The 114,131-nt window shown below is 56.3% G+C and carries 108 protein-coding genes, 1 tRNA gene and 1 pseudogene (2 of these 110 cut by a window edge); 50 read left to right on the top strand and 60 right to left on the bottom strand.

The window, feature by feature from the left end; genetic code table 11:
- Both J5Y17_RS01100 and secA read right to left on the bottom strand, forming a co-directional pair.
- Positions 1–1,136: the 5' portion of a phosphate ABC transporter substrate-binding/OmpA family protein gene (locus tag J5Y17_RS01100; RefSeq protein WP_219783364.1), read on the bottom strand. 436 nt of this gene lie to the left of the window's left edge; 1,136 of the gene's 1,572 nt are visible here — the first part of the coding sequence; the start codon lies at positions 1,134–1,136; its stop codon lies off the left edge, out of view.
- A 125-nt stretch (positions 1,137–1,261) separates the two neighbouring features.
- Positions 1,262–3,964 carry a preprotein translocase subunit SecA gene (secA, locus tag J5Y17_RS01095; RefSeq protein WP_219783363.1) on the bottom strand — a complete coding sequence of 901 codons (2,703 nt, stop codon included), beginning with the start codon at positions 3,962–3,964 and terminating at the stop codon, positions 1,262–1,264.
- A gap of 180 nt (positions 3,965–4,144) precedes the next feature.
- Here secA and J5Y17_RS01090 point away from each other — a divergent pair, with 180 nt between their 5' ends.
- From J5Y17_RS01090 to J5Y17_RS01075, 4 genes are all read left to right on the top strand, one after another.
- Positions 4,145–4,987: a peptidylprolyl isomerase gene (locus J5Y17_RS01090; RefSeq protein WP_219783362.1), complete on the top strand. Its 843-nt coding sequence runs from the start codon at positions 4,145–4,147 to the stop codon at positions 4,985–4,987.
- 39 nt (positions 4,988–5,026) lie between these two features.
- Positions 5,027–6,274 (top strand): bifunctional glutamate N-acetyltransferase/amino-acid acetyltransferase ArgJ, encoded by a 1,248-nt coding sequence (gene argJ, locus J5Y17_RS01085; protein ID WP_219783361.1) that lies wholly within the window; start codon positions 5,027–5,029, stop codon positions 6,272–6,274.
- The gene (gene mutT / locus J5Y17_RS01080) at positions 6,271–6,669 is read left to right on the top strand and encodes an 8-oxo-dGTP diphosphatase MutT (protein ID WP_219783360.1); all 399 of its coding nucleotides are present in this window, start codon (positions 6,271–6,273) and stop codon (positions 6,667–6,669) included. Before argJ ends, mutT begins: the two co-directional genes overlap by 4 nt.
- Before the next feature lie 158 nt (positions 6,670–6,827).
- A complete protein-coding gene (locus J5Y17_RS01075; RefSeq protein WP_219783359.1) occupies positions 6,828–6,968 on the top strand; it encodes a hypothetical protein in 141 nt (46 codons plus the stop codon).
- 81 nt (positions 6,969–7,049) lie between these two features.
- Here the strand turns inward: J5Y17_RS01075 and infB are convergent, their stop codons facing one another.
- From infB to pip, 5 genes are all read right to left on the bottom strand, one after another.
- The gene (infB, locus tag J5Y17_RS01070) at positions 7,050–9,569 is read right to left on the bottom strand and encodes a translation initiation factor IF-2 (protein ID WP_219783358.1); all 2,520 of its coding nucleotides are present in this window, start codon (positions 9,567–9,569) and stop codon (positions 7,050–7,052) included.
- The gene (locus J5Y17_RS01065; RefSeq protein ID WP_219783357.1) at positions 9,566–10,198 is read right to left on the bottom strand and encodes an RNA-binding protein; all 633 of its coding nucleotides are present in this window, start codon (positions 10,196–10,198) and stop codon (positions 9,566–9,568) included. Before J5Y17_RS01065 ends, infB begins: the two co-directional genes overlap by 4 nt.
- A 27-nt stretch (positions 10,199–10,225) precedes the next feature.
- Positions 10,226–11,845: a transcription termination factor NusA gene (gene nusA, locus J5Y17_RS01060; protein ID WP_219783356.1), complete on the bottom strand. Its 1,620-nt coding sequence runs from the start codon at positions 11,843–11,845 to the stop codon at positions 10,226–10,228.
- 14 nt (positions 11,846–11,859) lie between these two features.
- On the bottom strand, positions 11,860–12,447 hold the full coding sequence (gene rimP / locus J5Y17_RS01055; RefSeq protein ID WP_167601202.1) for a ribosome maturation factor RimP: 588 nt from the start codon (positions 12,445–12,447) through the stop codon (positions 11,860–11,862).
- A 175-nt stretch (positions 12,448–12,622) separates the two neighbouring features.
- Positions 12,623–13,600, bottom strand: a complete 978-nt coding sequence (pip, locus tag J5Y17_RS01050; RefSeq protein WP_219783355.1) for a prolyl aminopeptidase — start codon at positions 13,598–13,600, stop codon at positions 12,623–12,625.
- A 68-nt stretch (positions 13,601–13,668) separates the two neighbouring features.
- On the opposite strand from pip, the gene ubiG reads away from it, so the two are divergent.
- On the top strand, positions 13,669–14,406 hold the full coding sequence (gene ubiG / locus J5Y17_RS01045; RefSeq protein ID WP_219783354.1) for a bifunctional 2-polyprenyl-6-hydroxyphenol methylase/3-demethylubiquinol 3-O-methyltransferase UbiG: 738 nt from the start codon (positions 13,669–13,671) through the stop codon (positions 14,404–14,406).
- Positions 14,407–14,419: 13 nt separating this feature from the next.
- Here ubiG and J5Y17_RS01040 read toward each other — a convergent pair whose 3' ends face one another.
- From J5Y17_RS01040 to J5Y17_RS01025, 4 genes are read right to left on the bottom strand one after another with little or no spacing between them, the layout of a single operon-like run.
- Positions 14,420–14,869 (bottom strand): MarR family winged helix-turn-helix transcriptional regulator, encoded by a 450-nt coding sequence (locus J5Y17_RS01040; RefSeq protein ID WP_219783353.1) that lies wholly within the window; start codon positions 14,867–14,869, stop codon positions 14,420–14,422.
- On the bottom strand, positions 14,862–15,701 hold the full coding sequence (locus tag J5Y17_RS01035) for a carbon-nitrogen hydrolase family protein (protein WP_219783352.1): 840 nt from the start codon (positions 15,699–15,701) through the stop codon (positions 14,862–14,864). The genes J5Y17_RS01040 and J5Y17_RS01035 overlap by 8 nt, the downstream gene beginning before the upstream one ends.
- A 3-nt stretch (positions 15,702–15,704) precedes the next feature.
- Positions 15,705–15,962 (bottom strand): glutaredoxin 3, encoded by a 258-nt coding sequence (grxC, locus tag J5Y17_RS01030; protein WP_219783351.1) that lies wholly within the window; start codon positions 15,960–15,962, stop codon positions 15,705–15,707.
- 35 nt (positions 15,963–15,997) lie between these two features.
- Positions 15,998–16,711 carry a ComF family protein gene (locus tag J5Y17_RS01025; RefSeq protein WP_219783350.1) on the bottom strand — a complete coding sequence of 238 codons (714 nt, stop codon included), beginning with the start codon at positions 16,709–16,711 and terminating at the stop codon, positions 15,998–16,000.
- 57 nt (positions 16,712–16,768) lie between these two features.
- Between J5Y17_RS01025 and J5Y17_RS01020 the strand changes: the two genes are divergently transcribed.
- Positions 16,769–17,593, top strand: a complete 825-nt coding sequence (locus J5Y17_RS01020; protein WP_219783349.1) for a methyltransferase domain-containing protein — start codon at positions 16,769–16,771, stop codon at positions 17,591–17,593.
- 50 nt (positions 17,594–17,643) lie between these two features.
- Positions 17,644–18,729: a ferrochelatase gene (hemH, locus tag J5Y17_RS01015; RefSeq protein ID WP_255571773.1), complete on the top strand. Its 1,086-nt coding sequence runs from the start codon at positions 17,644–17,646 to the stop codon at positions 18,727–18,729.
- A 90-nt stretch (positions 18,730–18,819) separates the two neighbouring features.
- On the opposite strand, the gene J5Y17_RS01010 is transcribed toward hemH, so the two are convergent.
- Together J5Y17_RS01010 and J5Y17_RS01005 are read right to left on the bottom strand one after the other, a co-directional pair.
- Positions 18,820–19,005: a hypothetical protein gene (locus J5Y17_RS01010; RefSeq protein ID WP_219783348.1), complete on the bottom strand. Its 186-nt coding sequence runs from the start codon at positions 19,003–19,005 to the stop codon at positions 18,820–18,822.
- 123 nt (positions 19,006–19,128) lie between these two features.
- Entirely contained in the window at positions 19,129–19,722 is a 594-nt protein-coding gene (locus J5Y17_RS01005; protein WP_219783347.1) for a L,D-transpeptidase, read from the bottom strand.
- 162 nt (positions 19,723–19,884) lie between these two features.
- On the opposite strand from J5Y17_RS01005, the gene J5Y17_RS01000 reads away from it, so the two are divergent.
- The gene (locus J5Y17_RS01000) at positions 19,885–20,421 is read left to right on the top strand and encodes a CAP domain-containing protein (RefSeq protein WP_219783346.1); all 537 of its coding nucleotides are present in this window, start codon (positions 19,885–19,887) and stop codon (positions 20,419–20,421) included.
- Positions 20,422–20,439: 18 nt separating this feature from the next.
- On the opposite strand, the gene J5Y17_RS00995 is transcribed toward J5Y17_RS01000, so the two are convergent.
- The 5 genes from J5Y17_RS00995 to J5Y17_RS00975 form a co-directional block, all read right to left on the bottom strand.
- Positions 20,440–20,940 carry a murein L,D-transpeptidase family protein gene (locus tag J5Y17_RS00995; protein ID WP_219783345.1) on the bottom strand — a complete coding sequence of 167 codons (501 nt, stop codon included), beginning with the start codon at positions 20,938–20,940 and terminating at the stop codon, positions 20,440–20,442.
- Between the two features lie 68 nt (positions 20,941–21,008).
- Positions 21,009–22,226, bottom strand: a complete 1,218-nt coding sequence (locus J5Y17_RS00990; RefSeq protein WP_219783344.1) for a class I SAM-dependent RNA methyltransferase — start codon at positions 22,224–22,226, stop codon at positions 21,009–21,011.
- The gene (locus tag J5Y17_RS00985) at positions 22,213–23,478 is read right to left on the bottom strand and encodes a CCA tRNA nucleotidyltransferase (protein ID WP_370628803.1); all 1,266 of its coding nucleotides are present in this window, start codon (positions 23,476–23,478) and stop codon (positions 22,213–22,215) included. Before J5Y17_RS00985 ends, J5Y17_RS00990 begins: the two co-directional genes overlap by 14 nt.
- The gene (locus J5Y17_RS00980) at positions 23,370–23,972 is read right to left on the bottom strand and encodes a CoA pyrophosphatase (RefSeq protein ID WP_219783343.1); all 603 of its coding nucleotides are present in this window, start codon (positions 23,970–23,972) and stop codon (positions 23,370–23,372) included. Before J5Y17_RS00980 ends, J5Y17_RS00985 begins: the two co-directional genes overlap by 109 nt.
- The gene (locus J5Y17_RS00975; RefSeq protein ID WP_219783342.1) at positions 23,956–24,957 is read right to left on the bottom strand and encodes an Hsp33 family molecular chaperone HslO; all 1,002 of its coding nucleotides are present in this window, start codon (positions 24,955–24,957) and stop codon (positions 23,956–23,958) included. The genes J5Y17_RS00980 and J5Y17_RS00975 overlap by 17 nt, the downstream gene beginning before the upstream one ends.
- Before the next feature lie 77 nt (positions 24,958–25,034).
- On the opposite strand from J5Y17_RS00975, the gene J5Y17_RS00970 reads away from it, so the two are divergent.
- Entirely contained in the window at positions 25,035–25,466 is a 432-nt protein-coding gene (locus J5Y17_RS00970; protein ID WP_219783341.1) for an NUDIX hydrolase, read from the top strand.
- Here J5Y17_RS00970 and J5Y17_RS00965 read toward each other — a convergent pair.
- On the bottom strand, positions 25,463–26,731 hold the full coding sequence (locus tag J5Y17_RS00965) for a PP2C family protein-serine/threonine phosphatase (protein WP_255571772.1): 1,269 nt from the start codon (positions 26,729–26,731) through the stop codon (positions 25,463–25,465). The two genes, J5Y17_RS00970 and J5Y17_RS00965, sit on opposite strands and share 4 nt — an antisense overlap.
- Positions 26,732–26,879: 148 nt before the next feature.
- Between J5Y17_RS00965 and J5Y17_RS00960 the strand changes: the two genes are divergently transcribed.
- Entirely contained in the window at positions 26,880–27,200 is a 321-nt protein-coding gene (locus tag J5Y17_RS00960) for an Hpt domain-containing protein (RefSeq protein ID WP_219783339.1), read from the top strand.
- A gap of 4 nt (positions 27,201–27,204) precedes the next feature.
- On the opposite strand, the gene ilvA is transcribed toward J5Y17_RS00960, so the two are convergent.
- Both ilvA and J5Y17_RS00950 read right to left on the bottom strand, forming a co-directional pair.
- On the bottom strand, positions 27,205–28,455 hold the full coding sequence (gene ilvA, locus J5Y17_RS00955) for a threonine ammonia-lyase IlvA (protein WP_219783338.1): 1,251 nt from the start codon (positions 28,453–28,455) through the stop codon (positions 27,205–27,207).
- On the bottom strand, positions 28,448–29,200 hold the full coding sequence (locus J5Y17_RS00950) for a hypothetical protein (protein WP_219783337.1): 753 nt from the start codon (positions 29,198–29,200) through the stop codon (positions 28,448–28,450). The genes ilvA and J5Y17_RS00950 overlap by 8 nt, the downstream gene beginning before the upstream one ends.
- Before the next feature lie 147 nt (positions 29,201–29,347).
- On the opposite strand from J5Y17_RS00950, the gene J5Y17_RS00945 reads away from it, so the two are divergent.
- Complete coding sequence (locus J5Y17_RS00945; RefSeq protein ID WP_219783336.1) at positions 29,348–30,574, top strand: argininosuccinate synthase; 1,227 nt, start codon at positions 29,348–29,350, stop codon at positions 30,572–30,574.
- A gap of 72 nt (positions 30,575–30,646) precedes the next feature.
- Here J5Y17_RS00945 and J5Y17_RS00940 read toward each other — a convergent pair whose 3' ends face one another.
- Positions 30,647–31,522 (bottom strand): ribokinase, encoded by an 876-nt coding sequence (locus tag J5Y17_RS00940; protein ID WP_219783335.1) that lies wholly within the window; start codon positions 31,520–31,522, stop codon positions 30,647–30,649.
- Positions 31,523–31,538: 16 nt separating this feature from the next.
- Positions 31,539–33,803 carry an NADP-dependent malic enzyme gene (locus J5Y17_RS00935; RefSeq protein ID WP_219783334.1) on the bottom strand — a complete coding sequence of 755 codons (2,265 nt, stop codon included), beginning with the start codon at positions 33,801–33,803 and terminating at the stop codon, positions 31,539–31,541.
- Between the two features lie 167 nt (positions 33,804–33,970).
- Between J5Y17_RS00935 and mutS the strand changes: the two genes are divergently transcribed.
- Positions 33,971–36,586, top strand: coding sequence for a DNA mismatch repair protein MutS (gene mutS / locus J5Y17_RS00930; RefSeq protein ID WP_219783626.1), 2,616 nt, complete (start codon positions 33,971–33,973; stop codon positions 36,584–36,586).
- On the opposite strand, the gene J5Y17_RS00925 is transcribed toward mutS, so the two are convergent.
- From J5Y17_RS00925 to hrcA, 3 genes are read right to left on the bottom strand one after another with little or no spacing between them, the layout of a single operon-like run.
- Entirely contained in the window at positions 36,587–37,642 is a 1,056-nt protein-coding gene (locus J5Y17_RS00925) for a YgcG family protein (RefSeq protein WP_219783333.1), read from the bottom strand.
- A gap of 60 nt (positions 37,643–37,702) precedes the next feature.
- Positions 37,703–38,281 (bottom strand): nucleotide exchange factor GrpE, encoded by a 579-nt coding sequence (locus J5Y17_RS00920; RefSeq protein WP_219783332.1) that lies wholly within the window; start codon positions 38,279–38,281, stop codon positions 37,703–37,705.
- Between the two features lie 10 nt (positions 38,282–38,291).
- A complete protein-coding gene (gene hrcA / locus J5Y17_RS00915) occupies positions 38,292–39,356 on the bottom strand; it encodes a heat-inducible transcriptional repressor HrcA (protein ID WP_219783331.1) in 1,065 nt (354 codons plus the stop codon).
- A gap of 121 nt (positions 39,357–39,477) precedes the next feature.
- Here hrcA and rph point away from each other — a divergent pair, with 121 nt between their 5' ends.
- From rph to hemW, 4 genes are read left to right on the top strand one after another with little or no spacing between them, the layout of a single operon-like run.
- Positions 39,478–40,191 (top strand): ribonuclease PH, encoded by a 714-nt coding sequence (rph, locus tag J5Y17_RS00910; RefSeq protein ID WP_219783330.1) that lies wholly within the window; start codon positions 39,478–39,480, stop codon positions 40,189–40,191.
- Positions 40,191–40,811, top strand: coding sequence for an RdgB/HAM1 family non-canonical purine NTP pyrophosphatase (rdgB, locus tag J5Y17_RS00905; RefSeq protein WP_219783329.1), 621 nt, complete (start codon positions 40,191–40,193; stop codon positions 40,809–40,811). The genes rph and rdgB overlap by 1 nt, the downstream gene beginning before the upstream one ends.
- Positions 40,808–41,191 (top strand): RidA family protein, encoded by a 384-nt coding sequence (locus J5Y17_RS00900; protein ID WP_219783328.1) that lies wholly within the window; start codon positions 40,808–40,810, stop codon positions 41,189–41,191. The genes rdgB and J5Y17_RS00900 overlap by 4 nt, the downstream gene beginning before the upstream one ends.
- Positions 41,192–41,193: 2 nt before the next feature.
- Positions 41,194–42,351, top strand: a complete 1,158-nt coding sequence (hemW, locus tag J5Y17_RS00895; RefSeq protein WP_219783327.1) for a radical SAM family heme chaperone HemW — start codon at positions 41,194–41,196, stop codon at positions 42,349–42,351.
- Here the strand turns inward: hemW and J5Y17_RS00890 are convergent.
- The 7 genes from J5Y17_RS00890 to hemJ form a co-directional block, all read right to left on the bottom strand.
- Complete coding sequence (locus tag J5Y17_RS00890) at positions 42,348–43,259, bottom strand: ParB/RepB/Spo0J family partition protein (protein WP_219783326.1); 912 nt, start codon at positions 43,257–43,259, stop codon at positions 42,348–42,350. The two genes, hemW and J5Y17_RS00890, sit on opposite strands and share 4 nt — an antisense overlap.
- Before the next feature lie 2 nt (positions 43,260–43,261).
- A complete protein-coding gene (locus J5Y17_RS00885) occupies positions 43,262–44,062 on the bottom strand; it encodes an AAA family ATPase (RefSeq protein WP_219783325.1) in 801 nt (266 codons plus the stop codon).
- Positions 44,055–44,672 (bottom strand): 16S rRNA (guanine(527)-N(7))-methyltransferase RsmG, encoded by a 618-nt coding sequence (gene rsmG / locus J5Y17_RS00880; RefSeq protein ID WP_219783324.1) that lies wholly within the window; start codon positions 44,670–44,672, stop codon positions 44,055–44,057. Before rsmG ends, J5Y17_RS00885 begins: the two co-directional genes overlap by 8 nt.
- Complete coding sequence (mnmG, locus tag J5Y17_RS00875; protein ID WP_219783323.1) at positions 44,672–46,540, bottom strand: tRNA uridine-5-carboxymethylaminomethyl(34) synthesis enzyme MnmG; 1,869 nt, start codon at positions 46,538–46,540, stop codon at positions 44,672–44,674. Before mnmG ends, rsmG begins: the two co-directional genes overlap by 1 nt.
- A 23-nt stretch (positions 46,541–46,563) precedes the next feature.
- Complete coding sequence (gene mnmE, locus J5Y17_RS00870) at positions 46,564–47,850, bottom strand: tRNA uridine-5-carboxymethylaminomethyl(34) synthesis GTPase MnmE (protein WP_219783322.1); 1,287 nt, start codon at positions 47,848–47,850, stop codon at positions 46,564–46,566.
- A gap of 27 nt (positions 47,851–47,877) precedes the next feature.
- Positions 47,878–49,149 (bottom strand): transcription termination factor Rho, encoded by a 1,272-nt coding sequence (rho, locus tag J5Y17_RS00865; protein WP_219783321.1) that lies wholly within the window; start codon positions 49,147–49,149, stop codon positions 47,878–47,880.
- A 126-nt stretch (positions 49,150–49,275) separates the two neighbouring features.
- Complete coding sequence (hemJ, locus tag J5Y17_RS00860; protein ID WP_219783320.1) at positions 49,276–49,728, bottom strand: protoporphyrinogen oxidase HemJ; 453 nt, start codon at positions 49,726–49,728, stop codon at positions 49,276–49,278.
- A gap of 394 nt (positions 49,729–50,122) precedes the next feature.
- Here hemJ and J5Y17_RS00855 point away from each other — a divergent pair, with 394 nt between their 5' ends.
- From J5Y17_RS00855 to dnaQ, 4 genes are read left to right on the top strand one after another with little or no spacing between them, the layout of a single operon-like run.
- Positions 50,123–50,728 (top strand): nucleoside triphosphate pyrophosphatase, encoded by a 606-nt coding sequence (locus J5Y17_RS00855; protein WP_219783319.1) that lies wholly within the window; start codon positions 50,123–50,125, stop codon positions 50,726–50,728.
- Entirely contained in the window at positions 50,725–51,555 is an 831-nt protein-coding gene (locus J5Y17_RS00850; RefSeq protein ID WP_219783318.1) for a shikimate dehydrogenase, read from the top strand. The genes J5Y17_RS00855 and J5Y17_RS00850 overlap by 4 nt, the downstream gene beginning before the upstream one ends.
- Entirely contained in the window at positions 51,552–52,151 is a 600-nt protein-coding gene (gene coaE / locus J5Y17_RS00845) for a dephospho-CoA kinase (RefSeq protein WP_219783317.1), read from the top strand. Before J5Y17_RS00850 ends, coaE begins: the two co-directional genes overlap by 4 nt.
- Complete coding sequence (dnaQ, locus tag J5Y17_RS00840) at positions 52,144–52,884, top strand: DNA polymerase III subunit epsilon (protein ID WP_167601155.1); 741 nt, start codon at positions 52,144–52,146, stop codon at positions 52,882–52,884. The genes coaE and dnaQ overlap by 8 nt, the downstream gene beginning before the upstream one ends.
- 9 nt (positions 52,885–52,893) lie before the next feature.
- Here the strand turns inward: dnaQ and secB are convergent, their stop codons facing one another.
- Positions 52,894–53,400: a protein-export chaperone SecB gene (gene secB, locus J5Y17_RS00835; protein ID WP_219783316.1), complete on the bottom strand. Its 507-nt coding sequence runs from the start codon at positions 53,398–53,400 to the stop codon at positions 52,894–52,896.
- 57 nt (positions 53,401–53,457) lie between these two features.
- Entirely contained in the window at positions 53,458–53,955 is a 498-nt protein-coding gene (locus J5Y17_RS00830; RefSeq protein ID WP_219783315.1) for an FxsA family protein, read from the bottom strand.
- Between the two features lie 107 nt (positions 53,956–54,062).
- Here J5Y17_RS00830 and J5Y17_RS00825 point away from each other — a divergent pair, with 107 nt between their 5' ends.
- Genes J5Y17_RS00825 through J5Y17_RS00815 form a run of 3 tightly spaced genes read left to right on the top strand, consistent with a single transcriptional unit; the run spans position 54,063 to position 56,370 of the window.
- On the top strand, positions 54,063–54,728 hold the full coding sequence (locus tag J5Y17_RS00825) for a Tim44/TimA family putative adaptor protein (protein WP_219783314.1): 666 nt from the start codon (positions 54,063–54,065) through the stop codon (positions 54,726–54,728).
- Positions 54,728–55,768: a murein transglycosylase A gene (locus tag J5Y17_RS00820; RefSeq protein ID WP_219783313.1), complete on the top strand. Its 1,041-nt coding sequence runs from the start codon at positions 54,728–54,730 to the stop codon at positions 55,766–55,768. The genes J5Y17_RS00825 and J5Y17_RS00820 overlap by 1 nt, the downstream gene beginning before the upstream one ends.
- On the top strand, positions 55,765–56,370 hold the full coding sequence (locus J5Y17_RS00815) for a Smr/MutS family protein (protein WP_219783312.1): 606 nt from the start codon (positions 55,765–55,767) through the stop codon (positions 56,368–56,370). Before J5Y17_RS00820 ends, J5Y17_RS00815 begins: the two co-directional genes overlap by 4 nt.
- Here the strand turns inward: J5Y17_RS00815 and hslU are convergent, their stop codons facing one another.
- From hslU to regB, 9 genes are all read right to left on the bottom strand, one after another.
- Positions 56,371–57,675: an ATP-dependent protease ATPase subunit HslU gene (gene hslU / locus J5Y17_RS00810; RefSeq protein WP_219783311.1), complete on the bottom strand. Its 1,305-nt coding sequence runs from the start codon at positions 57,673–57,675 to the stop codon at positions 56,371–56,373. It abuts the gene before it with no gap.
- Positions 57,672–58,229 carry an ATP-dependent protease subunit HslV gene (gene hslV, locus J5Y17_RS00805; protein WP_219783310.1) on the bottom strand — a complete coding sequence of 186 codons (558 nt, stop codon included), beginning with the start codon at positions 58,227–58,229 and terminating at the stop codon, positions 57,672–57,674. The genes hslU and hslV overlap by 4 nt, the downstream gene beginning before the upstream one ends.
- A 124-nt stretch (positions 58,230–58,353) precedes the next feature.
- Complete coding sequence (trxA, locus tag J5Y17_RS00800) at positions 58,354–58,674, bottom strand: thioredoxin (RefSeq protein ID WP_219783309.1); 321 nt, start codon at positions 58,672–58,674, stop codon at positions 58,354–58,356.
- Between the two features lie 57 nt (positions 58,675–58,731).
- Complete coding sequence (gene addA, locus J5Y17_RS00795; RefSeq protein WP_219783308.1) at positions 58,732–62,151, bottom strand: double-strand break repair helicase AddA; 3,420 nt, start codon at positions 62,149–62,151, stop codon at positions 58,732–58,734.
- Positions 62,148–65,129, bottom strand: a complete 2,982-nt coding sequence (gene addB / locus J5Y17_RS00790) for a double-strand break repair protein AddB (RefSeq protein WP_219783307.1) — start codon at positions 65,127–65,129, stop codon at positions 62,148–62,150. Before addB ends, addA begins: the two co-directional genes overlap by 4 nt.
- Positions 65,129–65,752, bottom strand: a complete 624-nt coding sequence (locus J5Y17_RS00785; protein ID WP_370628799.1) for a nucleotidyltransferase family protein — start codon at positions 65,750–65,752, stop codon at positions 65,129–65,131. The genes addB and J5Y17_RS00785 overlap by 1 nt, the downstream gene beginning before the upstream one ends.
- A 26-nt stretch (positions 65,753–65,778) precedes the next feature.
- The gene (locus J5Y17_RS00780) at positions 65,779–66,834 is read right to left on the bottom strand and encodes a phosphotransferase (protein ID WP_219783305.1); all 1,056 of its coding nucleotides are present in this window, start codon (positions 66,832–66,834) and stop codon (positions 65,779–65,781) included.
- Between the two features lie 87 nt (positions 66,835–66,921).
- Positions 66,922–68,511 carry a PAS-domain containing protein gene (locus J5Y17_RS00775; RefSeq protein ID WP_219783304.1) on the bottom strand — a complete coding sequence of 530 codons (1,590 nt, stop codon included), beginning with the start codon at positions 68,509–68,511 and terminating at the stop codon, positions 66,922–66,924.
- 105 nt (positions 68,512–68,616) lie between these two features.
- Positions 68,617–70,011, bottom strand: a complete 1,395-nt coding sequence (gene regB, locus J5Y17_RS00770; protein ID WP_219783303.1) for a sensor histidine kinase RegB — start codon at positions 70,009–70,011, stop codon at positions 68,617–68,619.
- Positions 70,012–70,158: 147 nt separating this feature from the next.
- On the opposite strand from regB, the gene J5Y17_RS00765 reads away from it, so the two are divergent.
- Both J5Y17_RS00765 and J5Y17_RS00760 read left to right on the top strand, forming a co-directional pair.
- A complete protein-coding gene (locus tag J5Y17_RS00765; RefSeq protein ID WP_219783302.1) occupies positions 70,159–70,788 on the top strand; it encodes an SCO family protein in 630 nt (209 codons plus the stop codon).
- Between the two features lie 85 nt (positions 70,789–70,873).
- Entirely contained in the window at positions 70,874–71,428 is a 555-nt protein-coding gene (locus J5Y17_RS00760; protein ID WP_219783301.1) for an ActR/PrrA/RegA family redox response regulator transcription factor, read from the top strand.
- A 122-nt stretch (positions 71,429–71,550) separates the two neighbouring features.
- Here J5Y17_RS00760 and J5Y17_RS00755 read toward each other — a convergent pair whose 3' ends face one another.
- Entirely contained in the window at positions 71,551–72,444 is an 894-nt protein-coding gene (locus J5Y17_RS00755) for a LysR family transcriptional regulator (protein WP_219783300.1), read from the bottom strand.
- 98 nt (positions 72,445–72,542) lie between these two features.
- Between J5Y17_RS00755 and J5Y17_RS00750 the strand changes: the two genes are divergently transcribed.
- Positions 72,543–72,752 carry a hypothetical protein gene (locus J5Y17_RS00750; RefSeq protein WP_219783299.1) on the top strand — a complete coding sequence of 70 codons (210 nt, stop codon included), beginning with the start codon at positions 72,543–72,545 and terminating at the stop codon, positions 72,750–72,752.
- Here J5Y17_RS00750 and J5Y17_RS00745 read toward each other — a convergent pair.
- Complete coding sequence (locus tag J5Y17_RS00745) at positions 72,715–73,317, bottom strand: HD family hydrolase (RefSeq protein ID WP_219783298.1); 603 nt, start codon at positions 73,315–73,317, stop codon at positions 72,715–72,717. The two genes, J5Y17_RS00750 and J5Y17_RS00745, sit on opposite strands and share 38 nt — an antisense overlap.
- A 161-nt stretch (positions 73,318–73,478) precedes the next feature.
- Between J5Y17_RS00745 and ahcY the strand changes: the two genes are divergently transcribed.
- From ahcY to J5Y17_RS00730, 3 genes are all read left to right on the top strand, one after another.
- The gene (gene ahcY, locus J5Y17_RS00740) at positions 73,479–74,867 is read left to right on the top strand and encodes an adenosylhomocysteinase (protein WP_219783297.1); all 1,389 of its coding nucleotides are present in this window, start codon (positions 73,479–73,481) and stop codon (positions 74,865–74,867) included.
- 14 nt (positions 74,868–74,881) lie between these two features.
- Positions 74,882–75,622 carry an extensin family protein gene (locus J5Y17_RS00735; RefSeq protein WP_219783296.1) on the top strand — a complete coding sequence of 247 codons (741 nt, stop codon included), beginning with the start codon at positions 74,882–74,884 and terminating at the stop codon, positions 75,620–75,622.
- Between the two features lie 154 nt (positions 75,623–75,776).
- Positions 75,777–76,118: a DUF2853 family protein gene (locus J5Y17_RS00730; protein ID WP_219783295.1), complete on the top strand. Its 342-nt coding sequence runs from the start codon at positions 75,777–75,779 to the stop codon at positions 76,116–76,118.
- A gap of 275 nt (positions 76,119–76,393) precedes the next feature.
- Here J5Y17_RS00730 and J5Y17_RS00725 read toward each other — a convergent pair whose 3' ends face one another.
- Genes J5Y17_RS00725 through J5Y17_RS00715 form a run of 3 tightly spaced genes read right to left on the bottom strand, consistent with a single transcriptional unit; the run spans position 76,394 to position 78,060 of the window.
- Positions 76,394–76,816 (bottom strand): EVE domain-containing protein, encoded by a 423-nt coding sequence (locus J5Y17_RS00725; RefSeq protein WP_219783294.1) that lies wholly within the window; start codon positions 76,814–76,816, stop codon positions 76,394–76,396.
- Entirely contained in the window at positions 76,813–77,088 is a 276-nt protein-coding gene (locus J5Y17_RS00720) for a YciI family protein (protein WP_219783293.1), read from the bottom strand. The genes J5Y17_RS00725 and J5Y17_RS00720 overlap by 4 nt, the downstream gene beginning before the upstream one ends.
- Positions 77,089–77,091: 3 nt before the next feature.
- Entirely contained in the window at positions 77,092–78,060 is a 969-nt protein-coding gene (locus J5Y17_RS00715; RefSeq protein WP_219783292.1) for an NAD(P)H-dependent glycerol-3-phosphate dehydrogenase, read from the bottom strand.
- Between J5Y17_RS00715 and J5Y17_RS00710 the strand changes: the two genes are divergently transcribed.
- From J5Y17_RS00710 to J5Y17_RS00695, 4 genes are all read left to right on the top strand, one after another.
- Complete coding sequence (locus J5Y17_RS00710) at positions 77,942–78,898, top strand: uroporphyrinogen-III synthase (protein ID WP_370628798.1); 957 nt, start codon at positions 77,942–77,944, stop codon at positions 78,896–78,898. The two genes, J5Y17_RS00715 and J5Y17_RS00710, sit on opposite strands and share 119 nt — an antisense overlap.
- 50 nt (positions 78,899–78,948) lie before the next feature.
- Positions 78,949–80,169, top strand: coding sequence for a COG4223 family protein (locus J5Y17_RS00705; protein ID WP_219783290.1), 1,221 nt, complete (start codon positions 78,949–78,951; stop codon positions 80,167–80,169).
- A gap of 15 nt (positions 80,170–80,184) precedes the next feature.
- The gene (locus J5Y17_RS00700) at positions 80,185–81,675 is read left to right on the top strand and encodes a heme biosynthesis protein HemY (RefSeq protein WP_219783289.1); all 1,491 of its coding nucleotides are present in this window, start codon (positions 80,185–80,187) and stop codon (positions 81,673–81,675) included.
- 68 nt (positions 81,676–81,743) lie between these two features.
- Positions 81,744–81,819: transfer RNA gene (locus tag J5Y17_RS00695), tRNA-Thr, on the top strand.
- 31 nt (positions 81,820–81,850) lie between these two features.
- On the opposite strand, the gene J5Y17_RS00690 is transcribed toward J5Y17_RS00695, so the two are convergent.
- On the bottom strand, positions 81,851–84,964 hold the full coding sequence (locus tag J5Y17_RS00690; protein ID WP_219783288.1) for an efflux RND transporter permease subunit: 3,114 nt from the start codon (positions 84,962–84,964) through the stop codon (positions 81,851–81,853).
- Positions 84,961–86,298 (bottom strand): efflux RND transporter periplasmic adaptor subunit, encoded by a 1,338-nt coding sequence (locus J5Y17_RS00685; RefSeq protein ID WP_219783287.1) that lies wholly within the window; start codon positions 86,296–86,298, stop codon positions 84,961–84,963. Before J5Y17_RS00685 ends, J5Y17_RS00690 begins: the two co-directional genes overlap by 4 nt.
- A 218-nt stretch (positions 86,299–86,516) precedes the next feature.
- Between J5Y17_RS00685 and J5Y17_RS19120 the strand changes: the two are divergent.
- Positions 86,517–86,612: pseudogene (locus tag J5Y17_RS19120) on the top strand (chemotaxis protein MotB); the annotation flags it as partial.
- A gap of 223 nt (positions 86,613–86,835) precedes the next feature.
- On the opposite strand, the gene J5Y17_RS00680 reads toward J5Y17_RS19120, so the two are convergent.
- Both J5Y17_RS00680 and J5Y17_RS00675 read right to left on the bottom strand, forming a co-directional pair.
- Positions 86,836–87,189: a hypothetical protein gene (locus J5Y17_RS00680; RefSeq protein ID WP_219783286.1), complete on the bottom strand. Its 354-nt coding sequence runs from the start codon at positions 87,187–87,189 to the stop codon at positions 86,836–86,838.
- Positions 87,176–87,466 (bottom strand): rod-binding protein, encoded by a 291-nt coding sequence (locus tag J5Y17_RS00675; protein WP_219783285.1) that lies wholly within the window; start codon positions 87,464–87,466, stop codon positions 87,176–87,178. The genes J5Y17_RS00680 and J5Y17_RS00675 overlap by 14 nt, the downstream gene beginning before the upstream one ends.
- Before the next feature lie 104 nt (positions 87,467–87,570).
- Between J5Y17_RS00675 and J5Y17_RS00670 the strand changes: the two genes are divergently transcribed.
- From J5Y17_RS00670 to J5Y17_RS00660, 3 genes are all read left to right on the top strand, one after another.
- Positions 87,571–89,655 carry a flagellar hook-length control protein FliK gene (locus J5Y17_RS00670; RefSeq protein ID WP_219783284.1) on the top strand — a complete coding sequence of 695 codons (2,085 nt, stop codon included), beginning with the start codon at positions 87,571–87,573 and terminating at the stop codon, positions 89,653–89,655.
- Between the two features lie 12 nt (positions 89,656–89,667).
- A complete protein-coding gene (locus tag J5Y17_RS00665) occupies positions 89,668–90,360 on the top strand; it encodes a flagellar hook capping FlgD N-terminal domain-containing protein (RefSeq protein WP_219783283.1) in 693 nt (230 codons plus the stop codon).
- Positions 90,361–90,426: 66 nt separating this feature from the next.
- Positions 90,427–91,278, top strand: a complete 852-nt coding sequence (locus J5Y17_RS00660; protein ID WP_219783282.1) for an aminoglycoside phosphotransferase family protein — start codon at positions 90,427–90,429, stop codon at positions 91,276–91,278.
- On the opposite strand, the gene ubiB is transcribed toward J5Y17_RS00660, so the two are convergent.
- Both ubiB and ubiE read right to left on the bottom strand, forming a co-directional pair.
- The gene (gene ubiB, locus J5Y17_RS00655; RefSeq protein ID WP_219783281.1) at positions 91,265–92,800 is read right to left on the bottom strand and encodes a 2-polyprenylphenol 6-hydroxylase; all 1,536 of its coding nucleotides are present in this window, start codon (positions 92,798–92,800) and stop codon (positions 91,265–91,267) included. The two genes, J5Y17_RS00660 and ubiB, sit on opposite strands and share 14 nt — an antisense overlap.
- Complete coding sequence (gene ubiE, locus J5Y17_RS00650; protein WP_219783280.1) at positions 92,800–93,549, bottom strand: bifunctional demethylmenaquinone methyltransferase/2-methoxy-6-polyprenyl-1,4-benzoquinol methylase UbiE; 750 nt, start codon at positions 93,547–93,549, stop codon at positions 92,800–92,802. Before ubiE ends, ubiB begins: the two co-directional genes overlap by 1 nt.
- A gap of 87 nt (positions 93,550–93,636) precedes the next feature.
- On the opposite strand from ubiE, the gene mutM reads away from it, so the two are divergent.
- The 8 genes from mutM (at position 93,637) to gyrB (ending at position 103,553) form a co-directional block, all read left to right on the top strand.
- Positions 93,637–94,488, top strand: a complete 852-nt coding sequence (gene mutM, locus J5Y17_RS00645) for a bifunctional DNA-formamidopyrimidine glycosylase/DNA-(apurinic or apyrimidinic site) lyase (protein ID WP_219783625.1) — start codon at positions 93,637–93,639, stop codon at positions 94,486–94,488.
- A gap of 59 nt (positions 94,489–94,547) precedes the next feature.
- Complete coding sequence (locus J5Y17_RS00640; RefSeq protein WP_219783279.1) at positions 94,548–95,324, top strand: enoyl-CoA hydratase; 777 nt, start codon at positions 94,548–94,550, stop codon at positions 95,322–95,324.
- Positions 95,325–95,501: 177 nt separating this feature from the next.
- Entirely contained in the window at positions 95,502–95,765 is a 264-nt protein-coding gene (gene rpsT / locus J5Y17_RS00635; protein ID WP_219783278.1) for a 30S ribosomal protein S20, read from the top strand.
- A gap of 787 nt (positions 95,766–96,552) precedes the next feature.
- Positions 96,553–97,947 carry a chromosomal replication initiator protein DnaA gene (gene dnaA, locus J5Y17_RS00630; RefSeq protein WP_219783277.1) on the top strand — a complete coding sequence of 465 codons (1,395 nt, stop codon included), beginning with the start codon at positions 96,553–96,555 and terminating at the stop codon, positions 97,945–97,947.
- A 177-nt stretch (positions 97,948–98,124) separates the two neighbouring features.
- Entirely contained in the window at positions 98,125–99,243 is a 1,119-nt protein-coding gene (gene dnaN, locus J5Y17_RS00625; RefSeq protein WP_219783276.1) for a DNA polymerase III subunit beta, read from the top strand.
- 34 nt (positions 99,244–99,277) lie between these two features.
- Entirely contained in the window at positions 99,278–100,387 is a 1,110-nt protein-coding gene (gene recF, locus J5Y17_RS00620; protein WP_219783275.1) for a DNA replication/repair protein RecF, read from the top strand.
- A complete protein-coding gene (locus J5Y17_RS00615) occupies positions 100,384–101,004 on the top strand; it encodes a LysE family translocator (protein ID WP_219783274.1) in 621 nt (206 codons plus the stop codon). The genes recF and J5Y17_RS00615 overlap by 4 nt, the downstream gene beginning before the upstream one ends.
- Positions 101,005–101,117: 113 nt before the next feature.
- On the top strand, positions 101,118–103,553 hold the full coding sequence (gyrB, locus tag J5Y17_RS00610) for a DNA topoisomerase (ATP-hydrolyzing) subunit B (protein ID WP_219783273.1): 2,436 nt from the start codon (positions 101,118–101,120) through the stop codon (positions 103,551–103,553).
- Between the two features lie 63 nt (positions 103,554–103,616).
- Here gyrB and J5Y17_RS00605 read toward each other — a convergent pair whose 3' ends face one another.
- Together J5Y17_RS00605 and J5Y17_RS00600 are read right to left on the bottom strand one after the other, a co-directional pair.
- On the bottom strand, positions 103,617–104,297 hold the full coding sequence (locus J5Y17_RS00605) for an ABC transporter ATP-binding protein (protein ID WP_219783272.1): 681 nt from the start codon (positions 104,295–104,297) through the stop codon (positions 103,617–103,619).
- An 8-nt stretch (positions 104,298–104,305) separates the two neighbouring features.
- A complete protein-coding gene (locus tag J5Y17_RS00600; protein WP_219783271.1) occupies positions 104,306–105,676 on the bottom strand; it encodes a hypothetical protein in 1,371 nt (456 codons plus the stop codon).
- 179 nt (positions 105,677–105,855) lie between these two features.
- On the opposite strand from J5Y17_RS00600, the gene J5Y17_RS00595 reads away from it, so the two are divergent.
- The 3 genes from J5Y17_RS00595 (at position 105,856) to J5Y17_RS00585 (ending at position 108,817) form a co-directional block, all read left to right on the top strand.
- Positions 105,856–106,668, top strand: coding sequence for an ABC transporter permease (locus J5Y17_RS00595; protein ID WP_219783270.1), 813 nt, complete (start codon positions 105,856–105,858; stop codon positions 106,666–106,668).
- On the top strand, positions 106,665–107,612 hold the full coding sequence (locus J5Y17_RS00590) for a glycosyltransferase family 2 protein (protein ID WP_219783269.1): 948 nt from the start codon (positions 106,665–106,667) through the stop codon (positions 107,610–107,612). The genes J5Y17_RS00595 and J5Y17_RS00590 overlap by 4 nt, the downstream gene beginning before the upstream one ends.
- A gap of 71 nt (positions 107,613–107,683) precedes the next feature.
- Positions 107,684–108,817 (top strand): polysaccharide pyruvyl transferase family protein, encoded by a 1,134-nt coding sequence (locus J5Y17_RS00585; RefSeq protein ID WP_219783268.1) that lies wholly within the window; start codon positions 107,684–107,686, stop codon positions 108,815–108,817.
- Positions 108,818–108,847: 30 nt separating this feature from the next.
- On the opposite strand, the gene J5Y17_RS00580 is transcribed toward J5Y17_RS00585, so the two are convergent.
- Positions 108,848–109,609 (bottom strand): Stf0 family sulfotransferase, encoded by a 762-nt coding sequence (locus J5Y17_RS00580; protein ID WP_219783267.1) that lies wholly within the window; start codon positions 109,607–109,609, stop codon positions 108,848–108,850.
- 134 nt (positions 109,610–109,743) lie between these two features.
- Between J5Y17_RS00580 and J5Y17_RS00575 the strand changes: the two genes are divergently transcribed.
- Positions 109,744–112,434 carry a glycosyltransferase gene (locus tag J5Y17_RS00575; RefSeq protein ID WP_219783266.1) on the top strand — a complete coding sequence of 897 codons (2,691 nt, stop codon included), beginning with the start codon at positions 109,744–109,746 and terminating at the stop codon, positions 112,432–112,434.
- 38 nt (positions 112,435–112,472) lie between these two features.
- Here J5Y17_RS00575 and J5Y17_RS00570 read toward each other — a convergent pair whose 3' ends face one another.
- Positions 112,473–112,835 carry a hypothetical protein gene (locus J5Y17_RS00570; protein WP_219783265.1) on the bottom strand — a complete coding sequence of 121 codons (363 nt, stop codon included), beginning with the start codon at positions 112,833–112,835 and terminating at the stop codon, positions 112,473–112,475.
- A gap of 153 nt (positions 112,836–112,988) precedes the next feature.
- On the opposite strand from J5Y17_RS00570, the gene J5Y17_RS00565 reads away from it, so the two are divergent.
- Complete coding sequence (locus J5Y17_RS00565; protein WP_219783264.1) at positions 112,989–114,005, top strand: hypothetical protein; 1,017 nt, start codon at positions 112,989–112,991, stop codon at positions 114,003–114,005.
- Here J5Y17_RS00565 and J5Y17_RS00560 read toward each other — a convergent pair whose 3' ends face one another.
- On the bottom strand, positions 114,006–114,131 hold the final stretch of the coding sequence (locus J5Y17_RS00560; RefSeq protein ID WP_219783263.1) for a glycosyltransferase family 4 protein. It continues 1,080 nt past the right edge of the window; the window shows 126 of its 1,206 coding nt (coding positions 1,081–1,206); its start codon lies beyond the right edge, outside the window; the stop codon is at positions 114,006–114,008.

The following is a 114,131-nucleotide window of genomic DNA, read 5'->3' as shown; positions in this document are numbered from 1 at the left end:
TTGGCAAAACGGCGGCCCTGATCACGGAAAGACAACTCATCTACACCCTGATCGACAAAATCCGTCCGCGCGACCACGATCTGCGCCGCGGGCGACACCACGAAGGAAAGGAATTCACGCGCCAGCGTCGGCAAGCGACGCGCGGGCGTGTAAAGAAAGACGGGCCGGGTCAGCGGGTAATCCTCGCTTTTGATGTCAGAAGCCGCAGCCCGTGCCTCGAAGCCACAGGCGCCGCTCAGACCAACGGGCTTCACTGTCCCGCCCTCTGACATCCGGCCAAGACCCAGCGCATAGGGGTCCTGCTCAATCGCGGCAACCAGACTGTCATAGCGATCGTGCAGCGTCACGGTACCTTCCGCGATCTGCACCCCATGACCGAGGATCATCCGCCGAAACTCGCTGCCGTCCTGCAAATCGTCCCGCATCAAATGGGCGACAATCGGGGCCTCGGCCCCGCCGATCTCTTGCCAATTCGTCATTTGGCCCCGGTAAATCGCCGAAAGATCGGACAACGATAGCCCATGCACGATATTCGACCGCGAGACGACAGGCACCAACCCGTCGAGCGCGACAACGCGCGCCCGCAAGGGATCGGACAGATCGCCCACACCCGCCTCAAAGGCCAACGCCATTTCCATTGGTGCCACCTTGCGCAGCGTCAGGACCATATCCGTGTTCTCAGATACGAGATCAGCGAAACCTTCGGCATTTGACGTATCAGACAGCAGGAACTCCCCAACCGTGAGATCGTTCTCGGCATCCGTCAGGATCATCGACCGCTGTGTTTCGCTCAAAGGGCTCGTCGCGACGGTATAGCCATTTCTGAGCGCAAATGCCGTGATCAACGCGGGCAACAGAACGCGCGTGCCCTTGGTATCCCCGGACATGCGAATTTGGGCGTAGTAGCCATCAAGATCAGGACACCCTGGCCCCTCACAAAGCACGCCTGAGCTGTCGACAGTGAGCACGCCAAGATCGGTTTCGACGCGGTAGAACTCACCATCAAAGCTGAGAAAATTGCCGCTGATCGAGATAGACCCATCACGCGACAGCAGGTTCACATCTTGGGCCGTCGCCACAATCGGGGTCACGAGACACGCCAGCGTTGCGGCGAGAACGCGCACAGATTTCAACATGGCTCACGCCCTTATCGACTTTGAAATATTTGCGGGAGTGTCCGCTTTGGCGCGCCGACTTTCAACCGCGAAGAGCAAAGAAAACGACCCGTGTCGAAGATCGAACACGGGTCGCATTGCTTAGATCAAACAGCGCCGTGGCAATGTTTGAATTTTTTACCAGAGCCACAGGGACAAAGATCGTTGCGCCCCGGATTGCCCCAAGTCGAGGGGTCGTTTTCGTCAAACCCCGGAACCTCGTTCGGATGACCCTCTTCGGGTTCACCCACCGGCTGAGGCTGTGCAGCCGCGACAGCTGCGGCCTGTTGCTGGGCCAACTGTTGCAACATGGCGCTGCGCTCTTCTTCGGTCATTGGGCGCACGCGGGACAGTTTTTGCGTCACTTCGCTGCGCAGGCTGTCGAGCATGGACTCGAAGAGTTGGAAGCTTTCGTTCTTATACTCGTTGAGCGGATCACGCTGCGCATAGCCGCGGAAGCCCACAACGGAACGCAGATGTTCGAGCGTCAAAAGATGCTCGCGCCACTTCGCATCAATCGTGTTCAGCAAGAACTGCTTTTCGATCTGACGCATCTGGTCGGCACCAAAGGACTCTTCCTTTTCCGCCATCATACGGTCAGAGGCCTCGGAAATGCGTTCGATGATGGCTTCATCATCCACGCCCTCTTCATCGGCCCATTCCTTGACCGGAAGATCCATGTTCAGCGCCTCTGCCAGATCGCGATGCAGCTTTTCGACATCCCACTGATCCGGGTAGGACTTCGGAGGAATGGCCTCGCCCACCAGATCTTCGATCACCTCATGGCGCATATCCTCGACGATCTCATTGACGTTCTCGGATTCCATGATGTCGCGACGCTGGGAGAACACCACTTTACGCTGATCGTTCATCACATCGTCGAATTTCAAAAGCTGTTTGCGGATGTCGAAGTTGCGACCCTCGACTTTCGCCTGCGCTTTTTCGAGCGATTTGTTGACCCAAGGGTGAACGATGGCCTCACCCTCTTTCATGCCCAGAGACGACAGCATTTTGTCGAGACGTTCGGAGCCGAAAATCCGCATCAGGTCGTCTTCGAGAGACAGGAAGAACAAGGAGCGCCCCGGGTCACCCTGACGGCCGGAACGACCGCGCAGCTGGTTGTCGATGCGACGGCTTTCATGGCGCTCGGTGGCGAGAACATAAAGCCCGCCCGCCTCCAACACGCGCTTTTCTTCCTCGGCATGTTCTGCCTCGATCCGCGCGCGAATCTCGTCGGGGTTTTCCTCGGGATTGGCGGCAATGGCTTCCATCACTTTCATCTCGACATTGCCGCCGAGTTTGATGTCGGTGCCACGACCGGCCATGTTGGTCGCGATGGTCACCGCGCCGTATTTGCCAGCATCGGCGACGATCTGCGCCTCCATCTCGTGCTGCTTTGCGTTCAGCACGTTGTGGGTGATGCCCTCTTTGGTCAGGAATTGCGACAGCTCTTCGGATTTGTCGATGGACGTCGTGCCGACGAGAACCGGCTGACCTTTGGCATGGGCTGCGCGGATCGACTCCACGACAGCGGCCAGTTTGTCACCCTCGGTGCGATACACCCGGTCATGTTCGTCGATCCGCTGGATCGGACGGTTGGTCGGCACTTCGACCACGCCGAGTTTGTAGATCTCCATGAATTCCTCAGCCTCGGTGGCGGCCGTGCCGGTCATGCCGGACAGTTTCTCATAGAGACGGAAATAGTTCTGGAAGGTCACAGAAGCCATGGTGATGTTCTCGGGCTTGATCTCAACGCCTTCCTTGGCCTCGATCGCCTGATGTAGACCATCGGCGAGACGACGTCCGGCCATCATGCGGCCGGTGAATTCGTCGATCAAAGCCACGCCGCCGTCACGCACGATGTAATGCACACCGTTCTGGAACAGTTTATGCGCGCGCAGGCCCTGGTTGACGTGGTGCACGATGGTGGTGCTTTCCGGATCGTAAAGCGTCTGACCTTCTGGCAGGAACCCGGCCTCGTGCAGGATCTGTTCGAGGAACTCGTTGCCCTCTTCGGTAAAGGTTACCTGACGGGTTTTCTCATCAAGCTCAAAATGCTCTTCCGTCAACTGCGGGATCAGCGCATCGATGGCTTGATAGAGCTCAGAGCGGTCATCGGACGGGCCGGAAATGATCAGCGGTGTCCGGGCTTCGTCGATCAGGATCGAGTCGACCTCATCCACGATGGCGAAATGATGCCCGCGCTGGACCATCTCACCCAGCTCGGATTTCATATTGTCGCGCAAGTAATCAAAGCCCAGCTCGTTGTTGGTCGCATAGGTCACATCACAGGCATAGGCCGCGCGTTTCTCGTCCTCAGGCTGCTGGCTGTAGATCGAAGAGCAAGTCATACCCAGCGCTTCGAACACTTTCGCCATCCATTCGGCGTCCCGCGTGGCCAGATATTCGTTGACCGTCACCACATGGACGCCCTTCCCCGTCAGGGCGTTCAGATAGGACGGGAAGGTCGCGACGAGCGTTTTGCCCTCACCGGTTTTCATCTCTGCGATATTGCCCTGATGCAGGAAGATGCCGCCCATGAGCTGCGTGTCAAACGCGCGCAGGCCAAGCGCACGACGCGCCGCCTCGCGACAGTTGGCAAATGCCTCCGGCAACAGCGCGTCGAGGCTTTCGCCCTCTGCGACACGCTTTTTGAACTCTTCCGTTTTTGCGATCAGACCGGCGTCATCGAGTTTTTCAAACTCGGGCTCCAGCGCGTTGATTTTCGCCACGATAGGACGGGTCGCCTTGACCTTGCGATCATTTGGGGTCCCGAAAACCTTTTTCGCGAGTGTACCGATGCCCAGCATATTTTCTCCGCTCGATGCGTCCTGACAGGATCGTGTGAGAGGAGGGATTGCCCCGCTGCCTCTCAGCCCATAGAAACGGGCGTGAAGGCTCCTCTTCAGTGACCTATCGCGATGTAAGGGGCCATACCTTGAGTGTCAACGTCACGCCTCTGAAAGGCGCCGACAGGAAGGATTTTCTCCATGAAATACCGTTTTTCCGCCACTGCTGCGCTGCTTTCGCTCGCACTTGCCACCTCCGCACCGGTCTTTGCGCAGGATATGACCTCCTCGACCGTCGTTGCGAACGTCAACGGCACGGAAATCACCCTCGGTCACATCATCGCCGCACGCCAAGCTCTGCCGCCGCAATATCAGAGCCTGCCAGATGCACAGCTTTTTGAAGGCATCGTGAACCAAATCGTGCAGCAAGAGCTTTTGAAACAAGCTGCCGGCGATGTCTCCGAAGGCCTGAAACTTCAGCTTGAAAACGAAGAGCGTGTGCTTATCGCGGGTTCGCAACTGGAATCCATCGCAGCCAACGCCGTGACCGACGAAACGCTTCAGGCGGCTTACGATGCGAAATACGCTGAATTTGAACCGGGCCGCGAATTCCATGCCGCGCATATCCTCGTGGAAACCGAGGAAGAGGTGATGGAGCTTGTCAAAGCGCTCGATGAAGGTGCCGATTTTGCCGAATTGGCCCGCGAAAAGTCCACCGGCCCGTCCGGCCCGAATGGCGGTGATCTCGGTTGGTTTGGCCTCGGCATGATGGTTGCACCGTTTGAAGAGGCCGTGGTCGGCATGGAAGAAGACAGCGTATCTCAGCCCGTTCAAACCCAGTTCGGCTGGCATGTGATCAAGCTGATGGAAACCCGTCTGGCCTCCGTTCCGCCGCTCGAAGAGGTGCAGGACGAGCTTGCCGCTGACATTGAGCAAGCTGCGATCACGGAAGCCCTTGAAGCGCTGCAAAGCGATGGTAACGTCGAGCTTGTGGAAGGCATCGATCCCGCCGCTCTGCGGATGGACGATCTGCTGCAAGACTAATTTCGCGCCTCACCCCGCGCTTTTGTAAGGACGCCGACGATGGCTAAAATCACCCATGTTTCCCCGCTTGCTCCGAAAGGCGGATTTCCCGAGCTGCCCGTGATCGAAGGCGTGCGCTTTGCCGCTCTTGAGGCCGGCGTGCGCTATTCGGGCCGCACGGATGTCATGCTTGCCGAGCTTTGCGAGGGCTCTGCCATCGCCGGCGTCTTTACTCGCTCCACCACCCGCTCCGCAGCCGTCATCGACTGTCAGGAGAAGGTGACGCTCGATCTTCCGGGCAAGGCCGCAATCCTCGTCAATTCCGGTAACTCGAACGCTTTTACCGGTCAAAGCGGCTTTGACTCGGTCGCCAAGATCACCGAAGCGGTCGCAAAAGAGATGGGAATTGACCAGAAACGCGTGTTCACCGCCTCCACGGGCGTGATCGGTGAGCCTCTGAAATGGGAGCGGATCACTGCGAAGATCGCCGATCTCAACGCCGCTCTGACGCCCGACAGCATGGACATGGCCGCCCGCGCGATCATGACCACAGACACCTTCCCCAAAGGTGCGACTCAGACCGCTGATCTCGATGGGACGACCATCAAAATCGCAGGTTTCGCAAAAGGCTCCGGCATGATCGCCCCCGATATGGCGACCATGCTGTGCTACATCTTCACCGATGCGGCGATCACGCGCGATGTGCTGCAACAATGTCTCTGGCTCGACAACGCCAAGACCTTCAACTGTGTGACCGTCGATGGCGATACGTCGACCTCTGACACGGTGATCGTCGGCGCGACCGGCAAGGCCGACATGGAGCCGATCACCGATTTCGCCGATCCGCGTGTCCACGCCTTCCGCGAGGCGCTTCACGCCGTGATGAAAGATCTGGCGATCCAGATCGCGCGCGATGGCGAAGGGGCCACGAAACTCATTGAGGTTCAGGTCACCGGCGCCAATGCCAATGGCCCCGCGCATCGTGTCGCCATGGCAATCGCCAACTCTCCGCTGGTGAAAACCGCCGTTGCCGGTGAGGACCCGAACTGGGGTCGTATCGTGATGGCCGTCGGCAAAGCCGGTGAGCGCGCCGAACGCGACCGTCTTACCATTTGGTTTGGCGACATCCTCGTGGCCGAGAATGGTTGGGTTTCGCCCAGCTATACGGAAGAAGCCGGGGCCGCCTATATGAAGAACGACGAGATCGTCATTCGTGTCGATCTGGGCCTCGACAATGGCACCGCGACCGTTTGGTCCTGTGACCTGACTCACGGCTACATCACGATCAACGCGGACTATCGCTCGTGAAATTGCTGCTCGTTTCTGCCGTTGCCTTGATCGACATTGAGGGCCGTGTGCTTTTGGCACAGCGGCCCGAAGGCAAATCCATGGCCGGGCTCTGGGAGTTTCCCGGCGGCAAAGTCGAGCCAGGTGAGACGCCCGAGGCTGCCTTGGTTCGCGAATTACATGAGGAATTGGGAATCGAAACCTGGAATTCCTGCCTCGCGCCGCTGACCTTTGCCTCGCACAGCTATGACGATTTTCACCTCATGATGCCGCTGTTTGCCTGTCGCAAATGGAACGGCGTGCCGACGCCCCGCGAAGGTCAGGTGTTAAAGTGGGTGAAGGCGCGTGATCTTCGAGATTACCCGATGCCACCGGCCGATGTTCCACTGATTCCCATCCTCAGAGACCTTCTTTGAGTTGCTGCACAGCAGAAACGTAATATTTTGTTGTGCAGACCCCACATTTGCACAACATTTGTGCTGAATAACCGCATTTGACTTAAATTTGTAAATGATTTTTGACGATTCTTGAGGTAATTTATCGCTAACGTCATTTAGCTTTGGGGGCCATCAGAATGATGCGTTCGATTACTCTCGGGAAATACATCTCCGTTCAGGGCCACTATGTTGGCGAAACTCAGAATGGAAACATTCAGGTGCGCGTTGGCGACAAAACCTTTGTCGGCAAACCGGTGTCTTACACCAAAGCCGCCTGAACAGCAGTTTACTAGGTTTGTTACACACGAAAAAGGCGGGCCCGTAGCCCGCCTTTTTTGTATTCAAATCTCCGCTGAGGGTCAGTCGAGCTGACGCTCGACCTCCTCTCGTTCGAAAATCTCGATCACATCGCCCGGGCGAATGTCATCGTAGTTTTCAAAGGCCATACCGCATTCCTGACCCGACAGCACTTCTTTGACTTCGTCCTTGAAGCGCTTGAGCGTTTTCAGCGTGCCTTCGTGGATCACAACATCGTCGCGCAGCAGACGCACACCGGCGGAACGGCGCGCCACACCTTCGGTGACGAGACAGCCGGCAACCTTGCCCACACCCGACACTTTGAAGACTTCGCGAATTTCGGCGTAACCGATGAAGTTCTCGCGAATTTCAGCGGACAACAGACCGGAAGCCGCCGCTTTCACATCATCCACGAGGTCGTAGATCACGGAGTAATAGCGGATTTCGACGCCTTTCTGGTTCGCGGAGTTCCGCGCCGGAGCGTTTGCACGCACGTTGAAGCCGATCACAGGCGCACCCGAGGCTTCGGCCAGACCGATGTCGGATTCCGTGATCGCGCCCACACCGTAGTGCAGCACGCGCACGCGTACCTCGTCGTTGCCGATCTTTTCCATCGCCTGAACGATGGCTTCGGCAGAGCCCTGCACGTCCGCTTTCACGAGGATCGGCAGTTCGGCAACGTTTTCATCCGCCTTGGCTTTCGCCAAAAGTTGATCCAGCGTGGTCGCGGCACCAGCAGCGGCGCGTTTGTCCTTGGCTGCCTGTTCGCGGTACTCGGCAATCTCACGCGCCTGCGCTTCGGTGTCGACAACGTTCAACACGTCACCGGCTTCCGGCGTGCCGTTGAGACCCAGAACCTCGACCGGAACCGACGGACCTGCCTCTTCGACGCGGTCGCCTTTGTCGTTCACGAGCGCACGGACCTTACCCCACTGCTCACCCACAACAAAGATATCGCCACGTTTCAGCGTGCCCTTCTGAACCAGAACGGTCGCGACCGGACCACGGCCCACATCGAGCTGAGCCTCGATCACGGCACCTTCAGCGGCGCGATCCGGATTGGCTTTCAACTCAAGGATTTCGGCCTGAAGCGCGATCGCTTCGAGCAGCTCATCAAGACCCTTGCCGGTTTTTGCAGAGACTTCAACATCTTGCACGTCACCAGACATTTCCTCGACGATCACCTCATGTTGCAGCAACTCGGTGCGCACCTTCATCGGTTCGGCATCCGGTTTGTCGCATTTGTTGATCGCTACGATCATCGGCACACCAGCGGCTTTTGCGTGGCTGATCGCCTCGATGGTTTGCGGCATCACGGAGTCATCAGCAGCAACCACGAGCACGACGATATCCGTCACCTGTGCACCGCGGGCCCGCATAGAGGTAAAGGCGGCGTGGCCGGGCGTGTCCAAGAAGGACAGAACCGCACCGGATTCCGTTTTCACCTGATAGGCACCGATGTGCTGCGTGATCCCGCCAGCCTCGCCGGAGGTCACATTGGCGTTGCGGATCGCATCGAGCAGCGAGGTTTTACCATGGTCAACGTGGCCCATGATGGTGATCACCGGCGGACGCGGTTGCAGCGTTTCGGCTGCATCCTCGACCTGCGAGATCACGTCCTCGACGTCGGCATCAGACACACGCTGAATGCGGTGACCGAATTCCTCGACGATTAGCTCGGCAGTGTCGGCGTCGATGGATTGGTTCTGCGTAACCATCATGCCCATTTTCATGAGCGATTTCACGACATCAGCAACACGCTCGGCCATACGGTTTGCCAGTTCGGAGACCACGATGGTTTCCGGAACCTGCACGTCACGCACAACCTTTTCACGCGATTCATTGCCGCCCATGGCCTTCTGGCGCATGCGTTCCTGTTTGCGCTTCATCGCGGCCATCGAGCGCTGACGCCCGCCTTCACCACCTGTCAACGCCTGGTTCACGGTCAGCTTGCCAGAGCGACGGTTGTCGCCGCCTTTGCCACGGTTGTTGCGGTTGTCGTCTTCGCGCTCACGAGCACGGGGTGCCGCCGCCGGGGCGCGGCCACCGCGTTCCTGCTGTTTTTGCAGGGCGGCTTGGGCGGCTGCCGGATCGTCGGTCTTCGGCGCCGGAGCGGCTGCCGGTTTCTTACGAGCTTCGGCTTCGCGCTTTTTCGCCTCTTCGGCTTCTTTCTTGGCGCGGGCCTCTTCCTCTTCTTTCGCTTTCAGAGCAGCTTCGCGTTCTGCCTCTTCGCGGGCCTTTTCCTCGACCTCACGACGACGGCGCTCGCGCTCTTCCTCGCGGGCTTTCTCTTCTTCGGCACGTTTTTGCGCCTCTTCAGCCTCCGCCGCTTTCGCAGCAGCAAGCGCCTTCATACGGCGCTCCATTTCCGCATCCGAAATGCCCGCCGGACGTTTGGACGGATCGCCCAGCGCAGGATTTCCGGAGCCCGACGACTTCGAAGCACCCGGCTTCGGCACCACAACACGTTTGCGTTTGGTTTCGACCACGACATTCTTCGTGCGCCCGTGGGAGAAGCTCTGCTTCACCGAACCGGAACCACCACGAAGGCCGAGGGTTTTTTTGCCGTCTGTATCGCTCATTTCGTCGTCTTACCCTTCCCGGTGGAGCCCTCTCCACCGATTGTCTCGCGCACGCCCACAAGGCGGTTGGCTTCCTCTACAACACGTTTGCTGAGTCCGCTACCTGAGAGCGCGCCATGTATCACACTTTCGCGGCCAAAAGCCAAACCCAATTCGGAACTCGTCAGATGACCGAACCAACGGCCCCCCTCGGGTGTCCAAAGCTTGCCTTTTCCGCGTTCCGAGCCATCGGAGGCCTGAAGCAGCACTTTCGCGTGCCCGTCAGCCAACCAGCCCTTCACTTTCTCAAATCCACAAACTGCTCCGCCCGCCTTTCGTGCGAGGGAAATCAGATGCACCACCCGATCGGCCAATCCGGCCTCGATCAGGTTTACAAAATCATCGGGCACCGTCACCTGCGTGCGAGCGGCCTTGGCGAACAGCTTTTTCTTCACTGCCTCTTCCAAAACCGCGCGATCGGCGCTGACCCAGATGCCGCGACCCGGCAGTTTTTCCGCTAGGTCGGGGACCACGAGACCGTCGGGCGAGACAACGAAACGGATGAGGCCGCGCTTGGGCTCAGCCTCCCGCGACACGATACAGCGCCGCTCCGCTTCGTCTTTGGATTTCACCATACCGCCTCTGGTCATCAATCACCTTTTGGGCAAGGCCTGAAATCAGGCCTCGCTTCCTTCTTCCGCCGCATCGTCTTCAACGGCCTCTTCTTCGGTTTCAAGGTCGGACGGGTCGACCCAGCCAAGCTGGATACGCGCCGTCATCACCATGTTCTGAGCCTCTTCGAGGGAAACGTCGAACTTCTCAAGGACACCATCGTCCTTGATGCGCTCGCCATTCACCGTGGTCCAGCCACCGGCCAGCTCCCAGTCCGCGCAGGTCGCGAAATCTTCGAGAGATTTCACGCCGTCCTCGGCCAGTGCCTCAATCATCTGGGGTGTCAGACCCTCAAAGTCAACAAGGCTGTCCTCGACACCCAGCTCGCGGGCATGTTCCATGGCCTTGCGATTGGCTTCTTCGAGCACGTCGCGGGCACGGGCTTGCAACTCGTTGGCGGTGTCTTCATCCACGCCATCAATGACGAGAAGCTCGTCGACCTCGACGTAAGCCACCTCTTCGAGGTTGGTGAAGCCTTCAGACACCAGAAGCTGGGCGAAGAATTCATCCAGATCGAGTGCATCCATGAAGAGCTGCGTGCGGGCCGCGAATTCTTTCTGGCGACGCTCGGATTCTTCGGCTTCGGTCAGGATGTCGATGTCGAGACCGGTCAGCTGGGACGCCAGACGCACGTTCTGACCGCGACGACCGATGGCGAGCGACAGTTGCTCGTCCGGCACCACGACTTCGATCTTGCCTGCATCTTCGTCGAGCACCACTTTGGTGACTTCGGCCGGTTGCAGCGCGTTCACAAGGAAGGTCGGCTGATCGTCATTCCACGGAATGATGTCAATTTTCTCGCCCTGAAGCTCGTTCACAACAGCCTGCACACGCGAACCACGCATACCGACACAGGCGCCGACCGGATCAATAGAGCCGTCGTAGGAAATCACGGCGATCTTCGCGCGTGAGCCGGGATCACGGGCCACGGCTTTGATCTCGATGATGCCGTCGTAGATCTCCGGCACTTCCATCTTGAACAGCTCGGCCATGAATTCCGGCGCGGTGCGGGACAGGAAGACCTGCGGACCACGTGCTTCGCGGCGCACATCTTTGATATAGCAGCGGATGCGGTCGTTCGGGCGGTAGGCTTCGCGGCCAATCTTTTCGTTGCGACGCAGGATGCCTTCGCCACGACCAATATCGACGATCACGTTGCCGTACTCTTCGCGCTTCACGGTGCCGTTGATGATCGTGCCGACGCGGTCTTTGAACTCGTCGAACTGGCGATCACGCTCGGCTTCGCGCACTTTTTGCAGGATCACCTGTTTCGCGGATTGCGCGGCAATCCGGCCAAGCTCCACCGGCGGAACCTCGTCCTTGATCTCATCGCCGATCTGCGGGTCAGCCATATATTGCTTGGCCTGCTCCACGGTCAGCTCGGCTTGGTAGTTCTCAAGCTCTTCGTCCTCGACCACGGTGCGCACACGGGTAAAGGTGGCGCGGCCCGTTTTGCGGTCGATGGAGACGCGGATGTCCATCTCGGCGCCGTAACGCGACTTCGCGGCACGGGCGAGGGATTCTTCCATCGCTTCGACCACGAGATTCGGGTCGATCATTTTCTCGCGGGCCACGGCCTCGGCGGTTTGCAACAGCTCAAGCTGGTTTGCAGAGGTGATTGCCATTACTCAGTCCTCTCTCAATCCTCTGAAGACCCGTCGTCGGTCTGGATTTCGTCAAATTGGTTCTCGTCAATCGCGCCATCGGATTTCCGTTGACGCAGCATTTCGCGGATCAGCTCGTCGGTCAGCACAAGTTTGGCGTCCGACAGCCAGTCAAAATTCAGCCCGATGGTCACATCCTCGCCACCTTCCTCGATGGTGATCAGAACATCGTCGCCTTCGACGCCGGCCAATTGGCCTTTGAAACGGCGGCGACCGTCGATCATCTCGGTGGTCTCGATCTTGACCTCATGGCCCTCAAAGGTGTCGAAGTCCTTCAAACGCGTCAGAGGACGGTCGATACCCGGGCTCGACACTTCGAGCGTATATTCATCTTCGATCGGATCTTCGACGTCGAGAATAGCAGAAACGGCGGTGGAAATCTCCGCGCATTCGTCCACTTCGATGCCGCCGGTCGGGCGTTCGGCCATGATCTGAAGCGTCTTCGATTTGGTCGAGGACATCAGACGCACGCGCACAAGTTCGAACCCCATGCCTTCAATGACGGGGCCAACGATTTCCGCCATCCGGCGGTCGATCGCGGTTTTAGCAATCAGATCCGACATTGAGAGGCCTCTTTCGATACGGTTCACTTCGATACATGGCCCTTTGGTCAGGGCACAAAAAAACGGGCGCGCGGCCCGTCGATCGTTCTCGGTGGAGCCTCGGGAACTCCCGACAGCGCCGCTGTTGGCAAGGCATATACGCGCGACAACGCAAAACTGCAAGCCCTATAGCATCTCAGCCCAATAGATCACCGAGCCGGTCCATTGTCATGACCAAAGCCTGCGTGATCCCCGGCTCAGACAAAGCATGCCCAGCGCGTCCCACCATGATCAGCCGAGAGATCGGCCAAACGCGGTTCAACTCATAGGCCGTCGACGGCGGACAGATCATATCGAACCGACCCTGCACGATGGTACCCGGCACATCGGCCATGCAGTCGATATTTGTCATCAGCTGGCCGTCGTGATCGAAAAACGCGCCGTTGATAAAGTAGTGATTCTCGATCCGGGCAAAGGTGCGGGCATAGTCCGGCCCAGGCTCGCCCACGACGCCATCTGTGGCCATCGAGGCCAAAGCGTTTTCCCAACGCGACCAAATCCGTCCGTAAACGACCTCTTGCTTGTGATCGCCACTGAAAAGACGCCGGTGATAGGCCCCTACCAAGTCTCCATGCTCGTCTTCAGGAATGGCATCGCGAAACTCGGCCCACAGGTCCGGCCAGAATTTACCTGCACCACCCGCGTAGAACCAATCCAGCTCGCTTTGCCGCGCCATGAACACGCCGCGCAACACGAGGTGCAACACACGCTCGGGATGGGCCTGCGTATAGGCCAACCCCAAGGTCGCACCCCAGCTCCCGCCAAAGACAACCCAGCGATCTATGCCAAGTTCGAGCCTAATTTTTTCGATATCCGCGATAAGATGCTGGGTCGTATTGGCCTCGACCGAGGCAAAAGGCCGGGATTTGCCACAGCCCCGCTGATCGAACAGGATGATGCGATATTTGGAGGGGTCGAAATAGCGCCGCATATAGGGGCTACACCCACCGCCCGGACCGCCATGCAAAACGACCACCGGAAGCCCCGCTGGATTGCCGCTTTGTTCGACATATAATTGATGCCCGTCCCCAACCTCCAACATGCGGTGGTCATAGACCGCGATTTGGGGGTAGAGATACGAATATGCGCTCTTTTGGCCTGAGACCTTGTCCATGGAAATCCTATATAGAGCGGGCTAAGTCATAGTCCCGGCGGACGGAGTTGAACATGAAGGAGGCGATCATGCAAACCACCATTGACCCCCAAGAGGTCGCGAAATTCGAAGCGATGGCTGCCGAATGGTGGGATCCGACCGGGAAATTCAAGCCGTTGCACATGATGAACCCTGTGCGGCTCGATTACATCGTGACGCAGATTGCCGCGGAATTCGGGCGTGATCTGGCCTCTGACAACCCCTTCGAAGGCCTGCGCCTGTTGGACATCGGCTGTGGGGGCGGGCTTTTGTCCGAACCGATGGCGCGGCTTGGCGCCACCGTGGTGGGTGCGGATGCCGCAGAGCGCAACATTCCGGTGGCGCAAGTCCATGCCGAACAATCCGGTCTTGAGATCGACTATCGCAACACCACCGCCGAAGCTCTGGCCGAGGCGGGCGAGCAATTCGACGTCGTGCTGAACATGGAAGTGGTTGAACATGTTGCCGATCCGCTGGCCTATCTGACCGCCTGTCAGCAGCTTTTGAAACCCGGCGGGCTGATGATCTGTTCGACGCTCAACCGCAATCCGAAGAGCTACGCCATGGCGATTTTCGGCGCCGAAGTGGTGATGCGCTGGCTGCCGCGCGGGACGCATGAATGGAAGAAATTCATCACGCCAGATGAGTTGTTCGATCTGATCTCAAAAGCAGGCCTCAATCCGGTGGATCGCAAAGGCTTTGTTTTCAATCCGATCCTGTGGAGCTGGTCGACCTCTGCGCGCGATCTTTCCGTAAATTACGTCACCGCGTCGATTAAGCCCGAATAGGGCCTAATCCAGCTTAATCTTTATCCTCCAACCGGATGCGCATTTCGCGTAGCACCGGCAGGGCAGATTTGACGCGTTCCACACCAATCGCCTCGACAATCTCAGAGAGGATCGGGGCAATCGCCGCCAAAGCAGCATCACGCGCGGCGCGGCCAGAAGGCGAAATCGACACAAATTTGCGCCGCGCATCGTCCCAGTCGGGGCGAATGTGCACATGTCCCGCCCATTCCAATTTGTTCAGCGTATTGGTCATTGCCCCGCGCGTAACATGAAACGCACGGGCCAGTTGCGCCGGAGAGCGTTCGTCATTTGCCCGCGCCAGATGATTGAGCACGGAAAAATGGCTGATCTCCATACCCTTCGGCATAGCCTTGGTCAGCCGGTTTCGCGCCAGCTGATCGGCCATGAAAATCTCTGAAAACAGAGCCACCGAGAGGGCATCGTGGTTTGGGGCGTCAGTCATTTGAGACCTCGAAGTCGCGATCATGCGACAGGGCCGGAATACGCTTGCGAGCCTTTGGAACCTCATCCAGATCAACCTCGACAAGACCCCAACCTGGCTCAATACCCCCATCAAAGATTACATCACCCCAAGGGGACACGGCCAGAGAATGCCCGTAGGTTCGACGATTCACGTCACGTTGCTCTTTATGATGCCCGGTCTGCGCAGGTGCCAAGACGAAGCATCCTGTCTCAATGGCCCGCGCCCTCAAAAGGCTATGCCAATGTGCCTCGCCAGTGACGGCGGTGAAGGCAGCGGGCTGGGTGATGATCTCCGCGCCGGCCTTGGCGAGCGTCCGATGCAGATGCGGGAAACGCAGGTCATAGCAGATCGTCATGCCAATCTTCGCAAGGGGCGTCGTGGCGACAACGGCCTTTTCGCCCGGACGATAGCCATCGGATTCGCGATAGCGCTCCGTCTCGCTGACATCCACGTCGAACATGTGAATCTTGTCATAGCGCGCTTTGATCTCTCCCTGCGGGTCAATCAGGAATGATCGATTGGCAAAACGCCCATCCGGGTCGTCGGTTTTCAGCCCGATAGATCCAATCAAGACCCAAATCCCGCGCAAACGCGCCACGTCTCGGAGCGCTTTCAGCGTTGGATCATCCTCTTCGTGACAGAGAACCTCCATCTGATGCGCCCGCGAAGAAGACACACAATTCGTGACCTCCGGCGTCATCACGATTTCAGCCCCCGCATCCGCCGCCGCGTTCACATAGTCCAATGTGATGGGTAGATTCGCGAGGGGATCATCGCTTGAATTTAGGGTGACCAGGCCGACTTTGATCATGCCTCAATCCACCAACAGAGGATCAAGTTTCCCCGCGCGCTCCAAAGCATGCAGCTCATCACAGCCGCCAACATGGGTGTCTCCAATGAAAATCTGCGGAACGGTGTGCCTACCATTCGCCTTTTCCATCATCTCCTGACGCCGCGCGGGGTCGCGCATGACGTCGATGTCGGTGTAGGTGATACCTTTCGAATCGAGCAGACGCTTGGCTGCGATGCAATAGGGGCAAATTGGGGTCGTATAGAGCGTGACAGGTTGCATGGAAAAATCCTTTTGTTCGTCGCGACTATAAGGATTTAGGTGTTCCTGTCCACGCGTGCCAGAACCGCAACGTCGACACCTTTCGCACCTGCGGCAAGACAGGCCTCCGCGCATTGGGTCAATGTCGCCCCCGTCGTCATCACATCATCAATCAGCAGGACACGTTTGTCTTTGAGTCGACTGGCGCGATTCGCGGAAATCCGAATGGCGCCCGCGACCGTGTCGCGCCTTTGCTCAGCGGTCATACCATCAAGCGTGCGCGTCGCGCTTGGGCGCCTCAAAAGGTCCGGGATGTGGGTCAGATCATGCAATTTCGCGACGCGCGCGGCGAGCAAAGCCGCCTGATTGTAGCGCCGCTTCAGAATACGAACCCAATGCAACGGCACCGGAGCCACAACTGTGTCCGGCGTGATCAGGGGCTCAGCCGCATTGGCAAGCCACTGGCCCGCAGAATGGGCCAGATCTGTGCGGTCGCCATGTTTAAACCTGAGCACGATAGAGCGCCCATTGCCGGAATAGAGCATCGCCGCGCGACCACGCTCCCAGGCTCGAGGATGCGCACGGCAATCGTCACAGAGATCTCCTGCTTCGGCCTCCCCGATCAAAGGACGGCCGCAAGCCTCGCAGGGGTGATCGATGATAAAGGGCGTGTTCGACCAGCATGTCGGGCACAATCCGCGCGATACCTCGATCAATTCGTCGCAGGTGAGACATTGTGCCGGGTAGATCAGCTTTGCCAGCCTTTGCATTTCCCGCTCACCTTTCTACATTGCGCTTTGAACGCAAAGACATTGTCAGGACATCCTATGTCGCAGCCTGCCCCTTTGGTCGATCGGGACCAGTTGGCCCGAAATCGCCGCCGCGCCTTGCGCATGGGTGGGGATTTCTTTTTGCACGACGAGGCCCGTTTCGAGATCGAAGATCGGCTCGACATGGTTAACAAATCGTTTACATCGCCAGCCATCGTCACGGGTTTTCCCGAAATTTGGACTAAGTGGTTCCCCGACGCGACAATCGTCCCCGATAGCGATGTGCTGGCTCTAGAAGAGCGCGCACATGATCTGGTGATCCACGCGATGAGCCTGCATTGGGCCAATGATCCGGTCGGGCAGCTTATTCAATGCAACCGCGCTTTGAAGCCCGATGGATTGATGATTGCCGCCTTCCTTGGGGATCAGACCCTGAACGAATTGCGCGCCTGCCTTGGGCAGGCAGAAAGCATAATTTCGGGCGGGCTCTCGCCGCGCGTCCTACCGATGGGAGAGCTGCGCGATCTCGGAGCGCTATTGCAGCGAGCTTCTTTCGCGCTGCCTGTTGCGGACAAAAGCGTGCGCAAGGTGAGCTATCCGTCGCTGGCCCGTATGGCTGCAGATCTCCGTGCCATGGGGGAAGGCAATGCGCTTTCCGCGCGTCAGAAATCTTCTGGCGGCAAAGCAATGTTCGATCATGCCGAGCAACTCTACAAAGATCACTTTTCCGAAGAGGACCGTCTGGTTGCCACCTTCGATTTGGTGTTCCTGACCGGCTGGGCGCCCGATGCTAGCCAGCCGAAACCTCTCATGCCCGGCTCCGCCAAGATGAGTCTGGCGGCCGCGCTCCACACCGAAGAATTCAAACTGCCCGACAGTTGACTTGACCCGATCTGACACCATCCTAGGCCTAAAGAAAAAAGGAAAACCCCATGGGACAAATGAAGCCCACCCGGCTGAACATGAATGCTCCGGATGCCACCTGTCCGTTCCACGCCCCGAAAGATCACCCGAAAGTCCCGACCGAGAAAATCGGCGTTCTGATCGCGAATCTCGGGACGCCGGACAACACGGACTACTGGTCCATGCGGCGGTATCTGAACGAATTTCTGTCCGACAAACGCGTAATCGACTATCCGAAATGGAAATGGCAGCCGATCCTGCAAGGTATCGTTTTGACCTTCCGCCCATCAAGATCCGGCGCGGCCTACCGTTCCATTTGGAACACCGAGGCCGATGAAAGCCCCTTGATGACCATCACCAAGCAACAGGTGGCCGCGATCGAGGCCGGGCTGAAGGCCGAGTTCGGGGATCGCGTCATGGTCGATTTCTGTATGCGCTATGGCAATCCTTCGACGAAATCGAAGGTGGAGAAACTGGTCTCCGAGGGCTGCTCGAAAATCCTGTTCTTCCCGCTCTATCCGCAATACGCGGGCGCTACGACCGCGACCGCGAATGATCAGTTCTTCCGCGCGCTCATGGACGAAAACTGGCAACCGGCGAGTCGCACTGTGGCGCCCTATTTCGACGATCCGACCTATATCGACGCCCTCGCACAATCTGTTGAGCGCGCATATGAGGCCGCCGAGAAGAAGCCGGACATCCTGATTTGTTCCTACCACGGGCTTCCTGAACGCTACCTCAAAGAGGGTGGCGATCCGTATCATTGCCAATGTCAGAAAACGACTCGGCTTCTGAAGGAGCGTCTTGGCTGGGATGACACGCAGATCATAACAACATTCCAGTCAAAATTCGGCCCCGAAGAATGGCTTCAGCCCTACACGGTTGAAGAGGTCGCGCGTCAGGCCGAGAAGGGCAACAAAAGCATCGCGGTCTGCGCCCCAGCGTTTTCCGCCGATTGCATCGAGACACTCGAAGAGATCAACGAGGAGATCAAAGAAAGTTTTGAGCACGCGGGTGGCGAGGAGTTTCTCTACATTCCCTGCCTGAATGACGATCCGCTTCATATCAAAGCGCTCTTGGGTCAAATTCGCAAAAACCTGGCGGGCTGGGTATAACCCACCTGCCGATACGACCAGAGATTAGGCAAATGAAAAGGGCGGCTCATTCGAGCCGCCCTTTTAAATTTTTAACTGCGTTGCAGACGATTAGTCAGCAGCAACAGCAGCAGCAACCAGTGCCACGATCAGAAGCGGCACAATGTAGCCACCAGCGGAAGAAGAAGAAGTTTCTTCAACAACAACCGGAGCTTCGATGACCGGCTCAGAGTAGCCACCAGCGAAAGAAGCGGTGCCTGCGAGAGCGAATACAGCAGCAGCAGCGAGTTTTTTCATAGTTAATCCTCCTTAGACCCCACGAATAGAGGGCAGGTTTGTTACACAACGAAGCTATAGAACTCAAACTGTTGGAAAATCAATCACTCCGCAATGGGGCAACCATTTTCTTGGGGCTTGTCGTCAAATTAGCAACACTTGCGTTCCAACATTAGCAAGTTCGAACAACTCTGCAATATGTTCATTGTAAAGACCAATACATCCATTCGAAGACCGGCGACCGATTTTACGCGTATCATGTGTGCCGTGGATGCGATAATACTGCCAGGACAGGTACAGCGCATGCGTTCCAAGCGGGTTGTCCGGGCCCGGACCGACAAAATCCGGCCACTCAGGGTTACGCACCTTCATCGCAGGCGTCGGAGACCAGCTTGGCCCCTCAACTTTGCGAATGATCGACGTACGACCACGACGCGTCAGATCCTCAGTCAACGGCACAGAGGTCGGATACAGCTTGTAGATGCTTTGATCGGCGCTCCAGTAGTGCAGGGCACGCGAAGTTGTATCGACCAGAATGGCACCATTCGACAGATTGCTGAAATAAGGACGCCAATCGAGCGACCGAAAGCTCGAAATATTCCGACGCACCACGGCCGAAATATCGCCCTCAATCTCAGTTGTCCCTTGCGTTTGCGCCAGCACGGGCTGCGCGAGAAGTGCTGTTGAGCCGGCCACAAAGGCGCGACGGGAAACCTTAGAAACAGATGTCTTACTCATGTGAGGAGGCCATTCATGATATGGGGATTACCCTGTCTTATATGGCGCGTTTGTCGCAGTCGCAAATCAAACTATCTTTCACGGCGAATTCCCGCGAACATGATTTGAACCTTCCGAGCAAAGCGTTTAACTCATCCGATGAACAGTCATGGAGTGTCTGGAATGTCCCGGATTATCGCTATCCTCATCGTAGCCCTTATTGGATTGACGGCCTGTGAAGCGCCGACAGAGCGGCTTGGTCCGGATGGGAAACCTTTGCCTCGGGTTTACCGTGTGAACGCGAAAGACGAGGCGACGATCCAGTATCGGATGCTCGACTCGATCAATGCGCTTCGCTCGGCTGCAGGCGCTCCGCCGGTGACTTTGAACGCAAACCTCAATGCTGCGGCCGCCACGCATTCGCGCGACATGCATGTTCAAAACCGCCCCTGGCATTTCGGGTCTGACGGCTCTTCCCCGCTCGACCGTGTGGCGCGCTCTGGCTACTCCGGCATGATGCTGGGCGAGAATATTTCTGAGACCTATGAGACCGAGCTTGAAACTCTTTCGGCCTGGATGGAACAAAGCGACACGCGCGACATCATCTTGGATCCGAAGGCGACCGACATCGGCTTTGCTTGGTATCAGGAAGACAGTGGAAAGTTGTGGTGGACGCTGTTGATCGGCGCCCAAACCACAACCTTGGCTTCAAACCAATAACGACCTTAAATCATAGATTTACGGGAAAATATCAACCTGCGTGCCGTTTTGCACCATGGTGTAGATTTTCTCGATTTGCCGATCTCGGACCGCAATACACCCTGCGGTCCAATCCTTACCCTTACCGCGATTCTCACCCGCACGTCCGTGGATGAAAATGTCGCCACCCGGACGCCGACCGAGCGAGGCCGCATGAGCTCTATCCTGTTCGTTTGGATATGAAATCCCCAAGGACAAATGATAGGACGAATTCGGATTGCGGCGGTCGATGACATAGCTGCCTTCCGGCGTCTTGCCATCTCCCTCGAATTGTTTCGGACCAATCGGATTGCCACCCAGCCCGATCTTGAACGATTTCACGACGTCTTCATGATGCAAAAGATAGAGCTTACGACGCTCTTTATAGATCACGACGCGCGTGATTTCCGGCCCGCGATAAGGCTTGAGTGTGCGTGCAAAAGCGCCCGACGAAAAGGTAACTGCTGCTGCAGCCGTTGTGATGAATACCCGACGATCCATGATCTCTGCCCGATTTGTTTTTTTGCGAAAATACACTCAATTCATCGATTAGAAAATATTTTCTCGCATCAGCGACGCTTAAAACAAGCGGCAATTTCCACATGCGGCGACCAGCGAAACTGATCAACAGGCACAATCCAATCGATGTCAAAGCCCGCCTCGACCAAAACCTTCGCATCGCGCGCAAAAGTGATCGGGTTACAGGAAACGAATCCAACGGTTTTGAGGCGACTTTTGGCGATCTCCTCGCATTGCGCCAGGGCTCCGGGCCGCGGTGGATCAATAATTGCCGCGTCATAAGCGTTCAACTCATCATCGCGCACCGGTTGCCGAAAGAGATCACGTGTCTCGACCGAAACCACTTTCAACCCCTGCGCCTGACGCCAACCTTTGCTCAAGGCCTCAAGCATTTCTGTGACGCCCTCAACAGCATGCACCTCCGCATCCTCTGCGATAGGCAGAGAAAACGTCCCGCATCCTGAAAAAAGATCAATCACACGATCGGCACCCACAACGGCTTTGCGCATCAACGCAACCAAGGCCGCTTCTCCCTCGGCCGTCGCCTGTAAAAACGCGCCCGCTGGCGGAACAACCCGCGCCTTGCCGAACGACAGATACGGCACGGCTTCACCGGCTAGATCTTCGCCATTCCACGACAGCCGAGACAGAGACAATTCCCGCACAAAACCACCCAATTCGACACGCATATCGAGATCAAGCGGCTTGCCATTCTCGACTGAAATATCGAGCCCGCTGGCTGACGAAATAACGGTGATATCCATTTCTCCGCGCCGCGATCCGCCAAGTTCGACAAGCCTATTCAACGCGCCGTAAGCCTGCATGATCTCCGGCACCATCAGGATGCAATCCGGCACCTCAACCAGACTGTCAGAAGCCCGAGCGTGAAGACCAATCATGGTGCCTTTTTTCGTGCGTCGCCCGTGGAACACCGCGCGCCTCCGGCTCCGATCCGGAGAGGTCAAAATAGACCCTAACTCAGCAGAAAGACCCTGATGATCCAGTGCAGATTTCACAAAACCTGATTTCCATTGCGCCACAAATTCCTCAGACGCGTGCTGCAACGAACAGCCACCGCAGGATTTCGCATGCCGGCACGCCGCACGCACCCGGTGCTCCGAAGGTGTCACGATGCGCGCACCGAGCACCCTACCCTCTTCTTCATGGCCTTCGACCACTTCACCGGGCAGCGTATTGGGCGCGAAAATCCCGTCCGCGGTGACCCCGTCGCCCTTGTGCCCCAAGCGCACGATTTCAAACTGATCCATCACGACCCGCCTTTTTCATGAGGTCCTCATGCGTGACACGAAACTCGCTTTCGATCCACGCTCGCTCCAAATCACGCAACATTTGTCCCAATTTCGGCCCCGCGAAATCGGACATCAAATCTTTCGCCGCCACGGGAAATTCTGCCTTGGCAGCACGCTCAATCTCTTCTGACAGGGATGCTTCCAAAGGTTGCTCAAAGAAAGCGGCACGCAGCGCCGCCACATCCCACGCCATCTTTTCCCCTTCGCGATACGCGATCTCACGAATCGATTCAGGACCCTCAGCAAAAGCTCTTAGCGCTCCGTATTGGCGCGTTCTCTGTTTCGACAACCGCAAGAGCTCCGCCACATCAAATTGGCCCAGCGCAGCAAGTCGAACAACCGGATCAACGCTTTGCTCAAACGAAGTCAAAAGGAAAAAGGCTTTGGTTGAAGCGCCGGGAAGAAGCGCATTCAAAACGCCGGCATGGTTCATTGCCGCAATAGAACGATCCGGTTCAGGAGCAGACAAGAGCTTGATAAGTTCCGCCCCTACACGCTCTTTCGACAAGCTGGACAGCCCTTCGATATTCTCCGCACAGGCCGCAAGCCCCTCCGGGTCCAATCCAGCCTCATCATCGCCATACCAGGCATGAAAACGAAAAAATCTGAGAATGCGCAGGTAATCTTCGCGGATACGCTGGTTCGGATCGTCGATAAAGCGCACACGTCTTGCATCAAGGTCGGGCAAGCCCCCCAGAGGATCAACAATCGACCCGTCCGCGCGCACATAGAGCGCGTTCATTGTGAAATCACGGCGATGTGCGTCATCTTCGAGCGTGTCAGAAAAAGCAACGACCGCCCGCCGTCCATCGGTTTCGACATCTTTGCGAAACGTTGTGATTTCAAAGGGTTCCCCCTCGACGACCACGGTGACTGTGCCGTGCTCGATACCTGTGGGGATCGCCTTGAACCCCTTGGATGTCGCAAGTTCGACCACGCGCTCGGGGCGCACGGCTGTCGACACATCGAGATCGCTCACGGCAACATTCATCAAGCTATTGCGAACACATCCGCCAACAAAAAACGCCTCTGCTCCCGCATCAGAAAACATCGACATGATCTGTTTTGCAGCGGGGTCGTTGATCCACGATGCCGTAAGTTTCATTGGCTCACCCGATCCGCGAGAACCCGCAAAATACGCGCCGTCGCACCCCAGATATAATAGGGCCCATAGGGCACCGTATAAAACGAACGCACTTGCCCACGCCACCGCCGGGACTGGATCGAAAAGTTATCCGCATTGAGCACATGCTCAAGCGGCACCTCAAAAATTTCGGACACTTCGCCAGCCTCAGGAAGCGGGATAAAATCGTCTCTAATCCAGCCTAAAACGGGAAACATCTCGAATTGTGTCACCGTCTGATGAGAGGGCAATTCTCCAAGGATCTCGACATTCGAAGGCGGCAGGCCGATTTCCTCATAGGCCTCTCTCAGTGCAGCGGCGATATGGTCGTGATCCGTGGGATCAACCCGACCACCCGGAAATGCGATCTGCCCTGGGTGATGTTTGAGTGCTGAAGAACGTTTGGTCAGGATCACGCGCGCACCGTCGGGCGCGCTCCGGATCGGGATGAGCACCCCCGCTGGTCGCAGGGGGCTCTTGAGCTCAGGTTGAAGTGCTTTGTTCAGATCGAAATCCGATGAAGACTCACCAGATTTCTGCAGCAGCGCCGCAATCCCGTCCCGATCAATCGTCCTCACCATCGCGCTTATCCTCCGCCTCAAACCCCAGCGTCTTGGGTTCAAGCACATAATGCGCCCCACAGAATTGACAGTCCGCCGTCACGAGGCCCTCTTCGGTCGTCATATGCGCAATGTCTTTCGAAGAATAGATCGACAGGCTTTCGCGCACACGTTCTTCCGAACACTGACAACCGAACTCAACGGACTGCGGATCAAAGACGCGCGGCTTATCTTCGTGGAACAGACGCACGAGAAGTTCGGTCGGCTGAACACGCGGGCCCACCAATTCCATCTCTTCGACTGTATCGAGCAGGATATTTGCGCGATTCCAGTCCTCGAAATCGTCGTCATCCAAAATATCCGCGGCACGCAACAGGCCGCTGTCGTCACCCTCTTCGGATTGCGCGACAAAAGGCGAAGCTTTCGGCATTTTTTGCAACATCACACCACCTGCACGCCAGCCCTCGTCGGACCCAGGCGTCTGGGATTTGCCGAAGCTGGTGACAAAACGGGACGGCAACTGTTCAGACTGCGCAAAATAGGTCTCAGCGCAAGCAGACAGAGAGCCGCCGGAGATCGGCGTGATGCCTTGATACGGCACATTGCCTTGACCCTGATCGATCAGAATGGCGAAGTAGCCTTTACCGATTTGCGAAAACGGATCGACTCGCGGCATGAGGCGCGAAGCATCGTAGGACGCATAAGCACGAATGCGCCCCGGCTCGCCCTCTGACGCAGGCGCATAGTAATCGGTCGCAATCAAACGCGCGGGACCATCGCCGCGCACCTGCAGAGACAATTTCCAACGCAGCTTCATGGTCTGACCGATCATTGCGGTCAGCAGAGCCATTTCGGCGACCAGAGCTTCGATCTCATTCGGATAGTCGTGTTGCGAAAGAATTTTATCCAGCACGCCATCGAGGCGCACCACCCGACCACGTATATCGGAGGCGTCCAACTGAAATGGGAGTACCGTGTCATCCCATGCGATTTTTGATCCGAGCATTTTAGCGTTCCTTGACATTCGGCGCTGGCATATCTTGTTCATATAGGCGGAACAACCATCGAAGAAAGGTCAAGCGCATGCGGAGATATGGAGAACCGAGGATTTCAGGGCAGCCATATCGTGTGCGCCCCGGGGCCTACGCCATTCTTCCGCGCAACGATCAGGTGTTGCTGACCTATCAGGCAGGCATTCACCATGAATTTCAACTTCCCGGCGGCGGCATCGATCCCGGAGAGAGCCCCGTCCACGCCCTGCATCGCGAAGTCTATGAAGAAACCGGCTGGCGCATCGCAAACCCGCGCTTTTTAGGTGCATTTCGCCGATTTGTCTTTATGCCGGAATATGACCTATGGGCTGAGAAAATCTGCCATATCTACCGCGCGCTACCGGTCCGGAAATTAACTGAACCGCCGGAAATGGATCATTCTGTCCATTGGGCAAACATGGACCAAGCGATGATCAGCCTAGGAAACCCGGGAGACCGCGCCTTTCTTCAGACGTTATTCTAACCAGAATACTCGAGGAGGATTGCCGAGATATCATCCGGGAAATCTTTGTCCTTGTTGAAATTATTCAAATCCCAAAGGAAAGTGTCGAAAAAACCATTGCCAGTTTCAGTGGAGATTTTGTGACACATCTCGATCAAACCCTCCTCGCCGAGCATACCATCCCCACCATCGGGGCATTCGGTGACACCATCTGAGAACACCAGAATACGTTCACCCGGTGCGAGCGTGATGTGGACGTCCTGGAATTCCGCAAAAGGAAGCAGGCCCACAGGTAGACCGCCGCTCCCGAAATATGTGGCCACACCTTTCGAAGATTGGCGAATTGGGTTGGGGTGACCGCATTGAGTCATCACGAAATCACCGGTCATCCGATTGAAATGACCGAGAATCATGGTGAAATAGAGGTCAGTCTCCATTTCTTCCAACATCAGACGGTTCAAATTTGCCGCGACCTCGGAGGGACTTCGCGGCAGATGCCCACCGTCTTCACCGACTTGAATGGCCAAATTTTGCTCCGCAGTCGAGCCCGTCAAATAGGCCGCGAGACGCGCCGTCATGAGTGCAGAGGCTATACCATGTCCCGACACATCAATCGAAAAAATGCCAAACTGGTGTTCATTGATCGGAATAAAACCGACCAAATCCCCGCCAACATGCCCGCTTGGGCGCAGCAAGAGTGACACTTGGGCCGAGGAAAAATCGCGAAACCGTTCGCGCACGAGGGACTGCTGAAGCTTACGTGCCTCGACGAGATCGCGATCGAGAGAATCATAAAGCTCGGAAATTTCTGTGAGAGTTGAACTGACGAGACGGTTTTTCTCTGTCAGTTCCCGCTCCATACGCAGGATGCGCTCACCGGCCCGAATGCGCGCCAGAAGCTCATCTCCAGCCACAGGTTTCGTCAAAAAATCATCAGCACCGATATCGAGACCCTGCGCAACTTCGGCTTTGTCGGATTTAGAGGTCAGAAGGATGAAGTACCCGTAGTACTCACGCTCAAGCTGTCTGAATTCCTGACAGAATTCCAGCCCGCTCATGCCAGGCATCATCCAGTCCGAAACCACAAGATCAATGGATTCGGAACGACAAATCTCCATTGCCTCTTCACCAGTCGCCGCCTCAAACACCATGTAGCCCCATCGTCCGAGATAGGACGACAGAATACGTCGTTGCGCTCTCGAATCGTCGACGACCAACACATTATTCACGACGCCGCGTTCAGAAACAGCCTGAAGATATGCGTGTTTTTCCTGAGCGATGGCCAAAATCGAAGTCCTCATATTCATTTCTGGGTGTGACCATGACCCGATCGGTTTAATGCCGCCTTAAATGTAAAATTTTCCAGAAATCAGCTCTCTTCCTTACCGAACGGTAATCTTCTTGAGCTCTATTTGTACAAAAATGGAGACCCATATGATTGACTGGAATCGAGTCGAAGAACTGCGCGACGAAGTTGGCTCTGATGACTTTGAAGAAGTGGTTGAGCTATTCCTCGAAGAGGTAGACGAGGCAATCACACGCATGCAAACACAACCGGACGACTCCCGGCTGGAACAGGATTTGCATTTTCTCAAGGGCAGTTCTCTGAACCTTGGGTTTGCAGCGTTTTCCACCCTCTGTTTCGAGGGGGAAACCGCAGCACGACAGGGGAAAACGGAAAGGATCGACCTACCGAAAATCTTCAACAGCTACGCGGAGTCACGTGCGGAGTTTCTGAGGAGGACTGCTGCGTAAGTTCTCAGAGAACAAACTCCGCGAGCGCCTGATCACTTGTGATGTCACGATAAACCAACCCGGCGGCATCCATCTTCTTAAACAGATGTGCAAAATTATCCGGATTATCGGTCTCGATCCCGATCAAGACAGAACCAAAATTTCGGGCTGATTTCTTGAGATATTCAAAGCGCGCGATGTCGTCATTGGGACCAAGCATATCGAGAAACTCTCTCAAAGCACCAGGCCGTTGCGGCATACGCAGGATGAAGTATTTCTTCAGATTTCGGAATCTCTGAGCGCGCTCTTTCACTTCAGGCAGGCGTTCGAAATCGAAGTTCCCACCAGATGTCACGCAAACGACCCGTTTGCCACGGATCTCATCACGGATATCCTGCAACGCATCAATCGACAGCGCCCCAGCTGGCTCCAAAACGATGCCTTCGACGTTCAGCATCTCCAGCATCGTGGAGCAAATGCGATCTTCCGGGCAGGCCAGAATATGATCGGGTGAAATATCCCTCAGACTCTCGAAGGGCAGTTCCCCGATCCGCGCCACCGCCGCGCCATCTACGAAACTGTCGACATCTGACAAAGTCACCGGATTGCCCTCAGCGACCGCCGCTTTGAGCGAACGTCCACCCATGGGTTCGACAAAATAGACTTCGGTTTGGGGTGCGGTCGCTTTGAGATAGGACACAACGCCTGCGGAAAGACCGCCTCCACCGACAGGTAGAACGACAATATCGGGGACCATTTGAGACATAAACTCGACCGCGACCGTGGCTTGTCCTTCAATGACATCAAGGTCATCGAACGGCGCCAGAAAATGCCCACCCTCCTCTGCACAATAGGTTTTCGCCGCCTCGAGCGTGTTATCAAAATAGTCCCCCACAAGGCGAATTTCGACCATTTCCCCGCCGAAGACCTTGGTCTTGTCGATCTTTTGCTGAGGCGTGGTGACCGGCATGAAGATAACGCCGCGCACCCCGAATTGACGACAGGCGAAAGCCACACCCTGGGCATGGTTTCCCGCAGACGCACAGACAAAAAGCCCGATGTTCGGGTCTTTCTCGCGCGCCTTGATCATCGCATTCCAAGCACCCCGCAGCTTGTAGGAGCGCACCGGCGTCAAATCTTCGCGTTTTAACCAAACATCGCACTCAAACGCTTGGGATAGATGATCGTTGCGCAAACAAGGTGTCGGCTCGAAAAGGCGCCGAACCAATGCTTCAGCCTCGCGCGCCCTTTGGGCGAAGTCTTGTGGCTCAGTCATTTAATTGCCCTTTCACCGCCAACTCATAAATCGAGGACAAAAGGCTGACATTGATCATCAAAAGAACCCAGCCCGCCGCCAATTCATAGAGCAAGCCAATAATACCACTTCCGAAAATTGGCGCGATCACTTGGATGACGATCAGGACAGCAATCGACAGGATCGCAGCCTGAAGGATCGGACCGGAATAGGGTTTCGTGGCCTGCCATGCCTCACCCATCGACAGTTTGTTCCCCAGTGCGACCCCGGGCAAGACCGGCGAAATCCGCAAAAACAGAAACGCGGCAGGCAAACCAATCAATACGATAAGGAACAACGCGCCCACAGACTGCGCCATCATACCGCCAAAGACAGTCAAAACCACGCCGCCCAAAAGACCGACCACCAAGCCGATCAAAATGCCGATCAGGATCGACAGGAAGAGGTAACTCATGATCCGCCCGCCGCTCCAAGACGGAAAAGCAGAGGTCGGGCGTTTGCCCTCAAGTGCAAAGCGGTGCCATTCCACGGCAATCCAGCAGGAACCGATCGCCATCACGATGTTCGCAAGAAACAGCAACAACATGGCATTCCCGGACGCCGCCGCGGGATCACCTGCCGCAAGTCCCTCCATATCCACCGATCCGAAGGTCAGAATTTGCAGGATCAGAATACCGATCCAGATCAGCCCAGATACGGCCAATGCTTCGTCGAGATGGCGCAGGACGCGCAGCACGGCGTTCTGAAAGAGGATAAAGCCCGTCATGATAGCCCTTTTTGATTAACTTACCCGCAGGTTTAGTGGTTTTCCCCCGAGAGCTAAAGCATTCTTGGGCCGAAACCCCGCTCAAACCTTGCCCTCGGGACGAAAACCCGATAATCGCCCGTGCGATATCCGCAAAAGGAAAGTCTCATGTCAGCGCCCAAAAAAGTGGTTCTCGCCTACTCCGGCGGCCTCGATACCTCGATCATCCTGAAATGGCTCCAAACCGAATATGGCTGTGAAGTTGTGACCTTTACCGCCGATCTCGGCCAAGGTGAGGAACTGGACCCGGCGCGAAAAAAGGCTGAGATGCTCGGCATCAAACCGGAAAACATCTACATCGAAGACGTGCGCGAAGAATTCGTGCGTGACTTCGTCTTCCCGATGTTCCGCGCCAATGCCGTTTACGAAGGCCTCTACCTTCTGGGCACCTCCATTGCGCGTCCGCTGATCTCCAAACGTCTTGTCGAGATAGCAGAAGCCACCGGTGCCGATGCTGTCGCCCACGGCGCGACGGGCAAGGGCAACGACCAGGTTCGCTTTGAACTGTCCGCCTATGCGCTGAACCCCGACATCAAGGTGATCGCGCCGTGGCGGGAATGGGATCTGTCCTCGCGCACCAAACTTTTGGATTTCGCCGAGAAGAACCAGATCCCGATCGCGAAAGACAAACGCGGCGAGGCCCCGTTCTCTGTCGACGCGAACCTTCTGCACACCTCGTCCGAGGGCAAAGTTCTCGAAGATCCGGCACAGGAAGCGCCCGATTACGTCTACCAGCGTACGGTTCACCCCGAAGATGCGCCGAACGAACCCGAATTTATCGAAATCACCTTTGAAAAGGGTGACGCGGTGGCGATCAACGGCGTGGCGATGAGCCCGGCGACGATCCTGACCGAACTGAACGAATATGGCCGCAAGCACGGCATCGGGCGTCTCGACTTTGTTGAGAACCGCTTCGTCGGCATGAAATCGCGCGGCATCTACGAGACCCCGGGCGGTACGATCCTGTTGGAAGCGCACCGTGGCATCGAACAAATCACGCTCGATTCCGGCGCAGGTCACCTTAAAGACAGCCTGATGCCGCGTTACGCCGAGCTTATCTACAACGGCTTCTGGTTCTCTCCGGAGCGCGAAATGCTTCAGGCCGCCATCGACAAATCACAAGAGCATGTCTCGGGCAATGTTCGCCTGAAACTCTACAAAGGCTCTGCCTTCACCGTGGCCCGCTCTTCCGAAGCCTCGCTTTATTCCGAAGCGCACGTGACTTTCGAAGACGATGCCGGCGCTTACGACCAGAAAGACGCCGCAGGCTTTATCCAGCTCAACGCGCTGCGCCTGAAACTTCTGGCCGCGCGGAACCGTCGTTTGAAGAAATAACGGCTCACTGATTACGACATAACAAAAGGGCGTCCTCTTGGACGCCCTTTTTCTTTAGATCTTCAAATTGATTTAAGCCGCACGAAAGCTTTTCACCTCATTGGCCGATGGGATCGCATCCGCCGTGCCGGCCCGCGTGACTTTCAGCGCCGCCGCCTGAACCGCCCATTCCATCGCAGCCTTGATCGGCATGCCCAGATCAAGGCCAGCGGCGACATAGCCGATGTAGGTGTCGCCCGCAGCCGTGGTGTCGACTGGCGTGACTTTTGGCGAAGTCACCTCGATCACCTCACCTGTCTCATTAGACCGCCACATCGCCCCTTTGCTACCTAAGGTCACCATGACCTGCGGCGCGGGAATTTGGTCCAAAGACACACCCATTTCGGAGCAGAGCTGAGAGGCCTCGACCGCATTCATCACCAACATGGAGACGTCGGGGATCAAATCCTTCACCGCCTTAATCGAAAAGGGAGCGGCCGAATAAATCACCCGCATGCCTTTGACCAAAGCAAACGTCGCGGCTTGTGGCTGCAGGTTGGTTTCATTTTGCAGCAGAAGCGTATCCGAAGCCTTTGCCTGATCGATCGCCTCGACAACGAATTCGATATCTTGTTTCACATTCGCGCCCGGATCGAGGACAATCATGTTTTCGCCCTCGGGATCGACATAAATCACCGCATGACCCGTGGCCTCAGAGACCTCGCGAAGGTATTTGCAGTTCACGCCATAGCCTTCGATCCGCTTGCGGACCCAAGTGTCGGCCTGACCAATCGCCCCGATGTGAAAAACCTCGGCCCCGGCCTTGGCGGCCGCGACCGATTGGTTCATTCCTTTGCCGCCAAGACCCAATTTATGGCCGCTCGCGCTCAAGGTTTCCCCGGGTTCGGGAAAATGTGGAAGCATGTAGAAGTGATCGATATTCACCGAACCGAGATTAAAGATCGCCATAACATACCTCCACGTTTTACGTCGTCTGACCCACCTTGCAGGCGGCGAGCACAGCCATGTTCAGAATATCATTTACGGTCGAAACCGTTGAACAAATCTGAATCGGCTTGTCGACGCCGGTCAGGATCGGCCCGATCACGGTCGCACCCGCCATTTCCTGCATCAATTTCACCGAAATGGATGCAGAGTGACGCGCCGGCACCACGAGGATATTCGCGGGCCCGGACAGGCGACAGAACGGATAGGCCGACATAACATCCGGATTCAGCGCCACATCGACAGTCATCTCGCCATCATATTCGAAATCAACCCCGCGCTCGTCGAGCACCTTCGGGGCGATATGCATTTTGTTCGCGCGTTCGGACACCGGATAACCGAAGGTCGAGAAAGAGGCGAAGGCGACGCGCGGCTCGATCCCCATTTTGCGCGCCACGGCGGCGGCGGCGATCGCGATATCAGCGAGATCTTCCTCTTCCGGCCATTCATGCACCAGCGTGTCGGCGATAAAGATGATCCGGCCTTTGTGCAAAACAGCGGTCACACCCACGGCGCCATCTTCAGCTTTCGCATCAAAGACCGAATTGATCCGATCGAGCACATGCGCGGATTTGCGCGTCGCCCCCGTGACGAGACCATCAGCATGGCCATGCGCCAGCATCAAAGCAGAAAACGCGTGACGGTCGCGGGCGGCGAGACGGTGAATATCCTTTTGGTCGAAACCAGTTCGTTGAAGCCGTCTGTAAAGGAAATCTTTGTATTCAGTGAGGTGCTGCGTGTTCGCGGCGTTGACGATTTCGATTTCGGACATCGCCTCGCCAAGACCCTCTTCTTGCAGCTTGGTTTGGACATCTTCGTTCCGGCCGACAACCAGAGCACGCCCAAATCCACCGCGGTGATAGGCCACCGCCGCCCGCAGAACGCGCGGATCATCGCCCTCAGCAAATACCATCGTGGCCTGTGCCTGACGCGCACGGGCATAGAGTCCCTGAAGAATTTGTGCCGTCGGGTCCATTCGAGCCTGAAGATCATGCGCATAGCCATTCATGTCGATGATCGGGCGACGGGCGACGCCCGTGTCCATACCGGCCTGCGCGACGGCGGGCGGGATTGTGTAGATCAAACGCGGATCGAACGGTGTCGGAATGATATAGTCACGGCCAAAGGTCAGTTTGCGCCCGTAGGCCAAAGCCACCTCATCCGGCACATCTTCGCGCGCCAAAGCCGCCAAAGCTTCGGCACAGGCAATTTTCATCTCATCATTGATCGCACGGGCATGAATGTCGAGCGCGCCCCGGAACAGATAGGGGAAACCCAAGACGTTGTTCACCTGGTTCGGATAATCCGAGCGCCCCGTTGCCACGATCACGTCGTCACGCACTTCATGCGCGTCTTCGGGTGTGATCTCCGGATCGGGGTTCGCCATGGCGAAAATTACAGCGTTCGGCGCCATGCTCTTCACCATGTCTTGCGTCACGGCACCTTTGGCCGACACACCAAGGAACACATCGGCATCCACCATCGCTTCACCCAAAGTGCGCGCATCGGTGACAGCAGCATGGGCCGATTTCCATTGGTTCATGCCTTCGGTGCGGCCTTGGTAAATCACGCCTTTGGTATCGCACATGATGCAATTGTCATGTTTCGCACCCATTGCCTTGACCAGTTCAAGACAGGCGATCCCGGCGGCACCCGCCCCGTTGAGGACAATCTTACAATCCTCGATCTTTTTACCGGAAATATGCAATGCGTTGATCAAGCCCGCCGCACAAATAACCGCCGTACCGTGTTGGTCATCGTGGAAGACAGGGATGTCCATCTCTTCCTTGAGGCGCTGTTCGATGATGAAACATTCGGGCGCTTTGATGTCCTCAAGGTTGATCCCGCCAAAACTCGGACCCATGAGGCGCACAGCCTGAATGATCTCGTCGGGATCTTCGGTGTCGAGCTCGATGTCGATAGAGTTCACGTCGGCGAAACGTTTAAACAGAACCGCCTTGCCTTCCATCACCGGCTTGGACGCCAAAGCACCAAGATTGCCGAGGCCCAAAACCGCCGTTCCGTTCGAAATCACTGCAACGAGGTTACCCTTGTTCGTGTAGTCATAGGCCGTCTCCGGCGCTTTCGCGATTTCTTCGCAAGGCACAGCCACGCCCGGGGAATAGGCCAGCGACAGGTCCCGCTGTGTCGTCATCGGCACGCTCGGTGCGACATCAAACTTGCCGGGACGCGGGTCCATGTGAAATGCGAGCGCTTCTTCGCGCGTTTGTTTGATCTTGGACATTCGGGTGGCCTCCTCGCCGTCAGTTCGGACTACTTACCCACACCCCGCTCCGGTCTCAACAAAAAGAACGCGTTCTGGCTCTTTACGCCACATATTGGGTCGTTAAGTTGAGGCGAAATCAGACAGGGAACTGCATCTTGGCCACCGAAACGCCCGCCGCAACGCCGATGATGGCACAATATCTCGAGATCAAATCGCGTCATCGCGATGCGCTTTTGTTTTATCGCATGGGCGATTTCTACGAGATGTTCTTTGACGATGCGATTGCCGCCTCTGAGGCGCTCGACATCGCGCTGACGAAACGCGGCAAACATGCAGGCGACGACATTCCGATGTGCGGTGTGCCGGTTCATGCCGCCGAGACCTATTTGCTCAATCTCATTCGCAAGGGCTTCAAAGTCGCCGTTTGCGAACAGCTCGAAGACCCGAGCGAAGCCAAAAAGCGTGGCTCAAAAGCCGTGGTCAAACGCGATGTGGTGCGCCTTGTGACGCCAGGCACGCTGACCGAAGACACGCTTTTGGATGCGCGGCGTCACAACTACCTCGCCGCCTATTCGGAAATTCGCGAAGAAGGCGCTTTGGCTTGGATCGACATCTCCACCGGCGCCTTTCATGTGATGCCCTGCCCGCTTGTGGGTCTTGGGCCAGAGCTTGCCCGCCTCAACCCGTCGGAGATCGTCGTGTCTGAGGCCAATGAGGCGAATTGGGCCGAGTTTGTGCCTGATTTTTACGACCGCATCACCGAATTGTCGCGCGCGTCTTTCGACAGCACATCTGCGCAAACGCGGCTGACATCGCTTTTCGGCGTCTCCTCTCTCGAGGCCTTCGGACAGTTCACCCTTCCCGAGGTAGCCGCCATGGGTGCCATCGTCGATTATCTCGACATCACGCAAAAGGGCAAACTGCCCCTCGTGCGGCGCCCTATTCGTGAATCTCTTCGGGGCGCGATGCAGATCGACGCCTCAACACGCCGTAACCTTGAGATATCGCACGCGCTGTCTGGCGGTCGCGAAGGGTCTTTGATTGCAACGATGGATCGCACCGTAACCGCCGCAGGTGGACGTCTTCTTGAACGTCGACTATCGAGCCCGTCGCGTGATGTTGATACGATCTCTGCGCGGCTTGATGCGATCTCTTTTGCGATTGAAAACACCCAAACCGCTCAAGCGCTGCGCGACGCGCTGCGCAAAGTCCCCGACATGGAACGCTCGCTGTCACGTCTCGGGCTTGAACGTGGAGGCCCGCGTGATCTGGCGGCCATTCGCAATGGTCTGACGCAGGCGGAAAGCATCTATGCTTTGCTCGAGAATGCGCCTGTTTCGACCCTAATCCAGCAGAAAATGTCCTTTCTGACAGGACAAGCCGAACTTATTGACTTGCTCGATGCCGCTCTGGTTGCCGAGCCTCCATTACTCGCCCGAGATGGCGGATTTATCGCCCCGGGTTACCACGAAGAGCTCGATGAATCTCGCACCCTGCGGGACGAAGGGCGCGGTGTGATTGCCTCCTTGCAGATGAAATACGCGGAAATGACTGGCGTTCAGTCACTCAAGGTCAAACACAACAATGTCCTCGGCTATTTCATCGAGACCACATCAACCCACGCCGAAAAAATGCATTCCTTGTCGGAAAACTTCATCCACCGTCAAACGACCGCCAATCAGGTGCGGTTTACGACGCTGGAGCTTTCCGAACTTGAGACAAAAATTCACAACGCCGGCGGTCGCGCTCTTGAGATCGAAAAGCGCCTCTATGAAACGCTGCGTATGGCAATTTTGGAGCAGGCCCCGGCGATCAACGATGCCTCCGGCGCGCTAGCCGAATTGGACTTGATCACAGCGCTCGCCGATCTCTCTGTCAGCGAAGGTTGGACCCGCCCTCAGGTGGATTTGGGTCGAGAATTCCTGATTTCCGGCGGTCGCCACCCAGTCGTGGAACGTGCCTTGCGCAAGCAGGGCGGTGACAAATTTGTCGCCAACAATTGTGATCTGTCTGACGGCCATGATGGCGCTGCAATCTGGCTTTTGACCGGGCCGAACATGGCCGGTAAATCGACATTCCTGCGCCAAAACGCATTGATTGCGCTGATTGCGCAGGCTGGTTCCTATGTGCCCGCCGACTCCGCACATATCGGCATTGTGTCCCAACTTTTCTCACGCGTAGGCGCCTCTGACGATCTGGCGCGCGGGCGTTCGACCTTCATGGTGGAGATGGTCGAAACCGCCGCGATCCTCAATCAGGCCGACGACCGTGCCCTTGTGATCTTGGACGAGATCGGGCGCGGCACGGCGACCTATGACGGCCTGTCGATTGCCTGGGCCACGCTTGAGCATCTTCATGATGTCAACAAATGCCGCGCGCTCTTTGCGACCCACTATCATGAAATGACCAGCCTTTCTGATAAGCTGTCTGGCGCAGAAAACGCCACAGTATCGGTCAAAGAATGGGAGGGCGAAGTGATTTTCCTCCATGAGGTGATCAAGGGCAAAGCGGATCGATCCTACGGTGTGCAAGTCGCCCGGCTCGCAGGCTTGCCCGACGCAGTAGTCGAACGCGCGAAATCCGTTTTGGAGGCTTTGGAAAAAGGTCAGGCCGAGAATGCCGCCAATCCCAAAGCCATCATCGACGATCTTCCGCTCTTCGCCGCAATGCCGCCCACGCCGAAGCCAGTCGTTCAAAAAGAGAGTGCCGTCGAAAAGGCGCTCGCTGAGATTTTGCCGGATGATCTTAGCCCACGAGAGGCGCTTCAAGTGCTCTATGATTTGAAAGCGAAGCTGGCCTAATCACCAGCTTCCACTAGCCCCGCCGCCACTCGACGAGCCCCCACCAAAAGAACCGCCAGAAGAGGAGCTTGAGCTCTCTTTGGGAATGATCCGTTCGACGGAATAGGCATCGCCGCAATTGTGACAATGGTAGTCGATGCGCTTGCGACCTGTTGACGATGTAGTCGCATGTTCGAGAATGGTGGTGTCGCCCTCAACGGTGCGATACCCGCAATTGCGGCAAACAGAATAGGACGAAAACCATGCGCGATAGCCTTCGACCGTGATGTGCTGACAGGTCGGACATTCCCAGACATCATAATCGACGGATTTCAAATCCTCTTCGGTGATCTGCCCTTTCTGAAGGTGATTGTCCTCCCAAGACTCATCCAAACGCGTCATTTGATGACCATCATTGGGGCAAATACGAGGGTGATTGCGTTTCCAACGGCGATACGCGCGATAGGGAAACGGCAGGAGAGCCACCAGAATGGCAAAAATCCAGTTGCCGAGCCCCTGCACCACGGAATTTACCGTACGACCGATAGCATTGGTCACTTTCACCCAAGGGCTTGCATCATATTCACCAGGCCACGCGCCTGTCACGGCCAGGATCGTATGATCGACACCGTTTAAAATCCCCTCTTCATACGCGTCGTTACGAAAATGAGGCAAAATGTCATCGTCGATCACCTTTTGCATCGGGTCGTTCATGCGGGCGCCATAACCAGAACCAACCTCGAGGCGCACTTTGCGATCCCACAGCGAGACAAGCATCATCACCCCATCGTTCCGCTCGGCGTCGCCAATTCCCCAATCGTTGAAAAGCCCCGTCGCGAAGGGTTCAAGCGCCCCCGCGTGTCCGTAATCGCGCATTTGATAGATCGTAACGACGGTAAACTCGATTCCCGTCTCATCCCGAAGCACCTTAAGGCGATCACGGATGTCATCCTCGACCTCTTCCGACAGAAGATCGGCGAAATCATTAACGTAAATCTCGCGATGGTCCGGATAATTCTGGGCCAAGACGGGGATGGGAGTCAGGATCAAAAGCAACAGAAAACGGATAACGTGCATAGAAAAAGCCCTCGTAAGACACGAGGGCTTTAGCAAAGCTCAGTTTCCGGGAAAACCTTTTTACGCCGGCGTCGACGACACGCCCACCTGAGCCGGACGCAACAGACGGTCATGGATCATGAAGCCCACGTTCATCACTTGGATGATGTCGCCGGCTTTGGTGCCGGGCACCGGCGCTTCGAACATGGCTTCGTGAATTTGCGGATCGAAGGTCTCACCCACCTCCGGGCTCACGATCTGAATGCCGTGTTTTGAGAAGGTGTTCAAAAGCTCACGCATGGTCAGCTCGATCCCTTCGATCAAGGCCGCCTGCGTTTCACGTTGATCCTCGGCAATCGCATCGATGGCACGCTTCATGTTGTCGAATACCGGCAACATATCGCGGGCCAGTTTCGACCCACCATAGTTTTCCGCCTCGCGACGATCACGATCCGCACGCTTGCGGGAGTTTTCCGCATCAGCCACAGCGCGCATGAAACGATCCCGGAATTCATCGCGTTCTGCGCGGAGCTGTTCGAGCTCTTCGGACAGATCGCCTGTTTCGGGATCTTCAAGTGCCTCATCAGAGGTGATGTCGATGATCTCTTCTTCGACGTTGGTTTTGATCTCTTCAGACATATCTTTCTTCGGATCCGTCATGTTTCACCTTTCAAGCCTTGCCGGACACGATCCGTCCGACAAGTTGGGCCGTATAATCGACAATCGGCACGATCCGCCCATAGTTAAGGCGAGTCGGCCCGATGACACCCACGGCACCGATAATTTTTCGTTCAGCGTTCATATAAGGAGAAACCACCAAAGAGGAACCCGAAAGTGAGAAAAGTTTGTTCTCTGAGCCAATGAAAATGCGCACGCCCTCGCCGTCCTCGGTCAGCTCGAGAAATTCCGCGATGTCGCGCTTCTTTTCGAGATCGTCGAACAGGCTTCTGATGCGATCAAGCTCTTCGGCCTCGGCACTTTCTCCCAACAAATTGGCACGCCCGCGCACGATCAAGCGCTCGTAATGCGACCCCTCGCCTTCCCAGAACGCCGAGCCGTTTTCAATCAGATCGGCAGCGAGGCTATCAAGCTCCTGCCGCCGTGTTTTGATCTCACGTTCCACAGTGCTCCGCAGCTCGGAGAGGGTCTTGCCTTCGACCAGAGCATTGAGGAAATTCGTCGCCTCACGCAAAGAAGACGGGGTTTGCCCGACGGGCGGCGTGAAAATGCGGTTTTCGACATGGCCATCGGCAAAGACCAGAACCACCAGCGCACGGTCCGGCGCAAGGTTTACGAATTCCACATGTTTAACAGGCGCTTCGTGTTTTGGCGCGAGCACAAGGCTGGCACCCTGAGTAAGCCCCGACAGAGCCGAACCCACGCGATCCAGCATCCCGCTCACATCGTGATGTTCGTTGCGGATGGTCAATTCCATCTTCTCGCGCACATCGTCGGTGACAGTGCCCACCTCCAGCAACCCGTCCACAAACAAACGCAGACCAAGCTGCGTCGGAACGCGCCCCGCGGACACATGCGGACTGTCCAAAAGCCCGAGATATTCGAGGTCCTGCATCACGTTGCGCACGGTCGCGGCGGAAACTTTCTCGCTCATCGTCCGCGTCAGGGTGCGCGAGCCCACAGGCCCACCGCTTTCAAGATAGCCCTCGACCACGCGGCGAAATACCTCGCGCGACCGGTCGTTCATTTCAGCAATGAGATTTACACGATCCGTCATTCTTCCTGCGTCTTCCAAGACCCTTCGCCATTAAAAGACATAGAGACCGAGGGTCAATGAGGCTTGCACGTCTGAGCACCTGTTCGGTATGTCTGCCGCAACAGATGCGGAAGGATATAGCATGCGACCCTCAGGTAGAAATTTAGATGAAATGCGGACGATTTCAATCGAGACCGGCGTGACAAAACATGCCGAGGGCTCGTGTCTGATCCGTTGCGGCGACACGCATGTTCTTTGCACCGCCACGATCGAAGAGCGCGTGCCGCCCTTTATGCGCAATTCAGGCCAGGGCTGGGTGACGGCGGAATACGGCATGCTGCCGCGTTCGACCTCATCGCGCATGCGCCGTGAGGCCACTCAAGGCAAACAGGGTGGTCGTACTGTCGAAATTCAACGCCTGATCGGACGTTCCCTGCGCGCTGGCGTGGACCGTGTCGCTCTTGGCGAACGTCAGATCACCGTGGACTGTGATGTCATTCAGGCCGACGGCGGAACGCGTTGCGCCTCCATCACCGGTGGCTGGGTGGCCCTACGTCTGGCGGTGAACAAGCTGTTGAAATCCGGCGCGATTACCTCCGATCCGCTGATTTCTAATGTCGCGGCTGTGTCCTGTGGCATTTACGCCGGTCAGCCGGTGCTCGATCTCGATTACCCCGAAGATTCCGAAGCTGGCGTGGACGGCAATTTCATCATGCTTGCCAATGGACATCTGATTGAAACCCAAATGAGTGCCGAGGGAGCCACCTATTCGCGTGCGCAGATGAACGAACTGCTCGATCTGGCCGAAAAAGGCGTTTCTGAGCTGGTTTCGGCTCAAAACGCTGCGGTGGCGTGATGCGCGAATTCGACGGCAAAAAGCTGGTTCTCGCCTCCCACAACAAAGGCAAGCTTCGCGAGATCGCGGAGCTTTTGGAGCCTTTCGGGATCGAGGTGATCTCCGCTGGTGATCTCGGTTTCGAAGAACCGGAAGAAACAGAAGACACATTTGCGGGGAATGCGCGGATCAAGGCACATTTTGCCGCCAAATCCAGCGGCCTCCCTGCCCTTTCCGATGACAGCGGCATGTCCGTCGATGCCTTGGACGGCGCGCCCGGTGTGTATTCCGCCGACTGGGCCGAAACACCCAACGGCCGCGATTTTCCGATGGCTATGCAAAAGGTCTGGGACCGTCTCGAAGAGGCAAATGCAGCAGAACCGCGCACTGCCCGCTTTTGCTGCACGCTATGTCTGGCATGGCCAGATGGGCATGATGAGATTTTCGAAGGCATTGTCGAAGGATGCATTGTCTGGCCCGCACGCGGTGAACGCGGCTTTGGCTATGATCCGATGTTCCTTCCCGATGGAGAAACCGAAACCTTCGGAGAAATGGAACACGCGCGCAAACAGGCCATGAGCCACCGCGCAGACGCTTTTCGTAAACTGGTCTCCGGACCCTTTAAGGATCTCGCAAAATGAGTACCCGCAAACTGATCTCCTCCGGTTCCGACTTTGAAAAAGTCATGGGCTATTCCCGCGCCGTCGTGCAAGGCGACTGGTGTTTTGTTTCCGGCACGACCGGCTACGATTACAGCACAATGACCATGCCGGAGAGCATCGCCGATCAGGCCCGGAACTGCTTCAAAACCATTTCCGGCGTGCTGGAAGGTGAAGGCTTTTCCCTAAAAGACGCGGTGCGTGTGCAATACACGATCACCGACGCCGCTTTGGTGGATGAAGTTGTCCCGGCTTTGGGTGAATTCCTCGCCGATATTCGCCCTGCGGCCACAATGGTCGTTGCCGATCTCATCAAACCCGAGATGTTGATCGAAATCGAAATCACGGCGTTCAAGGGATAATCATGGAAGACTGGCAAAACGGAGGCTTTGGTCTCTACATCCATTGGCCGTTTTGCCAGGCGAAATGCCCCTACTGCGATTTCAACTCCCATGTGGCCGCGACGATTGATCAATCCGCATGGGAGCGCGCCTACCTTTCCGAGATCGAGCGTGTTTCACGGGAAACATCCGGCCGCGTTCTGAACACCGTGTTCTTTGGCGGTGGCACACCGTCTTTGATGGATCCAGAGCTCGTAAATGCCATTTTGAGCAAGGTTCGAGACTGTTGGACGCTGGCGAATGACATTGAGATCACGCTTGAAGCCAACCCCACCTCTGTCGAAGCGGGTCGTTTTCATGGCTATCGCGACGCTGGCGTCAATCGTGTCTCCATGGGCATTCAGTCGCTTCATGACGAGGATTTGAAACGTCTCGGGCGCCTGCATTCCGTGTCAGAGGCGCGAAAAGCTTTCGATATTGCCCGAAATACCTTTGATCGCGTCAGTTTCGACCTGATTTATGCGCGACAAGGACAAACGCCTGAGGCTTGGCGGGCGGAATTGCGCGAAGCTCTCTCTATGGCTGTCGATCACCTGTCACTCTATCAGTTGACCATTGAGCAAGGCACCGCCTTTGGCGACCGATATGACCGGGGACTTTTGCGTGGCCTTCCTTCTGACGATAGCGCTGCGGATATGTATTTTGTCACACAAGAAGAGTGTGAAAAGGCTGGAATGCCCGCATATGAAGTCTCTAATCACGCCCAAAATGGCTCTGAGAGCCGCCATAATCTCATTTATTGGCGTTATGGCGATTATGCGGGAATTGGCCCTGGCGCGCATGGACGACTTACCTTGGCTGGTCAGAAATACGCCATCGATACGCCCCTCGCCCCAAGCCAATGGCTAAAGTTCGTTGATCAAAACGATCACGGTGAAAATCCACGTGAAGCTGTAAGTGGATACGATCAAGCCATCGAATATCTGATGATGGGCCTTCGGATCACGGAGGGCATTGAAATCGCACGGATTTCCACTCTCTTGGATCAAGACTTTCCCATTGAAAATAAATACTTGATTGAGGATGAGTTCATCAAAATCGAAAATGGCCGCCTTTCGGTCACCCAGAAAGGTCGGCCAGTTCTAAACGCGATCATTCGCGACCTGATCCCGGATCTTTAAGCGCCCCGGGATAGGATGCTGCACAGTGCATCCAATTCATCCAAAGAATCGTAGGAGACCGAGAGCACGCCCTTTTCGGTTCCGTCTTTATGATCAATATTCACCTTCATCCGAATGGCGGCAGAAAGATCGGTTTCGAGCGCACGTGTATCCGCATCTTTGTCGGATGATTTATAGGATTTCTTTATTTTCGGCTCGGATGAAGTCTTCTCAGCCTTTGCCAAACGCTCTGTTTCCCGTACAGAGAGACCACCCTCAATAACTTTCTTAGCCAATGCGGAAGGATCCTCGGCGGTGATCAACGCCCGGGCATGGCCAGCGGACAGCTGCCCTGACACAACGAGCGCCTGAACGTCGCTCGGTAGGTTCAAGAGACGGATCAGGTTGGCGATGTGACTCCGGCTTTTCCCCAAAGCATCGGATAGCTTTTCTTGGGTGTGCCCAAAGCGCTCCATTAGCTGTTGATAGCCCGCCGCCTCTTCGATCGCGTTAAGATCAGAACGTTGAATGTTCTCGATAATCGCGACTTCAAGTACTTCCGTGTCGGAATATTCGCGCACCAGAACAGGAAGCTCATGCAGACGAGCAAGCTGCGATGCGCGCCAACGCCGCTCACCTGCCACAATTTCATATTCACCTGCTTTACGAGGGCTTTCGCGCACGATGAGAGGCTGAATAACGCCTTTTTCACGGATCGAATCGGCCAGCTCATCAAGCGCTGACTGATTAAAGGTCCGTCGAGGCTGATCAGGATTTGGTACGATTCGCTCGATCGGCACCAACATATCTGCCCGGCGCGGCTCATTCTCAGAAGATTGTTCGTCAGGCTTATCCTGTGCCACATCCGCCATCAGAGCGGAAAGGCCGCGCCCGAGGCCTCGGTTTTTCGGTTTGCTCGGATTTGCCATTCTTATCGTCCTTTTTTCGCAATCACTTCTTTCGCTAGCGCCTGATAAGCCAAACTACCTTTTGACATCGGATCATAATCCAAAACGGGCAAAGCGAAAGAAGGCGCCTCACTGATACGCACATTGCGCGGAATTACGGTTTCGAACACCAAATCACCGAGATTGTCACGCGCGTCCTGTTCGACCTGGCGAGACAAGTTGTTGCGTTGATCATACATGGTCAACACAACCCCTTCGATACGCAGTTTGGAATTCGCAGTCTGCCGAACCTCTCGCACAGTCAGCATGAGCTGAGAAAGCCCTTCCAAAGCGAAGAATTCGCTTTGCAACGGCACCAAGACGGATTCAGCCGCCACCATTGCGTTCACCGTCAACAAACTCAAAGATGGCGGACAGTCGATCAGGATAAAATCGAACGCGAAATCATCAATCGCGTGCTGGCGCAAAGCATCGTGTAGGAGAAAACTACGCTTTTCATTCGTGACCATCTCAATGTCTGCAGAGCTTAGATCGATAGTCGCGGGAGAAATCCAAAGATTTTCAAACTCAGTAGTCTGAATAACCTCATGCAAATCGACCTCGCCGAGAATGAGATCATAAGTCGTATAGCCGCGATTTTCCGGGTCAATACCCAAACCTGTTGAGGCATTTCCTTGAGGATCAAGGTCCACAACGAGCACACGACAGCCACTTTTCACCAAAGCCGCAGCTAGATTGATCGCTGTCGTCGTCTTTCCAACCCCACCCTTCTGGTTCGCAACAGCAATGATTTTTGGGCCCTTGGGACGGGAAAGGTCAGACACGTTCAATATCTCCGATCAGCAGAATCACGGATTCTGCATCCGTTACGCTCGCATATTCTTTGTGGCTGAAGCGCCAGCTTTCAAGAGATTCGGCGAGTTCCTCACGAAAAGAAGCGCCTTTCAAAAACAATCCATGTCCACCCGGTGCCAAATGACGTTCAGTATACTCCAGAAGCTTCGGAAGTGACGCCAAAGCCCGCGCAGAAATAAGATTTGCCTTCATTGGCTCAAGCATTTCAATGCGTTCTGATCTCACTTCAGCATTAAGATCAAGTTCGCGAACGACAGTTCTCAAAAAGGTGGCCTTTCGTTGATCGGATTCCACCATCGTGAAAGACGTGTCAGGAGAGAATTCTTTTGCCAAAGTTGCGCAGATCAGTCCGGGAAATCCACCACCACTTCCGATATCGCACCAATGAGTGAGCGGAGTTGGCGCAATACGAAACACCTGCGCTGAATCCACAAAATGACGGTCCCACGCCATCTCCATGGTGGATTTAGCCACCAGATTGATTGCGGGATTCCATTTTTGAAGCAATGCCAAATAGGTTTGCAGCCGCTCAAATGTTTCACGTGAAACATCGAAATCGGCAAACTTCATTGAAGTCATCAGGACGCTTTCTCTCTCTGAGATTGACGCAGGCGAGCTAGAATCAAAGTGACAGCGGCAGGTGTCATCCCCTCTACCCTACCTGCTTGAGAAATCGTCTGCGGCCGTGCCAAAGTCAACTTGCTGCGCAATTCATTCGATAGACCACTGAGCACAGAGTAATCGAAATCATCCGGAATGACCTGAAGCTCATCCCGTTTCATTGCGTCGACATCGCGCTGTTGGCGTTCAATGTAATTCGCGTAAAGCGCATCGCGAGACAATTGCTCCTGTATCTCAGGCAAAATTTCTGCGATCTCCGGGTTGAGAGAAATGATGTTTTCAAACGTGACATTCGGGAATGCCAGCACCTCATAGGGCGTGCGGCGAGAGCCATCTGAGCTTACGGTCACGCCAACCGCGCTAAGCTCTTTCGGCGTATAACTTTCTTTTTCAAGCAAAGCCCGGCCTTTTGAGAGGTTTTCCATCTTTCTGTCGAAGGCCTGCGCTCGGGGCTTATGCACCAAACCCAAATCCTTACCCAGCGGCGTCAAACGTTGATCCGCATTATCCGCTCGCAAAGACAAACGGAACTCCGCACGAGACGTGAACATTCGGTAAGGTTCACTCACACCACGCGTCACAAGATCGTCAATCATCACACCGATATAGCTTTCGGATCGTGCGAATGTTGCACCATCTTTGCCCATAGATTTACGTGCTGCATTCAATCCTGCCACAAGACCTTGTGCGGCTGCTTCTTCATAACCGGTTGTCCCATTGATCTGACCTGCCAAGAAAAGTCCCGGAACATCGCGCAACTCCAAAGTCAATCGAAGCGCGCGCGGATCGACATAGTCATATTCAATCGCATAACCAGGCTGGAGAATTTTCACATCCTCCAGACCACGAATAGAACGCACATAGGCTTCTTGCACTTCAAGAGGCAGAGAGGTCGAAATGCCATTAGGATAAACCGTATCGTCATCCACGCCTTCCGGTTCAAGGAAGATTTGATGCGAAGATTTATCCGCAAAACGGACAATCTTATCCTCGATGGACGGACAATACCGCGGCCCAACGCCTTCGATATGACCGCCATACATCGCGGACCGAGATAAGTTCTCCCGAATAATATCGTGCGTTTTCTCATTCGTATGCGTAATGCCGCAGGATACCTGACGCGCAAACGGTTTGCTATTCAGGAAGGAAAACACCACAGGTTCATCATCCCCTGGCTGTTCTTCAAGAATATCCCAAGCGATGGTCTTACCATCCAGACGCGGCGGTGTGCCCGTTTTCAGACGGCCCATCGGAAGTTCGAGCCCATACAGACGTTCGGCCAAAGCAACAGAGGGTTTATCGCCAATCCGACCGCCCGGATGCTTTTCTTCGCCAATATGGATCAATCCGTTCAAGAAAGTGCCGGTCGTCAAAACCACCGCACCCGCTTTGATCTCAGATTGATCCCCTAAAACGACGCCACTCACGATACCACCATCAAGCATGAGATCGGCGACCTCCGCTTCGATGATCGCTAAATTTTCGGTCGCCTCCAACTCCGCCAACATCTCTGTGCGGTAGATCTTGCGATCAGCTTGCGCGCGCGGGCCTTGTACGGCTGGACCTTTACGCCGGTTCAAAAGCCGAAATTGAATTCCGGCTTTATCTGCGATTCGTCCCATCACCCCATCAAGCGCATCGATTTCACGCACGAGGTGACCTTTCCCCAAACCACCGATGGCCGGGTTACAGGACATCACGCCAATACCGTCTTTGCGCAAAGTGATCAGCGCTGTTCGCGCACCTGCCCTTGCAGCGGCCGCCGCAGCGTCACATCCAGCATGGCCGCCACCCACGACGACAACATCGAAGTCGGTATGTTTCACGTGAAACACTCCTCGGTTTTCTTTCATTTTCCGATGCAAAAACTGGAGAAGATTTCTCCAAGAATGTTCTCAACATCAATCCGCCCCACAAGGCAGTTCAGCGCATAGACCGCGCGACGCAGCTCTTCGGCCGCGAGCTCAGCACGTTCACCGCCGAGCAATACCTCATTTCGCGCTGATTCCATAGAGACAAGCGCATCCTGAATTGCAACACGATGGCGTTCACGAATAGCTGAGGAGGCATCGGAGGCGCGATCCGAAAGCGTCGTCGCGATATGAGCCACCATAAGATCAACGCCCTGCCCGGTTTTACCCGAAACGGATTGCGGATAAGCACCGCTATCATCCTTGCCGATTAACACAAGATCACCATCTTGTGGCAACATTTCAGGCTCAGCATCGGCATTTGGAAGCAAGATCACCCGCAAATCAGCATGCGCTGCGCGGCTTCTTGCGCGATCAATGCCGATCGCTTCAACCACATCACTGGTTTCTCGAAGGCCCGCCGTATCAAGGAGCGTCACAGGCAGGCCCTGTAAATCCATACGGACTTCGATGATGTCGCGCGTGGTGCCAGCAAACTCAGATGTAATTGCCGCCTCACGCCCCGCAAGCGCGTTCAAAAGAGTTGATTTACCGGCATTCGGCGGACCAACAATAGCAACTTCAAAGCCATCCCGGATACGCTCCGCCATTCTCGCGCCTTTGATCTCTTCTTCGAGCTCCATCATCGTCAGCGCGATCAATTCCAGAACCTCGGGCGAAACGTCCGTCGGAACCTCTTCATCGGCGAAATCAATCGTCGCTTCGATCAACGCCGCGGCACGGAGCAAAGCCGCGCGCCAACGCTCCGCCTTATCGCCGAGCGCACCAGAGAAGACCTTCAAAGCCTGGCGACGCTGAGCCTCCGTCTCCGCCTCGATCAGATCCGCAAGACCTTCGACCTGGGCTAGATCGAGCTGTTCATTCTCAAGCGCACGTCGAGTGAACTCACCCGCTTCAGCCAAACGCAATCCATCCAAATCGGCGAGTGCTTGAAGCACGGCATTGATAATCGCCACAGAGCCATGAAGTTGAAGCTCAGCACTCTCTTCCCCAGTGAAAGAAGCGCCCTTTTCAAAGCAGATCACCAAGGCTTCGTCGAGCATCACGCCTTCCGCATTTTTCAGAACACGCAGAGCCGTTCGACGTGGAGCAGGCACATTGCCCGCCAGCTTTTCAACAGCCCAAAACGCAAGCGGCCCGGAAATCCGGACCACTGCGACACCCGCTTTCCCGCGGGCAGATGCGAGGGCGTAAATCGTATCCATAGGTTTAACCTATTGATATCCTTTAATTTAAGCGTTCATCGAGTCGAAGAATTCGCTGTTGGTTTTGGTCTGCTTGAGCTTGGAAATCAAGAACTCAATCGCATCTGTGGTACCCATCGGGTTCAAGATACGGCGCAGAACGTAGGTTTTCTGGAGATCTTTGGAATCCACCAGAAGATCCTCTTTCCGCGTGCCGGATTTGAGGATGTCCATGGCCGGGAAGACGCGTTTGTCGGCGACTTTACGATCCAGAACGATCTCGGAGTTACCCGTACCTTTGAATTCTTCAAAGATCACCTCATCCATCCGCGACCCTGTGTCGATCAGGGCGGTTGCGATGATGGTCAGAGAGCCACCCTCTTCGATATTCCGGGCAGCACCGAAGAAGCGTTTCGGGCGTTGCAGCGCGTTGGCGTCCACACCACCCGTAAGAACCTTACCAGAGGACGGCACAACGGTGTTGAAGGCGCGGCCAAGACGCGTAATCGAGTCGAGAAGAATAACGACGTCACGCTTGTGTTCGACGAGACGTTTCGCTTTCTCGATCACCATTTCGGAAACGGCAACGTGACGGGTCGCAGGTTCGTCGAAGGTCGAGGAAATCACCTCACCCTTCACGGAGCGCTGCATGTCCGTGACCTCTTCGGGACGTTCGTCGATCAACAGCACGATGAGATAGCACTCAGGGTGGTTGGTTTCGATCGAATGCGCGATGTTTTGCAGCAGGACGGTTTTACCAGTCCGCGGCGGCGCCACGATCAACGCACGTTGGCCTTTCCCGATCGGCGACACGAGGTCAATGATGCGAGCGGAGCGGTCCTTGATGGTCGGATCTTCGATCTCCATCTTGAGGCGCTCATCCGGGTACAGCGGCGTAAGGTTGTCAAAGTTGATCTTGTGACGGGCCTTCTCAGGCTCCTCAAAGTTGATCATCGTGACCTTGGTGATCGCGAAATAGCGCTCGTTCTCGTTCGGCGCATGCATCACACCCTCGACCGTGTCACCGGTCCGAAGGCCGTATTGGCGGATCACATCGGGGGAGACGTAAATGTCGTCGGGACCCGGCAGATAGTTCGCCTCAGGAGAGCGCAGGAAGCCGAAACCATCCTGAAGAACCTCAAGCACGCCATCCCCGGAGATGACCCATTCATCTTCCGCACGTTCCTTGAGGATCGAGAACATCATCTCGCCCTTACGCATGGTCGAGGCGTTTTCGATCTCCAGCTCTTCGGCCATCGCCAAAAGATCTTTGGGGCTCTTGGCTTTCAAATCAGCCAGATTGAGAGTGGTGTCGCTCATAGAAAAATCCAATTCGACCGGCGCATCACGCGGGTCTTTCCGTCAAGTCTCAGTGGAGAATCCCTACGCCGGACGGCGCGGGTTTGGCAGAGTGATAGAAACAGACTGCGGTTAAGTCAATCTTTCTCAGAATGGCTTGGCGATGATCATCACAACGATGAAGATCATAAACAGCGTCGGGAGTTCGTTCATCATCCGATAGTGACGACCGCTACGGGTGTTTGTGCCCGTGATGAAGTCTTTCCGACGTGCTGCGCACCACATGTGAAACCAGGTCATTCCAAGTACATTCACAGCCTTGATCCAGGACCAGCCAGCGCTCCAATCGACGATACCGGGAGTAAAGACCAAACACAGGCCAAAGAGCCAGCTGGAGATCATCGCAGGGTTCATAATCATCTTCAGGAGCTTCTTTTCCATATCCTGAAAAAGAAGATCGGTTTCCGTCCCTTGGTTCACGCTTTCGGTGTGACGCACGTAAAGACGGGGAAGGTAAAAGAGGCCAGCCATCCATGCGATGATGGAAATGACATGCATGGACTTTGTCCAAGGATAAATGCTCGCAAGAATATCGCCCATTAGAGGTGCCCCTTCGTTTCCTTCTAAATAAAATAATAAAAGAAAAAGAAAAGGATGATGATTTTGTAGGGCCTGTGGATAATCTGGATTATTGAGTTTTACACAGGGTTTTCCAGTCTCTTAAAACTGTCATGTTTCTTATCCACAGCTTAGGATAAATTTTATTTTCCCTTATAAATCAATTCATTGATATTTCTCGTCGTTGAGTATCAGGGGATGTTTTTCGCAGATGTCGGGAAACTGTTACTTCTACATCCAGAGGCAAATTGTCTTACCCCCAGTGATAAGGTGAGGTGAGAAAACGCTAGAACTATCGGTTTATCCCCGGCTGCGCTAAAAGACCGAAAAACACCGCTTTGATCCCCGCAGTCACACAGGAGTTTTCAACAGAGCTATGAACAGCCCGGAAAAGCTTATCCTCGCCTCCGGTTCCGAAATTCGGCAGACCTTGCTTCGAAATGCGGGGCTTACGTTTGATGTGACTGTCGGACGTATTGATGAAGAAACGGTAAAAGAAGCGCTCCTTCATGACGGCGCAACGCCACGGGATATCGCCGATGCTTTGGCAGAGGCGAAGGCGCGCAAAGTGTCCATGAAACATCCCGGCGCCATGGTCATAGGCTGTGATCAGACGCTGTCTTTTAAAGGCAAGATGATCTCCAAGGCGAAAGACATTGACGAGGCGCGCGCGCAGCTCAAAGAGATGCGAGGCGAGCGGCACAAGCTTTTGTCTGCAGCCGTGATCTATGAAAACGGCGAGCCGAAATGGCGTCACGTTGGTGAAGTGCGGCTTGAGATGAACAGTTTCTCGGACGCCTATCTCGACGATTACCTGACGAGGAATTGGGATCAGGTTCAATATTGCGTCGGCTCCTACATGCTGGAGGCCGAAGGTGTGCGTCTTTTTTCTCGCATTGATGGCGATTACTTCACTGTGCTGGGTTTGCCGCTGCTGCCGCTTTTGGCATACCTTGCGCAAAGGGGAGTGATCGCATCATGAGTGACAAAATTCCGGTGGCAGGCGTGATTGGCATGCCGATTTCTCATAGCCAGTCGCCAAAGCTTCATAACTATTGGCTGTCTCGCTATCAGATTTCTGGCCATTACGTTCCGCTTCATATCGAGCAAGCAGATCTCGCAGAGGTTCTGCAGATGATGCCGAAAATGGGATTTGTCGGCGCGAATGTCACGATCCCTCATAAGGAAGCCGTTCTCGGGTTGGCGGACATTGTCACAGATCGCGCCGCGCTTATCGGAGCGGCGAACACGTTGATTTTCCGCTCTGATGGAAAACTTCATGCTGATAATACGGATGGCTATGGTTTTGTGGAGAACCTGCGTTGCAATGCGGAGTGGGATCCAAAGGCTGGACCCGCGGTCGTCTTGGGCGCAGGTGGTGCTGCGCGCGCGGTGATCGCGTCTCTTTTGGACGTTGGGGTGCCAGAAATCCGACTGGCCAACCGGACAAGGGCGCGTTCCGATGCACTTCGGGCTGAATTCGGGACGAAAATCTCGGTTGTGGAATGGGTGAACGCCGGCGACATGCTTAAAGGCGCGCGCACGGTTGTGAACACAACTGCGCTTGGAATGCATGGCCAGCCTGACCTGAAGATTCCCTTTGATCATTTGAGCTCCGACGCCGTGGTCACTGACATCGTCTACACGCCGCTGCGCACCGCTTTCCTGGACCGCGCCGCTGAGAAGGGCTGTCAGACCGTCGATGGTCTTGGCATGCTTCTGTATCAAGCCGCGCCGGGGTTTGAGCGTTGGTTTGGCAAACGTCCTGAAGTCGACGACGCCACACGCCAATTCATCTTGTCCTCATGACAAAGCCCTTCATCATCGGTCTGACCGGCTCCATCGGCATGGGGAAAAGCACCACGGCGAAGCTCTTCGCTGAGGCCGGTGTGCCCGTGTGGGATGCCGATGCGGCCGTGGCCCGGCTTTACGATCAGGAGGGCGCTGCGGTTGTGCCCATGGCGGAGCAATTCCCTCAGGCGATTGAGAGTGGCAGCGTGTCCAAAACGCGGCTCAAGGAGATCATCTCGAAGGATCCTAACGCTTTGAAACAGATCGAAAAGATCGTGCACCCCCTAGTCGCGCAGGACCGCCAGAATTTTATCGAGAACAGCGCGGTCGAGATGGTCCTCGTCGACATCCCGCTTCTCTTTGAAACCGGCGGCGATCAACATGTGGACGCCATCGTGGTTGTCTCGGTTGATCCCGAAACGCAACGCGCCCGCGTCCTTGCCCGACCCGGCATGACCGAAGCCCATTTTGAAGCCATTCTGAGCAAACAACTCCCGGATGCCCAAAAACGCGCCCGCGCAGATTTCGTGATCGAAACCACAAGCCTTGAAGCCGCCAAAGCCCAGGTGCATGATGTGCTTTCCATTTTAAAGGGGCAACTTTCCGATGCGTGAAATCGTTCTCGATACCGAAACCACCGGCTTTGATCCGTTCAGCGGCGATCGTCTCGTGGAAATCGGGGCGATTGAGCTCGTGAATCACATGCCTTCCGGCAACACCTACCACCAATATATCCACCCGGATCGCCACATGCCGGACGGCGCCTTTGGCGTGCACGGCATCGGTCCCGACCTGTTGCAGCCCCCGCGCCCGCCGAAAGACGGCGAAGTGATCCTCGCCGACAAGCCGTTTTTCAAGGCAGTGGGTCAGGCGTTTCTCGATTTCATTGGGACGGATTCGAAACTGATCATCCACAACGCCAGCTTCGATATGAAATTCCTGAATGCCGAGCTGAGCTGGATCGGTCTGCCGGAAATCCCCTATGAGCGCGCAGTCGATACACTGGCGATGGCGCGCAAGAAATTTCCCGGCTCTCCGGCCACGCTCGATGCGCTGTGTCGCCGCTTCGGCATCGACAACTCGTCGCGAACCCTGCACGGCGCTTTGCTCGACTCTGAAATTCTGGCGGAGGTTTATCTTGAACTGATCGGCGGGCGTCAGCCCGATCTCGTGCTTGCGCCTTCGAAATCGCAAAAGAAAGATGCCTCGTCTCAGATCGATGAAAACTGGCGTCCGACGCGACGCCCTGCCCCTCTTCCGCCCCGGATCACAGACGAAGAAGCCGCCGCCCATGCCTCTTTCGTTGAGGGCTTGGGCGACGGCGCGATTTGGAATAAATTTAACTAAGCCAGTAACTTAGTTGACTGCAGCGGCAGATTGCTGCGCTTCTGCGCGGCGCGCCATGTCTTGGCGGTAAAGCTGCACAAAGTCGATGTTGTCGAGGTTCAGCGGCGGGAAACCACCGTCACGTGTCACGTCATGCACCACACGGCGCAGGAACGGGAAGAGCATCCGCGGGCATTCGATCATCAAGAACGGGTGCATTTGCTCGTCCGGCACGTTTTCGATGAGGAACACACCGGCGTAATCCAGCTCGAGGATGAACAGCGTTTGCTCACCGCTTTCTGATTTGGATTCGACTTTAACCTTGGTGGCGACTTCGAATTGGTGATCTTCGGCGCGCTTTTTCGCGTCCAGAGCGACCTGAACGGAGATCGCCGGACGACCTTCGACCTTCAAGGCCTTTTGTGCGAGGATGTTTTCAAAAGACATGTCCCGGATGAACTGACCCAGGATTTGCATTTTGACGGGGTTGGCTTGTTGAGCCGCGTCGTTTTGTGGGGTTTCGCCGTTTTCGGCCATCGGTTCGGTCCTTGCAAAATGAAGTTCGCGGCTTTGTATCAGGTTGCCGGGCCTGCCTCAATGGCGAGTCCAGCCTGACGGGCCTTGATCGGGCTTGTTTTGATCTACCTCTTCCCATTCCCCATCGATGATATGGGGATCACGCGGAGTGCCATGGGACGGATCATGAGTTTGACGCATGTTCTGTTGTCCCATGGTAAAGCTCTGAACCCTCACGCGTTTGCGCAGCTCTTTCAGCACGAACATCCGAAACGCGGGCACCAGCAACAGGAACCCCATGGCATCGGTAAAGAACCCGGGCGTCAGCAAAAGCGCGCCAGAAAACAAGATCATCGCCCCATGCGCCAGAGGCTCGGACGGGTCATTCAACTCGGAAAAGGACTGACGCAATTGTGACATTGCCAAAGCCCCTTGTTGGCGCACCAAAGCGGTGCCCAAAATGGCGGTCACAATGACGATCAAAAGCGTCGGCCAAAGCCCGATCAGACCGCCAACCTGAATGAACAGGGCGATTTCAATGATCGGAACAGCGACAAAAAGGGCGAAAAGCCACATGAGAAGTCCTTTCTATTCTTGCCCCCACAGGTAGACTTGGCGGGGTGCGTCACCTACATAAGGTCGGAACACTGTTATTTCTACGTTTGAACGGAGATCGAACGCCGATGGGGAATTCCCTTCTTTCCATTCTTGTCCTCGCGGGCATTGCCATTTTCCTGATCCTGCGTCTGCGCAGCGTTTTGGGCACTCGCGAAGGGTTTGAAAAGCCGCGCGCAGATTTTCCGGGGCCTGAGGACGCCACGAAGGTCAAACGTGATTTCGAAGTCATTGAGGGCGGCGTGGATCATGACATCATCGACAATGTCGAGGCGGGAACCCGTGCCGCCGACAATCTCGCCGCGATCAAACGTGTCGACCCGAATTTCAACGTCGGCGAATTCCTTGCCGGTGCTCGCGGTGCCTATGAGATGATCCTCATGGCCTTCGAGCATGATGAACTTGAAAGCATCAAACCGTTCCTCTCCGAAGACGTTTATGAGGCCTTCTCCTCCGTCGTTGAGGATCGCCAGTCCAAAGGTCTGACGATTGAGAGCCAATTCGTGGGCCTGCGTGAGCTTCAGATCATCGACGCCGATTTGGATCGCGCCACCGACGAGGCTGAGATCAAGATCCGCTTTGTTGGCGAAACCTCCTCCGTCGTGCGCAATGTCGAGGGCGAGATCGTTCAGGGCGACCCCAAAGCGATCAATCGTCAGAAAGACATCTGGACCTTTGCACGTCACCTGAACAGCGACGATCCGAACTGGCAGCTTGTCGCGACCGGTGCCTGATGTGGAGAAAGCTGGCGCGTGCGGCTGTTGCAGCCTTGCTGGCTTTGAACGCGCCGGCGGCATCTTCGGATGACATGATGGTGCGTGTCCTCTCTTTCGATGACCTACCCGGATGGGCCGCGGACGATCACGCCGCGGCTCTTTCCGTTTTCCGCGAGACCTGTGATCTGATTGATGGTCCGGAATGGCCGCAGCTCTGTGCCTTTGCGTCGACCACCGATGAGGCACGGAGTTTCTTCGAACTTTTGTTTCGACCGGTCCTGATCGAAGATGGTGCCGAGCCTTTGTTCACCGGCTATTTTGAACCGGAACTGCGCGGTTCTCGGTTCCAAACCGGACGGTATCGCTATCCCGTCTACCGCATGCCTTCAGATGTCGTCTCCGGCGAAGCCTATCTGGCGCGTCAGGACATTTCCGACGGGGCACTTGCTGGACGCGGGCTTGAAATTGCCTGGGTCGATGATCCGGTGGAGTTGTTTTTCCTCCAAGTGCAAGGCTCCGGTCGTATCCGTTTGGAAAACGGCTCCGTTATGCGCATCGGCTATGCGGGTCACAATGGCCGCAATTACCGCTCTATCGGGCAGGAGTTGATCCGGCGCGGTGTCTACGACGCGCATCAGGTCTCTGCCAAGGTGATCCAGAACTGGGTGCGCCGCAATCCGGTCGAAGGCGAGGCGCTTTTGAACTTTAATCCCTCCTATGTGTTCTTCCGCGAATTGCCGCGTCTGCCCGCCGAGAAAGGCCCAATCGGGGCCATGCATCGGTCTATAACCACGATGCGCTCCATCGCGGTCGATCCTAAATTCGTGCCCTTGGGGGCGCCGGTTTGGATCGAGAAAGAGGGCGCAGAGCCCCTGCATCGTCTGATGATCGCGCAAGACACCGGCTCCGCCATCAAAGGCGCTCAGCGGGCCGATATTTTTTTCGGCACGGGGGACCTTGCGGGCGATCAGGCCGGGAAAATTCGCGATCCGGGTCGCATGGTCGTTCTTTTGCCGATCCAGCTGGCCTATGCCTATGAGGAAAGGGCAGAAGGGTGAGCCGGCGCAAGAAAACCCTAAGCGAAGAGGACAAGGGTCTGTGGAATGCCGTGAAAAAGACGGCAAAACCTCTGCACATCTCGAAAGCCCCTGCGCCCTTGGCCCGTCCAGAGAAACCGAACCTGCCGAAACCCACCGCACCGATTGTCCGAGAGCCTTTCGATTTCGATCTGGAGATTGGCAAACACGCCACAAGTCGCGCGATAGGCCACGATCTTGCCCCGTCCATCTCGGACCGGTTGGCGCAAGCCCCGCTCAGGATGGATCGCAAGAAATTCGGTAAAATGCGCAAAGGTAATCTCGCGCCCGAAGGTCGGATTGATCTTCACGGCATGACGATTGCTCAAGCGCATCCGGCGCTTACGCGTTTTATCCTGAGTTCCTGGGCGATGGACCGGCGTCTGGTTTTGGTGATCACCGGTAAGGGCAAACATCGCGACGACGACGGTCCCATCCCTGTACGCAAAGGCGTGCTAAAGCATCAGGTCCCGCATTGGCTCCATATGGCGCCATTGCGGGATGCGGTGCTTCAGGTCACTGAGGCCCATCTCAAACATGGCGGCACAGGCGCCTATTACGTCTACCTGCGCCGCAAAAAGTGATTAGAGCATATAGCGACTAACATCCGCCGCCTTGGCCATCTCATCGACATGGGCATGAACATAGGCGGCATCGACTGTGATCTTTTCGCCGGGCTTGTCGGGTGCTGCGAAAGACAGCTCCTCAAACACCCGCTCCATGATCGTATAAAGCCGCCGCGCGCCGATATTCTCGACCGAACTGTTCACATCGGCGGCCAGTTTCGCAATCGCTGCGATCCCATCCTCGGAGAAAGTGACTTCGACCTCTTCGGTCTCCATCAGCGCCTTGTATTGCAGGGTGAGCGCATTGTCGGTTTCGGTCAGAATGCGGACGAAATCGCCCTCTTCCAACGCCCGCAACTCCACACGGATCGGCAAACGCCCCTGCAATTCCGGCAACAAATCCGAGGGTTTAGCTATGTGGAACGCGCCAGAGGCGATGAACAGGATGTGATCCGTTTTCACCGGGCCGTGTTTGGTGGACACCGTGGTGCCCTCAATGAGTGGCAACAGATCGCGCTGCACGCCTTCACGTGAAACATCGCCGCCACGGGCCTCTTGCCGGGTGCAGACCTTGTCGATCTCATCAAGGAACACGATGCCGTTTTCCTGTACGGACTCAAGCGCCACACGGGTCACGGTTTCATCGTCCAAAAGCTTGTCGGCCTCTTCGCCAATGAGCACATCGTAGCTTTCGGCGACGGTCATTTTCTTTTTCACCGTGCGGCCACCAAAGGCCTTGCCGAAAAGATCACCGAGGTTCATCGCCCCGCCCATTTGCGGCTGGCCGGGGACTTCGAACATGCCCATCGGCATCGCGCTGTCCTGAAGATCAAGCTCAATCACCGTGTTGTCCAACTCGCCGGAGCGCAGTTTTTTGCGGAACATCTCGCGGGTTTGCTCGCGGGCGTCCGAGCCAGCGATGGCTTCGATCACGCGCTCTTCGGCGGCCTCTTGCGCTTTGGTTTTCACATCGTCGCGCATATGTTCGCGGGTCTGAGAAATCGCCGCATCGACGAGATCGCGCACGATTTGTTCCACATCGCGACCGACATAGCCGACCTCGGTGAATTTTGTGGCTTCAACCTTGATGAACGGCGCCTTGGCGAGTTTGGCGAGACGACGGGAAATCTCCGTCTTGCCCACGCCGGTCGGCCCGATCATCAGGATGTTTTTCGGATACACTTCGTCACGCAGATCATCGGACAGCTGCTTGCGCCGCCAACGGTTGCGCAAGGCCACGGCAACGGCGCGTTTGGCGTCATTTTGGCCGATGATAAAGCGGTCCAGTTCGGAGACAATTTCGCGGGGGGTCAGGTCAGTCATTTGCTAATCTTCTCAACCGTCAGGTTGCCATTGGTGTAGACACAGATGTCGGAGGCGATCTTCATCGCGTCGCGTGCAATGCTTTCCGCGTCTTTGTCGGTTTCCATGAGACCGCGCGCGGCCGCGAGCGCGAAATTCCCGCCCGATCCAATCGCTGCGATGTCATGCTCGGGCTCCAAGACGTCCCCTGCTCCGGTCACAACCAAAAGCGTGTCGCCATCCGTGACGATCAACATGGCTTCGAGTTTCGACAGGTATTTGTCGGTCCGCCAATCTTTTGCCAACTCGACACAGGCGCGGGCCAATTGCCCCGGGGTGGCCTCCAATTTGGTTTCAAGCCGCTCCAAAAGCGTGAATGCATCTGCGGTCGATCCGGCAAAGCCGCAAACCACGTCCTGCCCGCCCGGAGACAACCGCCGCACCTTGCGTGCCGTGCCTTTGATCACGGTTTGGCCAAGACTCACCTGACCGTCACCGGCCACAACCACTTCACCACCGCGCCGCACGCCGATGATCGTCGTGCCGTGCCAGCCGGGAAATTCTTCTTTCGACATAAGAGGTCCTTTCGCTTGGCAATCTATATGAGGGCGCAATGGGTCGGGTGCAACCATGGGGACTGAGCGCGCATGAAAAAGGGCGCCACATTGGGCGCCCGAATTCCTATTCTCTGAGGCCGGATCAGGCTTCTTCGTTGATCCAGTTGGCCAGAGCCGCTTTGGGGGCCGCGCCGATTTTGGCAGAGGCCACTTCGCCGCCTTTGAACATGAACAGCGCCGGGATCGAACGCACACCGAATTGAGCCGGCGAGTTCGGGTTCTCATCGACGTTCACTTTGACGATTTTAACTTTGCCGTCGAGTTCCTCGGACAGTTCTTCGAGGGACGGGCCGATTTGTTTACACGGGCCGCACCATTCCGCCCAGAAATCGACAACTACGGGGATGTCGGATTCGAGAACTTCGGTGCTGAACGTGTCATCGCTGACTTTTACAGTTGCCATGGGGCTTCTCCTGAATTTTGTACTTGAGCGAAAACCTATGCCTCTGCCCCTGACGGGTCAAGATGTGGCGGTGCGACCCAGTGCGCTCATCACGATGTCGAGAGGTACAGGACAAAGTGTGGCCGTCTTGGTCCAAAGAAGCGCCACTTCGATTTCACGCTCGGGGTAGATTTCCTGACAGGCCTGCGCATAGGCGCCGAGTTGGCGCAAAAGACCCTCTGGAATATCCTCGACACGCTCCGGGATCACGGTGTTGGATTTGTAATCGACGATCTGGACCTTTTCGGGTGTGATGATCAGGCGGTCGATGATGCCTTGAATGATCTGGTCGCCCAGTTTTGTGGTGAGTGTGGCAGTATAAGGCACCTCGGACAGCGAATTCGGGCCGAAGACCTCCCACTCATAGGTTTGATTGAGAACGCCGAGAGCCTCATCCATCAGTTCCGGAATTTCGCTCTCAAGTGCGGCGTCCTCGCCCGTGGAGAGCACAAAACGAGCCACCTCTTCGCGACGCTCTTCGCTGACTTCCGGTAAGATTTCGATCAGCTTGTGAAGCTGGCTACCGCGTCGCATCGCCGCCTCCTTGTCGAGACTGGATTCTTCCCCTGCAAGCGCCTTGGCGCCACCGAGGTCAGACGGCGAGATGCGCTTTGCTGTCTCGGAAGGTGCCTCGGCAGGCTTGTGAGCCCACTCCGGCAGGATATGGTTGCTCTTCTGAGCGGTGGTCTGCGGGACGGAGGCCTCTGGCCAGTCGCCGATGGCGTAGCGCGTGCCCATGAACCCGGCGAGTTCCAGGTTTTCAGTCTCAAGCTCACCCACCCCGTTTTTCACCAAATCGTACCACGTTCCCAGTGTATCCTTGCCTGCTCCACACACGATCAGCCATTTTTCGGCACGGGTCATTGCCACATACAAAAGGCGCCGATCTTCCTCCAGATCACGCATTTTGAGCTGGTTTAGGGTCTCTTTTGTCAGATCGGACCTTTGACCTGATGCGCCTTTCCAAACGATCTGACCTTCTTGCGGTGTGATGAATTCATCCCGCGTTTCGCGCAGCGTTTTCAGCGTGTCAGGCAGGATTACGATGGGCGCCTCCAACCCTTTCGAGCCATGCGCGGTCATCACCCGCACGAGGTTCGAGTTTTCATCGAGCACGCGTTTGAGTTGGATGGTTTGGGACTCGAGCCAGGCGATGAAGCCGGTCAGGCTGGGCGTCTCGGAGGTCTCGTAGTTGCGGGCCTGATGCAAAAGTGCATCGAGCCCGTCTTCGGCCTCTTTACCGAGTCGCGCGATGAACTTCCGCCGGCCCTCATGACGGATCAGAACCCGTTCGATCAGGTCGTAAGGCCGCAAGAAATCAGAGGTTTGTCGCAGGTCTTCGAGAACCGCATAGGTCTCGGGCCATTCTTTGCGCCGCTCATAAAGCGATCGCCAAAGTGTAATTGTCGTCCGACCATGTGCGAGCTGATAGAGGTCTCGTTCCGACCAATTAAACAGCGGCGATTTCAGCGTTTCGGCGAGCGCCAGATCGTCGTCCTGCAAGGACAAGAATGCGAGCAGAGATCGCAAGTCTTTGACCGCCATTTCTTCGCCCAATGTCATGCGATCGGCGCCGGCGACAGGAATGGCGGCAGGGTGGGATTTAAGCTCCTTGAGGATCAGACGGAACAAAGGGGACCGCCTTTGAACAAGAATCAAAATATCACCGGGTTCAATCCGCCGCCCTACCCCGTTTTTTTCAGGAATAGAGCCATGTGCCAGCTGTTCGGCCACGAAATTAGCGATCCGTTTTGCAAGTCTCGGGTTCGGCTCCTCCGGGTGGATCACATCAATCGGGTCTTCCCACCGACTTTCCTCTTTCTCGCGCTCTTCCTTGTCTTCTTTCGACAGGTCTTCGGGCTCTTCCAAAGACCAAAGGTCCACTCGCCCCGGAATGTCGTCAAAGAACGCGATATGCTCCGGGATACCTCCGACGCCCTCGCCATTGATCGCCGCAAAAACTTTGTCGGTCGCCGTCAAAATGGCAGGCGAAGAGCGGAAGGAATATTGCAGCGAGAGGTCTTGAAGCGGCTGACCGACGGCATTCAAACGCTCGCCAAAATGCGCTTTCATCTCGTCAAAAGCGTCGGGTGCGGCGCCTTGGAAGGAGTAGATCGACTGTTTGTGATCGCCAACGACAAAGATCGTCCGTGTGACGTCCGCCCGCGCGCCCTCGCCCGCTGTGAACTCTCCCGCCAAAAGTTGCACAACGCGCCATTGATCGGGGCTGGTGTCTTGGGCCTCATCCACAAGGATGTGGTCGATCCCGCCATCGAGGCGATACAGCACCCATTGTGACACATTCGAGATCGACAAAAGATCTTTCGCACGGCGGATCATGTCGTCGAAATCCAACAGGCCAAGCTGCGCTTTGCGCTCCATGTAGGGCGGCAGGATTTCTTGCGCAAAGCGATGAAGCGCAAGTGTTTTGCGCGCGTCTTTAAGACCAAAGAGATGCGGTCGCACCGCCTCCACACGCTTCATAAAGGCTTCGAGCCGATCAAAAGCGCCCGGATGTGCATCGATCAGTTTTCGTGTCGGCAGGCTTGAGTGTTGGGCGTAGAATTTTGAGCCGAGTGGATTTGTCTTGGCCTTTTCACCGGCCAAAAGCTTGTCACACAGGCTTTCGACCAAGTTCAAACCAGGCTCTAATCCAGCCCAATCTCGGAAAAATACGGCGGCTTTCTGATCTGCCGCGCTAGAGCTTTCCATCAAGGCTGCGCAATCAAGCAACATTTCTTTTTCGCCGCCGAGAAAGACATCGCTCAAGAGCCGTGCTTCGTCATAGCCTTCTGGGAGTGAAAACCAACGCCAAATGTCAGCCTGCTCGGGATAGTGCAAAAACTGATCGCGTTTGGCGACCACACTGAGCGCCAAATCCGTGAGATCAAGATCACTGACATAAAGCGCAACATCATCGATGACATCTCGGCGTGGCCCAAGAGCGATGTTTTCGACAATCTCCGACACCATCCGTCGGGACTGGCGTTCGTCCATTTCCTTGAATTGCGGCGACACGCCCGCCTCAAGCGGAAAGCGCCGCAGGAGCGCACTACAAAATGAGTGGATCGTCTGGATTTTCAGCCCGCCCGGCGTCTCAATCGCACGAGCAAACAAGGTGCGGGCGTGTCGCAAAATCTCGGAATCAAGCTGCTTTTCAGGTGAAAGAGTCTTGAGCTCTTCGATCAACTCCGCATCCGGCAGCATCGCCCAATCACCCAGCCGTTTGAACAGCCGGTTCTGCATCTCTGCGGCGGCCGCCTTGGTGTAGGTCAGACAGAGAATGTGCTGCGGCGGCGTGCCGTCGAGCAACAGGCGCGCCACGCGATCTGTCAGCACCTTGGTCTTGCCCGAGCCCGCATTGGCCGACACCCAAGTCGACATATCGGGACGTGCCGCCATGAGTTGGCGACGGGTTGCTTCGTTCATCGCGGTCATTCCAAATCCTCCGGCACAGGCGTGTCGGCGTCGGACCATTCCCCGTAGCGGGACAGATGCTCGAAATCCGTCTCAAAGCGCACGGTTTTCATCATCCGCCGCGCGGAATAACCGAGTTCGGGGTCGTCGTAAGAGCGGATCAACTGCACCAGCTTTTCTTTGACCTCATCAATGTCGGCGGGCTCAAGTTGTAGGACGGTTTCCGAAAGTGTGTTGTTCAACCCGAGATAGGCCACCTCGGACACGCGCCCCATCGGCACATTTTCGAATTTGCCCTCTTCCATCATCGCCGCTTCCAGATGAAGTTGAATGTTGAAGATTTTCGTCTGCTTTTCTGTGGGCGGCGAACCGGATTTATAGTCGTAGATGACGAAAGTGTCGTCCTCTTTGCGATCAATCCGATCAGCCTTGCAGGTCAGCGAAAAGTCCACCTCGGACAGATGCATCGCACCTTTTGCCTCAATTCCAACAGGCTTACCTTTGGCCAGTCGTTCACGCTCCCGCGTAACAAGCCCATCAGCAATGCGCCTCACACGGCCGAGCCAAACCCGACGCGCGGAGGGCCAGGATACCTCGCGCTCCAAAACCTCTTCGGCGACCGTCAGAAAACGAGCCAGTGCTTCCTCATGACTTTCCTCGCCGATTTGCGACAGATAGCTCTCCATGATCGCATGGAGCGCCGTGCCTCTTTCGCGCACATCGGGCTCTCGGCTCAGCGGATCGAGTTTGTTCAGTCGCAAAATACGGCTGGCGTAGATGTCATAAGGGTCGCGGATCAACGTCTCGATCCGTGTGACCGACAGTTGCCGTGGACGCGCTGCAACGGGCGGACGCGGGCTTGGGCGTTTGGCGGAGGGTAGCGTAAACTCCGGCTTGTCCAAATGTTCCGCCAACACAATCCAGTCCGAGCCGCGCGTGCGCATGTTTTTCAAAGCCTCTCGGCCTGCGTCAGACATGCCAGCCATGAGGTTTGTCAGCCGAATGAGCCAGCGGGAGGCAACGGTTTCCGCCTCCGCATCGCGTTTTGCTCGGGTCAGGATGACCTCGGGCGCGGCAATGGCTTGCTGAAAATCATGGGCGGAAAGGCCAATGCTTTGTTCCGGGGACAAAAGCCCCGCTTGGCGCCTCATATCGCGGCTGAACCACGGGTCCTGTCCGACGCTTTGCGGCCAAATGCTCTCGTTGAGACCGCCCAAAATAACCAGATCGGCACCGAGTGCGCGTGCTTCAAGCGTCCCCCAGATCATCACTTTTGGATGTTTGGGAGATGGATCGCGGACAGTTTCGCGCCCTAGAATAGCACGGAAGAGATCCCCGAACTCCATACTTGTCATCGCGCCCGCGTGGTCTGCTTCGCGATAAAGCCCCTCAACAACGCGCTTTGCCTCGCGCCCTGCGTGTTGTGCCCAGAGTTCACGATCATCGGACGATTTCGGCCCCATAACCAGTTTCGAACTTAGCGTAATAAGACGATCCAGGTGCACGCCGAGCGAGCCGTTCGGAGCCTCATGAAAGTGTTCACTTTGATCCGCAACCCACCCGGCCCAAGCCAGTCGGGCGTCTTTGTCGTCTTTGTCTTCGCCAGATTTGATCGCCCAATGCAAAAGATCTTCGCGGGTCGGAAAGGCAAGCGACTTTCGCCGCAGGTGAACCTCAAGTTCACGCGTCCACAGAAGGTGAAAACCTCGCGCGTCATCTTCCGGCGCGCCTTCCTGAGTGCCGCGCGCACAAAGGGGGTGCTTTAACAAAACCAACAAATCCTCGGAGGACAAATTGCGTCCGATAAGTCCAACCACATGGCGCAAAAGCCGTCCCGGAGGCGTTTGGTTGAGCGGAACACCCGCGCTGTCGTCCGGTACGATATTCCACCGTCCCAAAAGTGCGGTCACACGCCGCGCCAGATCGCGATCCGGCGTGACGAGCGCGGCGGTTTTGCCGTCATGCACTGCGCGGCGAAGGACGAGCGCAATCGCATTGGATTCAAGCCGCATGTCCGGCGCTTCGATGAGGGACAGATGCTTCGTCGCCTCTTCGATTCCCTGAAACGCCGGCCCTTCTTTCATCCACTGATCGGTGATGGGTGCTGGGCGCAATGCGAGCGAAACAAGTCGGTTTCGGCTCTGAATTTCCTGTGTGTCGGCGTCCCATCTCTGGATGCGATCTGGCCTAAGGCCCAAACGATGCGCCATCCGCGCCATCCGTTCTTGAGGGTGCTCGACGGCTACACGGTCTTCGCCATAAATCTGTCCCCAAACCTCGGACGGCATATCAAAGTCAACACCCGGAAGGATCACCGCCCCATTCGGGAGCTGGGCCACCAAGGACATGAAACGCGCCGTCATGCCGCGTGAACCGGTGGAGCCGACGATGAGAATTGGATGATCCGGCGGCGTTGTGGCCCACGTTTTTTCAAGGCGTTCGATGACAACCCGCAGACGATCCTCGCCGCTCAACTCTGTAGCGCCGTCATCTGCAAAAAGTCCGAACAGAATTGAGAGGAACTGAAGCGATTTTTGCCAGTGGCCAGAGGCGTCTGGAACTTTCAGGTTTTGAATGTCTTCGGGCTTTACGCCTTCGTCCTGCATCTCGGCAAACAGAAGCGCGAGGCTGTCCGACAGATCGAAGACCGAGGAGCGTGTGGCGAATTGTGGCTCTTGTTTTAGAAAATGGGAAACGAGCTGCGCTAACTCAAGTCGACGTCTCAGCCCGCTGATCGGGACCGGCAAATCCATAAAGTCATGATCCATGCCGAGATGAGACAAAAGACGCAATTTCGGCAGAAACCGGGTCGATCCGTCCTCGAATGCTTCTTGGATTTCCTTCTTCATCCGAGAGGTATTTACGAAAATCTCGGTCCGGGCGAGCATGTCCGGCGGCATGTCTTTCAGCCGGGCGAGAAGTCCGTTTTTGATCGCGGTTGGATAATGCGCACCACATGGAACGCCGAAAAGTTTGGGGCTTCCGTCGTCAGTGAACATCAGCAGTCCTTCAACATGGTTTCGGCAATCGCGATGCCGTCAGGGTGTCCGACATCGCACCAATGGCCGCTATATTCGACGCCATAGATGCGGCCTTGGGCAAACAAGTCTTCCCAAACGCGATTGAGAGAGAAATGCGTTTCCTCGACGGCTGCTACGGGAGCCGTTTTCAGAATTTGCATGCCGGTGTAGATGTAGCTTTGTCCTCGGCGGAGTTGACCGTCGGTGGTAAGCTCGAAATCACCGGAGCCAAGGTGCGCATGCGCCTGCGATTTAGGGACCACCAAAAGGAGCGCATCCATTTTCTCAGGGTCCCACGCCTTGGACAAAATGTCAGCCGCGGTTGGCCCTTTCCATACGGCATCCGTGTTCATCGTGAAAACCGCATCACCCTTGAGGAAGGGAAGAGCGTTCTTCAGCCCACCACCGGTTTCCAAGAGGGTTTCTTCGAAAACAGTCTCTAATCCAGCTGAAGTCAGGTATTTATCCAGAGCATCGGGAAGGTAGTGAAGATTGGCCACGCGGATCGCGATATCACCGAGTTGCGCCAAAGCATGATCGACCAAGGGTCGACCAGCCACCTCAATCATGGGTTTGGGGCGGGTTTCAGTTAGGGATTTCATCCGCGTACCGCGACCGGCACAAAAGATCATTGCAGAGTTGGGATTGTACCGCATTTGTCCTTGAGCGTTTGAAGGGCAGAGGGAGTGGGCTCGGGGAGATGAGCGCGCAGAAGTGTTGCAAGCTCCTGAAGATCGGGGTGGTCCAGATCACGTTGAAGATGACCCCAAACTCTCGGGATCAAATCGACATAGCTCGGGCGCCCGAAATGAAGCGACATGCGCGCAAAGACCATTAGAATGCGCAAATTACGCTGAACGGAACAAATTGCCGCTTCGCGTATGAAATCAGACCGTTCTAGGTCCATTTGATCGCAGAAGCGCTCCACGCAACGGTCGCGGATGACCTCGGGCACATCGCGCCGGGCGTCTGTGGTGAGTGAAATCAAATCATAGGCGACCGGGCCGAGCATCGCGTCTTGAAAATCAAGCTGACCCACGCGGGACGCGCCTTCACGTTCGGGCAACCACAAAAGGTTTTGCGCGTGGTAATCGCGCAGGATTGTGACGCGCTTCGTGCCGAGACTGTCGATCAGGGGGTGAAGCGCGGCCCGCGCGGCTGCCGCCTCATCCGCCATATCGCGACCGACAATGGGTTCTGCATACCAACGATAGCAAGACAGCGCGAGATCGGCCATGCGGGGAACATAGTCCTCCAGCCCCTGCATGGGCTCAGCGGAGCAAAGGGTGACAAGTGCATCAACGGCCGCATCGTAGAGCGCGGGTTCGAGATCAGGGGTTTGCGCACAGACCTGATCATACAAATCAGTGCCGAAGTCTTCGAGGATGAGGAAACCGAGCTGCTCATCTGAGGCATAGATTTCTGGGGCAGAAAGGCCAATATGCCGCAAATAGTCGGCAACTTTCAGGAAAGGCCTTACATCTTCGCCCGCGTCTGGCGGGGCATCCATCACAATGGCTGTGTGACCAGATCTGCCATCCATCAATCGATGGTAGCGACGGCGGGAGGCATCACCGGCAAGCGCGACAGATCGCGATCCCGCCCAAGTGCTGTTTGCCACGAATGTTTCGAGAAGTTGAGCGCGATCTGTCGTTGTATTGCGCGCGTCAGTTTGAGTGCTCACGGAGGTCGGCCTTTGTGTCAGACAGTTGGTGTCTGACTTTAGGCCCCCTCACAGTGGACACAAGGGGGAGAAGGTTTCCGGCCCAGTTTACAATTCGGCAAACTGCGTGTCGCGCGCTTGCGGGCGAGGGGGTGGACGGAGTGCGCTTGGCCGCTCTTCTGGCAAGAAGCCGATGAGGGTTTGTCCGGACGGCAGAGGAACGAAGCGGCAATTCAATCGACGACCATCCCAAAGGCGTGTTTGGCTGATCCATTCGGTGCGCTCGCCAGCGCGGCTGACAAAATCGCGAATTGTGCCCCATATAGGGGTCGGGGCACATTTTGCATGCCAAATACGGGTCGCATCCGTGATGCTGGTCTCGTGAATGCCTTCCATTTGCTCAACGCGCCACAGGTTTGTGTAGGCGGAGTTTGCCATGATCAGCATGCCTTCACTGGAAAACACGGCGATGGCTTCAGAGAGACTGTCCAGAACCGCCTGCCCGGTTTCGATTTCAGAGCGGAACCGACGAGTTAGAGACATTTCGGCAGAGATGTCTTCGAACAGAAAGGCAATCGCGCCATCGGGATGCGGACGTCCGGAAATCCGATATGTCATGCCGCCTGGAAGGGTCCAGACCTCTTCGTAGGTGCCATCTTCGGCAGCATTTTCCAATGCGGCCATCTCCTGACGCCAGGATTTGTAATCTTTCGGCTCCGGCATCATCTGTCTGTCACGCAAGCGATCCAAAAACGATGTTAACGCCGGACGTGTGATTAGGAATTCGGCGGGGAGCGACGTCAGATCCGTTAACGCCGGATTGAAAAGTGCGAGCCGACGATTGCGATCAAAGACAGCCAAACCGATGGTAAGGTGGGAAAAGGTTTTGGTCAGCGTCTGGGTGAACTCGCGCAGCGTTTCTTCGGCCTTCACGGTGCGATCCGCGCTACTGCCGGCATAGAGATAGTCCTCACCGACTTTAAAGCGATAGATGTCATACCAATGGGTATCGCCCGCCTTGTCCTTGAGGCTGAGACGACGGGATTCATTGAGGTCGGCACTGGCCAGCAGATGGGTCCCGAACAACGAAGCGGGCGGCCAGCATGGGACTTCGCCCTCTTCGGAAAGGCTGTCGGCCAAAGAGATATACGCGCTATTCGCCCAGCTGATCGTGCCATCTTCAAGCTCGCGCCAAACAAGGAAGGGCACGTTTTCAGTGGTCGCACGCAGTGTTTCCAGCTCCTGCTCCATCGCCATGAGAGAATGGCGATCCATGTCGATATGACTGTGCTCAGTTTCGTGATCGAGTAAGGTGATCCGCGCTAAGCCATTGCGCCATTCGCAATTGAGAGCCGTACTCCCGTCGCGGGATTCCAAAGTGATTTTGCCGCGTTCCGCCAGCTCCGCGATCTCATGCGGAAGCGTTGGGAATTTGGTAATCAGAACGGACAAAAGCCGCGACCAATCTGAGCCGACATCGACGGCAGCGGCCATGACGCTCTGTGCGGAAGAGGTGGCGTTGACGAGGTTTTCGTCGTCGAAAAGAAAGACGATGTCATTGTCCTGAGTTTCGAGCGCAATTGCTTTTTCCTCCTCTTGGCGACTGGCCAGCCACGCGAGGCTGTAGAGCACAAGGAAGGCGACGCCGAGACTGCCGGCGAGCAGGATGGCCAAGGTGATCAGGAGGTCGAACGACATGTGATTCCCATCAAAAACGACGCGTTTTGCGATGAGAGGAGTGTGAGAAACTTTAGTTAACGCTCCGTTAAGCCAGGCCACCAAACCCAGTCGTCGCCCGCCAACTTAGACCGTGAAGGGGGTATTTTCTCCTAAGGCCTTGTTTTGTTCTCCCTCCGGGACACTGATGAGGTCCCGGTGCCAGTTCAGCTCGACGATGGCGCCAGAGCGGCGCCCGGCATGGATATGGTGATCGTGGCGATCGGAGCCATTCGCAAATGTGATCTCCGCCCCCATACGCTCAAGCAGTGTTTTGGCAATGAAGAGCCCAAGCCCCATGCCTTCGTATCCGGGACGTTTTTCCACCTCTTTTTCAGAGCGTTTGTGGCGCATGAACGGATCACCAATACGGCCGATGACAGACGGCGGAAACCCGGCACCGTCATCGATAATCCGAAGCGTGATGCGCCGCTTGCTCCAAAGAATGTCGACCCAGACGGTGGTCTCGCAAAAATCCACCGCATTCTGAATGAGGTTGCGCAGCCCGTGAATGATTTCCGGCTTGCGATAGACATAGGGCTGATCTGATCCGTCTTCCGATCCCAAAACTTCGAGATTGACGGTTTTTCCACGGCTGGTGTGGGGCTGCGCAGCTTCTTCGATCACGGCCTGCAGCGGCGCAAAACGCATGTGGAGATCGTCTTTTCCCGCCTGCCCCATTGAATGCAGGATGTCCCGACACCGATCCGCTTGTTCGTTGATCAGTTGGGCGTCTTCGCGCAAAAGTTCTTGGTCCTTTAGATCGTCCACCAATTCGCTGGAGACGAGTTTGATCGTCGCGAGAGGGGTCCCCAACTCATGCGCAGCAGCCGCCACAACACCACCGATGTCGGTGAGTTTTTGTTCGCGGGTGAGGGCCATCTGGGTGGCCAGAAGAGCTTGTGACATCGTGTGAATCTCCGAGGTCACGCGCCAAGAGAACACCCCCAGAAACAGGATGCCGATAACGATACCGGCCCAGTTCCCGAACAGAAAGATGTTTGGGATGATCAGCTCGGCCCCATCCGCCATATGCAGAGGGATATGATAGATCGCCAGAAGCGTCACAAAGGTGATGGCGATGGCACCGTTCAAAATCGAGGATTTCGGGCGCAAAGCAGAGGCGGAAATCGACACTGGAGCAAGGATCAGCACGGAAAACGGGTTCGTCAGACCGCCCGAGAAATACAAAAGGCAGGACAACTGGGTGATGTCGAACAAGAGCATCAAGGTCGCGCCGCGTTCGCTCAGCCGCGTGTTTTCCGGGTAGACGAAACTCGCGACGATATTGAGGATCACGGACGCGCCGATGACGATGGCGAAAAATCCGATCTCCAAGTGAAGGTTAAAGAGAAAGATCGCGACAAGGATGCTGGCGATCTGACCAAAAATAGCGATCCAGCGCACAGCCACCAAAGTGCGCAGGCGCACCCAGTCGGATCGTCTTTCGACAGGTATCAGATCGTCTTTGGTTTCAAACATGCGTGTAATTGACCTTCTGCGGCATTAAGACCCTTGTGTCATCCTTTTGCAATTGATCTGAGGGGCGGAGCAAATGCAAAAGGCTATTCGCGGGCGCACATCACGCCGCAAGAAGGCGATCAAGGCACTGCGTACAGGAGGATGAACATGTCTACGAAATCCATTGCCATTGTGGCGACAGTCGTGATGGCCGCAGTGATTGGCGGAAGTGCCTGGTTTGTCAGTCGTCCGACTGGAGACGATGCTTTCGCGCAGTGTCGGGCGTCTGCGGTAAGCGGAGGCGCCGGTGCGATTGGTGGACCTTTCGAACTTGTCCGAGAAGACGGTGTGACCGTCACCGATCAGGATGTCTTCACCAAGCCGACGATCCTCTATTTCGGCTATACATTCTGTCCCGATGTCTGCCCGCTCGACAATATGCGCAACGCGGATGCGCTGCGGATTCTCGACGAGCGCGGCTATGATGCGCAGACGGCTTTCATCTCCATCGACCCGGAGCGCGACACGCCTGAGGTGGTCAATGAATTCACCTCGCTCTTTCATGACAATATGATCGGCCTCACCGGCTCGCCGGAACAAGTGAAAGCGGCCTCGATGGCCTACAAGACCTATTATAAGAAACAGGAAGACGGTGATCCGGAATACTACCTCGTCGATCACTCAACGTTCACCTATCTTGTGTTCCCGGAGATCGGCTTTGTCGATTTCTTCAAACGCGATGATACACCGGAACAAATGGCCGATCGTGTGGCCTGCTTCATGGATGCCGCTGAGTAAAAGTAGGGTAAAAATTGACCCTTCCTTAGAGGCGTTCTAAAACACATCTGAATTATCAGATTTATGCGATGGCGGGAGATCCGGGATGGACGCGGACGAGATTTTGGAACTGGGCGCAGATAAGTCGCTTTTGTTGGTCGATGACGACGAACCGTTTCTGCGCCGCCTTGCGCGCGCTATGGAGAAACGCGGCTTCGATGTCGAAATGGCCGGTTCCGTCGCTGCGGGCAAAGCCATCGCCACCGCCCGTCCGCCGGCCTATGCCGTGGTCGATCTTCGGTTGGAAGACGGCAATGGCCTCGATGTGGTCGAAGTCCTGCGTGAAAAGCGCCCGGATAGCCGGATCGTCGTTCTGACCGGCTATGGTGCCATCGCGACCGCTGTCGCAGCGGTCAAAATCGGCGCGACGGATTATCTGTCGAAACCTGCCGATGCGAATGACATCGTGCACGCGCTGGTCTCCACGGGCGATGAATTGCCGCCGCCGCCAGAAAATCCGATGTCCGCCGATCGTGTGCGTTGGGAGCATATCCAGCGGGTCTATGAGCTTTGCGACCGCAATGTTTCGGAAACTGCTCGTCGTCTCAACATGCACCGCCGCACGCTTCAACGCATTTTGGCGAAACGCTCGCCGCGTTAGACTCACTGCGCTAAAGCGTTTTTCGTTTAATCTGAATCGGATTGAGCGGAAAATGTTGCCACACTGAATTGATATTGCTGCGTTTCTCAAAAATTGAGTGCCTCAAGTTTTTGAGAAACGCTTTAAGTGGCGCTGGGCGCGAGTGTCTTGAGCCAGTCGATGAACACACGGGTGGAGGTGCGTTGAACGCCCTTCGGTGTGGCTGCGTAATAGGTGAAACTCTGGCTCAGGTCATAGGGCAAGCGAACCAAAGCGCCGCTCGCCAGATCGTCGCTGACCGCGATCTCTGAGACGAAGGTCAATCCAACACCGCGCATCACCGCCTGCACGCTTTCGGCCTGCCCCTCGATGTAAATCGCGGGTAGGCGCTCGGGATCTAACCCGCATTCACGGCAGAGATCATCGTCATTGTATTGGGTCCGTGATTTGATCCAGGGCATGGCGCTAAGCGGCAAGGCGTGAACGTTGCCACCATGTTTGTTGATCAGGATTGGACTTGCGACAAGAATGACGCGGGTGGTCCAAAGGTGTTCGACATCAAGACCCGGCCAATCTCCCTTGCCGGTTCGAATCCCCAAATCGAAGTGCTGACGTTTCAAGTCATCGACAGAGCCGGAGGGGGTCAAGGACACCGGAATATCCGGGTGTGCGTCCCAGAATTGGCCCAGCCGCGGGATGATGAATGCGTAGGACAAAGCGGGCGTGCAGGTGACGCGCAATCCGCGCGAGGCAGGCGTCCCGCGCAGGCGCTCGATCCCGTCGGCAATCGCTGAAAACCCTTCTGACAGCGAGGTCGCCAAGTGATGACCGGCCGGCGTCAGCCCCATCCCACGTCCCTCGCGTTGCAACAAGGTGAGGCCAAGCTCTTTCTCAAGCGCGCGCACCTGCTGCGTGATCGCCGCGTGCGTCACGTTCAGCGCGACGCCTGCCGCCGTAAAGCTGCCCAGACGGGCGGTGGCCTCAAAGGCCCTAAGGCTTGAAAGAGAAGGAATACGGCGCCAGTCAATCTCGGTCATATGTTAGATATTCTTACAGTAGGAAAAAATCCATGAGTGGGATGGGTCAAATATAGTTGGTAGATCACCAATATGTCGAGCTTTTCGGGAGTAAACCAATGTTACACATAATGGCCACGGAACTGATGTCTGCACGGGATGCAACCTCTCCTGAGCTGTATCATCGCCGTGCTTTTATGGCCGAACAGCGCCGTGCGAAACGCGCTGCCCGCACCGCATGGTTTGCCAAGCTGAGGGCGTCGCCCGAAAAGCTCGGCGTTTTTTCACAGGTCAAAGTGCCGCCATCAACGCCGCATGGCGTGCGGTAAAGGCTGTGCGCGTCTCGACCGGCGGGCGTAGGTGAAGTTTCAGGTCGCCGACCAAATCGGGGTTCATTTTGCCGAAAAGCTTGTTGCTTTCCTCGACTGAAAACCCGGCAATCTGAGTGGCCTCCAGCCAAGCCGATACCTTATCCGCCTTTTTGATTTTTTTCTTGATCGTCACTGGAATTTTCGCCGGGAGGCCAAAGCGTATGTGGATCGCGGCGGTCAGCCGGTCGTCCAGTTCGCCATAGTCGGGTCCGATCGCGGCTTTGACTGGTGAAATCATATCGCCGATCACATATTCCGGGGCGTCATGCAAAAGTGCCGCGAGCTGCCATTTGATGGGCTCACTTGGGTAAAGCCTACGAAAAATCTCCTCGACCAGGATGGAATGTTCGGCGACCGAATAGGCGTAATCGCCCGAGGTCTGCCCATTCCAACGCGCCACAAAGGCCAGACCATGGGCAATATCCTCGATCTCGATGTCCATCGGTGTCGGGTCTAGCAGATCAAGCCTGCGACCGGAAAGCATTCGTTGCCATGCGCGAGTTTGCGAGCGGGTTGGGGCCATGTCGTCCTCAGTTCTTTTTCGATGCTTAGGTAACCCCGCCTTAACGGCGTTTCCATGTTTTTTCCGGTCTTAATCCGAAATCAATGGCTCTGCGTTGTAAGGACAGGGCCAAGCTGATAATCAGCGCCCAAGTTAACCATGTTATGCAGGAGCCACGATCCATGGCCACCGACTATATCGTCAAAGACATCTCTCTCGCGGATTTCGGGCGCAAAGAGCTTGATATCGCGGAAACGGAAATGCCGGGGCTGATGGCGCTCCGCGAGGAATATGGCGCAAGCAAACCGCTCAAAGGTGCGCGCATCGTCGGCTCTTTGCACATGACGATCCAGACGGCTGTTCTGATCGAGACGCTGGTCGCACTGGGCGCGGATGTGCGCTGGGCGTCATGCAACATCTTCTCGACGCAGGATCACGCCGCGGCGGCGATTGCGGCGGCGGGAATTCCGGTCTTTGCCGTGAAGGGCCAAAGCCTTGAAGAACATTGGGATTATCTCGATAAATCCTTCCAATTCGCCGATGGTCCGAACATGATCCTCGACGATGGTGGCGATGCGACGCTTTATATTCTGCTTGGCGCGCGTGCCGAAGCCGGTGAGGATGTGATCGCGGTGCCGACGTCTGACGAAGAGGTGGTGATCAAGGCGCAGATCAAGAAACGCATGGCGGAGACCCCCGGTTGGTTCACCAAGATGCGCGATCAGATCAAAGGCGTGTCCGAGGAAACCACCACCGGCGTGCACCGCCTCTACGATCTGGTGAAAAAGGGTCAACTCCCCTTCCCCGCGATCAACGTGAACGACTCGGTGACCAAGTCGAAATTCGATAACAAATACGGCTGTAAAGAATCGCTCGTTGACGGCATCCGTCGCGCGACCGACGTGATGATGGCCGGCAAAGTGGCTGTCGTCTGCGGGTATGGCGATGTGGGCAAAGGCTCGGCGGCATCCCTGCGCGGCGCTGGCGCGCGCGTGAAAGTGACCGAAGCCGACCCGATCTGTGCGCTTCAGGCCGCGATGGACGGCTTCGAGGTTGTGCTTCTCGAAGAGGTTGCGGGTGACGCAGACATTTTCATCACCACCACCGGCAACAAGGACGTGATCCGCATTGAACATATGCGCGCGATGAAGGATATGGCCATCGTCGGCAACATTGGCCACTTTGACAATGAAATTCAGGTCGCGGCCCTCAAGAACCACAAATGGACCAACATCAAGGATCAGGTGGATATGATCGAAATGCCCTCGGGTAGCCGGATCATCCTCTTGTCCGAAGGGCGTCTGTTGAACCTCGGCAATGCGACCGGCCACCCGTCTTTTGTGATGTCTGCTTCCTTCACCAACCAGGTGCTGGCGCAGATTGAGCTTTGGACCAATGGCGAGAGCTACGACAACGATGTCTACATCCTGCCGAAGCACCTCGATGAAAAAGTCGCGCGACTGCATTTGGGCCGTATCGGCGTCAAGCTGACGACGCTGAGCAAGGAACAAGCCGATTACATCGGCGTGTCGGTCGAAGGCCCGTTCAAGCCGGAGCATTACCGCTATTAAGGCGCTCGCCTGATATGAGCGAGAAGAAGCCATATGAAACGCCATCCGCAGGAGTGTGGGTGGCGTTTGCTTTTATTATCTTGAGTGGTTTGGTGTATGTCGGATGGCAGCTTCTGACGTTGCCAAGCTCGCCTGTGCCGCGCGGCTGGAATCCCCTTTTGCCGCTTCAAGTGCAAGACGAGCTAACTCCGTTCACGAAAATGAAGCTGGCTCGGGCGGAAAGCTCACTGGACAGCTGTCTTGCTGCGCTTGATGGAGGTGCAGAGGTCACTGCAATGTCTCCTCTGGAGGCATCTGGTGGTTGCGGGATTGAGGATCGAGTGACGCTCTCAACCGTTGGAAAAAGCCGCATTGACCCGCTGCAAACCAGTTGCGCCATTGCGTTACGTATTGCGCTGTGGGAGCGCCATGGTCTGCAACCTGCTGCCGATGAGATTTTTGGCGAGACCGTTGGCGTTTTGCGCCAGATCGGCAGTTATAATTGCCGTGCAATCCGCACGCCGAACGGCACCTCGTCGCGACTGAGCACGCATGCGACGGCTGAGGCGATTGATATTACAGGGTTCGACCTTTCGGATGGAATGCAGATACGTTTGATTTCCGATTGGGACGGGGACCCGCAAAAATCGGCGTTTTTGCGTGCTGCGCGTGAAAGCGCCTGCGCATGGTTCGCGACAACGCTTTCGCCGGAGTACAACAGCCTTCATGCCGACCATTTTCACTTGCAGTCGCGCGGCTGGGGCGCCTGTCGTTAAAGCGTTTTGTTCAGGGAAATACAAAACGCTTTGGTTGCGGTGAGAATTGGTTCAAATTTGTCCTTTCTTCACTTCGGATATGCCACTACCGTTCCCTCAGGCCAGAATTGGGCCAAATGATGATGTTGTTAAAGGACAAGGTTGGAGACTTCGAATGGGAAAACGTGACGAGCTTATCGCCAAATATGCCGAGGATCTGAAAAGCAAATGCGGCATGGAGCCGGATATGGAGCTTTTGACCAAAGTGACCATCGGTTGCGGCCCGGCGATTTACAACGACGATGCCTCCACGGTGGCAGCCTCTCAAGAGAGCGAGCTTGAAACCGTCAAGAACAACTTCCTCATCAAGAAACTCGGCCTCGCAGATGGTCCTGAGCTGATGGATGCGATCAAATCCGCGATCGATACCTACGGCCAGTCCGAGCGCAACAAATACCGCGCCGTGTTCTATTACTTGCTGGTTAAGCATTTCGGTAAAGAGGCCGTCTATAGCTAAGACGCTATCAGTACTTTGGAATTCCTAAGCCGCCTCGCAATTCCGGGGCGGCTTTTCTGTATCGAAACTGTGATGTGTTAAGCGGAAGTTTCAAAATCACTTCCAACCCGAATTACTTCGGATTTGCAGGGAATCGAGAAAATCCTTAGGTTGAATTTACCGGCTAGGATGGACTGGACCCTTTAAAATTCGAACACGTGTGGTGCTAGGGAGCACGTGGGGTGGTGGAGGGTTCCGGGGGGTCGGAACCCTCCTTTCATTTCAGAGCATCGACATCAGGACGGATCGGTATCGCCGAGTTCGCAAATGATCTTCCATTCGTCGTCTGTAACGGGCTGAACAGACAAGCGGCTGTTGTTCACCAAGACCATATCTTTGAGGCGCGGGTCGTCCTTGCACATTGCAAGCGTCACCGGTTTCGTGAACGGACGCACCGCCTTGATGTCCACACATTCCCAACGCGGATCATCGGCTTTGCTGTCTGGATGCGCCTCGGCACAGACTTCGACGATGCCAACGATCTCGGTTTCCTTGCGCGAATGGTAGAAAAAACCGCGATCACCCAGCTTCATGGCTCGCATATTGTTGCGCGCTTGGTAGTTGCGTACGCCGTCCCATTCCTCACCCGCGTCGCCTTTCGCGACCTGCTGATCCCAAGACCACACTTCTGCTTCGGATTTGAAAAGCCAGTAGGTCATCCGCCAATCACCTGTTTCCAAGCTTCAATCCGAACATCCGAAAAAAGTCCTGCCTTTGCATAGGGGTCATTTGCCGCCCAATCTTGTGCGGCGGCCATATCGTCGACCTCAATGATCACCAGCGAGCCATACATTTCATCCGCATCATTCAAAAACGGACCAGCATGGACGACAACGCCACAGCCCTTGAGATACTCGACATGCTCCGCCCGCGTATCGAGACGGATTTGCAAGGCGCCGGGTTTGTCGGTGCAAATGACAGCGAATTTCATAGGTTATTCCCTTTTCAATGGGCGGGAGAGCAACATCTCCACCGCTTCGGATATGGACACGGCCCCGTTTATAATCTGGGTGACCGCGCTTGTAATCGGCATATCAACACCAAGGGATTGAGACAAATGCACAACGGCCTTCGCGGTCGCGACGCCCTCGACGGTGATGGTCGGATCGATTTCCATGCCCTGCCCCAGTTTGAGCCCATGCGAATAGTTGCGGGATTTCTCAGAGGTGCAGGTCAGAACCAGATCGCCAAATCCCGCAAGCCCCGAGAGTGTTGCTGGATCAGCGCCCAGTTTGAAGGCAAGTCGCTGCATTTCGGCAAACCCTCGTGTCATTAAAGCGGCGCGTGCACTTTCGCCAAATCCCGCACCGATGGCGAGGCCACAGGCGATGGCAATGACATTCTTGAGCGCGCCACCGAACTCGACCCCCAAAGGATCGAGGCTGGAATAAAGACGTATATTGTCGGTGCTTAGGCTCGTTTGAAGCGCAGCAACACGCTCTTTGTCCCGCGCAGCCAATGTCAAAGCCGTGGGCAAGCCGTCGGCAATATCCACGGCAAAGGACGGCCCGGACAGAATGGCGACCGTCGCGCTGGGCACGGTGTCTTTGAGAACCGCGAGTGGTCCGCGATCAGAAGAGAGATCGACACCTTTGCAGCAGGCCACGAGCGTTTTGTGCTGGAATAGGGTCTTATTTGCCTCCGCAAACGAGGCGAGTTTTTGCATCGGCACGGCAAGCAGAAGGATTGGAGTCTCAGTGGCTCGTGCGAGATCGGCGGTGATGTTCAAGCGATCCGGGAAGGGCTTTCCGGGCAGTCGCACCGCATTTTCGCGGCGCTTTTGCATGTCTGCTGCTGCCTCCTCAGAGCGCGCCCAAAGCAGCACATCACGACCGGATCGGGCGAGAGAAATGGCCAGGGCCGTCCCAAATGCACCGGCGCCAAGGACCGAAATCTCACTCACGACCTGTCTCTCCCCACGGTTATTGCAAAGCCTGCAAGTGGCGAACACTGCGGCACATGTTGTTCAACCCATGTTTGGGAGTTATCACCGTGAGAGGAGCCAGACAATCCCGAGACCGATTTTGACCTCAACCGTTCTGATCACACGCCCGAAAGAGGATGCACAACGTCTTGCGCAGACGCTGGAGGCTTTGGGGTCTGATGTTCGGTGCATCATCGCGCCGGTGATGGAGATCGTTGAAACGCCCTTCGAGCTCCCGAAACAGAGTTTCGATCATCTTTTTCTGACCTCTCGACATGCTGTCCCGGCCGCTTCTCCCTTTCGGGGCGTTCCGACCTATTGTGTGGGCAAAGCCACGCGCGATGCGGCGATTGAAGCGGGTCATGACATTCGCGGAGTCTTTCCCAACGCGGATGATCTTGTTGCGTCCCTCTCTGAGCATGTAAGCGGGCGTGCCCTGCATTTGCACGGACGCCATACCAGAGGCGAGATTGCAAAACGGCTGACTTCGGCTGGATTAGAAACGAAATCCTCTGTCGTGTATGAGCAAAATCTAAGGAAATGGAGTGCGCAGGAACGGCAAATCATTTTGGCCGAGCCATCCCTCATCCTGCCACTTTACTCGCCCCGATCAGCCTCGCTCACCGCAAAGCTTCTTGGAGATTTCAAGGGCGATTTGACCCTTATCGGCCTGTCGCAGGCTTGTCTCGACGCGTGGGATGGCCCTGAGACCGTGAAAGCTTTCTGCGTGGATCACCCTGACGGACAGGCCATGAAGCAGGCCATTGCGTCGCAGCTTGTGGGATCACCGCTTGAGAGGGGCGGTCGCAGGGTCTAGGCTCTGATTATAAATGGAAGAATAGGTTCTGGATTCGAAAGGTGGATCTCGTGTCAGGTGATAAGAAAACCCCGCAGGATGCTGCGAGTGACAAAACGGAAACCTCACAGGATCAGGATGCCGTGACTGTAGATGTTGCGGAGGAGGCCCCAAACACTGACCTGACGTCAGAGACGAAAACCGAAGAGCCAGTCGCTGAAGAGATCGAAACCGCTGACGAAACGGAAGAGACCTCACAGGAACCTGAGCCGAGCGAAGAGGCCGAAGCGGCGGAAATTTACTCGGTCGACGAGACCAAAGAGGAGAAGCCGGAGGTCACACCCCCTGCCCCTGTCACCAAGGTCGAGAAACGCGGCGGCTTTGTCCCTCTGGTTCTGGGTGGCATTGTTTGTGCGGCGCTGGGCTACGCAGGCGCTCAGTTCCTGAAACCAAATGGTTGGCCCTTCCCCGGCACGAATACCGAAGAGCTGACTCAACAGATCACTGCTCTCGAAGGACAAATCAAAGACCTACAGACGGCGGCGACGCAACGTGCAGAAGCGCAGCAAGCCGCGTTGGCCGATCTCGAAACCCAGATCGCTGCGCAAGACAACTCGGGACAATACGACGCGCTCGCTGATCAGCTTGCGACATTCGAAGACCGGATGACCCAGATTGAGGCCCGCCCCGTGGCTGAGGCCGTTGTCTCCCCCGAAGCCACCGCAGCCTATGAACGCCAACTGACGCAAATGCAGGACCTACTCAACAGTGAGATCGCCCGACTGGAAGAGGCCAAGGATCAAGCCGTGGCCGAGGAAACCGCAGCGCGGATTTCTACGGCAAAGGCACGGCTGCAAACCTTGGTCGATGCGGGCGAACCCTTCGCACAGGTGTTGTCCGAATTTAACACCGATGTGCCCGAGGTTTTACGACAGGCGGCCGCGGACGGCATCCCAAGCGTGACATCTCTCCATGAAGGCTATGCCGAGGCGGCACGTGACGCCTTGGTGGCCTCCTCGCACGCGGCTTATGAGGCGGGTGACCAGAACTGGTTCCAGACTGCGCTTCAAACCCAAATCGGATTGCGATCCACCAAACCGAAAGAGGGTGATGATGCCGATGCGATCCTGTCGCGTGCTGAACAAGATGTGCGCGATGGCCTCTTTGCCAAGGCGATCACCACACTTGAGGCCCTGCCCGAGGAAGGCAAAGCCGAGATGCAGGGTTGGATTGCTGACGCTCAGGAACGGGTGGATGTGATGACGGCCCTTGATGAATTTCTTGGTCAGTAAGAAAGGCGAAAAAATATGCTCTGGTCCCTCGTGAAAATCGTTGTTTTCGTCATTCTTGTTGCAGCGCTTGCCTATGGTGGCACGGTGTTGATGGAAACTGAAGGTGGCGCGCAGATTGCCTTTGGCAGTTATGAAATCACCCTGACCCCGCTCAAGGCGGTTCTGGCCCTGATCGCGCTGATCGTTGCGATCTATGTGGCGCTGAAACTTCTGGGCCTTCTCGTCGCCGTCGCGCGGTTCTTGCTTGGCGATGAAACCGCGATCTCTCGCTATTTCGACCGCAATCGTGAGAAAAAGGGGATCGAGGCGGTTACGGACGGCATGATGGCGCTGGCCTCTGGGGATGGCCGTCTTGCGCTGGCTAAGGCTTCGAAGGCTGAAAAATATCTTCAGAAACCTGAGCTGACGAATCTATTGAAGGCACAGGCCGCGGTGATGAATGGCGATAAACTTACCGCCGAGCGCGCCTTTAAACAGTTGGTGGCCGACGAACGCACCCGGTTTGTTGGCGTTCAAGGCATCATGAAGCAAAAGCTTGAAGAGGGTGATACGGCGACCGCGCTGAAGCTGGCTGAAAAAGCCTTTGCTCTGAAGCCGAAACATGTCGAGACGCAGGACATTCTCCTCAGGCTCCAGGCCGAGAAAGGTGATTGGTCTGCCGCGCGCTCCACGCTGTCGGCCAAGCTGAAACACGGCGCAATTCCGCGTGACGTGCACAAACGCCGCGACGCTGTTCTAGCGCTGTCACAGGCGAAGGGCGTGTTTGAGAAAGGCGCCAGTATCGAGTCCAGAGAAGCGGCGATTGAAGCCAATAAAAAGTCTCCAGATTTGATCCCGGCTGCGGTGATGGCCTCCGATGAATATGTTGCGGAGGGCAAACAACGTCAGGCCACGCGTGTGATCAAGAAGGCTTGGGAAGCTCAGCCCCACCCCGATCTTGCAGCAGCTTTCGCCCGGATCGAACCGAAGGAAACGCCGGAGCAACGCATCAAACGCTTTGCGGCCTTGACCAAGGTGCATCCTGAGAACCCGGAAAGCAAAATGCTCGCCTCCGAGCTTTATATTGCTGCCGAAGATTTCCCGGCGGCACGCAGAGCGCTGGGCGATCTGGCTGAGATCAACCCGACAGCCCGCAGCCTTACGATTCTGGCCGCGATCGAGCGTGGCGAAGGCGCCGAAGATGTCGTGGTGCGTGGCTGGTTGACGCGCGCATTGACCGCGCCGCGTGGTCCGCAGTGGGTTTGTGACAATTGTCAGACCATCCATGCGGAATGGGCGCCAGTCTGCGATCAATGCGGTGGCTTCGACACGCTGAGCTGGCGTAAACCGACTCACTCCGAGGTCGCGATGCCTGCAGGCACGGAAATGCTTCCGATGATCGTCGGCGCGATGCCGGACCCTGCAGTTGAGACCGATGATTCCGATGACGATGACGCGGAAGAATCCGCCCCAATGGTCGATGTGACCCCTGCGGAGGAAAAGGAAACGGAAAAGGGTGCAAATTAGGGCTACACACCTCTGAAAGAGGGTGATAAAGACCCGTTCACGCCGAAAGCGCGTCTTTCGGCAAAGGTGCCGGTGTAGCTCAGCTGGTAGAGCACGTCATTCGTAATGATGGGGTCGTAGGTTCGAGTCCTATCACCGGCACCACTTTTCATGCAAAACCTGTCCGATCAAAGCCTTATGCTCTGACTGTCTCGTCCGTATTTTTGTGATCCCGTGCACGACCAAAGTCATCAAGGATGGCAAGAACCGCCGGGGTGACGAACAGCGACAGGAGCGTTGCTGTACTGAGACCAAAAGCGAGGCTTGCCACAATCGGGCGCAGAAATTGAGCCTGCGTCGAGGTTTCGAACAGCAAAGGTCCGAGCCCGACAATCGTGGTCAGGGACGTCAGGAAAATCGCCCGAAACCGATCACGGACGGCGGCTGTGCCTGCTTCGATCATGGAGGCCCCGTGGCGCCGGCGTTCGAGGATAAACCCATCCAAAAGGATCGAGTTGTTCACCACAACGCCTGCCAAAGTCGCAAGCCCGACAAGGCTCGGCAGCGAGATCGCAAGGCCAAGCGCCCAATGTCCCCACATCACTCCGATCAGGCTGAGCGGCACGGCGATGAGGACCGCAACGGGGCGCAGGAAGCTCGACATATAGAATGCCAAAAGCAAATAGACCCCAATCGCGCCCACCATGACGTTGCGCGCCAATGAGGCGCCGGTCGTGGCCGTGTCTTCCTCTTCGCCCAGAACGATGATTTTGGTGCTTGGACGGGTCGAGGCAAGCTGCGGCAGGTAATCGGCGCGCATCGCGGCCATCAATTCGCGGGCATTGGCGACAGAGGCATTGATCGTGCCCTGAACGGAGACGGCGCGGGTGTCGTTCACATGGGTGATGGTGGAATAACCCCGCCCCTCAGTGACCTCGGCAATCGCTGAGAGGGGCACGCGCGCACCGCTGTTGGAGGGGACGCGCAGAGCAAGGACATCCTCGCGATTACGCCGTTCTGTGGGCGCGAGGCGCGCAACGATATCGACCTGACCGTAGCGGTCGGCAAAGCTGACGGCACTGTCGCCTCGGAACGCGGCACGCAGTTCGGTGGCCAGTGCTTGAGGTGTGACTCCCAACAGATTGGCTTCTGTCGGTTTCATTCGCACGATCAGTTCCGGTTTGCCGGGCTGAAGATCAAAGGTCACGTCCCGCACCCCATCGAACCCGCGGAAAAACCGGCGCAGTTCGCGGGCCGTGAGGGCAAGATCATCTAGATTGTCTCCTTCGACTAAAAGGTCGATGGGCTTTCCGCCTGCGCCGCGCTCCTTATCGGTGATCCGAAAGGCCGCCATGTCGGGCATTCGACCGGAAAGCTGTTTCCAGCGATCCACAACCTCGCCCACTGGTGTTGTCCGCGTCCCGGCGGGCAAAAGGGCCGCGCTGATCGTCGCCATATTCGGCCCACTCGCAGGCGTATCGGCGTTCATGCCGTATGTGATCGTGTAGCTTTGCACCAAGGGCTGTCCGTCCGGCTGCTCCGGTGTCAGTTCCGCGCTCAATTGCTCAAGCGCCTTGGCGACCTTGGCCACACGTGCCTCCGTGCGCGCAAGCGGTGAGCCTTCGGAGAGCAAAAGCCGGGCTTCAACGGTGTCACTTTCGAGCGAGGGAAAGCTTTGATATTTCAAGAACCCACCGGTGAAAAGCGATAGGGACATAAGCACCAGAAAGATCGCGCCACCAAGCGTCAGATAGCGCCACCTGAGGCAAAGCTCCGCAAAAGGCACGACGACGCGATCCCGGAGCCCATCGAATAGCGCATTCACCCGACGCGAGACCGCCCCCGGACGCAGGTCGCGATCCAAGGAATGGCGCATGTGGTTCGGCAGGATCAGGAAGGCTTCGATCAGGCTGACAGTCAGAGTGATCAACAGCACGATGGGAATGTATTTCAAAAGTGCGCCGATATTTCCGCTCAGAAAACTCAGCGGCCCGATCACCATCACGGTCGTCAGGAAAGAGGCGAACACCCCCGGCCCCACTTGTTTCACCCCGTTGATGGCGGCGGTTTTGGCGTCTTCCCCGGCCTGACGGCGCCGTACGATGTTTTCGGCAATGACGATGGCGTCATCCATCAAAAGCCCGGTCGCAACCAAGAGCGCCACCATGGTCATCATGTTGATTGTATAGCCCAATAGCTGCATCGCGAAGATGGCGCCAAGAAAGCTGACGGGTAGCCCCATCGCGACCCAAAACGACATGCGCAGACCGAAGAACAGCCACATGGTGAAGAGCACGAGGAGCAACCCTTGAATCCCATTCACCCCGATGATGCGCAGGCGTTCGGTGATGTTTGAGGTGGAGTCCTGCGAGATGGCGAGGTGAATGCCTGCGGGGGCTTCGGCCTGCGCTGCCTCAATCTGGTGATCCAAAGCGGCGCGGACTTTAAGAGCATCCTGCGCGCTGGTCTTTTGCACGGCGACAATCGCGGCGCGTTGTCCGTTGAAAAAGGTCGCTGTTGAAGGGTCAGCAAATTGTGCGCTGATCTTTGCGACATCACCCAGACGAACCTCGCCCCCGGTGCGCGAACCGGTCAGGGGGATCTGCGCCAACTCATAAGCGGTTCGCTTTTCACCCAGAAATCGGATGGCTGTGTCTTGTGACGGACTCTCAAGCGTGCCGCCCGGCATATCGAGGCTATAGCGCGCTAATTGGGCTGCAACACGGGTCACATCGAGACCAAAGCGCTCAAGTTCGGCAGGGTCAATTTCCACCGCAATTTCGCGGTCCGAAAAGCCCGTCACATCAACCATGGAGATGTTCGGATCTCTTCGCAAACGATCCGCAAACGCCTCCGCATAGGCATAGAGCACGGCGGGGTCATCGGGTCCTGTGATCGCGACGGAGGACACGGAAGCGACACGTTCCACGATTTGTGTCACCGGATCGTCCGCCTTGTCCGGGAAGCTGGAAATGCCGTCGATCGTGTCTTTCACGTCATTGTAAAAGCGCGTCATATCTGCGCCTTCGAGCATCTCGACCGTGATTTGCGCGGCGTTTTCCCGCGCAAGACATGTCAGTTTTGAAAGGTTTTCGACCTTCATCAGCATCGGATCGGCCACGGTACAGATGCCGCTTTCAACCTCGGAGGCGGCCGCCCCCGGATAGGTGATGCGCACGGACACCTCGGAGGGTGGTGTCACCGGGAAGGTATCGCGCTGCAGGTTGGGCAGGGCCAAAAGCCCCAGTCCGGCCAATGCGATCATCAGAATGTTTGCGGCGGTGCGATGGCCTGCGAAAAGCGCGATCATGGTTGCGCCCCCGCACCCTTACCCCCCTGACCGCCGCCGGGCTTCTTCGGCATCGTGGGGACCTGTCCCATGGCCAAAGCCGTGATTTCGGCCTTGCGGGCCTCATCCTCGACGCCTTTCGCGGCCATGCCCGGCACTGCAATCGAAGGGTCGGTGATGACAAGCTGATCACCCTCTTCCAACCCGCTTTCGATCACCGCCAGATCGCCGGAGACAAAGCTGGTGATGACCTGACGCTTTGCCAATTTTTCATCCGCCACCACTAAGGCCGTGCCAGCACTCACCGCTTCGGCAGGCACCACTAGCGCCGTTATTTTCGGGGCGATGAGATCGACCGCCACCACCATATTGCTGCGCAAAGGAGGGCGCACACCTGCCGCACTTTGGGCTTGAGGCATGTCGACGCGCACAACGACAGGGGCGTTCTGAGTGGGGCTGTCGATGGCCTCGCCTATCCTCGCGACCGTGGCTTTCCATGTGACGTTATGATCGGCAAAGGGTAGGCTGACGCGGGCTTTTAGATCGGTGACCTGCGTTTTTGTGAGCCGCAAAAGGGGCCCGATCCGACCCAAAGGAAACTGTGCGGCAATATCGACCGCATCAATGCCTTCGCCGGTCAAAAGAACCTGGCCTTGCGTCACATATTGCCCTGTGTCCGAAGCCACCGAAGTGATCCGCATGTCGTAGGGCGCAGCAATGTCCGTGAATCCCAACTCACGGGACACAGAGGCTTTTTGCGTCAATAGAACTTCCCGTTCTGCTGCGTTCAATTTCAACTGGTTTTCATACTCGACCGCTTTCGTGCGGGCGGTCAACTCCGCCCGACGCGCGGTTTCAAGCGCGGTTTGCGTCGCAACGCCTTGCGTGCGGAGCTGTTCCTGACGCGCGAGTTCACTCTGAGCCAACGCCAAGTCCGCGGTCGCAATTTCGAGGCTGGCCTGTAACGTCTCGGTTTTGACTTCAAAGGCAGCCAGCTGTGCCTCGATACTCGCCAGATCAAGTCGCAGATCGCTGTCGTCGATAGTGAAAAGTTGGGTATTTTTCGAGATGAGATCGCCCGCTGCGAGGTTCGGGGCAATATCCATGATTTCGCCGGAAACGCGCGCAATCGCACGCCATTCCCGTGTCGGTGTTACGGTGCCGTACCCAGTCACGCGCGGGATCAGTTCGATCGGCTCCAAGGTGATCACCCTCACGATTGCGGGCGGCCGATTGGTTTCTTTGGCCTGCGGCAGCTTGCGCAGCTCATCGGCAAAGAGGACGGCAGCGAGACCCAATGTGGTCGGGAGGCCGACCATTAAGATCCGCGCGACAAATGTTCCGACTTTGGCCATGAAATCCCACCCCCATATAGTTTCATATACGTGCATATCATGGTTGTGCCGAAATTCTAGCTCACCTTTTAAATTGAGGCGGATCAGTCTCAGACCAAGTGTTGAAGCACACTCTCACGAGACAAGATTCTCGCCGATATTCATTCAATTTTAGAAGTTAAGTTGGTGTTTATTCCTCCCTGCTATCTCTGATTTCGGGTGAAATATGAGGTGGTGGTATGAGCGGGAAAGGGAACGCTCCGATTATCATCAAGAAAAGGAAAGTCATCGTAGGCGGCGGTCATCATGGCGGCGCCTGGAAGGTGGCCATCGCATAATTTCCTTTGATCTAGGGACGCATTTTGCGTCGCATGAGTTTTGAGACCCGCCCCACGGACGGTTTCAGGATCGTCATTCTGACTGATTACGGATGACCTCTTTCGGCCGACCGTGCCACCCCCTCGGGATGCACTCTGATCATTGGAGCTTAAAGGCTAAAAGTTTCCTAAGCTGGCTTGGAGAGATGCTTTCAATTTGAGGCAAAAGAAGGGCAATTTCTCACGCTTTTCTCTTCATAGTTAATGACTTACGCACCATTGAGGTCGTTGTCCCAGCGGGCCCATAGGTGTTGAATTCGGGCGAAGGTGATTTCAAAGACATCAGCCGCTCACGCGCCATTCTGATCCCTTTGGCCGAAGCCATTAGCAAGCGTTGATTGTTTGCAATGCGCTTTTCCAATGTGTTGAGCGTCGCGGCTGGAACCTGAGTTTTTGCGACCAGAGACATCAGGTTTTCTTTTGGTTTGGCCAATCCCTGCAGCATGATAAAATCGCTCTTGAGAATGGCCTCCTTTTCTTTGTCGAGCAAATCCTTCAGAGCGGAAACTGGGCGAAATGCATCAAGAATAGCCATTGGATTTCTCCTTTAAGGTATTGAAAATTTGTTCGGAAAGGCCGATTCCCCCGGCTTCAACCATTTTTTCGGCTTGGGCTTGAACGAGAAAGGACGAAAATTGATCCTCGCCAGAACCGCCCCCAAAGGTTTCGGGAGTTTGACCGAATCCCGCACTTTTCAGCATTTCCGCGAGAAAGGCCGCTTCAAGCTTGTCAGCCGCCTCCTGCATCTGTTCCTCATACGTGATCTGCGGAGTATTGGCGGTAGTGACTGGACTGATGGATGTCAAAGACATGGGGTCGCTCCAATTCAATGTATTTTTCGACTCCTAACCGCCATTCGGTAAAGAAGCGGTAACCCTCTGCGTGGATATTGGCATCACGGCGAAAGAAATCCCGGATGCAAGAAATGCAATTTTTAAATTTTGATCTTCAGGCGACTGATGTCGCTGGCGCACAACTTCGCACTGTCCCGGAGTCTGTTGAGCGAGTGATCGCGAAAAGCCAGGCAGCCGCGGCACAATCTGCCATGACTGATAGTGCAGTTGCTCATGCTGCAAAGAAAATTGGTATGGTATCGTTTGAAGATGTGTTTTGGCGCGCCGGTACCGAAGGTAGAAGCCAGTCAACGGATGCGCTGAACGCTTCTGACACGGGCGCTGATAAAGCCGAGAACGTCGTGCCGAAAGTGACGACCTTTTTTGAACAAGCCGGGCAGTCCAAGCTGCAAACAGATTTCTCGGCCCAACAGATGCCGGGTCCAAGCGCGGGTATTCAGCTGCTTGAGGGAGTTGAAGCGGAACCAATCTCAATTGTCGAGGTGCGTGAGGCTTCAGAAAGCGAGGATCAGACATCTGATCTCGATGGTGACGCGCCTGATGTCGAGGCGAGCATTTTTGAACAGGCGACCCCAAAGCAAGAGTCTGAGCAGCAGGTTGCTACGGTGGCATCAAATTCCTTCACCGTGCCACAATCTTTTCCAGAGGTCGCCTCGCCCAAATTGTCGGGGGCGACCGGAGACGGAGTTGCGAGATCCAATCCAGGCGATTTTGAGACCGCGATCCAATTCAACGGTGAGGCGCTCCCTGAACAGAAATCGAGCATTGGGGTCAGCTTTGCTTCGGAAGCGGCGAACGCATTGACTTTGCGAGTCGGCGATCCGGGGCCTCGTGGCGAGACGGATGGTGTCGAGGCAATTGGGTCGCGTATTACCAAGCAAGAAAATCGTGGAGAGAAGCGTGATGTCTCCACATTCCTCCCCGTTACCCAAAACGGTAGCACTATGATTGGGCTCGGTCCTTTCGCGTCCGAAGACAATGAAACCGCAAAACAGCTCCCTTTGGCCCCTGTCGGTATGGTGAAAGATGCGGCATCAGATACAGCCTCGGGGGCGAGGGAGGCAGCCCCTAACATTCAGTTCGAGACACAAGATCAAACGATGCGCGTTGAGGCCTTCGGCAAGGAGATGCGCAAACCCGTCATTGGCCAGCCTCCGGACCTTGCGATGCCGGAGAAAGGTGGGATTTCTGAGGCAGCGGACGAGCCCAAAACGACACTCAAAGCGGCAATGACGACGGGCATTTCGCAATTGGCTCCGGATGCGGCTCTTAGTTACGTTTTGAAAAACGGAATCTCTGACAAGCCTGAAGTGCAGGCCGGTGGAGCACCAGTGACGGAGGCAGCCGTTAAGTCAGACTTGGAGAACGAACTGCCCCAAGGTCTGCGCCGCAAGGACGTTTCGAAACCTCTTGGCTCTGAACCTGAATCAGAACTAGCTTCGACCACTGAGCCGCCCGCAGAACAGCACGAGATAGAGCGAGGCCCTGCGGAACAAACGAAGTCCGATAAGGGCTCTGAAGCATCTGATCCGCCCGAGCAAATCACAGTGAAAACGTCAGAGCCAAGCCCGGCTTCAGGGCTTGCGGTGAGAGCATCTGAAGCAATCTTTGCCAATGGCGAGAAACCCGAAGGCTTGGAGGGTTTGGAAGAATTGGCCAGCTTGTCTGGCGCTTCTAAAGACCAGCAGATTGCGCGTGAATTCGCCTCTCCAACAAGCGCGGCAAATCGGGTTGAACTCTCTCATCGGGTTGCGATGCAAATCGCGGATGCGGCGCGTCAACTGCCTGATCGGCCTGTTGAAATTACGTTGAGCCCAGAGGAGCTTGGCAAAGTGCGCCTGTCTTTCCAAATGTCGGAAAGTGGTGCGATGCATGTTGTGATTGCGACGGAGCGCCCTGAAACGCTCGACCTTTTACGCCGCAATATCGACAGCCTTGCCGCAGAATTCCAAGACCTCGGATATGCCGACAGTGGGTTCAGTTTCGAAAGCTTTGATCAGGGCGCACAGAATGAAGACACCTCGTCCGAGTCCCCCGGCTTCAGGGGGGGTGATGCGACAAATCTCTCCGAGGATAACACTCATATCGCCGCTGCCCCGGTTCGTCTCACTTTGAGCGCCAGCTCTGGCATGGATATTCGGCTTTAACAGGAGGCTTTGATGACCAACACGATTGCCGTGGCAAGCACCGCAACGACAACGCCTTCGGCGAACACGTCAAGCGCATCCACCAAAGAAAGCTCCGGCTCCAGCACCATGATGAGTGCGGATTTCGAAACATTTTTGACGATGCTGACCGTGCAGATGCAAAATCAGGATCCTCTCAATCCGATTGAGTCGACCGACTATGCTGTGCAATTGGCGACATTCTCAGAGGTCGAACAGGCGGTTTTGACCAATGATCTTTTGGAACAATTGTCCTCTCAGCTCAGTCTAATGGGCTTTTCACAATTGTCAGGCTGGGTTGGCCAAGATGCGCGCAGTGGAGCGGCGGCCTATTTTAATGGCAACGCGCCAGTGAGCCTCTCGGGGGACTTCGCGACGGCTGCCAACTCAGCCGTTTTGATTGTCCGTGACAGGAATGGAAATGTCGTCCAAGAGGTTCCGATCGATCCAAAGCAAAAGACCTTTGAATGGGCGGGGTCCGTCAATGGTGCCACTCCAGTTGAGGCGGGGCTCTACAGCTTCGAAATCGAGAACTATTACAATGATGATTATCTTTCTACGACATCGGTCGAGAGCTATTCCAAAATCATCGAGGCGCGCGCGGACAGTGGAGATATCATTCTCGTGCTCGAAGGTGGCAACGAAATCGGCTCCTCCGATGTGACCGCACTGCGTGATGCGGATTAGGGCGTGCACTTGATGATTTTCACCGTCTCGCGTTAGATGTGACGATCTTTTACGGGGACGCGGAAATTGACAATAGATCCTGATGGCCCGCCGGAGGAGCTACGTTCTTTTGCGTCGAAGACTTACGGTGCGGATCAGACATGGAGCGCCTTGTCCGGCGGCCGAAGCAATCGGTCTTGGCGGCTTCTATCTGGTGGAGAGTCCTGGGTCTTCAAACTGTTTGATCCCGAACGCGCGAACCATCTGTTTCCCAATGACCCAACCGCTGAAATCATAGCGCTCAAGGCTTTAGGCGGCACGGGTCTTGCCCCTGATTTTGAAAACTCTTTCGTCGCAGATGCAGGTGTGTGCCTCATCTATCGCTACGTTGTGGGGCGCCCCACGCCTCAAACAGATGCGGGGACGATTCGACTGCTTGCAAACCTGCATGGGGTCGCGGCCCCAAAGCTGAGACACCTAGAGATCAACCCGAAAGCTCTTTTGCGTGATGGTCAAAAGTTCTTGGAGAGGATTGCGACTGACCGCGCCAAGAGGTTGAGTAAATGCGCGCCGGGACTAAAGGATGTTCCCTCCGGGCCAAATGTTTTCCTGCACGGCGATCCTGTACCCGCCAATGTGTTGGCTGATGGAGACACCCGCTGCATGATAGATTGGCAATGTCCCGCGACGGGGGACGCCACCGCCGATCTCGCCATAGCGCTCTCCCCGGCGATGCATGTCGTTTACGGCGCAGGGGCTCTCACGTCATCGCAAGAAAGGGAGGCCCTGCTGGCTTATCCCGATGCGGACGTTATCGAGCGTTATCTCGCGCTCAAACCTTTCTACCATTGGCGTATGGCGGCCTACTGCGCCTGGAAAGCGGCACACGGCGAAGCGGTTTATGAGAACGCGTTCGAGGCGGAGCTTAGCCGAATATAAGTATCGCTGCGGCGCCTAGCCCCGCGGAGACGGCGCCCCCCAGAAGAAGCCAGAGCACCTGCCAGCGATTGCTCTGCTTGGCGGGTTTTTCCGATTCTTTGTTTTGAGAGATCAACAGCGCCTCTGCCAGTTGTGGCAAGCGCGGCCCAAACCGCGACAGCACCCGCGCCGTGTTCAACAAATCGCGTGTCAGGGCGCGGGGGCCGATGTTGGCCTTGATATACTCCTCGACCACCGGTTTTGAGACTTCCCAAATGTTGATATGCGGATCGAGTGATCGCGAGACGCCCTCGACCACCACCATCGTGCGCTGCAACAGGATCAATTCCGTGCGGGTCTGCATCCCGAAGCGTTCAGTCACTTCAAACAGATAAGACAAAAGCCGCGCCATGGAGATGCGAGTGGCATCCATGCCAAAGATTGGATCGCCTACGGCACGCAGCGCACGGGCGAACTCATCCACGTCCTGGTCGGCCGGAACATAGCCGGCTTCGAAGTGAACCTCCGCCACGCGTTTGTAGTCTTGTTTGATAAATCCGTACAAAATCTCTGCGTAAACACGTCGTGTATACTCATCGAGCATCCCCATGATGCCGAAATCCAAGGCGATAATTTCGCCGTTGGGCGCGATCTTGAGGTTGCCCTGATGCATGTCGGCGTGGAAAAAACCATCGCGCAACGCGTGGGTCAGGAACATTTGCAATACGCGCGGCCCGAGGACGGACAGATCGTGCCCGGCTGCGGTGATGTCATCGACATTGGAGGCGGTGATACCGTCCACCCATTCGAGCGTCATTACTCGTTTGGACGACAGGCCCCATTCGACGGCAGGCACTGAGAAGCCTTCGTCATCCGCCGTGTTGGCGGCATATTGCGAGGCGGAGGCGCTCTCCAAGCGCAGGTCCAGCTCGCCATGCACCACGCCTTCGAAATGCGCGATGACTTCGGTCGGGCGCAGCCGTCGCGAAGCGGGGGAGAGCTTCTCGATCAGCGAGGCGATCAGGTAGAAGGCGTCCACATCGGTGCGAAAGGCGCGCTCGATGCCGGGACGCAGGACTTTGACCGCGACAGCTTGGCCGGTGTCGGCGCGCACGGCCTTGTGCACCTGCGCGATAGAGGCGGCGGCGACGGGTTCGGAAAACTCCGAGAACAGCTCGGAAATCGGCGCTTCCAACTCGGTTTCGACGGTCTTGATCGCAGCCTCTCGTGGAAACGGTGGCATGCGGTCCTGAAGCACTTGCAACTGCTTGGCGAGATCGGCGCCCACCACATCCGGTCGGGTCGACAAAATCTGCCCGAATTTGATGTAAGCTGGCCCCAAGGCTGTCAGGGCGCGTGTTAAAGGCGGTTGCTCGGGGTCGCCCTTATAGCCCAACCATTGAAACGGCCAGACCACGGTGCGCGCCAAAATGCGAAAGGCTTTGGGCGCATCGAGCGCATCCATCGCCTGCGTCATGGCACCTGTACGCTCCATGGTCGCGCCAGTGCGGATCAGCCGCCAAATGTTGTGAGGTCCGCGCATCAGAGTTTCCACCCAGAGTGCAAGGCCGCGATACCCATCGTCAAATTACGATACTTAACGTTCGAAAATCCGGCGGTTTTGATCATCTGCGCAAATGTATCCTGATCCGGGAACTTTCGGATGCTCTCCACCAGATACTGATAGCTGTCATAATCGCCCGCAATCGCCTGACCCATGCGCGGGATGACGTTGAAGGAATAGAGATCGTAGGCCTTTTGCATCATCGGGTTCGGGAGCTGTGAAAATTCCAGAACCATCAACCTCCCGCCGGGCTTCAACACGCGGTAGGCTTCGGAGAGCGCATCGGGGATGCGGGTCACGTTCCGGATGCCGAAGGAGATCGTGTAAACGTCGAACTGGTTGTCCTCGAACGGCAGCTTCATCGCATCGCCGGTCACCCATTGCAGGCTTTCGGCCATCTGTTCGGCCTCGGCGCGTTTGCGCCCCTCGACCAGCATCGACTCAGTCATGTCCAAAACGACGGAGGTCGCCCCCGGCGCCCGTTTCAGGAAGCGAAATGAAATATCGCCCGTGCCACCCGCCACATCGAGCAAGTGCTGATTGGGGCGCGGCGCCAGCCAATCCATCATCGCGTCTTTCCAGACCCGGTGAATGCCCATCGACATCACATCGTTCATGATGTCGTATTTCGACGCGACGGAGGTAAACACCCCATGCACCATCCCGGCTTTCTGATCCTCGGCCACATCTTTGAAACCGAAATGGGTGGTTTTGCCGTTCTCGCTCATCGCTCTTGAACCTTTCTCGAAACTTACCCTTCTTATAGGGCTCACATCGGGCGTGACAATCGCATGTCGCAAAGCGAAGGGGCCAAAATGCCGGAATTGCCAGAGGTCGAGACGGTTCGTCGCGGGTTGGAGCCCTCGATGGCGGGGGTGCGGATCACGCAGGCGGACGTGAATAGGCCAGATCTGCGCTGGCCCTTCCCGGAGCGTATGGCGGAACGGCTCACGGGTGCGCGGGTTGAGCGGCTTCGACGGCGCTCGAAATATATCCTTGCCGATTTGGATACGGCGGAAACCTTGCTCATTCACCTCGGCATGTCCGGGCGGATGACGGTATCTGGCGATCCCTTGGGGCAGTTCGTGCATGATCACCCGGCGTTGGAAAAGCATGACCATGTGGTGTTTCACATGGAAAACGGCGCGCGGGTGACGTTCAACGATCCGCGGCGGTTCGGGGCGATGGATATGATGGCGACCGGGGAGGAGGCTGCGCATCCTTTGCTGGCCAAACTCGGGCCGGAACCTCTGGGCAATGCCTTCAGCGAGGATCACTTGATCGCCAAGCTGAAAGGCAAAAACACCCCGATCAAATCGGCGCTTCTGGATCAGCATGTGGTCGCGGGGCTGGGCAATATTTACGTCTGCGAAGTGCTGTTCCGCGCGGGCATCCACCCGGCGCGCAAAGTGTCGCGGATTTCCGACGCGCGGATTGCCACACTCGTGCCGATCATCCGGGAGGTGCTTCTGGAGGCCATCGAAGCCGGGGGATCGTCGCTCAAGGATTTTCGCCAGGCCGACGGCGAGCTTGGCTATTTCCAACATAATTTTCGGGTCTACGGCCGCGAGGGTCAACCCTGTGTGGCGCCGGATTGTGCATCTGTTGTCAAAAGGATCACGCAATCCGGCCGTTCCAGCTTCTTTTGTCCAAGCTGTCAAAGATGACTTGATCCGAGGGGTGTAGCTGTTAGGACTGCCAGACACGACCAGAACCGGAGGGCGCAATGGCCTACAAAACGCTTCTTATCGAGATCAAGGACAGTGTCGAACTGATCCGGCTGAACCGACCGGAGGCGCTCAATGCGCTCAATTCCGAATTGCTGTCGGAGCTGGCCGATGCTTTGGGTAAGGCCGATCTCGACCCGAAAGTGCGCGCCATCGTCATCACTGGCTCGGAAAAGGCCTTTGCCGCCGGGGCTGACATCAAGGAGATGTCGGAGAAATGCTACGCAGATATGGCCAACGAACGGCTCTTCGCCGATGACGCCGACCGCATCAACGCGACGCGCAAACCGGTGATCGCGGCGGTGGCGGGCTATGCGCTGGGCGGGGGATGCGAATTGGCGATGATGTGCGATTTCATCATTGCCGCCGACAACGCCAAATTCGGCCAGCCAGAGATCAACCTTGGCATCATTCCGGGCATCGGCGGCACACAGCGCCTGACGCGGTTTGTCGGCAAATCGAAAGCCATGGAGATGATCCTGACCGGACGGTTCATGGAGGCCGAAGAGGCCGAGCGCGCGGGCCTTGTCTCCCGTGTCGTGCCCGCCAAGAAGCTGGTCGAAGAGGCGCTCTCTGTCGCCGACAAGATTGCCGAGAAGAGCGCGATTTCCGTGGCGGCCGCGAAAGAGGCGGTGAAACGGTCTTATGAGCTGACGCTGGCCGAAGGCATCCGGTTCGAGCGCACCAGCTTTCAGGGCTTGTTCGCCACCGAAGACCAGAAAGAGGGCATGGCCGCTTTCGCCGAAAAGCGTGCGCCGCAGTTCCGCGACAAGTGATCTCGGCTCTGATCGGGCGAGAGATCAAAAACAGGCTTTCCTTTTGTACGATTCTCGCCTAAAGGGACGCCTTACATGCGTGTGGAGCCCGCTTAGGCTATGATGATCCTCCCCGAAAGGGTGGCGAGGCCGTTCACGCAATCGAAATTGTAACACGACCTCGAAGAGGAATATCCCATGGCGAATTCGCCCCAGTCCAAAAAACGCGCCCGTCAGGCTGACCGTCGCAACGACGTCAACAAAGCCCGTCGTTCCCGCATCCGCACCTTCCTGCGCAAAGTCGAAGAAGCAATTGCTTCTGGCGATCAGGCCGCAGCGAAAGCCGCTCTGCAAGCCGCTCAGCCCGAGCTGATGCGCGGCGTGACCAAAGGCGTTGTTCACAAGAACACCGCATCGCGCAAAATCTCCCGTCTTGCTGCTCGTGTCAAAGCGATCGGCTAAGTCCAGAGACTTGATAAGAATAGAGAAACGCGCCTCAGGGCGCGTTTTTTTATGTCAAATTTTGCGCAATTTGCGGCAAATTCATGCTGACTCGGGGGCGAATCCCTGCGGGGAATCGCGGCTAGCAAATCCGCATCTATATCGGCAATTCCTCAAATCGCTCCGGGCGGAAGAGGCGGGGCGAATGAGGCAAATTCGCCACGCTAACATGGGCAGTTATTGAAGAATTTGGATTCGGTTTTCGTAAAGACAGAGTCAAGCGCGAAGATAGATTGCGACTCTCCCGACCGGGTTGCTAGCTTGCCTATGCGATTCACGTCGTCTTGGGGGGACATTCAGGAATCGTGTCGCTGAGACATACAGACTTTCAGGGAAGCTCTGCCGCTCCCCTGGATATGTTTTTGCTGCACGATCCTGGGGCTGTTTCTCGGATAGGGGTATCCGGGGGAAAGCTGTCCGGTCCTGATCTCGCCTTTATTTGCGAGGGAAAGGTCTGGTCTGTCCAAAATACCCGTGCCGTCGTCTTGAAAGCCGTGACATCGAAGAGTGAGGTCTTTGATGAGTGATCGGCACTGGGCGAGGTGCGATCTGATAAGGGCCGGTTTCGGCGATCATGCGACTTGTGAGGGCGTCGCGTGGCCGATACCTTTTTTCGTCCCGCCGACCCAAGGCGACAGGAAAAGCACGAGCCGTGATCTGTGCGGGAAACCGCAAAGGTCCGTCGTCAGCGATTTGTTGGCGTGAATAAAAACGATAACGAATATCGATAATGGGTCGAAAAAAGAAAATGAAAAACGATACGTGGGGACGTGTTAAGCAGCAACTTCTCGAAAGCGTGGGCCGCAACAACTACGCAAACTGGATCGAGCCGCTGGAATTGAAAAAAGTCGATAACGGGGTCGCGGTGTTTTCCGTCCCGACGAGCTTTATGGCGAACTGGGTGTCGCGCAATTTTTCGGAAACCATTCTGATTCATCTGAAGGCCGCGAATGCGCCGGCGTCCCGTGTGGAGTTCAAGGTCGAGCCGCACAAGACCCCCGCCGCACCCGCTTCTGAGGCGCCTGCGCCCAAGGCCGAAGCTGCCGCTCCGGCGCCGCAAAAAGCCGTGGAGCCACAGGTTCAGGACACACCCGCAGAGGACCTGCCTGGTGCGCCGCTCGACCCGCGGTTCACCTTTGACAATTTCGTTGTCGGTAAGCCGAACGAATTGGCTCATGCGGCCGCGCGCCGTGTCGCCGAGGGCGGTCCGGTGACCTTTAACCCTCTGTTCCTCTACGGCGGTGTTGGCCTTGGTAAGACCCACCTGATGCACGCCATCGCCCATGAAATCCGCGATCGCGACCCGTCCCTGCGCGTGCTCTATCTCTCTGCCGAGCAATTTATGTATCGCTTCGTCCAGGCGCTGCGGGATCGTCAGATGATCGATTTCAAACAGATTTTCCGCTCTGTCGATGTGCTCATGGTCGATGACGTGCAATTCATCGCGGGTAAGGATTCGACCCAAGAAGAGTTCTTCCACACCTTCAACGCGCTGGTGGACCAGAACAAACAGATCATCATTTCCGCCGACCGTGCGCCGGGGGAAATTCAGGGGCTTGAGGACCGGATCAAATCGCGTCTGCAATGCGGTTTGGTCGTAGACCTGCACCCGACCGACTACGAATTGCGTCTCGGCGTGCTGCAAACCAAGGCTGAAAGCTACCGCGCGCAATACCCGGAGCTTAAATTCGCAGATGGTGTGCTGGAATTCCTTGCGCATCGCATTTCGACCAACGTCCGTGTGCTCGAAGGCGCGCTGATGCGTCTGTTTGCCTTTGCTTCGCTCGTTGGTCGCGAGATCGACCTCGATCTGACTCAGGAATGTCTCGCCGATATTCTTAAAGCTTCCGAGCGTAAGGTGACCGTCGAAGAGATCCAGCGTAAAGTCTCCGAGCATTACGCCATCCGCCTTTCGGATATGATCGGCCCGAAGCGCGTGCGCTCCATTGCGCGCCCGCGTCAGGTCGCGATGTATCTCGCGAAACACATGACTACGCGGTCCTTGCCGGAAATCGGTCGCCGTTTCGGTGGTCGCGATCACACTACGGTCATGCATGGCGTGAAACGGATCGAAGAGCTCAAAGGCACCGACAGTCAGATCGCCGACGATCTGGAAATGCTGCGCCGCACGCTTGAGGCCTGATCCGGCCCTTAAATTGAGTCCAATACGCTGCACCGCCAAGACAATCGTTCTCGGCGGTGTCTGCGTCTCTTGACGATCCGGATCGTTCACCACACAGTCACAACCAAACAAACTATTGCGCCCGGCGATGGATCGTTTACCTTCAACGCCCCGGCTCATGAGACATACGAGGGTGGTATGAAAATCAGCATCGAACGCGGCACGCTTTTGAAAGCCGTCGGTCAGGCGCAATCTGTTGTCGAGCGCCGGAACACCATTCCGATCCTGGCCAACGTTCTGATCGAGGCCGAGGGCGACACCGTTTCCTTCCGCGCGACCGATCTGGACATCGAAGTGGTGGACAAATGTGCCGCCATGGTTGAACGCGCGGGCGCCACCACGGTCTCCGCCGTGACGCTCCACGAGATTGTCCGCAAACTGCCGGACGGCGCGATGGTTCAGCTCACCGACGATGGCGCCAATGGCCGCCTGACCGTCGAAGCGGGCCGGTCGAACTTTTCATTGGCAACTTTGCCGAAAGAAGACTTCCCGGTCATGGCCTCCGCCGAATACGACAGCAATTTTGCCGTCGCGGCGCCGGTCCTGCGCCGGCTGTTCGACAAATCGAAATTCGCGATCTCGACCGAAGAAACGCGGTATTACCTGAACGGCGTCTATATGCATATCGCCGACAGCGAAAATGGCCGTGCGCTTCGCTGTGTGGCGACCGATGGTCACCGTCTAGCGCGCATTGATGCTGATCTGCCGCCTGAGGCCTCCGAGATGCCGGGTGTGATCGTGCCGCGCAAAACCGTGGGCGAATTGCGCAAACTGCTCGACGATGATGACATGATGATCGCGGTCTCCGTGTCCGAGGCGAAAATTCGCTTTGCAACGCCGGAGATCACTCTGACGTCGAAAGTCATCGACGGCACCTTCCCCGATTACACCCGCGTGATCCCGGTCGGAAACACCCGCAAGCTCGAAGTTGATGCTGCCGAGTTTGCCAAGGCCGTGGACCGTGTGGCCACCGTGTCCTCCGAACGCTCGCGTGCCGTCAAACTGACGCTGGACGAAGACAAGCTGACGCTTTCTGTGAATGCCCCCGACAGTGGGGCCGCTGAGGAAGAGCTGGCTGTCGCCTATAACGACGAGCGTCTGGAAATCGGCTTTAATGCCAAATACTTGCTTGAGATTGCCTCGCAGGTCGATCGCGAGAATGCGGTGTTCCTGTTCAACTCCTCGGGTGATCCGACCCTGATGCGCGAAGGCAATGACACCTCCGCCGTCTATGTCGTCATGCCAATGCGGGTGTGAGTATTTCTGCCAAGAAGAAGACCAGAGGGAAGAGATGGGCGGCCTGTTCATAGAAGAGCTGAGCCTGTCGCATTTTCGCTCTCACAGGGCCGCGCGTCTCGAGTTGGACGGGCGGCCTGTCGCCATTTGGGGGCCGAATGGCGCGGGGAAAACCAATATTCTCGAAGCGGTGTCGCTCTTGTCCCCGGGGCGCGGGCTAAGGCGGGCCAGTCCCTACGAGATTGCGCGCAAGCCTGAGGCTTTGGGCTGGAAAATCCGCGCTGATCTGCACTCGCTGCATCAATTTCATGAGCTGGAAACCTGGGCGGAAAGCGGTACGTCGCGCTCTGTGAAAATCGACGGCAAGGCGGCGGCACAGGTGGCGTTGGGCCGTGTAGCGCGTGTGGTCTGGCTGATCCCCGCGATGGACAGGCTTTGGATCGAAGCGCCCGAAGGGCGGCGGCGGTTTCTGGACCGTATGGTGATGAGTTTCGAGCCGCGTCATGCGGAGGTGGTTCTGGCCTATGAGAAGGCCATGCGAGAGCGCAATCGTCTGCTCAAAGACATGGTGCGCGATGCGCATTGGTACGCAGCACTTGAGGCGCAAATGGCCGAGCATGGCGCAGCGATCATGAAGAACCGGCTGACGGCGCTTGAGCGCATCGCGCAGGCGCAGGAGGGGGCGGAGACCGCTTTTCCCTCCGCGGCGCTTGCGTTGAAATCGTCTGACGGTATGGATTTGCCGGAAACTCAGAGTGATCTTTTGGCGGCTTTCCAAGATGGGCGACCGCGCGATCTGGCGGCGGGCCGCACCCTGGTCGGTCCGCATCGTGCTGACATTGAGGGCGTCTACAGCGCCAAAGACGTGCTTGCGGATCAATGTTCGACGGGGGAACAAAAGGCGCTTTTGATCTCGCTTATTCTCGCCAATGGACGTGCGCTGGCAGAGGATTTTGGCGCCGCGCCGATCTTTTTGCTCGATGAGGTGGCCGCGCATCTTGACGCGGATCGTCGCGCGGCGCTTTACGATGAGATTTGCGCCTTAGGCGCGCAGGCTTTTATGACCGGCACGGGGCCGGAATTATTCGCAGAGCTCGGGTCTCGCGCCGCCGCCTATGAGGTGTCGGACGAGGGCGGAAGCTCCAATGTGAAAGAACGGATATGACAATCACTCCCGGCGATCTCGGGCTGTATGCCTTCGCGCTTTTGATCCTGTTTTTGACGCCCGGTCCGGTGTGGCTGGCGATGTTGGCGCGCGCGCTTTCGGGCGGGTTCAATGCGGCTTGGCCCTTGGCCTTGGGCGTTGTTATCGGGGACGTGCTCTGGTCGCTTTTGGCGATCTTGGGTGTGTCGTGGATCGTCTCGGAATTCGACGGGTTCCTGACCGTCCTGCGCTGGGTTGCTGTGGTGATGTTTCTGGTGATGGGGGCCTTGCTGATCCGCAATGCCGACAAGCAAATCGCAGCCGACAGTCGCCTAACGCGCCCCGGCATGTGGGCCGGATTTGTTGCCGGACTGGTGGTGATCCTCGGCAATCCTAAGGCAATCCTGTTCTACATGGGTTTTCTGCCCGGCTTTTTTGACCTCTCCAGCCTCACCGTCTCCGACATAGTTGCGATCTGTGCGATTTCCGCGGTGATCCCGCTGGTCGGCAACCTCATTTTGGGGGCTTCCGTCGGTGCGGTGCGCAAAATCATGACCTCGCCACAGGCCCTGCGGCGGATGAATATCTCTGCTGGCTCCCTCCTAATTTTTGTGGCGCTCATCCTGCCCTTCGTGTGATCCGAATCCGAGCGACGTGACCCGGCGTTTTCCCACTCTTTTTCCGTGTCATTCGCGTGACATCCCCGGCGTGCTCGCGTATAAAATAGGCAAGCAAGAATAGGGAAAACCGCATGTCCGAAACGCCGCAGCAGTCCTCCGATTACGGTGCAGATTCCATTAAGGTTCTCAAAGGCTTGGAGGCCGTTCGCAAACGTCCCGGGATGTATATCGGGGACACCGATGATGGCTCTGGCCTGCATCACATGGTTTACGAAGTCGTGGACAACGGCATTGACGAGGCGTTGGCCGGTCATGCCGATTATGTGACCGTGATTATTCACAAAGACAGCTCGGTTTCCGTGCGGGATAACGGGCGCGGAATTCCGACCGATATGCATGCCGAAGAGGGCGTTTCCGCTGCCGAGGTCATCATGACCCAGCTGCACGCAGGCGGCAAATTTGACAGCAACTCCTATAAGGTGTCCGGCGGTCTGCACGGCGTGGGTGTGTCCGTGGTGAACGCGCTCTCCGAGTGGCTGGAACTCAAGGTTTGGCGCAATGGTAAGATCCACAAAGCCAAATTCGTCAAAGGTGAAACGTCCGAGCATCTCGAAGTGATCGGCGATGCGGGCGACGAGACAGGGACCGAGGTCCGGTTCTTGGCCTCGGCCAAAACCAGCGACCCGGAAGGCACGTTCTCCAACCTCGAATACTCGTTTGAGACGCTGGAAAAACGCCTGCGTGAACTGGCCTTCCTGAACTCCGGTGTACGGATCATTCTGGAGGATCACCGTCCGGCTGAGCCGCTCAAGACCGAGCTGCATTACGATGGCGGCGTGAAGGAATTTGTCAAATATCTCGACCGTCACAAGACGGCGATGATGTCCGACCCGATTTTTGTCACCGGCGAACGCGACGACATCGGCGTTGAGGTCGCGATGTGGTGGAACGACAGCTATCACGAGAACGTCCTGCCCTTCACCAACAACATTCCGCAGCGCGATGGCGGCACGCACCTCGCGGGCTTCCGTGGTGCGCTGACCCGGACGCTGACGAAATACGCGCAAGAGCACGGGATCGGCAAAAAGGAAAAAGTGAGTTTCACGGGCGACGATGCGCGTGAGGGGCTGACTTGCGTCTTGTCCGTCAAAGTGCCGGACCCGAAATTCTCGTCGCAGACCAAGGACAAGCTGGTGTCCTCCGAGGTGCGGCCGGCGGTCGAGAACCTTGTTGGGGAAAAGCTCACCGAGTGGATGGACGAAAACCCGGCAGAGGCGAAGATGATCGTCTCGAAGATTGTCGAAGCGGCTCTGGCCCGCGAAGCTGCGCGCAAAGCGCGCGAGTTGACCCGTCGCAAATCGGCTCTCGACATGGATTTCAACGCGGCCAAGCTCAAAGATTGCTCGGAGAAAGACCCCTCCAAAACTGAAGTCTTCCTCGTCGAGGGGGATTCCGCTGGCGGCTCCGCGCAGACCGGCCGTGATCGTCAGACCCAGGCAATTCTGCCACTCAAAGGTAAAATCCTGAACGTCGAGCGGGCGCGGTTTGACCGGATGCTGTCCTCGCAAGAGATCGGCAACCTTGTCATGGCGCTTGGCACAGGGATCGGGCGCGACGAGTTCAATCTCGATAAGCTGCGCTACCACAAAATCGTCATCATGACGGACGCGGACGTCGACGGCGCACACATCCGCACGCTTCTGCTCACGTTCTTCTTCCGTCAGATGCCGGATCTGATCGAGGCTGGGCACCTCTTTATCGCCCAGCCGCCGCTCTACAAAGTGGCGCGCGGCAAGTCCGAGGTCTATCTCAAGGACCAAGGCGCGATGGAAGATTACCTCATCCAGCAGGGCGTCGAGGGTGCCGTGCTGCGTCTGAAATCCGGCGAAGAGATCGCGGGCGCCGATCTGGCGCGCGTGGTTGAAGGGGCACGGAGCTTCAAACGCATTCTCGAAGCCTTCCCGACCCACTATCCGCGTCATATCCTAGAACAGGCGGCGCTTGCTGGCGCGTTTGAACCGGGTCGCGTGGATGCTGATCTGCCGGGCACGGCAGAGCTAATCGCCCAACGTCTCGACATGATCGCAGTGGAATATGAGCGCGGCTGGTCTGGCCGTCCGACGCAGGATGTGGGCATCCGTCTGACCCGCGTTCTGCGCGGCGTTGAAGAGGTCCGCACCCTTGATGGCGCGATTCTCCGAGGCGGCGAAGCGCGTCGGATCAACCAAGAGGTCCAAGCCACAGATGGACGCTATACGGATCCGTCGAAACTTGTCCGCAAAGACCGCGAAACCGCGATTTACGGTCCGATTGATCTGTTGAATGCGATCCTGGAGGAAGGCGAGAAAGGCCTTTCGATTCAGCGCTATAAAGGCCTTGGCGAGATGAACCCGGATCAGCTTTGGGAAACCACGCTGGATCCGGATGCCCGCACGCTTTTGCAGGTAAAAATCGAAGACTTCGCCGAAGCGGACGACATTTTCACCAAGCTGATGGGTGACGTTGTGGAGCCGCGGCGCGAGTTCATTCAGGACAATGCGCTGAATGTGGAGAACCTCGACGCGTGATTGTTAAAACTCGTAAAGCGCCGCGTCTCAGATGCGGCGCTTTTTCCGTGATAAAAGAAGCTTTTAAGAAGTGGCTTCGAACCGAGGACGGTTGGCGATGACCCATTCGTGGTGTGCAATCGCCTCCTCTACATCGTCGTAATAGACGATCTCGCCACGATCCAATACAGCGCCCGCGTCGCAAAGATCACGGATCATCCTACGAGAATGAGAAATTACCACGGCGCCAGAATTGCGCATCCGGTCGTAGAACAGTTCGCGCGCCTTGTCCTTGAAGTCTTTGTCCCCGACCGAGGTCACCTCATCGACCAGATAGGTGTCAAAGCGGATTCCCATGGAGCAGCCAAAGGCCAAGCGTGACCGCATCCCGGAGGAATACGTGCGGATCGGAAGATCGAAATATTTCCCAAGGTTGGCAAAGTCGCGGGTGAATTCAATTAATTCGTCCGAATCGACACCATAGGCGCGTGCGATGAAACGGACGTTCTGCGCGGCAGTCATTTCGCGGTGAAAGCTCCCGGCAAACCCCACGGGCCAGGACACAGTACCCGTCGCCACGACGCGTCCGTGATCGGGCTTCATTGTGCCCGCAATCAACTTGAGCATCGTGCTCTTCCCAGACCCGTTCCGGCCGAGAAGCGCCACGCTTTTTCCATCGGGAAAAACGGCCGAAGCCCCGCGCACCACGGTGTAGGTGTGGCCGTCTACGCGAAAGGATTTCCAAATATTCTCAAGCCGGATCATGGGCGGATTCACCGTCTGTCGCGCAGCGCATAGAACACCAGAACTGCAATGGACCAGAGCAGAAAATTGAACAACGCAAACAGGGCTATCGTCGACATGCGATGCGGTGCCGTGGACCGTTGGGGTAGGGTCGGTTTGATATGCGCCGCGACATAGCGGGTTTTGCGACCTGCATCAGCGAGTGCGGAATCGTAGCTGGCCAAAGCCGAAACATAGGCCTGTTCTGCAAATTCTTTGTCAACGGAGAGGCTTTCGAATTCCTCAAGGATGGCGGCATAGGCGCGCTCATCGCCCTCCTGCCCCTGGCCAGGAGAGGCGCTGAAATTTTGTCGCTCTGCAGTGATGCGGCGACGGATCACATCAATCTTGTTGCGTACCTGATTGACGCGCGGATCCGTCTCGTTCGTGGTTTGCAGTAACATGTCATGTTCGACCATCGCATCGGCAAGCTGTTGTTGCAGCATGTTAAGAAGGCCCATCTGGCTTTGCGATTCAGCGGAGGGGTCAAGGATCAGGTTCTCGCTCCGGAACCGCGCAATGGCGGAGCGCGCAGCCTTGAGTCGTTCGACCGCCTGTTCGAGATCTTCGCGGGCGTATCGCGTGCCGTCCTCGCGCGCGATCGAACTCAGTTCGTTCACCAAATTCGAGCTCTTGGCCAGAATGCGATCGTTGATCAGCTGAGCGTCCTCGGGCGTAAAGGCGTGTGCGCGGAGCTCTAGTATATGAGCGGAACTGTCGTAGAAGATATCGACCATCCGGTTCCAGTGATCGGTCAACGCCTCAATCGTGTGATCGTCGCCAAAGCTGTAATAGGGGTCTCTCTCTGGTTTGTTCCAGAGGTTGACCAGATCGATTTCGTTGTTGATTTCCTGCACCAACCCGTCGCTTTGCAGGTATTTGAACAAAACATCCGTATCGGAGGTGCCAGAGGATGAACTGACTGAGCTTAGCCCCCCAAGAATATCGAGCGCAGAACTGGGCTCTTCGGTACGTACGGAAAAAGACAGTTGTGAGACATATTGATCGGAGGCCCGGAAGACCATGTACCAGCTGACGAGCAGAACTGGTAGGATGACGCCCAGAAGGAAACTGGCGAGAATGGCGACGTGCCGCAGTCGGATATGCGCGATATGTGCTGGCTCGGGCACCCGACCGAGGGGCGGTGGCCTGCGTAGGCTCTGCCCGCTGTCTCCCTCGTCATCCTCCTCCCAATCCTGGTCGTCAGTGCGCACGACATGGGGGCTGGTGGGTTGGGCTGCACCGAATTTTTGTTCTTCTTCCTGAGCTTTTTCAGCTTCAAGGCGGGCGATGACATGCGCGGTCCGCGCCTCGCGATCGGCTTTTTCGGCTTCGAGTTCAGCCCGTCTCTGACGCCTCATCAAGGCTTTGGCCCGGCGCTCTTCTGCACTGTTCTCGGATTCGGAAGTGTCATCTGAAACACTGCGCAGATGGGGCGGTCTATTGCTTTCGCTCACAGATCAACCTTTTCGATTGTACTTTTGGGACCCTGTTGCACTATAGCTTTCCGCGACAGTGATTTACAACCATAGAGCGTGTCTTGGCAGAGTATGATGACGCCCCTGAATGGACCGGACGTAAGGATCGGCGCTTTCGCACTTTGCGGGCGATCTCTGCGCTGACGATTCGTGAGTTGGCTACCTCTTCGAGCCGAACGACGGGCGGCTACGCCTGGACCCTGGCTGAGCCGATTGCGGGGATCGCCGTCATGTCAGTGATTTTCTCTCTGATCCTGCGCTCCCCGCCCTTGGGGACGAATTTTCAGATTTTCTATGCCACGGGCTTTCTGGTGTTCAATTTCTACCGCGATATGGCGGGGCGGGTGACCAATGCCGTGCGCTCCTCGCGCGCGCTTTTGCAATATCCTTCGATCACTTATGTCGATGCGGTGATCGCCAAAGCACTTGCCTCAATGGTAACGCAAACCATCATTATGTTCGTGGTGCTTACGGGCATCACGATGTTCTGGGAAACCCGCACTGAACTTCATGCGGCACTGGCTGTGGTGGCCGTGACGGGTGCTGTGGTTCTCGGAATCGGAGTTGGTCTGATCAATGCGCTGATCATTGCTTACTTGCCGATGTGGCAACATGTCTGGACGGTGCTCAATCGCCCCTTGGTGCTCATTTCGGGTGTGATCTACCTGCACGACCGCGTACCGCAGCCCTATCAGGATTACCTATGGTGGAATCCCGTGGTGCATATCGTTGGCCAGATGCGCCGCGCGTTCTATCCACAATATACTGGCGATTATGTCACGATGTCCTATCCGATTGGTTTGGGTCTTGTCCTGATCGCCATCGGTCTGGCTTTGCTCAACCGGTTCAATCGTGACATCCTTACAAGACTATGACTGAACGCGATACGACTCCGACTGTCACGATCCTTCTGGCCAGCTATAACGGCGCGCAGCACATCACGGAGCAGCTGGAGAGCATCGGGGCTCAGACGCATGAAAATTGGCGTTTGATCGTGTCCGACGACGGATCTACAGACAGCACGCGCGACTTGGTCGCGCAGTTCGCGGCGAGTTTTCCGAAGGGTCAGGTCACATTGATAGAGGGCCCGAAGAGAGGAGCGTCCTCAGCAAATTTTATGTCTTTAATGAACCAATATAACATAAATAGTGGTGAATATGTTGCTTTTTGTGACCAGGACGATGTCTGGTATGTGGATCGCCTTGCGCGTGGCTTAAATATGCTTTCACCAGTGAGCCCCGAGGACATCGCCTTATATGGCAGTCGAACCAAGATCACGGATGAGCAGCTAAATCCTCTAGGTCTGTCGCCATTATTCGAGCGGCCGCAGAGCTTTGCGAATGCTTTGGTGCAGAATTTTGCTGGCGGCAATACCATGTTGATGACGCCTGGGGCCGCCGATGAGCTCGCTCTTCTTGCGGGGCAGACCCGAGAGGTCGTGGCGCATGACTGGTGGGCATATCTGATCGTGTCTGCTTTGGGCGGTCAGATTTTCTATGACCCAGTGCCGACGCTGTTCTATCGTCAACATGATGCCAACCTGATCGGGTCGAACATGGGATTCCGCGCGCAAATGCGTCGCGTGCGCGGATTGTTCGATGGTCAATATAAAAGGTGGAACCGGACCAATATCACTGCATTGCGCCTGGCCGTGGATCGAGTCTCACCTGATATCCGCGCGCGGATCGATATGTTTGAGGTGTTAAACCAAGCCTCAGGGCTGAGTGCCCTGCGCAAGCTCTCGGCTTTGGGTCTCTATCGCCAAACCAATTTGTCGCAATTCGCGCTGTGGCTTGGGGCGTTCTTGGGGCGGTTGTAAGCGTTATTGTTTCATTCCTTACATTGGCATATGCCAGCACTGGCACCGGATACAACCAGAAGGGGACTTCCGTGAAAATTCTTATGATTGGCTGTCGTTGGTTTTTGGACGACTATCCAGAAGTCGACAGCATCCCATTCGACGAGCAAATCCAGATTGCGGGCAAGAACTCCGGCAACCTGTTTATCGGTGAAGCGGTGCGCAGCCATCTGAAGCGCTTGTTCCCAAACATCACGCGGCTGGACTACTTTTCATTCTCTGATATTCGCCTTACGTCGGGCGTGAGCATTCGCAGCGATTACGATTACATCGTGATGTCCGCGTCGAATATGCTGAACCCCGGCGTCAATTTTGGGTTTATCACCAAATTCGTCGAGGACGCGGGCCTTCCCTTTGTCGTCGTCGGTCTCGGTGCTCAGGCCGAAAGCCTAGGGGATGCGGTGGATCTGCACCCTGCGACTGTCCGGCTGGTCGAATATGCGGCGGCGAACTCCAAGGGTGTGGGGGTTCGTGGGGCCTTTACCGCGGATCTTTTGGCAAAGCTCGGCATCACAAATGTGACGGTGACCGGCTGCCCGACGGCATATCTCAACACCGGGAAAAACTTCTCCATCGAGGTGCCGAATTCAGTCGATGACATCGAACGCGCGGCGCTGTCCTACAAACGTGACCGGAACAAATACGAAGCCGACGCACTGCTTAAACCGATTCAGATCGAGATGATGAAGCTTGCGCTACAGAAAGGCTACGACTACATCGCGCAGGCTAATTTTGCCGAAAGTTGGATCGGGTTCCACCGCGAAATCGATGAAAAGAAATTCGCCAATATCCGTAAATACTTCGGCATTGGGCCGCTGCGTGCCGAGAAACTACGCAACTATGCCGAAAATCACATGCGCATCTTTTTCAAATGGGCCGACTGGCGCGCGCATGTCGAGACGATGGACTTTGCCTTTGGGTGCCGCTTTCACGGCAATATGATGGCGATGATCGCTGGGGTGCCTGCCGTGTGGTACGTCCATGACACACGCACGCAAGAGTTGTGTGAACGCCTGAGCCTGCCGACCATTTCCGTGCACGAGATGGCTGAGACAGGGTTCTCACTGGAACGAGTTCTCGAGAAAGCGAATTATTCGACCTTCAATGCGACTTATCAAGATCGCTGCGACGAGTTCGACGCCTTCTTCACATCGCATTTCCAGTGAAGGCGGGCGGCCCAGGGTCGCCCTTTTCGTTTAGGCGAAATCCCGGTCTCCTAGATCGGTGTAGAATTGTTCGCGCCACTCGGTGTTCCGCGCGTTACCTAGTTTGACCATCTTGCGCTGAGCCCGTTCCTCCGGCAGCGCCACGCCCAAAAGGCTTGCCAGCATATCGAGATGCTTCATATCCGGGTCCTGGCTGACGTCCTCGTAGCGAAGCACTTCTGGCACAATCCCATGTGTCTCGAAAAAACGACTCCACGTCAGATTTTCCAAGGTGATGCGTGTGCATTCGTCCCGGATCATTTTGTAATCATAGCGGGTGCGTGCATTGTAATCGCTTTGATAGCCATCCATCAGATTGCCAGCGAAATGGGCGTCGCCCTTTTGACCTGTCGCGTGGTTGATGCCGGTCTGGCGCGCGATCACGCGTGAGATCGCCTGATACACAAGATCGCTGCGCTCCAGCTTGACGAATTGCGCTGTCTTGGTGACCTGCGCAAAACGGGAATAAGGTGCGTCCGACGGTGCGTCCGAGAAGGTCGCGAGACATTCCTCAACGGGGGCAAGCTGATTGGCCATGACTTTGATCGCCGCAATGCCATTGTCAGAGGTGGACCGCTTTACCACACCGCCAAGCGCCTGACGCCAATTGATGCCGGGTTTCTTTGCAGACCAAGGGACGAACCATTCTTCAGGCTGCCCCAGCACCCCGGTGTTGCGCATGTCTTCGACGATCATCGTTGAACCACATCTTTGCGTTGCACACAAAACAATGGTCTCTGCTGGAAATGCCATGAAAGCTCTTTGACCTCACATTTTTCATCCTCTATGGATTTGCACGATCACTATTCTGAGCGCAATGCTCTAGCGTGGCAATTGTGAGGATTGATCTTGTGAGTTCCGGTAAAGGTTTAGAACCGCAGGCAAATTTGGATCTTACACTTTCGCAGGACGAAGTGAATCTGGTCACGAAGGTGCTGGACATTGAGTGGTATCTCGGACGCGAAGTTGCTTTGCAAAAAGATGACATTGATCCGGTCGCACATTTTGCTTTGATCGGATGGCGCGAAGGGAGATCGCCTTGCAGCGATTTCGATTTGGCCGCGGCGCTAGAGGTCGATGAAAGTGCTGGGCTGGAGGCCTATATCGCAGCGGGGACCATGGCCGGAGTAGCCGCATCAAAGGTTATAACGACTTCTGGAAAAGCCCCTCATAACGTCTATGACAAACGCGTTGTCGGTCAATTTGACAGCGACTTTTACGTCGCCAGCTACGGGAATGATCTGGGTCGGGAACAAGATCCGCTCACGTATTTCATGACGGCCGGCTGGAAAAAAGGTCATAATCCTTCCCCGGATTTCGATACGAACTTTTATATCGAGACCTACTCGGACATCAAGAAAGCGGGGCTCAACCCGTTTGAGCACTATGTGCTTTTCGGAAAAGCGGAGGGTCGCGCGGCTCGGCCGGACCAGGCCAAGCGCATGAAGCGCAATCTCATGGCTTCTTCAGCGCCAAAACATTTGGCGCATCTGATGACATTGCCACGAGAGCAGGGTGTGCGCGCCGCCCCCGGCGCGATCGATTTCGAGGCCATGGACATTCATTGGATCGTGCCGGACTTTGCGCGCGGCGGCGGCGGACACATGACCATTTTTCGCACCATTCGGCATCTTGAAATGATGGGGCATACTTGCACCATCTGGATCGAACGGCGTGATTTCCATGTCTCCGCAGACGAAGCCTATGACGACATCGTCAAGCATTTCCAATGTGTTGGCGCAAAAGTTCGTTTTGTCTCTCCGGCGCTTTATCACGCAACAGGCGATATTGTCGTTGCGACCGGCTGGACCACGGCCTATGTCGCGGCGGCCTGTTCGGGGTTCAAGGAGCGGTTCTATTTCGTTCAGGACCACGAGCCTTCCTTCTATGCTATGGGCACCGACGCCCTTTTGGCGCGCGGCAGCTATGACTTGGATCTCGCTTGTGTCTGCGCAAGCCCTTGGCTTCAAAAGATCTTGTCCGAGCGCTACGGTCGCTGGAGTCGGGGATTTCACCTGGCTTATGACTCGGATGTGTATAGCCGAGACGGGAAAACCACGCGGCTCGGCGCGGAAGACGGCACGATCCGCGTATGTCTCTACGCCCGCGATCATACACCGCGTCGCGCGATTGGTCTGGCATTGATGGCGCTTGATGAAATGGGCCGACGTGGTCTTCCGATCGAGGTTCATTTCTTTGGCCAGGACGATCTGCCCTTTGACGAAGTGCCTTACGATGCCGTCAATCATGGCATATTGAGCAGCGAAGAACTGGCCATACTCTACCGCTCCTGCGATCTGGGCATTTGTTTCTCGGCCACAAACTATTCGCTCATCCCACAGGAGATGATGGCCTGTGGCCTCCCGGTCGTGGAGCTTGAGGGCGATAGCACTCAGGCGATCTTCCCTGAGGGTGTGGTGACGCTGGCGGGGCCCAATCCCTTTGATATTGCCGACAAGGTCGAGGCTTTTGTTTTGGACAGGGCCAAACGCGAAGATCAGGCACAGCGCGCCTTTGATTGGGTTGGTCAATTCGATTGGCGCAGCTCTGCCGAACACGTTGCTGCCGCGTTCAAGGAGCGTCTCAAGGAGCTTGGCGCGACCGAAGACACCGCCGCGGCGCAGATCCGGCGCGCAACACGCCAAGTCGAAGACGTGGTTGATGTTGTGATCCCAACTTGGAATGGCATGCATGAGCTGAAGCCCGTGATCGAAGCTCTGCGCAATCAGACGGGGCGTGTCCGTCCGAACATTATCTGCGTCGACAGTTCCTCAAGTGATGGCACAGCAGAGTGGCTGGCGGAACAGAGCGACATCACGCTCAAGGTCATCCCCCAAGCGGAGTTTCAACACGGGCGCACGCGCAATCTCGGCGCCTCACTTGGCGCTTCGTCACTGATCTGTTTCCTGACGCAGGATGCGATCCCCGCGCATTCCGGCTGGCTGCATGACATCTGGACGATGATGACGCATTTCCCCGACGCGGCCGGTCTATATGGACGTCACATTGCCTATCCCCAACACTCGGTCCTGACGCACCATGAGCTTGATGCGCATTTTGCACAGTTTCTCAACTACCCGCTGAAGACCTCGAAAAAACTCTCTGGGCGGGTCTGGGGACATGATGAAGAGCGGTGGCAGCAAATCCTGCATTTCTACTCGGATAACAATTCCTGCATGCGCCGCTCTGTCTGGGAGACTCTGCCCTATCCGGAGGTCGACTACGGCGAGGATCAGGTCTGGGCGCATGAGATGATTGAAGCGGGCTATGCGAAGGTCTATGCGCCGACCGCCACAGTGATCCACTCCCATGACTACGGCCCAGAAGAAACCTATAAACGCTGCAAGACGGAGGCGGATTTCTTCCTAACACATTTCGGGTATGTGATTGCCCCGACCTCTGCTTCCGCCGTTGAAAGCGCCATCGAGCGTGAGCAGATGAACAAAGCGAAATGGTTGTCCGCAAATGGTGCCGATGATGCGGAAATCGCAGCCTACAAACGTGTGGTCGCGGAGAAATATCGCGGCTATGCGGATGGCATTCAGGCCGCGCGGGCACGAAAAAAGGCAGACACGTAAAGCCGCGTTTCGCCTACTTCAATCTTTCTGAGAGGATGTCAGCGCCACAGTCCGACCCGGCGCAAAACTTTTCCGGCCATGCGTCTGAGTGGCAGCGCGGCGCGAGCTTCGGCGTAATGCACGCGTTTCCAAAGCTCAGCATTTGTGCGCGAGACATCTTCAAACTTCTGACTCAATGCTTCAAGCTGCCGCGTCAGCTCTATGTTTTCACTCTCGAGCAGAGCCAACCGGTTTTCCGTGTCATTGCTGATCACTTGACCGTCTTCATCACGACGCAACGCGCCGAAATTCATCCGTGTCCACAGTGCAGAATTCATGCGACGGGTGCGAGCGAGCTGCAATTTGGTGATCCGAAGAGACTCGGCCAGGCTCTCGGTCGTCTCGCTTGATTTCAGGGTCACGGACAGCACTCTTTCTCAGTCTTTAGTCTGCCGGGACAGTAGGGCAAACACCTATAGCTGTCCATGCCCATACACGCCTCATATCTTGTGGCAAGAGCCCCCAATTGCTACAGAGTTTTCCAGTTCGGCAGTCACAGAAAGTATGCGGTCGCGATGATTATTTTTCCTCATATTCCAAAAACTGGCGGTACAACGGTCCTTAATCACTTTCGGACAGAAAAAGGCAATGACCAGGTGCTTTCTCTGGGTCCGAACTCGCGTGTTTACAGGTTTCTTAATGGGATTAAGCAGATCGAAGAGCTTGACGGGAAGGGGCTAAAAGACCTGTTTTGCATCCAAGGCCATGGGGTGAGCGATCTCAATACGCTCTATGCCAACCCTGCCGATCTTAAGCTCATGGTCGTGCTGCGCGGGCCGGATGGGCATACTCGGTCGCGTTTCAATCATCGCCGCAATGCGAGACTGAAAAAAACCGGGGTTGAGCTGACTTCCGAGATGTTTATGGAACGTTTTTTTCGGGATGATTTCCAATGTACTTATCTCATTTCGAAATTCCCAAGCTTTATTGATAACGGCGCCGAGACGCGTTTTGAGAAAGCGGTCTCGATCCTGCGAAAATTCAACTATGTGTTGGTGACGGAGGCTCTCGACGATCAATTCGCGATGATTGCGTCGGGTCTTGGGATGTCGCCGACACTTGAACGCAAAAGGACGGCGGAGCAGAAGACCGAGCTTTTGGTTAGCAAAGAAGAAGTGCTCGCTCGCCAGCAAGGCGACTTGGCGCTGGTCGAAAAAGTTATGGCACATGATGGCCGTGATGCGCCTGAGATGTTCAATCCATTCGGTTATGATGCTGCCGGTCGTGCGTCGGCTTTGCGGCGTGTGAAGGCCCGCGCGCATGAGGCCTCTGTTGAGGCGGGATATGTGGAACTGGCCTCGGGGCTTTGTATGCAAATGCGCGCTGAGCAGGTGTTGTTTATGCTCAAACGCGCGCCGCGAAAGCTTCCTGTCAATGACCCAGATTTGCTGCGCGATATTTTGCAGAAGAAATGGGACGACACCTCCAAGAAGCTAACGGCCGTTCAGGCAGAGAAGTCCGAACGCCACCTCAAGCGTGAACGCAACGGGGTCCGCCGCCTCAAAAGCCGGGTAAGGAAGGCGCTAAGCTGATCACAGCCCGGAGGTAAATCGCGCCATCGACTTGGCCTGCTCCATCCAATCGGCACTCTGAGCGCGCGCCAATGCGGCTTGAACACGTGCTTTTCGTGCGACCGTGTCGCTCAGGGCATGCTCCAT

The organism is Celeribacter sp. PS-C1 (assembly GCF_019429625.1).
Lineage (GTDB): Bacteria > Pseudomonadota > Alphaproteobacteria > Rhodobacterales > Rhodobacteraceae > Celeribacter.
Note: the sequence above shows the minus strand (reverse complement) of the source record. Positions and strands in the feature narration are given on the sequence as shown.

Excerpts from the sequence above, each read along its gene's own strand:
- secA (WP_219783363.1), bottom strand. The coding sequence starts at position 3,964 with ATGCTGGGCATCGGTACACTCGCGAAAAAGGTTTTCGGGACCCCAAAT.
- J5Y17_RS01090 (WP_219783362.1), top strand. The coding sequence starts at position 4,145 with ATGAAATACCGTTTTTCCGCCACTGCTGCGCTGCTTTCGCTCGCACTT.
- argJ (WP_219783361.1), top strand. The coding sequence starts at position 5,027 with ATGGCTAAAATCACCCATGTTTCCCCGCTTGCTCCGAAAGGCGGATTT.
- J5Y17_RS01075 (WP_219783359.1), top strand. The coding sequence starts at position 6,828 with ATGATGCGTTCGATTACTCTCGGGAAATACATCTCCGTTCAGGGCCAC.
- infB (WP_219783358.1), bottom strand. The coding sequence starts at position 9,569 with ATGAGCGATACAGACGGCAAAAAAACCCTCGGCCTTCGTGGTGGTTCC.
- J5Y17_RS01065 (WP_219783357.1), bottom strand. The coding sequence starts at position 10,198 with ATGACCAGAGGCGGTATGGTGAAATCCAAAGACGAAGCGGAGCGGCGC.
- nusA (WP_219783356.1), bottom strand. The coding sequence starts at position 11,845 with ATGGCAATCACCTCTGCAAACCAGCTTGAGCTGTTGCAAACCGCCGAG.
- rimP (WP_167601202.1), bottom strand. The coding sequence starts at position 12,447 with ATGTCGGATCTGATTGCTAAAACCGCGATCGACCGCCGGATGGCGGAA.
- pip (WP_219783355.1), bottom strand. The coding sequence starts at position 13,600 with ATGGACAAGGTCTCAGGCCAAAAGAGCGCATATTCGTATCTCTACCCC.
- ubiG (WP_219783354.1), top strand. The coding sequence starts at position 13,669 with ATGCAAACCACCATTGACCCCCAAGAGGTCGCGAAATTCGAAGCGATG.
- J5Y17_RS01040 (WP_219783353.1), bottom strand. The coding sequence starts at position 14,869 with ATGACTGACGCCCCAAACCACGATGCCCTCTCGGTGGCTCTGTTTTCA.
- J5Y17_RS01035 (WP_219783352.1), bottom strand. The coding sequence starts at position 15,701 with ATGATCAAAGTCGGCCTGGTCACCCTAAATTCAAGCGATGATCCCCTC.
- grxC (WP_219783351.1), bottom strand. The coding sequence starts at position 15,962 with ATGCAACCTGTCACGCTCTATACGACCCCAATTTGCCCCTATTGCATC.
- J5Y17_RS01025 (WP_219783350.1), bottom strand. The coding sequence starts at position 16,711 with ATGCAAAGGCTGGCAAAGCTGATCTACCCGGCACAATGTCTCACCTGC.
- J5Y17_RS01020 (WP_219783349.1), top strand. The coding sequence starts at position 16,769 with ATGTCGCAGCCTGCCCCTTTGGTCGATCGGGACCAGTTGGCCCGAAAT.
- hemH (WP_255571773.1), top strand. The coding sequence starts at position 17,644 with ATGGGACAAATGAAGCCCACCCGGCTGAACATGAATGCTCCGGATGCC.
- J5Y17_RS01010 (WP_219783348.1), bottom strand. The coding sequence starts at position 19,005 with ATGAAAAAACTCGCTGCTGCTGCTGTATTCGCTCTCGCAGGCACCGCT.
- J5Y17_RS01005 (WP_219783347.1), bottom strand. The coding sequence starts at position 19,722 with ATGAGTAAGACATCTGTTTCTAAGGTTTCCCGTCGCGCCTTTGTGGCC.
- J5Y17_RS01000 (WP_219783346.1), top strand. The coding sequence starts at position 19,885 with ATGTCCCGGATTATCGCTATCCTCATCGTAGCCCTTATTGGATTGACG.
- J5Y17_RS00995 (WP_219783345.1), bottom strand. The coding sequence starts at position 20,940 with ATGGATCGTCGGGTATTCATCACAACGGCTGCAGCAGCAGTTACCTTT.
- J5Y17_RS00990 (WP_219783344.1), bottom strand. The coding sequence starts at position 22,226 with ATGGATCAGTTTGAAATCGTGCGCTTGGGGCACAAGGGCGACGGGGTC.
- J5Y17_RS00980 (WP_219783343.1), bottom strand. The coding sequence starts at position 23,972 with ATGGTGAGGACGATTGATCGGGACGGGATTGCGGCGCTGCTGCAGAAA.
- J5Y17_RS00975 (WP_219783342.1), bottom strand. The coding sequence starts at position 24,957 with ATGCTCGGATCAAAAATCGCATGGGATGACACGGTACTCCCATTTCAG.
- J5Y17_RS00970 (WP_219783341.1), top strand. The coding sequence starts at position 25,035 with ATGCGGAGATATGGAGAACCGAGGATTTCAGGGCAGCCATATCGTGTG.
- J5Y17_RS00960 (WP_219783339.1), top strand. The coding sequence starts at position 26,880 with ATGATTGACTGGAATCGAGTCGAAGAACTGCGCGACGAAGTTGGCTCT.
- ilvA (WP_219783338.1), bottom strand. The coding sequence starts at position 28,455 with ATGACTGAGCCACAAGACTTCGCCCAAAGGGCGCGCGAGGCTGAAGCA.
- J5Y17_RS00950 (WP_219783337.1), bottom strand. The coding sequence starts at position 29,200 with ATGACGGGCTTTATCCTCTTTCAGAACGCCGTGCTGCGCGTCCTGCGC.
- J5Y17_RS00945 (WP_219783336.1), top strand. The coding sequence starts at position 29,348 with ATGTCAGCGCCCAAAAAAGTGGTTCTCGCCTACTCCGGCGGCCTCGAT.
- J5Y17_RS00940 (WP_219783335.1), bottom strand. The coding sequence starts at position 31,522 with ATGGCGATCTTTAATCTCGGTTCGGTGAATATCGATCACTTCTACATG.
- J5Y17_RS00935 (WP_219783334.1), bottom strand. The coding sequence starts at position 33,803 with ATGTCCAAGATCAAACAAACGCGCGAAGAAGCGCTCGCATTTCACATG.
- mutS (WP_219783626.1), top strand. The coding sequence starts at position 33,971 with ATGATGGCACAATATCTCGAGATCAAATCGCGTCATCGCGATGCGCTT.
- J5Y17_RS00925 (WP_219783333.1), bottom strand. The coding sequence starts at position 37,642 with ATGCACGTTATCCGTTTTCTGTTGCTTTTGATCCTGACTCCCATCCCC.
- J5Y17_RS00920 (WP_219783332.1), bottom strand. The coding sequence starts at position 38,281 with ATGACGGATCCGAAGAAAGATATGTCTGAAGAGATCAAAACCAACGTC.
- hrcA (WP_219783331.1), bottom strand. The coding sequence starts at position 39,356 with ATGACGGATCGTGTAAATCTCATTGCTGAAATGAACGACCGGTCGCGC.
- rph (WP_219783330.1), top strand. The coding sequence starts at position 39,478 with ATGCGACCCTCAGGTAGAAATTTAGATGAAATGCGGACGATTTCAATC.
- rdgB (WP_219783329.1), top strand. The coding sequence starts at position 40,191 with ATGCGCGAATTCGACGGCAAAAAGCTGGTTCTCGCCTCCCACAACAAA.
- J5Y17_RS00900 (WP_219783328.1), top strand. The coding sequence starts at position 40,808 with ATGAGTACCCGCAAACTGATCTCCTCCGGTTCCGACTTTGAAAAAGTC.
- hemW (WP_219783327.1), top strand. The coding sequence starts at position 41,194 with ATGGAAGACTGGCAAAACGGAGGCTTTGGTCTCTACATCCATTGGCCG.
- J5Y17_RS00890 (WP_219783326.1), bottom strand. The coding sequence starts at position 43,259 with ATGGCAAATCCGAGCAAACCGAAAAACCGAGGCCTCGGGCGCGGCCTT.
- rsmG (WP_219783324.1), bottom strand. The coding sequence starts at position 44,672 with ATGACTTCAATGAAGTTTGCCGATTTCGATGTTTCACGTGAAACATTT.
- mnmE (WP_219783322.1), bottom strand. The coding sequence starts at position 47,850 with ATGGATACGATTTACGCCCTCGCATCTGCCCGCGGGAAAGCGGGTGTC.
- rho (WP_219783321.1), bottom strand. The coding sequence starts at position 49,149 with ATGAGCGACACCACTCTCAATCTGGCTGATTTGAAAGCCAAGAGCCCC.
- hemJ (WP_219783320.1), bottom strand. The coding sequence starts at position 49,728 with ATGGGCGATATTCTTGCGAGCATTTATCCTTGGACAAAGTCCATGCAT.
- J5Y17_RS00855 (WP_219783319.1), top strand. The coding sequence starts at position 50,123 with ATGAACAGCCCGGAAAAGCTTATCCTCGCCTCCGGTTCCGAAATTCGG.
- J5Y17_RS00850 (WP_219783318.1), top strand. The coding sequence starts at position 50,725 with ATGAGTGACAAAATTCCGGTGGCAGGCGTGATTGGCATGCCGATTTCT.
- coaE (WP_219783317.1), top strand. The coding sequence starts at position 51,552 with ATGACAAAGCCCTTCATCATCGGTCTGACCGGCTCCATCGGCATGGGG.
- dnaQ (WP_167601155.1), top strand. The coding sequence starts at position 52,144 with ATGCGTGAAATCGTTCTCGATACCGAAACCACCGGCTTTGATCCGTTC.
- secB (WP_219783316.1), bottom strand. The coding sequence starts at position 53,400 with ATGGCCGAAAACGGCGAAACCCCACAAAACGACGCGGCTCAACAAGCC.
- J5Y17_RS00830 (WP_219783315.1), bottom strand. The coding sequence starts at position 53,955 with ATGTGGCTTTTCGCCCTTTTTGTCGCTGTTCCGATCATTGAAATCGCC.
- J5Y17_RS00825 (WP_219783314.1), top strand. The coding sequence starts at position 54,063 with ATGGGGAATTCCCTTCTTTCCATTCTTGTCCTCGCGGGCATTGCCATT.
- J5Y17_RS00820 (WP_219783313.1), top strand. The coding sequence starts at position 54,728 with ATGTGGAGAAAGCTGGCGCGTGCGGCTGTTGCAGCCTTGCTGGCTTTG.
- hslU (WP_219783311.1), bottom strand. The coding sequence starts at position 57,675 with ATGACTGACCTGACCCCCCGCGAAATTGTCTCCGAACTGGACCGCTTT.
- hslV (WP_219783310.1), bottom strand. The coding sequence starts at position 58,229 with ATGTCGAAAGAAGAATTTCCCGGCTGGCACGGCACGACGATCATCGGC.
- trxA (WP_219783309.1), bottom strand. The coding sequence starts at position 58,674 with ATGGCAACTGTAAAAGTCAGCGATGACACGTTCAGCACCGAAGTTCTC.
- addA (WP_219783308.1), bottom strand. The coding sequence starts at position 62,151 with ATGACCGCGATGAACGAAGCAACCCGTCGCCAACTCATGGCGGCACGT.
- addB (WP_219783307.1), bottom strand. The coding sequence starts at position 65,129 with ATGTTCACTGACGACGGAAGCCCCAAACTTTTCGGCGTTCCATGTGGT.
- J5Y17_RS00785 (WP_370628799.1), bottom strand. The coding sequence starts at position 65,752 with ATGAAATCCCTAACTGAAACCCGCCCCAAACCCATGATTGAGGTGGCT.
- J5Y17_RS00775 (WP_219783304.1), bottom strand. The coding sequence starts at position 68,511 with ATGTCGTTCGACCTCCTGATCACCTTGGCCATCCTGCTCGCCGGCAGT.
- regB (WP_219783303.1), bottom strand. The coding sequence starts at position 70,011 with ATGTTTGAAACCAAAGACGATCTGATACCTGTCGAAAGACGATCCGAC.
- J5Y17_RS00765 (WP_219783302.1), top strand. The coding sequence starts at position 70,159 with ATGTCTACGAAATCCATTGCCATTGTGGCGACAGTCGTGATGGCCGCA.
- J5Y17_RS00760 (WP_219783301.1), top strand. The coding sequence starts at position 70,874 with ATGGACGCGGACGAGATTTTGGAACTGGGCGCAGATAAGTCGCTTTTG.
- J5Y17_RS00755 (WP_219783300.1), bottom strand. The coding sequence starts at position 72,444 with ATGACCGAGATTGACTGGCGCCGTATTCCTTCTCTTTCAAGCCTTAGG.
- J5Y17_RS00750 (WP_219783299.1), top strand. The coding sequence starts at position 72,543 with ATGTTACACATAATGGCCACGGAACTGATGTCTGCACGGGATGCAACC.
- J5Y17_RS00745 (WP_219783298.1), bottom strand. The coding sequence starts at position 73,317 with ATGGCCCCAACCCGCTCGCAAACTCGCGCATGGCAACGAATGCTTTCC.
- ahcY (WP_219783297.1), top strand. The coding sequence starts at position 73,479 with ATGGCCACCGACTATATCGTCAAAGACATCTCTCTCGCGGATTTCGGG.
- J5Y17_RS00735 (WP_219783296.1), top strand. The coding sequence starts at position 74,882 with ATGAGCGAGAAGAAGCCATATGAAACGCCATCCGCAGGAGTGTGGGTG.
- J5Y17_RS00730 (WP_219783295.1), top strand. The coding sequence starts at position 75,777 with ATGGGAAAACGTGACGAGCTTATCGCCAAATATGCCGAGGATCTGAAA.
- J5Y17_RS00725 (WP_219783294.1), bottom strand. The coding sequence starts at position 76,816 with ATGACCTACTGGCTTTTCAAATCCGAAGCAGAAGTGTGGTCTTGGGAT.
- J5Y17_RS00720 (WP_219783293.1), bottom strand. The coding sequence starts at position 77,088 with ATGAAATTCGCTGTCATTTGCACCGACAAACCCGGCGCCTTGCAAATC.
- J5Y17_RS00710 (WP_370628798.1), top strand. The coding sequence starts at position 77,942 with ATGTCTGCTGCTGCCTCCTCAGAGCGCGCCCAAAGCAGCACATCACGA.
- J5Y17_RS00700 (WP_219783289.1), top strand. The coding sequence starts at position 80,185 with ATGCTCTGGTCCCTCGTGAAAATCGTTGTTTTCGTCATTCTTGTTGCA.
- J5Y17_RS00690 (WP_219783288.1), bottom strand. The coding sequence starts at position 84,964 with ATGATCGCGCTTTTCGCAGGCCATCGCACCGCCGCAAACATTCTGATG.
- J5Y17_RS00685 (WP_219783287.1), bottom strand. The coding sequence starts at position 86,298 with ATGGCCAAAGTCGGAACATTTGTCGCGCGGATCTTAATGGTCGGCCTC.
- J5Y17_RS00680 (WP_219783286.1), bottom strand. The coding sequence starts at position 87,189 with ATGGCTATTCTTGATGCATTTCGCCCAGTTTCCGCTCTGAAGGATTTG.
- J5Y17_RS00675 (WP_219783285.1), bottom strand. The coding sequence starts at position 87,466 with ATGTCTTTGACATCCATCAGTCCAGTCACTACCGCCAATACTCCGCAG.
- J5Y17_RS00670 (WP_219783284.1), top strand. The coding sequence starts at position 87,571 with ATGCAAGAAATGCAATTTTTAAATTTTGATCTTCAGGCGACTGATGTC.
- J5Y17_RS00665 (WP_219783283.1), top strand. The coding sequence starts at position 89,668 with ATGACCAACACGATTGCCGTGGCAAGCACCGCAACGACAACGCCTTCG.
- ubiB (WP_219783281.1), bottom strand. The coding sequence starts at position 92,800 with ATGCGCGGACCTCACAACATTTGGCGGCTGATCCGCACTGGCGCGACC.
- ubiE (WP_219783280.1), bottom strand. The coding sequence starts at position 93,549 with ATGAGCGAGAACGGCAAAACCACCCATTTCGGTTTCAAAGATGTGGCC.
- mutM (WP_219783625.1), top strand. The coding sequence starts at position 93,637 with ATGCCGGAATTGCCAGAGGTCGAGACGGTTCGTCGCGGGTTGGAGCCC.
- J5Y17_RS00640 (WP_219783279.1), top strand. The coding sequence starts at position 94,548 with ATGGCCTACAAAACGCTTCTTATCGAGATCAAGGACAGTGTCGAACTG.
- rpsT (WP_219783278.1), top strand. The coding sequence starts at position 95,502 with ATGGCGAATTCGCCCCAGTCCAAAAAACGCGCCCGTCAGGCTGACCGT.
- dnaA (WP_219783277.1), top strand. The coding sequence starts at position 96,553 with ATGAAAAACGATACGTGGGGACGTGTTAAGCAGCAACTTCTCGAAAGC.
- dnaN (WP_219783276.1), top strand. The coding sequence starts at position 98,125 with ATGAAAATCAGCATCGAACGCGGCACGCTTTTGAAAGCCGTCGGTCAG.
- recF (WP_219783275.1), top strand. The coding sequence starts at position 99,278 with ATGGGCGGCCTGTTCATAGAAGAGCTGAGCCTGTCGCATTTTCGCTCT.
- J5Y17_RS00615 (WP_219783274.1), top strand. The coding sequence starts at position 100,384 with ATGACAATCACTCCCGGCGATCTCGGGCTGTATGCCTTCGCGCTTTTG.
- gyrB (WP_219783273.1), top strand. The coding sequence starts at position 101,118 with ATGTCCGAAACGCCGCAGCAGTCCTCCGATTACGGTGCAGATTCCATT.
- J5Y17_RS00605 (WP_219783272.1), bottom strand. The coding sequence starts at position 104,297 with ATGATCCGGCTTGAGAATATTTGGAAATCCTTTCGCGTAGACGGCCAC.
- J5Y17_RS00600 (WP_219783271.1), bottom strand. The coding sequence starts at position 105,676 with ATGAGGCGTCAGAGACGGGCTGAACTCGAAGCCGAAAAAGCCGATCGC.
- J5Y17_RS00590 (WP_219783269.1), top strand. The coding sequence starts at position 106,665 with ATGACTGAACGCGATACGACTCCGACTGTCACGATCCTTCTGGCCAGC.
- J5Y17_RS00580 (WP_219783267.1), bottom strand. The coding sequence starts at position 109,609 with ATGGCATTTCCAGCAGAGACCATTGTTTTGTGTGCAACGCAAAGATGT.
- J5Y17_RS00565 (WP_219783264.1), top strand. The coding sequence starts at position 112,989 with ATGATTATTTTTCCTCATATTCCAAAAACTGGCGGTACAACGGTCCTT.